The organism is Streptomyces sp. bgisy027 (assembly GCF_057710365.1).
Genome location: NZ_JBYIVZ010000020.1, coordinates 1 through 115,343, shown reverse-complemented (window position 1 = coordinate 115,343; position 115,343 = coordinate 1). Strand labels below are relative to the sequence as shown.

Sequence of the window (115,343 nt, the reverse complement as noted above, 5' to 3'; positions counted from 1 at the left end):
GCATCAGCTACCACGTCGGAGTCGACGGCCTGTCCCTGCCGCTGGTGGCCGTCACCTGCGTGCTCTTCCTCGCCTGCACCGCGTACGCGTGGCGCGAGACCCGGCGGCCCAGGGAATTCGCGGCCCTGTTCCTCTTCCTCCAGACCACCTGCCTCGGCCTGTTCGTCGCCCTCGACCTGATCCTGTTCTTCGTCTTCTTCGACCTGTCGATCGTGGCGATGTACTTCATCATCGCCGGGTGGGGCCACAAGAACGCCCCCCGTGCCGCGCTGAAGTTCTTCCTCTACACCTTCATCGGCTCCCTCGCCCTGCTGCTCGGCTTCATCGGTCTGTACCTGGCGGCCGATCCCCGTACCTTCGACATCGTCGAGCTGACGAACGCCGATCCACTGGCCGGTCGGACGACGTACGGCGCCCTCGTCCTGCTCGCGATCGCCGTCGGACTGGCGGTGAAAACGCCGACCGTTCCGTTCCACACCTGGCTGCCTCCCGCCCACACCGACGCTCCGGCCGCCGGGTCGGCGGTCCTCGCCGGGGTGCTGCTGAAGATGGGCACCTACGGCTTCCTGCGCATCGCCATGCCCGTCCTGCCCGACGCGTGGCGTGAGTACGCCCTCGTCTTCGTGATCGTCGGCGTGGTCTCCGTGCTCTACGGCGCGCTGGTCGCCCTCGCCCAGAAGGACTTCAAACGGATGGTCGCCTACACCTCCGTCAACCACATGGGCTACATCATCCTCGCGATCGGAGCGGCCGGCGCCGTCGGCGCGGACCAGGAAACGGCCCGCCGTCTGGCTGTCACCGGCTCGGTCTTTCAGATGGTCAGTCACGGGCTGCTGACCGGGGCGCTGTTCCTGCTGTCCGGTGTGCTCTACGAGCGGGGGCGCACCTACGAGATGTCGGCGTACTCCGGGCTCGCGGGGCGGGCACCGGTCTTCGCCGCGCTGACCGGCGTCGCCGCGTTCGCCTCGCTGGGGCTGCCGGGCTTCTCCGGCTTCATCGGCGAGTTCCAGATCCTCACCGGGAGCCTGGGCCCGGAGCCGGTGGCCACCGGGCTGGCCGTGCTCGGGATCCTGCTCACCGCCGGCCTGTTCCTGCGCGCCTTCCAGCAGGTCTTTCTCGGGCCGCTGCGGCTGCCCGTCGCCGCGCCCGGTGCCGACCGGCCGTTCCCGGACATCCGCCGCCACGAAGGACTCGCGATCGTCCCGCTGCTGGTCCTGGGCGTCGTCCTGGGTGTTGCTCCCCGGTTCGTCCTCGATGTCATCGAGCCCGCCTCGCGCACCGTTCTGGAGCTGCTCGCGCGATGAACGAGATGACCGGGATGAACGAGAACCCCCTCGACCTCCTGCCCGAGGTGCTGCTCGCCGCCTCGGCCGTGACCGGTCTGCTGCTCGGGGCGTGGCTGCCGCGCAGCCGGCAGTGGCTGACCGGAGCCTTGACCGGCGCCGCCTGTACCGCGGGGATCGTGGCCGCCGCGCTCGCCGCGGCCGACCCTGTGGAGACGGCCTTCGGGGGGTCCCTCGCCCTGGACACGCTCACGGCCACCGGCAGGATCGTCATCCTCGCGGCCACCTTGCTGGTCCTCGCGCTCGCCATGCCCCGCATGCACGCCGACCCGCGCGAGACGGAGTTCTACGTCCTGCTCCAACTCGCTTCCGCAGGTGCCCTGATGATGGCCGGTGCCCAGGACCTGCTCCTGCTGGCAGCCGGATACCTGCTGGCCAGCGTGCCCGCCTACGCCCTCGCCGGATTCCGCAAGGACGGCCCCGGCACCGAAGCGGCACTGAAGTACTACGTCATCGGTGCGCTCCTCGGCGTCCTGATGCTCGCCGGCATCACCGTCCTACTCGCCGCCGGGCGGGCCACGTCATATCCCGCGCTGCGTACCGAACTCGCCGAGGCACCGGCCGGGCTCGTGGCGGCCGGCACGCTCGCACTTCTCGCCGGCCTCCTGTTCAAGGCCGGCGGAGTGCCCGGCCACTTCTGGGTGCCGGACGCCGTCCAGGGAAGCCCCGCGCCGGTCGCCGCCTTCCTCACCACGATCCCCAAGATCGGCGCCCTGGTGGCCTTCTACAGGCTCGCCGTGGTGCCGCTCGCGGACGTGGACCTGCCCTGGGCCGACCTGGTGGCGGTGCTCTCGGTCGCCTCGATGACGCTGGGCAACCTGGCGGCCTTCTTCCAACAGGATGTCAAGCGGCTCCTCGCCTACTCCACCATCAGCCAGGTCGGCTACCTCCTGCTCCCGGTGGCCGTCGCCGGACGCACCGACCTCGACCAAGAGGCCCTGCTGTACTACCTCGCCGCTTACGCCCTGACCAACCTCGGGGCCTTCGCCGTCGTCTGCGCACTCCCCGACGCGCACACCATCGACGACTACCGCGGGTTGGCGCGGACACACCCGGCCCTGCTCGGCTCCCTCGTCGTCTGCCTGCTGGGCCTGGTGGGAACACCTCCGACCGCCGTCTTCTTCGCCAAGCTGGAAGCCTTCAGCGCTGCCTTCGACGGCGGTTACGCATGGCTCGCGGTCGTCGCGGCCGTCAACACGGTCGCCTCCCTCTTCTACTACCTGCGCTGGATCGCCCCGGCGGTCCTCGCACGCAGACCCGACAGCCATGCGGGTACGACGTCCAGATCGGCTGCCGTCGTCGCCTATGGCGCGGCCACCGGATCGGTCGTACTCGGTCTGCTCGCCGGAATGGTTCTGGATGTGCTCGGCGGTCCGCTCGCGGGCTGACGGTCCGTCGGGGTCGCCGCAGCTGGGAACGACTACCTGAAAGTTGTCGATCCTGGCTGGTGAGGCGCATGGCCGTGGCGGCGGCGAGCGGCTCCGGCCGCAGCGGAGCAGTGGCTCACCGGCCTGCGGATGCGCGGCCGCGTCGAGGCCGCCGAGTACATCGTCGATCTGGGAACCGGCCCAGAAGCATGGCGGCCATGCCGCTCCTCGCGGCCGTCGACGGGACACCGAACTCTCCGCGGTACGCAGCTTCTCTCCGGTGCTGCACTCCGCGCTCGCACTGGCCGTGCTGTTGCTGGCCATGGTCCTTGCGGTGTACAAGCCGCGCGGCGTGACGCTGTTCGGACGGCGGCGGCAGCGGGTGCGGCGGACTGGTCCCGGTAAGGCGGAGGCAGTGTCCGTCCCTCCGGTATGAGGTCGCCCGAGGGCCATCGGCCGCGGGTGCGAGCGGCTCGCTGTCCCAGGGCGGGAATTACCCCCCTCGGGTATATTGGGCGGCGGTGGTCCCACCCGGAACTCAGAAGGAAGCCATGACAGCACCGGCAGCCTGGTCCCCGCGGACCCGCGCCTCGCACGGTGCCGTCCGCTGGGCGCGTGTCGTCGTCATCGCGCTGTCCGCGGCACTCGCTGTGCTGATTCACCACGAGTCGGCCGCCGCCGCGATCGGACCGGCCTCCTCGACCGCCGTCCATCTCATGACGCCCGGTACGGCGATGCCGGGCAGCCATGAACCGGCACCGGCCATGTCCGGGCACCGCCACAGGATCACCGCCGTCCAGGACACGGCGTCGAGGACGGTCGCCACCGAGGCGATGATCAGTGCCGACGGAACGCCCTGCTCCGGCATGGCTGTGCAGCACTGCTCGACCGGGAGCTTCGAGACCGTGAAGCTTCCGGTACCGGCCCAGACCCCGACCTCGTTGGGTCTCGCCGCGTACGGAGCCGTCGCCGCGGGGCCCAAGGCCGCCGGGACCGTGGACCGGGCGCCGCCAGACCTGTCCGTTCTCTCTCAGTTGCGCATTTAGGCCGTGCCCAGCGGCTTCCTCGTGCCTTTCGTCGTGCCGAGGAGCCGTCACCGCACGCCCAGTTCCGTATGCGCGTACTGAGATCGAGGACATCCATGAACAGCATCAACCGCCGCTCCGTCCTGCTCGCCGGGCTCGGCGTCGCGGGCGCGGGCGCGCTCGCCGCCTGCAGCAGCGGCTCCAGCGGGACGCCCGCTCTGGTCAACCCCTCCGGTTCAGCCGTCGCCGCGGCCGAGAAGAAGCGGAAGAGCACCGGCAGGACGCAGAAGGTGACTCTCACCGCCGCGCCCGCCCTGCTCGACCTCGGCGCCGGGGTCACGGCAAGGACCTGGGCCTTCAGCGGCCGGGCCCCGGGCAAGGAGGTCCGTCTGTCCGTCGGCGACACTCTGGCCGCCGAACTCTCCAACCAACTGCCGAACAGGACCAGGACATCCATCCACTGGCACGGCATCGCCATGCGCAACGACATGGACGGTGTGCCCCCGGTGACCCAGCAGTCCGTCCGGGCGGGCGCCAACCACACCTACCGCTTCATCACCGACACCCCCGGCACGTACTTCTTCCACCCCCACGTCGGTGTCCAGCTCGACCGGGGCCTGTACGCACCGCTGATCGTCGAGGACCCCGCGGAGCCTGTGTCGTACGACGACGAGTGGGTCGTCGTCCTGGACGACTGGGTGGACGGTGTCACAGGCACGCCCGACGAGGTCCTCGCCGAGCTGCGGCAGGGCATGGGCGGCATGGACATGGGAGGCGACTCCAGCTCGAGCGGCCACGAGGGCCACGACATGGGAAGCATGGAGGGTATGGACATGGCAGAGGACTCCCCGTCCCCTTCCGGCTCCGCCACGCCCGGCGGCATGTCTATGCGGTTCATGCTGATGGGTGCCGAGAGTGAGCTGCTCGGTGGCGACGCCGGCGACGTGAAGTACCCGTACCACCTGGTCAACGGCCGCGTGCCCGCCGACCCCGACGTCTACCGGGGCAAGCCCGGCCGCCGCGTGCGGCTGCGCATCATCAACGCGGGCGGCGACACGGCGTACCGGGTGGCCCTCGGCGGCCACAAGCTGACCATCACCCACACCGACGGGTTCCCCGTCCGGCATCAGCAGGTCGACGCCCTGCTGATCGGCATGGGAGAGCGGTACGACGCACTGGTCACCCTCGCCGACGGCGTCTTCCCGTTGGTCGCGCTGGCCGAGGGCAAGAACGCCACCGGCCTGGCCCTGGTACGTACGGCATCCGGAGGCGCGCCGAAGGCGGGCGTCCGCCCCAAGGAACTGAACGGCACAATTCTGACGGCGTCCCAGCTGCGTGCGGCTGACGACGTGCGGCTGCCGTCCCGGAAGGCGGACCGGGTGCACCGTGTCGAGCTGACCGGCGGCATGGACAAGTACAACTGGGCCATCAACGGCAAGCCCTTCGACATGGCCGACCCGGCCGCGAACCCGCTCACGGTCGAGGACGGGCAGCGGGTCCGGCTGGACTTCGTCAACACCACGGACATGTGGCACCCGATGCACCTGCACGGCCACACGTACCAGCTGGGAAGCAGCGGCCCCCGCAAGGACACCGCCATCGTGCTGCCCAAGAAGAAGTTGTCCGTCGTCTTCGACGCCGACAACCCCGGCCGGTGGATGCTGCACTGCCACAACGCGTACCACGGAGAGGTCGGCATGATGGCACTGGTCGCCTACCAGGCCTGACGACCACCGCTGTATCCGGTACCGGGGCCCGGCGGCCCCGGTACCGGACGGCGAGCGCGGGCATGTGGTGGAGACGCATAGCCCGGTCGCATTCCCCCTGTTCGGTCGGGCTCTTGTCATCCGAACTGTTCCGATATATCGTTGACGCATCGCGACAGATCAACGATGGAATGGAGTGATTGCGATGCGTTCCCATGGATTCGAGCGTGGGCATGGTGGACACGGTCATCACGGCGGCCGGGGCGGCTTCGAGCAGCTGCGTGGCGCCTTCGGGCCCTTCGGCCCGGGTGGTGGCGGCCCCGGTTTCGGCGGACCTGGATTCGGTCCCGGTCCCTGGGGGCCGAGGGGCCGAGGAGGGCCTCGGGGGAGGGCGCGGCGCGGTGACGTACGGGCATCGATCCTCGCCCTGCTGAAGGACCGCCCCATGCACGGTTACGAGATGATCCAGGAGATCGCCGAGCGCAGCGGCGGGGCGTGGAAGCCCAGCCCCGGCTCGGTGTACCCCACCCTCCAACTGCTGGAGGACGAGGGGCTGATCGTCAGTGAGACCGAAGGCGGCAAGAAGCTGTTCTCGCTCACCGAGGCGGGCCGCGAGGCGGCCGAGGCCGGCCCCGAGGCGCCCTGGGAGGAAGCCTCCCGCGGCGTCGACTGGGAGGCCCTCGGTGAGATCCGACAGGCCGGATTCGGGCTGATGGAGGCCTTCGGGCAGGTCTGGAAGACGGGCAGCAAGGACCAGCGCGACAAGGCGCTGGCCGTCATCAACGACGCCCGCAAGAAGCTGTACCTGATCCTCGCCGACGAGGACTGAGCAGCGCCGGCGGCCTGCCCGCCGCAAGTGAAGGCGCCCCGTGGAGCGATCCGCGGGGCGCCTTCGCCCGTGCGGAGGAGGTCTCTCAGATCACCAGGGCTCCTCGGATCACCAGGGCTCCTCGGATCACCAGGGTCCCTCGGGTAACCCAATGGCCCCTCCGGTAATCAAAGCCCCCAGGTGACCAAGGCTTCTCAGGTAACCAGGCCCGCCAGCTTGCGCAGCGACTCGTCCAGTGCCGCCGTCGCCGAGTCCTTCAACTTGCCCGCCATCAACGACACCGCCGCGCCCGTGAACTCGCCGTCGATGCGTACCGTCGTCGCGGCGTCGCCGTCCGGGGCGAGGGTGTAGCGCGTGGCCACGGTCACCGCCATCGGGCCCTTGCCGCGGATCGCGAGCACCCGCGCCGGCTCCAGTTCCTCGATGGTCCACTCGACCTCGGCCGGGAACCCCATCAGCTTCATGTTCTCCTGGAAGGTGCCGCCCACTTCGAGGGCCGCGGGGCCGCCGCCCGGGAAGCTGGTGTGGGTCGCGTTCCACTGGCCGTACGCCGACCAGTCCGTCAGCTGTGCCCAGACCTTCTCTGCCGGCGCCTCGATGCGTGCCTCCGCGCTGACTTCGGCCATGCGACCACCCCTTCGTCTCGGGCTACGGTGTCGCGGAACGTAGCCGTGGGGGCCCGAACATTCAATACTGATGAACCGTCAGGAATTGTGGAGGTGCGGTCCTGTTCCGGGCGCAGGGTGCGCGGGCTCAGCTCACGAGCCGTATCACCGCCGCGTCGAACAGGTCCCACGCCCGGGGTGACGCGCTCTCGTCGTGGCAGTGCCACGCCTCCCGGAACAGGTCGGCGAGCCGGGCGTCCTCCGGGGCCTACACCCGTTAGACGTACTGCCTGCCGTCGACGGCAGGCAGCGCCACCGGCCAGCACCTCTCCATGTCTCTGTGGGACGTGGCGCGGAGCGCCTCGGTTGCGTGTGGGGCGCACTGCAAGGCGGCGCGCGCCCCTGTGGCTCTTTCGGCGTGATCTCATCCGCGAGGAGGAGATTTCGGCCGTCGGAGTCCACTCTCCGTGGGACGCGAAAATGCTTCCCCTCGGCGATGACTCGGCTCGATGTGGCTGATGGGGTAGGAGACGTGCAACCCCGTATCCCCCGGCAGTCGGCTCAGGAACAGGACTGTCGGCGCCCGGACACCCCGGCGGACGGTGCCAGGCTCAGCGACGAACTGGCGGCGGTGGTCTCCGGTGCCCGTCGCCGGGCGCTCCGGGACGGGGACCGGCAGATCGATTCGGCCCATCTGCTGCACTCGCTCCTGGAACACGACCCGGACGTGTACGCCGTCTTCGGCGAGGGGCCCCAGATCGCCCGGCTGCTCGGCTACCTCGTGCAGCGCAGCATCGGCTACGGCCTGAGCTGGCAGGGCTCGGTGGAGGACTCCGGCGCGGTCCCCGTCGTGCTGCACGGCGAGGGATTCTCCCCGCTGGCCGCCGGCGCGATGGAGCACGCCTGCCGACGCGCCGCCCTGCGCGGCGACACCCAGGCCCGTGGCATCGACCTGCTCGCGGCGATCGTCGTCGACCCCCGGGCCCGCGCCGTCGAGGTGCTCGCCCGCGCCGGTATCGACGCGACCGCCCTGCGCGACCGCATCGACGGACACGGTGACCGCATCGACGGACACCGCGACGAGTACGTCGGCGGCGGCGACACCACCCGCTAGAGCGACCGCCGACCGCCGACCGCCGACTGGCCACCGCCGACCGGCGACCGGCCACCGCCGACCGCCGACCGCCGACCGGCGACCGGCCACCGCCGACCGCCGACCGGCGACCGGCCACCGCCGACCGCCGACCGCCGACCGGCGACCGGCGACCGGCCACCGCCGACCGCCGACCCGCGCCCCGCGACCCCGAAATCCCTGTTCCGGAATCGGGGTGAGCCGTGCCCGACTCCCCTCCGGTCCACCCTGCCGACCGTCCACACCGCGAGACAGGTGTCAACGGGGGTGACGCTGCTGTCATCGCCTGTCATCATGTGCCGGTGCGTAAGTCTGAGAGCGGCCAGGTGGGCCGCGGCAAGGGTTTCGGGCTCGGTCTGGCGGTCGGCTCCGCGATCGCCTTCGGGGGTTCCGGTGTCGCGGCCAAGCCGCTGATCGAGGCGGGGCTCGACCCGCTCCACGTGGTGTGGCTGCGCGTGGCCGGCGCCGCGCTGGTGATGCTGCCGCTCGCCGTGCGCCACCGCGCGCTGCTGCGGGAACGTCCCGCCCTGCTCGCCGGGTTCGGCCTGCTCGGCGTGGCCGGTGTGCAGGCGTTCTACTTCGCCTCGATCTCCCGCATCCCGGTCGGCGTCGCCCTGCTCGTCGAGTACCTCGCGCCCGCCCTGGTCCTCGGCTGGGTGCGGTTCGTGCAGCGGCGGCCGGTGACACGTGCCGCCGCCGTCGGCGTGATCCTCGCGGTCGGCGGCCTGGCCTGCGTCGTCGAGGTGTGGGCCGGCCTGAGTTTCGACGCCCTCGGGCTGCTCCTCGCGCTCGGCGCCGCCTGCTGCCAGGTCGGCTACTTCGTCCTGTCCGACCAGGGCAGCGACTCCTGCGAGCGGGCCCCCGACCCGCTCGGCGTCATCGCGTACGGCCTGCTGGTGGGCGCCGCCGTCCTGACGGTCGTGGCCCGCCCCTGGAACATGGACTGGACGGTCCTCGCGGGCGCCGCCGACATGAACGGCACCCCGGTCTCGGCCGGTCTGCTGCTGGCCTGGACCGTGCTCATCGCCACGGTCCTCGCGTACGTCACCGGTGTGGTCTCGGTGCGACGGCTGTCGCCGCAGGTCGCCGGTGTCGTCGCGTGCCTCGAAGCGGTGGTGGCGACCGTCCTCGCCTGGTTCCTGCTCGGCGAGCACCTCTCGGCGCCGCAGATCGTCGGCGGCGCGGTCGTCCTCGCGGGGGCGTTCATCGCGCAGTCGTCGGCGCCCGCCAGGACCTCCGTGGAACCGGTGGCCAGCGGTGGACCCGAGCGTGAGTTGTCCGCCCGCGGAAACGTCGCCTAAGCTGCGCAATCATGCCTTCGACACTCGTTCTTCCGCCTCCGGCCGCCTGAGGCGGGCCTCCGAAAAGCCGAGCCTCGGTGCACGACGGGAACTGAACCCCGCGCACCGCACGGCGTAACGGTGCTGCCCGCGGACGAAGTCCATGGACCCCGCTGAACCGGGCTCCTCCCTGCACTTCTGCATGTCTGCGGAGAACCATTCGTGTCGAACACACCTGTCTTGGGCCTGCCCGTCGGGCGAGGCCTCATCTACCTGATCATCGCCGGTGCCGCCTGGGGCACCGCGGGCGCCGCCGCCTCCCTGGTCTACCGGACCAGTGACATGGGGCCGATCGCCCTCTCCTTCTGGCGCTGCGCGGTCGGCTTCGTGCTGCTGCTCGCCGTGCGTCCGCTGCGGCCCCGTCCCCGGCGCACCGTCTCCGCGCCCCTTGCCCGCAAAGCGCTGCGGGCCGGGGTCACGGGCATCGGGCTCGCCGTGTTCCAGACGGCCTACTTCGCGGCCGTGGAGGCCACCGGACTCGCCGTGGGCACGGTCGTCACCCTCGGCGCCGGCCCGGTCCTCATCGCGCTCGGCGCCCGGCTGACGCTCGGGGAGCGGCTCGGCCTCGGGGGCGTCGCGGCAGTCGCCGGCGCGCTCATCGGGCTCGCGGTGCTCGCACTCGGCGGCGAGGGCGCGACCGTACGGCCGTGGGGCGTATTGCTCGCCCTGGTGTCCGCCGCCGGGTACTCCGTGATGACCCTGCTGACCCGTAAGTGGGGCCGCGACGGCGGGGCGGACGCCGCCGAGACGTCCGTGTGGGCCTTCGCGGTCACCAGCCTGTGCCTGCTGCCGCTCGCCCTCGTCGAGGGGCTGCTGCCGCACACCGCCGACCCGATCGGGCTCACCTGGCTGCTGGCGTACATCGCGGCCGTCCCCACCGCTCTGGCGTACGCCCTCTATTTCGCGGGCGCGGCCGCCGTGCGGTCGGCCACCGTCTCCGTGATCATGCTGCTGGAGCCGGTCAGCGCGGCGGTGCTGGCCGTCGTCCTGCTCGGTGAGCACCTGACCGCCCCGACCCTCATGGGCACCCTGCTGATGCTCGGCTCCGTCGCGGGCCTGGCGGTGGCGGAGACCCGCGGGGCACGGCGGGAGCGCGAGCGCGAACCGATGCCGGCCTGACACCGAGGGGTCCCGCACCTCACCGGTGCGGGACCCCTCGTCCCCGCGCTGTCCGGCTCCGCCGCGCCGCTCACGCGGGGCGCCGCCGCAGCATGTGCTCCGCGTGCCGCCGCGTCACGCGGAGCACCCGGTATCAGCGCAGCAGGTCGTAGCCGTGGCTGCGGCAGGTGAGCGGGCTGACGTCGCCGAGTGTCAGGTCCCGCAGGCAGCTGCTGACCGGCGGGATCTCCCGGTCAGCGGCATCCACGACGTACCACGGCAACGACGGCGACGTACCTGCCACCACCGCACCCACGCGGGGGAGTCGAGCCCGCCCGTCCATCAGATACCGAGGAATCGAAGGAGCTTCATGCACACCGGAACTCTCCCGAGACGCAGCACTCCCGTCGAACCGGTCCAGGAGTTGGTGCAGTCAACGGACCACCGCTGCCACTCGGTGTCGTCGTGGGGCGCGTACCAGGGGTGGATCGGCATCACAGGTCCGCGAGGTAGCCGGGGACTTCGGTGCCGGGAGCCAGGTCGGGGTCGCTGATCGGCGCGTCGTAGCCCTTGCGCAGTGGGACGACGCCGGCCCAGTGGGCGAGGGCGAGGTCCTCGGGCTCGTCGTTGACGCCGCCGGTGCGCAGCTTGGCGGAGACCTCGTTGAGGTCGAGGCGGATCACGGCGGTGGCGGCGAGTTCCTTCTTGTCGGCGGGCCGGGAGTCACGGGACCGGCCCGCCACCACGTGGTCGACGAGCGCGTCGAGGGCGGTCCGCTTCTCCTCCGGGTCCGTCACGTCGTACGCGGTGCCGTGCACCACCACGGACCGGTAGTTGATCGAGTGATGGAAGGCCGAGCGGGCCAGGATCAGCGCGTCGACATGCGTCACCGTCAGGCACACCTCAAGCCCGGGGTCCGCCTGGCCGGTCATGCGCAGCGGGCGCGAGCCGGTGGAGCCGTGGACGTAGAGCGTCTCGCCGACGCGGCCGAACAGCGTGGGCAGCACGACGGGCGCGCCGTCGCGGACGAAGCCGAGGTGGCAGACGTAGGCCTCGTCGAGTATCGCGTGCACCAGTTCCTTGTCGTACGCCGCGCGGTCCGCGGAGCGGGTGGGGACGGTGCGGTCGGTCGGCGTGTAGGCGGCGGCTTGCGACGTCGGTTCCTCGGTCCCCTGCATTGCGATCTCCATTGCACTAGTACATAATCTCGTTTGTGCTAGAAGGTTATCGGATCGAAGGGCGTCGCGCAGCCGAGATCGCGGCCAGCGTCGAGCGCGCGGTCGGCTCGGGCGACCTGGAGCCCGGCCAACTGCTGCCGCCCATGCGGGAGTTGGCGACCGACCTGGGAGTGAACCCCAACACGGTCGCCGCCGCCTATCGCGTCCTGCGGGAGCGCGGGGTGATCGAGACCGCGGGCCGGCGCGGCAGCCGGGTCCGGCCGAGGCCCGCCACGACCGGACGTGAGTCAGTCCGGGTGGACGTGCCCGAGGGCGTCCGGAACGTGGCGAGCGGCAACCCGGACCCCGCCCTGCTGCCGTCCCTGGCCAAGGCGTTCGCGGCCGCTGCCGAGCTCGCCGACCGGGAACCCGTGCTGTACGGGGACGACCCCGTGGAGCCGGAGCTGGCGCGTATCGCTCGCGGCCGGCTGGACGCCGACGGGGTGCCGAAAGGACCGCTGGCCGTCGCCTCGGGCTCGCTCGACGCCATCGAGCGGGTGCTCGCGGTCCACCTCAAGCCGGGGGACACGGTCGCCGTCGAGGACCCCGGCTGGGGGAGCCTGCTCGACCTGATCCCGGCGCTCGGCCTGCGCACGGTCCCCGTCGGGGTCGACGACGACGGTCCGCTGCCCGACGACGTACGGCGGGCCCTCGACTCCGGCGCCCGCGCCCTGATCGTGACCGACCGCGTGCAGAACCCCACCGGAGCCGTGGTGGGCTCCGCACGCGCGCGTGCCCTGCGCTCGGTGCTGCGGCAGCACCCGGAGATCCTGCTGATCGAGGACGACCACGGCTTCGGCATCGTCGACCTCCCCCTGCACCCACTCGCCGGCACCACCCGCCACTGGGCCTTCGTCCGCTCGGTCGCCAAGGCGTACGGTCCCGACCTGCGGCTCGCCGTGCTCACCGGGGACGAGCTGACGGTGGACCGGGTGCGGGGACGGCAGCGCCTCGGCGCCGGCTGGGTCAGCCGCTTGATGCAGCGGGCGGTGGTGCGGCTGTGGAGCGACGGAGCCGTCGACCCGGCGGCGGTGGCGGCGACCTATGCCGCACGCCGGGACCTCTTGATCCGGGCGCTGGCCGGGCACGGCGTCCAGGCCCACGGCCGCAGCGGCCTCAACGTCTGGATCCCGGTCCCCGACGAGACGGGTGCCGTGGCCCGCCTGCTGCACGCCGGCTGGGCGGTCGCCCCCGGGGCCCGCTTCCGCACGAGCTCACCCCCCGGAATCCGCGTCACGACCTCGACCCTCACGGAGACGGAGGCCGCCCCCCTGGCGGCCGCGGTGGCAACGGCGGTGGGCCCGGGCCCGACGCGGAGTTACGTCTGAACGCCCGGCACGACAGCCAACCCCCAAGGGGCGCGGGGAACTGCGCGCGCAGCCCCGTCCGACCCGCAGTCGCCGATGCTCCTGACGTCCCACCCCATCAGGCGCGCTTCTTCATCTGAGTGAGTGCCGCCCCGGCCAACACGATCACCGCCCCCACTGGCGTCGACCACGCAAGGGACTCACCCAGCAGAGCAATCCCCGCCACAGCCGCGATCACCGGAATGAAATACGTGACCATCTGAGCCGTGGTCGGCCCCACCTCCGCCACCAGCCCGTACTGAAGCAGCACGGCCAGCCCGGTCCCGAGGGCACCCAGTGCCACGATCGCCAACAGCGGCACAAGGGAGAACGACGCCGGTACCGAGGTGAACAGCGGCGTGACAACGGCCAGTTGAACCGTCGCCAGCAACAACTGCGCCCCGGTCAGCGACAGATGCGACTCCCCGGCACCGGCCAGCGTCCGCCGGACGTAGATCCAGCCGATCGGATAGCTCAACGAGGCCAGCAGCGCCATCGCCGTACCCGTGGCGTCCAGCCCGTGGAAGCCCTGCCAGGCCCCGAGCACCGTCAGCACCCCGAGGAACCCGATGCCGAGCCCGGCCACCCGCACCCGCGTCGGCCGGTCCTCCGACAGCGCGACCATCGACAGGGCCATGCCCCACAGCGGCGACGTGGCGTTGCAGATGCCCGCCAGCGTGGAGGGGATGGTCAGCTCGGAGTACGCGAACAGGGAGAACGGCAGCGCGTTCAGCAGGAACGCGGCCACCGTCAGATGCCCCCATGTGCGCACCCCGCGCGGCAGCCGCTCCCGCTTCACCGCCATCGCGGCCGCCAGCACCGCCGTGCCGAAGACCAGTCGTCCCAGCGTGACCTGGAAGGGGGCGTACCCGTCGGTGCCGACCTTGATGAGCAGGAAGCTGAAACCCCAGATCAGGGAGAGGGCGGCGAAGCGCAGCCGCCAGTCGAGGCGGCCACGGGGGCGAGGGCGGACGGAGGACGCGGACGCGGGCCCGGCCGCGTCGCGCGAGGCGGTGACGGTGGTCATGGCAGCAACCTTGCCGTCATCGATCTCGTAGCACAATCGAGATTTCGCGCACGATATCTCGTAGTATTGCTTACATGTTGAACCTGGAGCGCCTGCGCACCCTCGACGCCCTCGCCCGGCACGGCTCGGTCAGCGCGGCCGCCGAGGGGCTGCACATCACGACGTCGGCCGTCTCGCAGCAGATGTCGAAGCTGGAGCGCGAGGTCGGCCAGCAGCTCCTTGCCAAGAACGGCCGGGGCGTACGGCTCACCGATGCCGGGCGGCTGCTCGCCGACCACGCGGCACGCATCCTGTCGCAGGTCGAGCTGGCCCAGGCCGATCTGGAGGCGCAGCGCGGGCAGGTGGTCGGTGAGCTGCGGCTGGTCGCGTTCCCGACCGCCCTGCGGGGACTGTTCCCGGCCGCGCTCACCGCGCTGCGCACCGACCATCCGGCGCTGCGCCTGACGTCGCGCGAGCTGGAGCCCGAGTACGGGGTCGCCGCCGTGCTGCGGGGCGACGCCGACCTGGCCGTCGTCCTCGACTGGTACAACAAGCCGCTGCCCATGCCGGAGGGGCTCGCCAAGGCGCCGATCCTCGACGACCGCGTGGAGATCGCGATGCCCGAGGGGCACCCGCTCGCCGACCGGAGCGAGGTCGACCTGGCGGACTTCGCGGACGACGAGTGGGTCGCCTGGCCCGAGGGCGAGTTCTGCCACGAGTGGCTGCTCTACACCCTGCGGACCAAGGGGATCGAGCCGCGGATCGCCCACCGCGCCGAGGAGCACCACACCCAACTCGCGCTGGTCGCCGCCGGGTTGGGTGTCTGCGTCGCGCCCCGGCTCGGCCGTGACCCGATGCCGCTGGGCGTGCGGGCCGTGCCGGTGCGCAACCGTGTCCACCGCTACGTCTACGCGGTGTGGCGCACGGACGCCGACCGCCGCCCGTCGATCCGGGCGGCGGTCCAGGCGCTGCGGACGGCGGCCGAGAAGGCCGGCTGAAACAACGCCCCCGCCGTACCGGCTAGAAGGCTCATGAAGATCTTGGTGAGCCTTCTAGGCCGACCCCAGCTTCCGGAAGTCCCAGGACACGATCTTCTCGGGAGTCAGCCGTATCCACGCGTGCCGGCCGTCGTGCGGCATCTCGTCGAGGCCGAAGTTTTTACGGGCGAACAGCGTCTCGGGCACGTCGAGTTCGGCGCGCAGTTCGCCCACGCGCGGCGCCTCGCCCACGAAGTCGACGGTGCCGGACAGCTCGACGCCGCGCAGCTGCTCGTACTCCTCACCCGTGTCGATCACGATGGCGACCCGCGGATCGCGCCGCAGATCCGTCCACCGCTTGCTGCGGACGACCGAGTACAGCCACAGCGAGTTGCCGTCCCAGGCGAACCACAGGGCGCTGACGTGCGGAAAGCCGTCTGCGGACACCGTGGCGACCCGGCAGGTGCGCTGCTCGGTGAGGAACTCGTCCAGCTCGCCGGGCGTCATCATGATCTTCCGGCCCCGGCGCTGAGTGACGGTCATGCGTCCCCCTCTTCTCTCACGTCGTGCCAGAGGAGAGATCCTCTGACATCACGTCAGAAAAGGATGAGTCGTCTTCCGTTCACTTGCAATGGTGGTTCCGTCCTTTGCAATGGTGGTTCCGTCCTTGCGCGTTGATGGCTACGCTCGCCGGCCACGCCGCCGTCGGGCACAGGGGGACCCATGCCGTCGAACGACCGACTCAGCGCACTGCTCGACCCCGCCACCACCGTCCTGCTCACCGTCGAATGCCAGCAAGGCGTCGTCGGGCCGGACAGCGCTCTGCCCGAACTCGCCAAGGAGGCCCGGGACTCGGGCGCCCTCGCCAACGTCGCCCGGCTGGTGGCCGCGGCCCGCGCGGGCGGCGTCCAGGTGATCCACGCGATCGCCGAACGCCGCCCCGACGGCCGCGGGGCGGGCCGCAACGCCCGCCTCTTCCGCGCCGCCGAACGGCTCCCCGTCCAACAGCTGACCGGCACCGAGGCGGTACGCGTGGCGGAGCCGATCGAGGTCGCCGAGGAGGACCTCGTGGTACGGCGGCTGCACGGGCTGTCGCCGATCCAGGGCACCGATGTCGACGCGCTGCTGCGCAATTTGGGCTGCCGCACACTCGTGATCACCGGAGTCTCCGCCAATGTGGCGATCCCCAACACCGTGTTCGACGCCGTCAACCGCGGCTACACGGCCGTAGTGCCCACGGACGCCATCGCGGGAGTGCCCTGCGACTACACCCCCGCGATGATCAGCCACACCCTCGCCCTGGTCGCCACGGTCGCGACCACGGACGAGGTGCTGGGCTGCTTCGCGCGTCCGGGCGGGGCCTGAGTCCGTCCGGTGCCGCCGGTCAGGCCAGCGCGATCGAGTCGCCCGACACGCTGATCTGCTTGGCGGCCAGCGGCTGCGTCGCGGGACCCTTCTTCACGCTGCCGTCCAGGACGGAGAACTGACTGCCGTGACAGGCACAGGAGAGGGTGTCCTCCTTCAGGTCCGTCATCGGGCAGTTCTGGTGGGTGCAGATCGTCGAGAAGGCCTTGAAGTCGCCGGCCGCCGGCTGCGACACGACCACCTTCTCGTCGCTGAAGACCTTGCCCGAGCCCTCCGGGATGTCGGCCGTCTTCGCGAGCGCCGCACCACCCGCACCGGCGTCGGCGGACGAGCCGCCGCCCGACTCGGTGGTCGCGCCACCGCCGGCGGCACCCTGCTCGGTCGACGAGTCGGACGCCCCGTCGTCCGATCCGCACGCGGTCAGCGCAGCGGCGAGCCCCGCCGCGCCGACCGCCGCCACGACGGCACGGCGGCTCGGCCCCGACACCGGCTGAACGAATTCGCTGGTCATGCTGACGTTCCTTCCCGTCATTCGTGATCTGCCGAGAGGTACGGTCCTTTGGGACCGGCTGTTCAGACGATGTCGAAATCCTGACCCGGTCCGGCCGGCAGATGGGTAAAGCGGAGCTGTCGGTTCACTGTCCGGAGCTGTCGATCCGCTGTCGACGCCGACGCACCGCCGCCCGCCGGGGCCGCCCCCGGCCCCCTCCCTGCGCCAGTAACCTGGGGCGATGCTCAAGGAAGTCATCGCGACCCGCTACATCACGCCCCTGCGTGAGGGCGGCTCACTGCCGGGACTCGTCGAAGCCGACGACTTCGGGACGTACGTCATGAAGTTCACCGGCGCCGGGCAGGGCCGCAAGACGCTGATCGCCGAGATCGTCTGCGGCGAACTCGCCCGCCGGCTCGGGTTCAGGGTGCCCCGGCTGGTGACCGTAGAGCTCGACCCGGTGCTGGGGCTCGGCGAACCCGACCAGCAGGTGCAGGACCTGCTCAGGTCCAGCGGCGGAACCAACCTCGGGATGGACTTCCTCTCCGGCGCGCTCGGCTTCGACCCCCTCGCCTTCGAGGTGAGCGCCGAGGAGGCCGGCCGGATCGTGTGGTTCGACGCGCTGGTGAACAACGTCGACCGCTCCTGGCGCAACCCCAACCTGCTGATGTGGCGGCGCGATCTGTGGCTCATCGACCACGGCGCCACCATGATCTGGCACCACAACTGGCCCGGCGCGCAGGCCTCGGCGGAGCGCGCCTACGACGCCGCCGACCACGCCCTCGCCTCCTTCGCGCCCGATGTGCGCGGCGCCGCCGCCGAGTTGGCGCCGCTGGTCACCGGGGAACTGCTCGCCGAGGTGACCGCCGAGGTGCCGGACGCCTGGCTGGCCGAGGAGCCCGGCTTCGACACCCCGGACGACCTCCGCCGGGCCTACGCGGGACCGCTGCTGGCCCGCGCCGCCGTCATCCACGAGCGCGTCACCGGAATCGAGGAGAGCAAGTGAGCGAGCGGCACATCCACATGGCCGGCCATGTGGTCGAGCGCCACATCATCCGGGGCAGCGAGTCGAACGACCGGGACGTCTTCGAGTACGTCCTCCTGCGCGTCGTGCCCCGCGTCGAACGCGGCGAGTGCATCAACGCGGGCGTGCTGGTGTACTGCCGGCCCCAGGGCTACGTCGGTGCCCGCACCCATCTCGACGAGGCGCGGCTGCTCGCCCTCGACCCGGACGCGGACGTGGCCGGCATCCGGGCCGCCCTCGGCGCGGTCGAGCGGGTGTGCGACGGCAGCGGGGAAGCGGGACAGGCGGCCGGCGACGACGCCGGGCGGCGTTTTCGCTGGCTCATCGCGCCCCGCTCGACGGTCGTCCAGCCGGGCCCCGTGCACACCGGGCTCACCTCCGATCCGGCAGCCGAGGCCGAACGGCTGCTGGAGCTGTTGGTGAAGTGACGGATCAGGTAATGGATCACATGCGCGCGGCCACCGTTGACACCGCGTGCCAGGACTTCTAGCGTCACGTCCATCGAAGGTACTAAGCGGTCGCTCACCGAGGAGAGTCTGATGTCCACCACTGATCAGCGGGTCGCCGTAGTCACCGGCGGAGCGCGCGGGATCGGCGCCGCCACCGCCGTACGGCTGGCCGCCGAGGGCCGCGCGGTCGCCGTGATCGACCTCGACGAGGCCGCCTGCAAGGACACCGTGGAGAAGATCACCGCGGCCGGCGGCAAGGCCGTCGCGGTCGGCTGCGACGTCTCCGACGAGGCGCAGGTCGAGGCCGCCGTCGCGCGGATCGCCGAGGAGCTCGGTGCCCCGACGATCCTGGTCAACAACGCGGGCGTGCTGCGCGACAACCTGCTGTTCAAGATGAGCGTCGCCGACTGGGACACCGTCATGAACGTCCACCTGCGCGGCGCCTTCCTGATGTCCAAGGCCTGCCAGAAGCACATGGTGGACGCGGGCTTCGGCCGGATCGTCAACCTCTCCTCGTCCTCCGCGCTCGGCAGCCGCGGCCAGGTCAACTACTCCGCGGCCAAGGCCGGCCTTCAGGGCTTCACCAAGACCCTCGCCAAGGAGCTCGGCAAGTTCGGCGTCACCGCCAACGCCGTCGCCCCGGGCTTCATCGCCACCGAGATGACCAAGGCCACCGCCGACCGCGTGGGCATGGGATTCGAGGACTTCAAGGCCGCCGCCGCCACTCAGATCCCGGTGGCCCGCGTGGGCGAGCCCGACGACATCGCCAACGCCATCGCCTTCTTCACGGGCGAGGCGGCCGGGTTCGTCTCCGGCCAGGTGCTGTACGTCGCCGGCGGACCGCTCGACTAGGGATCAGGGATACGCGGAAATGACAGACATGACTGAACTGCCTGCACTCTCCGGCAAGGTCGCCCTCGTCACGGGCGCCAGCCGCGGCATCGGCTACGGCGTCGCCGAGGCGCTCGTGGCGCGCGGCGACCGCGTCGTCATCACCGGCCGGGGCGAGGACGCCCTCAAGGAGGCCGTCGAGCAGCTCGGCGCCGAGCGCGCCGTCTACGTGGCCGGCAAGGCGCACGACGAGGCCCACCAGGCCGTCGCCGTCGAGCGTGCCATGGAGGCCTTCGGCCGGGTCGACTACCTGGTCAACAACGCCGGCACCAACCCGGTGTTCGGGCCGCTCGCCGACCTCGACCTGAACGTGGCCCGCAAGGTCTTCGAGACCAACGTGATCTCGGCCCTGGGCTTCGCGCAGAAGACCTGGCACGCCTGGCAGAAGGACAACGGCGGCGCGATCGTCAACATCGCCTCCGTCGCGGGCATCGCGCCCTCGCCGTTCATCGCCGCCTACGGTGTCAGCAAGGCCGCGATGATCAACCTCACCCAGCAGATGGCGCACGAGTTCGCGCCCAGGGTGCGGGTCAACGCCATCGCCCCGGCCGTGGTGAAGACCAAGTTCGCCCAGGCCCTGTACGAGGGCCGGGAGGCGGAGGCCGCCGCGTCCTACCCGCTGGGCCGGCTCGGTGTCCCCTCCGACATCGGCGGCGCCGCCGCGTTCCTCACCTCGGACCAGTCCGACTGGGTCACCGGACAGACGCTCGTCGTCGACGGCGGCATCTTCCTCAACGCGGGCGTCGGCTGACCCGCGGGACACGGATCCGACACCACTCGACACGGGCGCCGCTGGACATCAGCGGCGCCCGTGTCGACGTACCGGAAGATCATTAAACGTCTGACAACGTAGTCACCATAAGAACGAACAAATGCTCCATGAGACAGGAGGTTCAACGGCCGGAACACTGCGGTATCGTCTGCCGACCCTTGGTATGGCAGATCGAGGAGCGTGCGCGTGTTCAACCGGATCCGACGCCTGCGGCAGGTGGCGGCCATCACGTCCATATCGTCCCTGGTGGCAGGTTGTGGTGTCCTCTCGTCCGATTCGACGGAGGACCAGGGGCCGATCATGGTGGGGACGACGGCAGCCCCCAGCACGCTTGATCCCGCCGCGTCGTGGGACAGCTCCTGGGAACTGTTCCGCAACATTTATCAGACACTGCTGAGCTATCCCTCGGGCGTCAGCGCCCCCGAGCCGGATGCCGCGGAGAGCTGTCGGTTCACCGACAACTCGAACACGAAGTACCAGTGCGAGCTGCGGGAGGGCCTGACCTTCTCCGACGGGCACACGCTCGACGCGAAGGCGGTCAAGTACTCGATCGACCGGATCCGGAAGATCAACGTCAACGGCGGTCCCGCCGGTCTGCTGGGCAGCCTCGAGCGGGTCCAGGTGCTGAACGACCGCGAGGTCGTCTTCCACCTCAACAAGGCCGACGCGACCTTCCCGTTCGTGCTCGCCACCCCCGCGATGTCGATCGTCGACCCCGAGGACTACCCCGCGGACAAGCTCCGCGAGGACGGCACGATCGTCGGCTCCGGGCCGTACACGCTGTCCTCCTACGACGACGGCAAGACGGCCGAACTGACCAAGAACGACCGCTACAACGGCCTCGCCGAGCGCAAGAACAGCGCCGTGACGATCCGGTACTACCAGGATTCGGCCACCATGGTCGGCGCGCTGCGCGACAAGAAGCTCGACGTCGCCTTCCGTGGTCTTGCCGCCGACGACATCGTCGACATCCAGGCCGACGACGACGACGAGCTCCAGATGATCGAGGGCTCCGGCACCGAGATCAACTACCTGGTGTTCAACCCCAAGGACCCGATGGCCGGCAAGGCCGCCGTCCGCAAGGCCGTCGCCCAGGTCGTCGACCGCCCGGCCATCGCCCACAAGGTCTACAGGGACACCGTCGAGCCGCTGTACTCGATGGTCCCCAAGGGCCTGACGGGACACACCACGGGCTTCTTCGACGACTACGGCGACCCGAGCACGACCAAGGCCCGCAAGATCCTCACCGAGGCGGGCATCTCCACCCCCGTCAAGCTCAACTTCTGGTACACCAGCGACCGCTACGGCTCCGCCACCAAGGCGGAGTTCGAGGAGCTGAAGAGCCAGCTGGAGGACTCCGGCCTCTTCGAGATCACCCTGAAGAGCCGCCCCTGGAAGGACTACGTCACCGGCTACCAGAAGGGCGAGTACCCGGTGTTCGGGCGTGGCTGGTTCCCCGACTTCCCGGACGCGGACAACTTCATCGCGCCGTTCGTCGGCGAGCAGAACGCGCTCGGCACGCCCTACGTGACGCCCAGGATCACCGAGGACCTGCTGCCCAACTCCCGCGCCCAGAGCGACCGGGCCAACGTCGTGAAGGACTTCGAGGACGCCCAGCGCATCCTCGTCGACGACGCGCGGCTGCTGCCGCTGTGGCAGGGCCGGCAGTACGTGGCCGCGAGCGCCGAGATCTCCGGCGCGGAGCGGGCGCTGGACCCGTCGACGATCATGATGATGGGCGAGCTGTCCCGCAAGACCAGCTGGTAGGGAGCTCCCCGCGGGGAGCGGCAGACCGGGATGTGCGGTCCACGGGGCGATTGTCAGTGGCCGCCTGTAGGTTCTGATGCCTGGACGCGACCGCCGGTCGTGGACCGCACATCGTCTGCCGTACACCGTGAGGAAGTTGACGTGACCGACACCGCCATGCTGCCCGAGTCCTGGCGCGGGGTTCTGGGCGACGAGCTGCAGCAGCCCTACTTCAAGGAGCTGACGGAGTTCGTCGAGGAGGAGCGGGCGAAGGGTCCCGTCTACCCGCCGCGCGAGGAGGTCTTCGCGGCGCTGGACGCGACGCCGTACGACAAGGTGAAGGTCCTGATCCTCGGCCAGGACCCGTACCACGGCGAGGGCCAGGGCCACGGCCTGTGCTTCTCGGTCCGTCCCGGCGTGAAGACACCGCCCTCGCTGCGCAACATCTACAAGGAGATGCAGCAGGAGCTCGGCCACCCCGTCCCGGACAACGGCTATCTGATGCCGTGGGCCGAGCAGGGCGTCCTGCTGCTCAACGCGGTGCTGACGGTCCGCTCCGGCGAGGCGAACTCGCACAAGGGCAAGGGCTGGGAGAAGTTCACCGACGCGGTGATCAAGGCCGTCGCCGGCCGGCCCGACCCGGCGGTGTTCGTGCTGTGGGGCAACTACGCCCAGAAGAAGCTCCCGCTCATCGACGAGACCCGGCACGTGGTGGTCAAGGGCGCGCACCCCTCGCCGCTGTCGGCGAAGAAGTTCTTCGGGTCCCGCCCGTTCACCCAGATCGACGAGGCGGTCGCCCGGCAGGGCCACGAGCCGATCGACTGGCGCATCCCGAACCTGGGCTGACCGGCCTCCCGCCCGCCGGGCCGGGCCGTCGAAGGGCCCCGGCCAGGCGCCGCACCGGAGCCGCCTGACCGGGAATGCCGGTGGGGGCGGTTAGCGTCGGGTGGGACCAGCCGACGAGGGCCGGAGGACGCGGTGGCCGAGCGACAGGGGCAGACGGCACCGGACGCGGTGCTCACGCGGATCGGGCAGGTCGTGATGCTCCTGCACGCCGGGGACCGCGAGGAGGCCCGGCGCCGCCTGCTGGACCTGTGGGCGGAGCTCGGCGAGGAAGCCGACCCGCTGCACCGGTGCACGCTGGCCCACTACCTGGCCGACACCCAGGACGACCCGCTGGACGAACTGGCCTGGGATCTGCGGGCGTTGACGGCGGCGGAGGGGGCCGACGGCGCGGTCGCCGTACGCGCGCTGTATCCCTCGCTGCATCTGAACCTGGCGGCCGACTACGTGAAGCTCGACCGCACGGAGTCGGCCATCGCCCATCTGCGACGGGCGCGCGGAGCGGCGGAGGTACTGGGGGACGACAGCTACGGTGACGGGGTGCGGGCGCGGATTCTGCGGCTGGAGGGGCGGCTGGGGGACGGCGCCTAGGGGCACCTGGGGGACGTCGGCTGGAAGCCGCCTTCAGTGTCCGTACGTCCTGTCGCAGATCCGCGACTCCGGGCTGTCCGGCCGCCAGCCGCCGTATTTCCTGCCCAGCTCGCAGACGTCCCCGTTGCCCGGGACCTGCTCCGGCAGCGACTGCGACATGTCCGGGACCGGCGCGGCCGGCCGCTGCGGGCCGCGGTCGTCGGAGTGCGGGCGGCCCGGTTCCCGTCGGTCCTGGTGGCCTTCGGGGGAGTGCGCGCGGGCAGACGGGGGCGCCGGCCGGGACGGGGGAGTGGGGGACGCGGAGTGTGCGTCGGACGGCGCGGTCTCCGGGCTCCGGGACGGGTCGACGAGGGTCAGGGCCTCGCGGGCCGGCGCCTGGACGACCTTCGGGTCGGTGTGGACGCCCGGCCCCGGAACCGGCGGCCGGGACGGCGCCGACGATGTCCCGGGAGCCGTCGGCTGCTGGACCGTCGTGCAGCCGCCGAGGGCCGAGACGGCCACGGTGACCAGGAGCGTTGCGGTGGTCGTCGTTCGATGCACGCGCGCAACTCTGCTGGGTCGTCCGCCCGTTGGGACAGCGGACAAGCAGAGGTTGGTCCACACGGGTGATCTCCGGCCCCGTACGGGCGGTGCGGGCCCGCCCCGGCTGACGTCAGTCGCCGGTCGCGCCGTCGAGGCGCTCGCGGATCAGGTCGGCGTGCCCGTTGTGACGGGCGTACTCCTCGATCATGTGGGTGTAGATCCACCGCAGGTTGAACTGCTCGCCGGTGCGCCTGCTCCGGGCCTTGGAGAGGTCGTCCAGGGCGAACCCGGCCGCGTTGCTGCGGGCGATGTCGATCTCGGCCTGCCAGGTGGTGTACGCCTCCTGCCAGGTGTCCGCCCCGGTGAGATGGAACTCGCCGTCCGGGTCCTCCTCGGAGCCGTAGACGGGCCCTGCGTCGTCGCCCGCGAGCACCTGACGGAACCAGCCGCGCTCCACCTCCGCCATGTGCCGCACCAGCCCCATCAGGGACAGCTCGGACGGCTCCACGGAGGCGGTCCTCAGCTGGGCGTCGGTCAGGCCCTCGCACTTCCACGCGAGCGTCCGGCGGTGGTAGTCCAGCCAGCCCTCCAGCATCGAGCGCTCGTCGGCGGTGGTCGCGGGCTCCTCGCGTTCTGTCGTCATGCCCGCATCGTCGCTCAACTCACCCTGGTTCACCAGCAGTTTTCGCGGGCGCAGACGCACCGCCGAACATCCCGCCGAGCAGTTCGCGCAGCCCCGCCCGCACCGTGTCCAGGCTCGGCACCTCCGCGCTGAAGGACCCGGCGACACAGCTGAACATCAGCCCGTCCGCCCACGCGATCAGCGACAGCACGTGCCGGTCAGGGGTCGTCGAGCCCGCCGCGGTCACCAGGGCGGCCAGCTGGTCGCGGAAGCGGGCGCCGGTCGCGTCGAAGTAGGCGCGCAGCCCGGGGCGGCGCGTGGCCTCCAGGGCCAGTTCGTAACGGGCGAGGGTCAGTTCGCGGTTGCGGGTCAGGGCACGGTGCGTGGCCAGCGCCAGTCCGTCCACCAGCGAGTCCGGGCCGCCACGCGGGTCCGGCATCTCCTCCAGCGCCAGGACCTTCGCCTCGCGGTCGGCGAGCCGGCGCACGGCCAGCTCCAGCAGTGCCTGCCGGGTGCGCGCCACGTTCGACGTGGACCCCTGCGGCAGCCCGGCCGTCTCGTCGACCGCCCGGTGCGTGAGCCCGCGCATCCCGCGCTCGGCGAGCAGCGCGAGGGCGGTGTCGGCGACGAGATCGGCGCGCGCGGCGCCCGTGGTGCGTTCGGACATGGAGATCAACCTACTCCTCTCACTACGCCTGTAGTACAGTCGGCGGGCGAAGGTACTACACCTGTAGTCCGCTCTGGAGGGGTCATGGCGCAGTCGAGACGGGCCGTCGTCATCGGTGGCGGCATCGGAGGCCTGACCGCGGCCGTCGCCCTGCGCGACGGCGGCTGGGACGTCACCGTGCTGGAGCGGGCGCCGTCCCTGGAACCGGTCGGCGCGGCCATCTCCCTCGCACCGAACTCCCTGCGCGCGCTGGACGTCATCGACGTCGGCGACGAGATCCGCGACCTCGCGGCCTGGCAGGGCGACGGCGGACTGCGCACGCCGTCCGGGCGTTGGCTCTCCCGCACGGACGCCGACGCCGTCGCCGCCCGCTTCGGCGGGCCCCTCGTCCTGCTGCACCGGGCCACCCTCATCAACAGCCTCGCCGCACGGCTCCCGTCCGAGGCCGTCCGCACCGGGATCGACGCGAGCCTCGCCGACCCGGGCGACGCCGATCGTCCTGCGCGCGTGAGCACACCGGACGGCGAAGTGGAGACCGACCTCGTGGTGGCCGCCGACGGCATCCGGTCTGTCGTACGGCGGGCGCTGTTCCCGCACCACCGGGGGGCCGTCTACTCCGGGTTCACCACCTGGCGGGTCGTCATCCCCGTGCCCGGCGCGCGGTTCGCCTCGCACGAGACCTGGGGCCGGGGCCGCATCTGGGGCTCGCACCCGCTCAAGGACGGCAGGGTCTACGCCTACGCCGCGGCCGTCACCCCCGCCGGAGAGCGCGCCCCCGACGACGAGAAGGCCGAACTGCTGCGCCGGTACGGCGACTGGCACGACCCGATCCCCGCGATCCTCGCCGCCGCCCGCCCCGAGGACGTCCTGCGCCACGACGTCCACCACATCGCCGACCCGCTGCCGGCCTACCACCGCGGCCGGGTCGCCCTGATCGGGGACGCCGCGCACGCGATGCCGCCGACGCTCGGGCAGGGCGGCAACCAGGCCATCGAGGACGCCGTCGTCCTGGCCCACCACGGCGCCGACCTCGCCGGCTACACCGCGGCCCGCCTGCCGCGCACGACCGCCGTCGCACGCCAGGCCGTCCGCGCCGGCCGGCTGAACATGATGACCGGCCGCGCCGGGATCGCCGTACGGAACACGGCGCTGACCGCGGTGTCCAAGGCGGCGCCGCTGCTGTTCCTGCGGGGCTTCGAGGGCATCGCCGACTGGCGGCCGCCGCAGGCGCCGTATGCTGCCGGGAAGACCCGGCAGGCAACCACCGGCCCGTCCGGCAACAGCTAGAGGAGACAACCCTGTGAAGGTCGGCTGCATCGGACTCGGCGACATCGCGCAGAAGGCCTACCTGCCGGTGCTCGGCGGCCTCCCCGGGGTCGAACTGCACCTCCAGACCCGTACGCCCGCGACGCTCGCCCGGGTCGCCGACGGCCTTCACCTGCCCGCCGCCCAGCGCCACGAGGACCTCGACTCACTGCTCGCCCAGGACCTCGACGCCGCGTTCGTGCACGCGCCCACCGGCGCCCACCCGGAGATCGTGACCCGGCTGCTGGAGGCCGGCGTGGCGACGTACGTCGACAAGCCGCTGGCCTACCGGCTCACCGACTCCGAGCGGCTGGTGGCCCTCGCCGAGCAGCGGAACGTGAGCCTCGCCGTCGGCTTCAACCGGCGCTACGCCCCCGGCTACGCACAGTGCGCCGACCATCCGCGCGAGCTGATCCTGATGCAGAAGAACCGGATCGGGCTGCCGGAAGAGCCGCGCACGATGATCCTGGACGACTTCATCCACGTCGTGGACACCCTGCGCTTCCTCGCGCCCGGCCCGGTCGACGACGTGACCGTGCGGGCCCGCGTGGTGGACGGGCTGCTGCACCACGTCGTGCTGCAGCTCGCCGGGGACGGCTTCACCGCGCTCGGTGTGATGAACCGGCTCAGCGGCTCGGCCGAGGAGATCCTCGAGGTGTCCGGGCAGGACACCAAGCGGCAGGTCCTCAACCTCGCCGAGGTCGTCGACCACAAGGGGCAGCCGACCGTGCGACGGCGCGGGGACTGGGTGCCGGTGGCCCGGCAGCGCGGCATCGAGCAGGTCACGCTCGCCTTCCTCGACGCCGTGCGCGCGGGCAAGGTGCTCAGTGCCCGGGACGCGCTGGCGACCCATGAGCTGTGCGAGCGGGTCGTACGTGCGGTTCAGGAGCGGACCGCCTGAACCGGGGCCGCAGTGTCCGGACGCCCTGGCTCACGCACCAGACGGCCATGACCAGCAGCGCCGCGTGCACCGGCCAGTCGCCGAAGCGGACGTACGGCGTGACACCGCCGGACAGCGGCACCTCGTAGACCGCGCTCGTGCTCGCGCCGGTCCCGAGCCAGGGACCTATGCGCTGCCCGCTCGGACCGTACACGGCGGAGACGCCGGTCAGTGTCGCGTGCACCATCGGCCGGCCGGTCTCGGCGGCGCGCAGCGCGGCCAGCGAGGCATGCTGCTCCGGGGCCCAGCTCTGCTGGAACGTCGACGTCGCCGACTGGGCGACCAGCACCTCGGCGCCACGGTCGGCGAGGTTGCGGCTCATGTCGGAGAACGCGGTCTCGAAGCAGACCATCGGGCCGATCCGCAGCCCGCGCCCGGCATCCATCACGACCTGCTGGGTGCCGCGCCTGCGGTCCTCGCCGGCCGCCCTGCCCACGGAAGTCGCCCACCCCAGCATCGAGCGCATCGGTATGTACTCCCCGAAGGGCACCAGCCGCATCTTGTCGTAGCGGGCCCCCGTCGGGCCGTCCGGGCCGATCAGGATGGAGCTCTTGTAGATGCCGGGCTTGTCCGAGCGCCGCGCGTCCACGTTGACCAGGATGTTCACCCCGGTCTCCCGGGAGAGCGCCGCTAGCCGCCGGGCGAGGTCGGGCCGCTCGCCGAGGTCGAAGCCGACGCTGCTCTCGCCCCACACGATCAGGTCGACGTCCTGGCCCGCCAGCTCACGGGTGAGCTGCTCCTCGCGGTCGAAGCGCCGGTCGGGCCCGTCCGTGCCGCCCTGGATGACCCCGGGCTGTACGACCGCTGTCCGGACCCGGTCCTGGACGTGGGGGCGCGGGGACCACACCCAGGCGGCCGAGGTGGCCACGGCGGTGGCGGCGAGACCGGCCACCGCGGGGACCCGGGACGCGCGCACCGTCACCAGCACGGCGACCGCGACGTTCACGGTCACCACCAGGAAGCTGATCAGCCACACCCCGCCCACCGAGGCGAGTCGCAGCGCGGGCTCGACCTGCCACTGGCTGGAGCCCAGCACGCCCCACGGGCCGCCGAGGCCCTGCCAGGAGCGGACGAGCTCGATCATCAGCCAGCCGGACGGAAGTACGGCGAGTGCCGCCGCCACCCGGCCGGGGGAGGGGGTGGCCGCGCCCAGGAAACGGCGCACCAGCCAGGCCCAGGGGGCCCACAGGGCGCCGAGCAGGCCGGCGATGACGAACGTGAAGACGTGCAGGTTGGGCAGCAGCCAGTGGTGCATCGCCAGCATGAAGCCGAAGCCGCCCCACCAGCCGTCGCGCAGCGCCCGCTTCCCGGTCGGCGCCTTGCGGATGAGCGCGATCCACGGGACCAGGGCGACGTAGGCGAACCACCACAGCGACGGCTGCGGGAAGGCGAGCACGGGCAGCGCACCGGCGAGGACGGCGACGGTGGAGTGCCGCCAGGGTGAGGCGAGCCAGTCGCTGATCGTCTTCATGCGGCCTCCCTACCCACCTCGTGGTCCTTCCAGTGTGCTCACAGGCACTGACAGCGGGACAGTGGGCGTCCGCTCAGTCGATCACCGCCGGGGCGGTCCGCTCGGGCATGCGGCGCCATTTCTCCCGGACGACGACCTCGCGCAGCCGCCATCCGTCGTCCGTGCGCAGCAGCCCGAAGGCGTACCGGCCGCCGCACACGAAGTCGGGCGCCGGGGAGCCCTCGCCGTCCGCCGCGAACCGCATCGGATTGACGTAGTCGGCCTGCACCCGGGCGGTGTCGCCGGTGTCCTGCTCCAGGGTCCCGAAGCGGACCCGGCGGTTGACGATGAGGTGCTGGCGCATCGAGCACGACTGCAGGCTCTCCGCGAGCCATGCGGCGATGCTGCCGGCGTCCCCCTCGATGCCGCCGGCCGAGCGGTAGTCCGCGCGCCCGTCGGGGGCGAACAGGCTCCGGTACAACGGCCAGTCGCCGTCGTCCACGGCCACCGCGTAGTCGGTGATCACTTCGTCGACCGCCAACCGGTCCCTCAGGGTGGCTAGTTCCACACGCTGCGTCATCGGCTCAGTGTTGGGCATGAGGTGGACGGTTCCAAGAGGCCGGACGGAGTTATTCAGCTGGAAGGTGTAGGTCTCTCGGCCGCCCTCGTTGAGAGCCCGCCGCCTCATGCCGCACTCGTACGCCTCGCCCTTGGCCTTGCAGAACCCCGGGGTCCCGACGACGGACGTTCCGGCGGGCGGCGTGATCACGACCCTCGTGGACGGCTCCCCCACCTCGGCCATGACCCAGGCGGGCCCGGCGTTGGTGAACTCCGCCTTCATCGGCACCGTTTCACCGACGCGCCCCCTCAACGCGGCACCCGTCACCTGGAAGTCGGCATGGTTGACGGAGGTGACGGCACGATACCGCGGTCCACCTCTCGGGCATCTCGTCGTAGAACCGGACCTGCTGTGTACGGCAGTTGGAGGGAACCTCCGCGACATCGAGTCCCCGGGTGACGGCGTAGGTGACCCACACCTTCGCGGAGGCTTGAGTGCCCTCGTTCGTCACGGTGACCGGCAGACCGAAGTTGCTCCCCGGTTGCCCTCCGTCGATCGGCTCGATGCCTCCGATGGCCAATTCGGGTGCGGTTTCATCGGCGGGGGCGGCGGGAGCCGCGCCCAGCACGATCAGACCGGCGGCGCGAGGGCGGCAGCGGCGGTACGGGAGGCGCGACGGTTGCGCGGGGGCATCGGCACAGGGGGAACCTCTGTCGGGAACGCGGGGGAACGGACGGTGTCTCAGGGGGAACGGACGGTGTCTTGGGGGAAACGGACGGTGTCTTCAGAGAGCACGTCGCTTCGATCGCTAGACTCCTGCCGGTTCCGAACAGTTGCACGTCCGGTGCCTCACCCGCCTGCTGCCTTGAACTCAACCCTGCTCGGCGGCGACCGACCCAGGGACACGCGGCCGCAACTCAGGGAACCAAACCGTGCGCGACCTTGGGGGAGACCGTCATGCCGGATGAGCTGAGCGTCCGCCGGATACTCGGGGACCAGCCGTTCGCCGAGATCGGCCGGCCCGCGTGGGCGGTGACCGACGCACGTCACGGCTGTGTCATCGCGGCCGGTGACCTCGGACATGTCATGTGGCGCGGTACGGGCCAATGGCTGAGCCACCGGATCGGCGTGTACGAGGCCGACACCTTCCGTCCGCGCCACGTCGTCGCCTCCCGCTACTCCGTATGTGCCGTTGAGCCTCACCCCGAGCTACCGCTCGTCGCCGTCGGCACCGGCCGCTACGACGGCTCGTGGGACTTCGAGGGACAACTGCTCCTGCTGCACCTGGAGACCGGGTGCGTGACGAACCTGCTGAGCAAGAGCCGCCAAGTGCGCCACCTGCGCTGGCTGGAGGACGGCAGGCTCGCGATGCTGCTCTCCCCCGAGGACAAGGACGGCGGCTTCCGCAAGGGCTTCGAGCTGGCCGTCGCGGTGGAGGACTGGCTGTCCGCTCCGGCCGGTCTGGTCGACCCCGACGAGGCCCGCCGTCCGACGGTCGAGAGCGGGCTCCTGCACGACCCCCGTGTGCAGGACACCCTCGCGCGGCTGACCGAGGACCGGTGGCGGCGACGGGCGGAGGTGCGGGACCTGGCGGTGCTGGCCGATGGCCGGGTGCTCGCCACCGGCCGGCACACGGACCTCGAATGCTGGGATCCGTCGGGCACGCCGAGGTGGACTCTTCCCGCCGACGGGGAGGGGAGCGTCCGGGTCGAGGCGGCGCCGGACGGTGAGTCGGCGTGGGTGACGTACCAGGGCTACCGGCGCGACGAGGTGACGGGACGACTGGTCGACCGCGCGGTCACCGTTCAGCGGATATCGACGGCGGACGGCGGTGTGGTGGACAGCGTGGACATACCGTCGGTACCCGCACTGTGCGCCGCGGACGAGGGCTGGCTCGCGATGCGCCCGCAAGGGCGCGACGCGCACGCCACGCTGCTGTTCGCCCCGACGCACCAGGAGGCAGCACGCCTCGACCTCGCTCCCAGCCGCTCCAACTCCCCAGCGCAGCGCGTCAGACACAGCGCCCGTCTGCTGTACGTGGACGGACCCGGCCCGGACGACGACACCCCGTGGATCCACGCGATCGATCCTCCCGGCGCTCATGGCCCCGCCACCCCACGCCCCCTCTTTCCCCTGCGCTGGGACCCGGCGTCCACTCTCCAGCCCTGGTACGGCCCCGCCGTCGAGCTGACGGACACCCTCATCCACGCGGGCCGGTCGTACGAACCGGGCGCCACCTACGCGGAAGGCCGCGAGGGCACGTATGTCGTGAGCCGCCGTCTGCCGGGCGGGGAGGCACGCTGGGTGCACAGCACCGACAAACCGCTCGCCGATCTCGACGGCGACGAGCGGAGGATGTACGTCGTGTATCTCACCGGTGAGGTGGAGATCCTGGACACGGCGACGGGCGAGGTGCGGGCCCGGCGCACCCTGCGCGCGCACGGCCACCCGGTCACGCCGCTGTCCGCCGCGTACCGGGCTGATCAACAGCGGCTGATCGTGGGGACGGTGGACGGGCGGATCCTGGACTGCTCGGTCCCGGGTTGACCGGGGCGGCAGAAAGATGTGGGAAGCCGACCGCCGCTGGAGGACGAGGTCCTCGCGCATCGGCGGGCCTGGAGGCGGCCCTGCGCCCTCGAACGCGGCCGCTGCAACCGCGGCTCGGCGTCAACTGGGGCTGTCCTTCTCAGGATCCCCTCTTCAAGCGGCTTCGATGACGTCGCTGCGGATGGCAGCGGCCCACTCGACCACCAACAGCTCGTACTTCGCTCGCTCCTGGGCGGACAGTGAACCGCCCGCACGCAACCACAGGGCGCGAATGGCCTCGTTCACCTCGGTGGCAGACCGCACGGAACCAGGGCCTAAGGAATCGGGGGACATGCCGACAAGCCTAGGGGCAAGAGCTGACGGTCCGCTACCGGACGGCTACGCGCACCGTATGTGATTGGTCACGGATTTCGGCCGGGCCTCTATTACTGACCGGCAAGTCAGCAGGTCCGGGGCCCGGAACGCGGCCCCGGGGCCTGCCGCTACGGTGCTCGTCAGCCCGCCGACTCCGCCGCGCGCGGGCTCAGGACGCCCGCCGTCACCAGGGCGATGATGACGATGCCGAGGACGATGCGGTACCAGACGAACGGCATGAAGCTCTTGGTGGAGATGTACTTCATGAACGAATCTATGACGACGTGTCCGGAGCGGCTTTGACCTGCTGTTTTCCGCCACTTTTCAAGATCGAATGGAAGGGCGGTGGGAGACGGCACGTTTCCAGTACTCTCCTCTCGCTGGCCATGAAGCGCAGCCACCTGGTTTGCAGCGAATCGGCAAAAACGACCTTGCCACCGACGACCGGACGAAAGACAGGGGAGCCGTCGACGTGGCTGGTGCTTCCCGGCCATGCCACCAGAGAACAGTGCGGTACTGACGCTCCCGCGGTGCACTCATGAGCTTCAGCGACTCCGCCGCCACGTCTGACGGGTACGGCTCGATGTCCTTGTTGTCGATGCCTGAGTACGTGAACAGCATCGTCACCTTGACGTGGTGCAGCCGGTTGAGTCGGTCGATGTCCTCGGGCTTCATCTGGTGCCAGGAGGTGAACACAACCAGGTAGCTGTGACCCGGTGCGTTTCCAAGAGGTGTCGGCGTGGACACATACGGCGAGAAGCTGGTCGGGGAGATGGGCGCTTGGGGCGACGACCGGTTGGCCGCGACTCCCAGCGTGTCCCGGAGCCTATGTCAACATCCGCTTGGTTCGTGGTGCCCGGCCCGTACGATGGCGGTATCTCGGGATGAGCAGGGAGGCGCGATGACCGCGATGTATCCGGAGTATGCGCAGTGGCTGCGCCAGGTGCGCAGCTCGATGAAGCTGCCCAAGGCGGTCAAGCTGCTGTTCGACCAGGGGCGCCTGTACATGTCGCCGGTGACGGAGGCGCACAGCGAGGCGGATGATTCGATCCGGTTGCAGCTGGCGGAGCAGCTCGGAGGGGAGTCCGGTCTGCACGTCACGCGGGACAAGGGCGTACTGCCGGAGAGGGACGGTTACACGCCCGAGCCCGATGTGCTGGTGGTCGACGCGGGTGCGCTTGGTCCGGGTGATGCCTTCGTCGACCAGAAGCATGTTCACTTCGTGGCCGAGAGCGTGTCCCGCTCGACGGTCGGGCAGGACTATGGGCGCAAGCTCAACCAGTATGCGGCGCGCGGGATTCCCACGTATCTGATCGTCGATGTGTTGACCGGGGAGTGTGTGCTCTACCAGGCGCCGAAGGGCGACGAGTACACCTCGGCGGTGCCCTACCGGTTCGGTGAGGAGATCGAATTTTCCCTCGCGGGAGTTGCGGTGACAGTGCGCACCGACTTCAAGAAGATCCGCTGAAGCCGTTTCTTCCCGGCCTTATTCCGGTGCGGTTCCCCGGCCCTGCTGGGTGGCCGGGGCCGCCGGCCCCGGCACCGCGCCGGTGTCACGTATCCCACGCTCCTCCGTTCGGCGGACCGGGCGGTTTCCGTAGCGTCCACTCGCGCTGTCCGATCGCATACCTGGGAACCCGCAGCAAGCTGCCCCCGCCCCCAGCCACTGCTCGTATCTCGATCTCGCTGGTCGTGTGCGGTGGCGCTGAGTATGACTTCGATGATGTGGGTGCGGTCCGGTACGAACTCTGGTCCGGGCGGCGTGCCGACGGCGCCGGGTCAGAGGGAGCCGGTGGGAGTCCGTTCAACATCAAGGTGGCGTCGCTGCGGTTGGGCGACTTCACCGCGGCCGAGGTCGCCGAGCTGTACGGGCAGCACACCGCGCAGACGGGCCAGGATTTCACGGTGGATGCGCTGGAGTGTGCCTTCGGCTTTACCCAGGGACAGCCGCGGCTGGTCAACGCGCTGGCCCGGGAGGTCGTCGAGGAGATGGGGGTGCCGTCGGACAGGCCGATCACGGCCGAGCACATGGAGGAGGCGAAGGAGCGGCTGATCCTGGCGCGTGCGACGCATCTGGACTCGCTGGCCGCCAGGTTGGGCGAGGACCGGGTGCGGCGGGTGATCCAGCCGGTGATCGCGGGCGAGCTGCTCCTGCCGACGGACACGTACGACGACGATCTGGGTTACGTGCGTGACCTGGGGCTGGTCAAATGGGCGTGGGTGCTTGTGCACGGCACGGACTTGATACGGCGGTGGTGGTCAGGCTCTCCCTGTGCGAACACCGAGGCCTGGATGGCGTCCCATGAAGTGCAACACTGTTGCGTTAGCCGTCAGGCCCGGCGTCAATGTCTCCGTCCTTGGCGGGCGCCTTCGCCGACACGCCGTCGAAAAGTACGTCGGCCCCCGCGCCACCGCGCTGACCGCGGCCAAGCAGAAGAAGCTCCTCGCGGTCGCCGAGGCCTTCGTAGGCCGCGCGAAGGCCGACGCGGCGAAGGTCCGCATGTCCGAGATCCGCGCCCACCTTCACGACACCTACGCCCCCTGGATCGGCGGCACCGGAGACGACGACCCTTCTACCTGCGCATCCACAGCCCGGTCGTCTGGATCGAGGCCGACTGCCAGGCGGCCGGACCGCTCGGACCCGCATACGGCAAGACCCGGGCCGACGGCCCGAGCCAGAAACGCATCCACTCCGTCATCTGCACGCCGAACGGCAACGACTACGGCAGAGAACTGCTGCGGCAGCACTCCCTGACATCCCCGCACCACCAGTGATCCGAAACCTCCCGGCTCAACCGCCGTACAGATCCCGGATCCGCGACTTCAGCAGTTTGCCGGAAGCGTTGCGGGGGAGTTCATCGGTGATCAGAACAACCGATTTGGGGATCTTGTACTTGGCCAGGCGTCCGGCCAGGGACGCGATCACGTCGTCGGGGGTGAGGTCGGCATCCGGGCGGTGAACGACGACCGCGTGCGGCGCCTCGCCCCACTTGTCGTCCGGTACGCCGATGACCGCGCAGTCCACGATGTCGGGATGGGTGAGGAGCCGGTCCTCGACCTCGGCAGGGTAGACGTTCTCGCCACCGGAGATGATCAGATCCTTCATACGGTCGACGATGTAGACGTAGCCGTCGTCGTCGAGGCGGGCCACGTCCCCGCTGCGGTACCAGCCGTCCGTGAGGACGGCGGCCGTCGCCTCGGGGAGTCCCCAGTAGCCGGGCATGACGTTGGGGCCGCTGACCAGGACCTCGCCGGGCTCGCCGGGGCCTGCAGGGGAGGAGTCGGGGTGGACGACCCGGACGTCCGTGAAGAAGTGCGGTACACCCGCGGAGCCGGCCTTGGTGACGGAGTGCTCGGCGTCCAGGAAGCACACGCCGGGCGTCGCCTCGGTCATGCCGTAGCCCTGCTGGAAGGCGAGCCCTCGTTCCTGGTAGGCGTCGATGAGGGGTGTCGGAACCGGAGAGCCGCCGCACAGGAGGGTCCGCAGCGAGGACAGGTCCGTCTCCGGCCAGCTCGGGTGACGGGCCATCAGATCGAACATGGTGGGTACACCGAAGATGAAGGTGATGCCGTACCGTTCGGTCAGTTCCAGCGCGCTGCCGGCGTCGAACGCGTCGACCAGGACGCAGGCCCCGCCTTTCAGCAGGGTTGGCATGGCAAGCATGTTCAGTGCCGCGCAGTGGAACAGGGGCGCCGCCACCAGTGCGCGTTCGTCGGAGGCGAGGTCGCTGTCCACGAGGACGTTGACCGCGTTCCAGGTGAGGTTGCCGTGGGTGAGCATGGCGCCCTTGGGGCGGCCTGTGGTCCCCGAGGTGTACATGATGATGCAGACGTCGTTGGCGGTCACGGGTTCGTCGATCGGCTCGCCGGAGGAGGACGTGATCAACTCCTCGTATGCGGGACCGACTTCGATGTACCTCACAGCGTCCGTGGTGCCCGGCAGTCCCGCGACGAGCCCGGCGTGCGAGGGGGCGTGGACCAGAATCTTGGCGCCGGAGTCGGTCAGCTGGTAGGCGATCTCGGGTCCGGCGAGGCGGGTGTTGAGCGGTACGAAGACCGCGCCGAGGGTGCCTGCCGCGAAGAACGTCTCCAGATAGGAGGGATGGTTGGGGCCGAGATAGGCGATCCGGTCGCCGCGCCCGGCGCCGCGGGCGCGCAGCGCGTGTGCGAGGCGGGTGGTGCGCTCGTACAGCTGGCTGTACGTGATCGTGGTGTTCTCGTGGATCAGTGCGGTGCGGCGGGGGGTCTTGCGGGCTCGGCGTGCGGGCCACGATCCCAGTCCCTCGTTGCGCATCGTGTGTTCCTTCAGAGGTGGGAATTACGGTTGCGGCGCCTGCCCCGCTCGGGACGGAGGCCCTTTGTGTCGTCTCCGTGGTGCGCGGCGCGCTGGATCACCTGTCGGATCCGCGCGCTTCCTTTCAACGGTGGTCGGGGCGGCTCGGCTCCACCCATGGTGGCGACGCCGTGGGAGAGGGGCGAGTGCACGGCCTGTCCCGGCCGGCCGATGGCAAGCGTGAGGATCCAGGATGCGGGGAGGTCCGGCACCGGTGTGCGCGAGAGAGCATGGACACCACCGGCGCCCGGGCCGGGTGGCCCGGCGGAGCAGGTCATCGTGACGCGTTCCGCCGGGCCGGTGGTCGGAGAGCTGGGAACTCTGCTCGCTCCGTGGGCTGGGGGCTGGGCTCACTTGAAGGTGTAGCCCTTGCCGCTGGGGCCCTCGAAGGTCTCGCCCAGCTTGAGACCGCCCGGTGTGTCGGCGTCCGCACGGGAGATGAAGACGGTGCGCGTCGGCGGCTGCGACGAGTCGGTGTAGTCGAGAGGCGTGGTGAGCAGGCCGTCCAGGTTGAGGTCGGAGGTCTTCCGCATCGCTTCCACGACGCCCTCCGGGGTCAGGTTCCCGGCCTCGCAGGCACCCTTCATGGCATCGGTCAGCAGCTCTGCCTGCGCGTAGGCCAGCGGCACCTCGAAGCCCTTCGCTCCCTTGGGCGCGGCGGCCTCGTAGAGGTCCACGGCCTTCTTGACGCCCGGCTCGTCCGAGCTGTACGGGGCCGTGCTGGTGACGGCGTAGTAGTTCTTCAGCAGGGCCGGGCCGGCCGGGGTGTCCAGCAGGGCCGGGTTGAACGTCGGGGCGTGTCCGATGACCGGGACGTTCACCTTCTGGGCGGCGAGGACACCGGCGAGCGAGGCGAGCTGCGGCGGGGCGGCGCCGAGGACCACCGCCGACGCCCCGGCCTTCTTCAGCGCCGACGCCTGAGCGGACATGTCGGTGTCCTTGGGGGTGATCTCCTGCGGCACGATCTTGAGGCCGCGCTTGGCCGCCGCGTACTCGGCACCGGCCAGGGAGTCGTTGCCGTAGTCCCCGGTGAAGTAGACGACGCCCACCTTGGCGCCCTTCTTGACCCCGAGCTCGTCGACCAGGTAGTCGATGGCGTTGGCGGCCTCGACACTGTAGGTCGTGCCGGGTATCTGGGCGTTGTCGTACTTCAGGGAGTTGCCCGCCCAGCCGAAGCCGCCGAGGTAGAGATGGTCGGCCTGGGCCAGGGGCAGGACGGCGGCCGACGTCGGGCCGCCCAGCACCTGCTGCATCGCGACGACCTTCGGCGCCATGCTGCGGTAGAGCGTGACGGCCTTCTGCGGGTCGTAGCCATGGTCCTGCACGTCGACCTTCACGTCGCGGTCGCAGACGCCGCCGTCCTTGTTGAGCTGCTCGTAGTACGCCTTCGTCTCGGCCACCTGGACCGCGGCGCCGGCGGCGAAGGGCCCGGAGAGGTCGGTGAGTATGCCGACCGTGATCGTGTCAGCGGTGACACCGGCGCCTGTCTTCACGTCGCCCTGACCACCGGACGCGTCTTTGGAGGCGTTTGGGTCCTGGGTGGAGCACGCGGCGAGTGCGGCGATGCAGCAGCCGGCGATGGCCAGCGTGGTGCGGGTCCGGTTTCTCATGACTTTTCCTCCGAGCTGGTGGAGACGGCGGGTTGTGAGGGTGGGGGTACCGTCGCTCCGGACGGGTCCGGTGACGGTGTGGGGGCAGGAGGTGGGCCGCTCGTGTCGTGTTGCCGTGCTGTGCGCCGGTGGCGGATGCGGCTCGCGGTGCCGGCCAGACCACCACGCAGGAAGAGCAGGACGGCGATGATGGCCGCTCCGTAGAGCAGCCGGGCCAGGGCCGAGGCGTCCAGTCCTCCGGAGCCCGGGGCGGCGAGGAAGGGCAGCTGGGAGCTGTACTGCGCGAGGACCAGAGGCAGCGCGACCACGAACACGGCGCCTGCTGTGGCGCCGGCGATCGACCCGAGGCCACCGAGCACGATCATCACCAGGAAGTCGATCGACAGCTGGATGCCGAAGATGTCAGGAGCGATCCGGCCGTAGGCGAGGGCCATCAGCGCACCGGCGATGCCGGCGTAGGCGGAGGAGATGACGAACGCGGTGGCCTTGGCCCGGGCCACGTTGACGCCCATGGCGGCGGCTGCCACCTCGCTGTCGCGGACGTTGGCCAGAGCGCGGCCGGTGCGGCTGGCGCGGATGTTGCGGCCCAGCCAGGCGGAGAGCACGGCGATGCCGAGGAAGAGGTACCACAGCCGGTGCAGGCCTTCGAACTCGACGCCGGCCACGGCGAGGTAGTCCGGGTCGGCGTTGCTGAAGCTGAAGCCCGGCACGGAGAACGGCTCGACGGTCCGGCCGTTGAAACCGCCCGTCAGTGTTTCGAGGTTGACCATGAGATGCCGGGCGAGGAAGACCAGCCCGATCGTGGCCAGGCCCAGGTAGATGCCCCGCAGGCGGCCGGAGATCGGGCTGAAGAGACCGCCGGCCACGGCGGCCACCACTCCGGCGAGGACCAGCGCGACGGCCGGCGGCAGCCCGAGGCCGGCTTCCTGCCCCGCCGGATCGCCGACCGTCCACGCGTAGGTGTACGCGCCCAGGGCGGCGAAGAAGGCGTGGCCCAGGGAGAGCTGGCCGGCGACGCCGACCAGGAGGGTGAGACCGATCGCTCCGACGGCCGCAGCCATGGCGAACAGGCCGGTCTGCAGCCAGAAGTCGTCGAGCAGCAGGGGGAGCGTGAGGGCGACGAGCAGGCCCAGGACAAGTGGGGCGCGGCGGATGAGGTCAGACACGGACGGCCTCCTTGCGGCCGAACAGCCCGGACGGCCGCACGAGCAGGACGAGGATCATCACGGCATAGGGCACGACCTCGCCCAGGCCGCGCCCGAGGAAGTGCAGTTCGGCTTCGTAGCCGACCGCCAGTGCGGTGACGACGCCGATGATCAGGCCGCTGACGATCGCACCGACGACGGAGTCGAAGCCGCCGAGCACCCAGGCGGGGATGGCGGCGAAGGAGCTGAGCGCGAGTGTCGGTGCCACGCCGGGCGAGGGGAAGGATGACAGGAAGATGCCGGCGACCGCCGCGAGTGCTCCGGCCAGTGCCCAGCCGGCGGCTCCCGTGCGAGAGGGCCGGACGCCCATCAGCGCCGCGGTGTCGCTGTCCGCGGCCGCGGCCCGCATGGCGACGCCGGCGCCGGTGCGCGCGAACAGGTACCACAGCACGCCGAACACGACGATGGCCAGGCCCGCGGCGACCACCCGGCTCGTCGGCAGGGTGATGCCGCTGACGGACACCACGTCCGCCCCCCAAGGGGCGCCGATGGAGAGCACGTTGTTGCCGATACGGCGGGTGAGCTCGGTGAGCAGCACGATGTCGACCCCGAGCATGAGGATGGCCGCCGTCCCGGGATTCGCCTCGGCCAGGTTGCGCACGAGGACCGCGTTGATCAGGACCCCGAGCACGGCCGCACCGACGACGCCGACGGCGGCCGCCGCCCAGAAGCCGATCGGCCCCTGCAACGCGGCGACGAGGTACGCGCCGCTCAGCAGTACGGATCCGTGCGCGAAGTTCAGTACGCCGGTCGAGGTGAAGACGATGACGAAGCCGACGGCGATCAGGCCCAGGATCAGGCCGTAGGACAGGCCGTTGGCCAGTTGGGTGAGGAAGTAGGTCATGCTGCCGCCGTTCCGAGGTAGGCGCGCAGGACCTCGGGGTCCTGCTGCACGTCCTGTGGTGATCCCTCGGCAATGCGCTTGCCGAAGTCGAGTACGGTGATGCGTTCCGCCAGGCCCATGACGAAGGGCATGTCGTGCTCAACGAGCAGGATGGACAGCCCCAGTTCCTGCTGGACCGCCCGGATGGCGTCCGCCATGGCCATGGACTCTCCGTGGGCCATACCGGCGACCGGCTCGTCGAGCAGCAGCAGCGTGGGCTCGGCCGCCAGCGCGCGGCCCATCTCCACCCGCTTGCGGTCGCCGTAGGAGAGGGCGTGCACCTCGTGGCCGAGGAGCCGCTCGATATCGAGCAGGGCGGCGATCCGGTGAACGGTCTCGCGCTCGGCGCGCTCCTCTTTCCTGGCCCGGGGCAGCCGCAGGGCCTGCATGACGGTACCGGCGTGCATGAGGCGGTGCCGGCCGACGAGCAGGTTGTCCTCGACCGTGGCCTCCAGCGACAGTGAGATGTTCTGGAAGGTGCGGGCGACACCGAGGCCGGCGATCCGGTGCGACGGCAGCGCGGTGACCTTGGCGTCGCCGTAGTGCACCGTGCCGCTGGTGGCGCGGTAGGCGCCCCCCAGGACGTTGATACAGGTCGACTTGCCGGCACCGTTGGGGCCGATGAGCGCGTGGATCGTCCCGGCCTCGACGGTGAAGGACACGTCCGACAGCGCGGTGAGGCCGCCGAAGCGGACGGTCAGATCCTCGACCCGCAGCCGCTGGGCTTTTCTGGACGGGCGCTGCAGGTGCACCGGCACATCGACCGGTTCCTGCGCAGGGGCCGTCCGCTGAGGGGAAGTGGAGCCCACACCGAGGTAGCGGTCACGGATCTCGTCGGTCGCCGCCAGCTCGGCCGAGGGCCCCGAGGCGGTGATCGCCCCGACCTCGAGCACGTAGGCGTGATCCGCGACGCGCAGGCCCATCGCGGCGTTCTGCTCGATGAGCAGTACCGACGTGCCCTGCGCATGGATCTGTTCAATGATGTCGCCGATCTGCTCGACCATCTGCGGGGCCAGGCCCAGCGACGGCTCGTCGAGGAGCAACAGCTTGGGCGACGCCATCAGCGCCCGGCCCATCGCGAGCATCTGCTGCTGTCCGCCGGAGAGCAGGCCGCCGCGCGCATCGCGGCGTTCCGCAAGGGCCGGGAAGAGGTCGACGACCCGGTCGTACGCCTCCTTGCGGGCACGCTTGTCGCGGACGGTGCAGCCGCCCACCCGGAGGTTCTCCTCGACGGTGAGGTCGCGGAAGATGCGCCGCCCTTCGGGGACCTGGACGATCCCCGCGCGGACCATCTGGGAGGCGTCCCGCTGGGCGAGGTCCCGGCCCTCGAAATGGATGCTGCCGCCGGTGACCGCGCCATTGACGCTGTGCAGCGAGCGGGAGATCGCCCGCAGCAAGGTCGTCTTGCCAGCGCCGTTGCTGCCGAGCACCGCCACGACGGAACCGCTGTCCACCCGCAGGGAGACCCCGCGCAGTGCCTGAACAGCGCCGTCATAGGCGACGGCGAGGTCGTCCACGGTGAGGAGTGGGTCGGGCACGAGAAGCCTTTCCGTCAGGGAGAGGAGGAAGAAATGCGGCTCGCGACCCGGCGCGGAGCGTCGGCAGGTCGCGGCTGATGCGCTGACGTCAGGCAGAAGTTAGATGTGTTCGTGACGCACGTCAATCATCTGTCTAATATCAAAACGAGGGCGGAATCGAGACGGATCGGTGCCAATGGCGAGGGGTGGCGGTGGGCGGGGGGAGTTCGGAGGAGTCCGGGCTCGGAGGGGGGCGCCGCCCTGAGGCGAGGACCGTTTCACGGCTACCGTCCGCAGGCGTTGGTGTTCAGCTTCTTCGGCGGGGTGGTCCGCGGCCGTGCCCCGCCGCCGGTCCCGACGGTGGTCTTCCTCCGGCTGCTCGCCGGGCTCGGTATCGCCGAGGCCGCCACGCGCGCCACCCTTGCCCGGATGACCCGCAAGGGACTGCTCGAGCGCATCCAGGTCGGCCGGGCCGCGCACTACCGGCTGTCGCCGGGGGCCGAGGCGATCGTGCGCAAGGCCGACGAGCGGGTGTCCGCGCCCGCGCCGTTCGAGCACCCTGACGGACAGTGGACCCTCTTGAGCTGCTCGATGCCGGAGAGCCGGCGAGACCTGCGGCATCAGCTGCGGGCGGCTTTGAGCTTGGCGGGTTTCGGCAGACTGCGCGACGGGCTCTGGATCGCGCCGGGGGCGGTCGACGTCGGCGCCGTCTTCGCCGACGCCGACCTCGCCGAGGCGGCGGGCCTGGCGGAGTGGTTCGCGGCGGTGCCGTTGCCCGGCGTCGGGGTCGAGGACTTCATCCGGCGGGCATGGCCCGTCGGTGAGATCCGGGAACGGCATGAACGGTTTATCGAGGCGTGATTGTCCTGGCCCGAAGGGCGGGATCCACTGGAGCAGTTGACGCTTCTCGGGGCGGACTGGCTGCGAGTCCTGCGGGCGGATCCCGGCCTGTCGGCGCGCTTCCTCCCCGCGGACTGGCCGGCTGCACGGAGCGCCGCGGTGTACCGGCGGTGCTTTGACGCGCTCCTGCTGGCCGGGCAGCGGCGATTGGACAGGGAGCTCGCGCCGGCCGTGCCTGGCTGACGCCGGTGATGTCCCGGGAGTCCTGGCGGAGGCGGGGAGTTCCCCCGCCCGGGTCGTCGGTGCGGCGCACGAGGATCCAGGCGACTCTCAGATATTGTGCAGCTTCTTGACGGTCGCAGCATCTGCGCCTACCTTCGCGGTGTCATTCCTCCGGACGACAAGGACCGCGAAGGCTCGGCAAGCCTCCGGCCAGGCTCGTGCGGAGCGACCAGGACAAAGGAGTCCGCTTCGTGAAGTCCCGCATCAGCAGACGCGCGCTCGTCGCCCTGGCGGCGCTCCTGCTCGCCGCACCCCTCGCCCCGGCCGCCCAGGCGACCGAGACCGGCGCCCACCTGGAGGGCGCGCTGCCGTCCGGCGCGACCTACGTGATGGACAAGCCGGACTCCTGGAACGGCACGGTTCTGCTGTACAGCCACGGCTACAACCCCGCCGGACTGCCCAACCCCGCGCGCAACGCCCCCGACGACGCCACCAAGTCCTTGCTGTTGAAAGACGGTTACGCGCTCATCGGCTCCTCGTACGCGAGCAACGGCTGGGCGGTGACCGACGCGGTGCCGGACCAACTCGCCACGCTCGACGCCTTCGCCTCGCACTTCGGTCCCGCCCGGCACACCATCGCCTGGGGCACCTCCTACGGCGGGCTGGTGACCGCGATGATCGCCGAACGTCACCCCGACCGCATCAGCGGATCACTGTCGATGTGCGGCTTGCTCCAGGGCGGCGTGGCCAACTGGAACAACACCCTTGACCCGGTCTTCGCGTTGAAGACGCTGCTCGCACCGGACACGGACATCCCCCTGACCGGCCTGGGGAGCCAGGAGGCTGCCGCCGAGGCGGCCGACACGCTGGCCTCGGCCGTCACCGAGGCGCAGCAGTCGGCCTCCGGACGGGCCCGTATCGCGCTGGCCGCGGCCCTACAGGACATCCCCGGCTGGAACGACCCCTCCCAGACCCGGCCGGCACCGACCGACTGGGACGCCCAGCAGGCCAACCAGTACCAGGCGCTCATGCTCCAGGTCAGATTCCCCGCCTTCTCCTGGCGGCAGGAGGCCGAGAGCCGGGTCGGGGGCAACATGTCCTGGAACACGGGTGTCGACTACACCGCGATGCTCCACCGCGCGCCCCTCTACAAGGAGGTCAGCGGGCTCTACGCCAAGGCCGGTCTGTCCCTGAAGACCGACCTCGCCACACTGAACCGAGCCCCCCGCATCGCCGCCGACGCCAAGGCCGTCGAACGGATGGCCCGCACCAGCTCCTTCACCGGCCGGCTGACCAAGCCGCAACTGACCGTCCACACCACCGGCGACGGCCTCATCCCGGTATCAGCGGAGAGTGCCTACCGCCGCGCGGTCACCGCGGCAGGCTCCGCACCTCTGCTGCGCCAGGCATTCGTCGAGAACGCCGGCCACTGCACGTTCAGCAGCGCGGAGCAGTCCGCCGCCCTGCACGCCCTGGAGACCCGCATCACCACCGGCCACTGGCAGGGCACAGAGCCCGCCGCCCTCAACGCCCGCGCCGCGCAGGACGACCCCGCCGCGCCTGCCCGCTACGTGCGCTACCACCCGGCACCGCACCCGCGCCCGTATGACCTCGCCCACCCCGCCGACCGGTACCGGCCCTGATGCCCCGCCGCCCGCCGTGCCCACGGTGGGCGGCCTTACCCTTGCCGATGTGACACTCCCCGAAATGAACTCTTCCGACCCGTATGACGGGTACCTCGGTGCCGCCGCGACCGCGCCCGGCAGTCCGCAACTGCGCCCGCAGTCGCTGCTGCTTGCCTTCTTCGGCGACCATGTCCTGGAAGAGGGCCCGCTGTGCGTGTACTCGGGCAGCATCATCGACGTCCTCGGACGTGTGGGAGTCGGCGAGCACGCCGTCCGCTCCACCCTCACCCGCATGGTGAACCGCGGCCTGCTGCAGCGCCGGCGGCAAGGCCGACGCATGTACTTCGGCCTGACCCCGCACGCGACGCAGATCCTCGACAAGGGGCGGGAACGGGTCTGGCACACCAGTGCGGTCAACGACGACTGGGACGGCACCTGGACCCTGCTCGGCTTCTCGCTGCCCGAAGCCTGGCGGCACCGGCGTCACGACCTGCGCTCGCGGCTCACCTGGGCCGGCTTCGGCCCCCTCTACAGCGGACTGTGGATCGCACCGGGTGATGTCGACATCTCCGAGATCGTCGCCGAACTCGGCATCGCCGCCCATGTCAAGATCTTCCACGCGCGCGCCGACGCCGCCACCGACATCGACGTGATGATCCGCGACACCTGGAACCTGGAAGCCGTCGCCGCCCGCTACGCCGCCTTCGAGAAACGCTGGATCACCCACCTCGGCGACTACTCCGCAGACCCGCTTGCCACCCACCTGTGCCTGGTCGCCGAATGGCTGGGAACCATCCGCACGGATCCCCGGCTGCCCGCCCGGCACCTGCCACCCAACTGGCCCGCCCGCTCGGCGGAAGAGGTCTTCCGGCGTATCGCGGAGCAGACCGGGGAGCCCGCCCGTCATGTGGCCGCCGATCTGCTGGAGACGACGGTCCTGGAGACCTCCTGAGCGGTGCTCGGGCACCTGGCGCGGGTCCGGCGGATCACGCCGCGGCGGGCGTCACCGCTCGGCAGGTTCTCCCACCACGGAGGCGACATACTCGAAGGCCATGGCCTCGAGGAGTTCCCTGAGCCCGTGGGCGAGTTCCTGGGCGGCCTCGCCGCGCCAGCCCTCCGGCAGCAGTTGTGCCGGAAGCCCCGGGTCCAGGTAGGGGAAGCGCATCCACTGCTCCAGGGCCAGGGTGTGGACGGCGAAGGCGTCAGGGGGTTCGGTGACGCGGCCTGGCTCCCTGAGGGCGGCCAGCACCGGGGACCAGGAGCGCAGATACCTGTCGTACGAGGCGGCGAGTTCTTCGAGATTCCACGCGCGGCGAACGAGCGCGGCGGTGTCGCCGAGACCTTCGTGGCGGGCGGTGAAGGCGTCGACATACTGCTCCAGGCCGAGCCGGCGCACCCATTTCAGCACAGTGGGAAGGGTGCGGGCGGGAGCGATCCACAGTCCGCTGTCGAGCTGGCCCATGCCGAGCCAGACGAGGCGTTTGCGCAGGGTGTACCGCTTCTCCCGCTCGGCCTCCGGCACCGAGAAGGAGACGATGACCCAGCGGTCCTCCAGCCGGGCCGGCTTCAGCGGGGCGTAGACGACCTCGTCGCCCTCCTCGAAGACGAGCCGCGCCTTCGCGGTCGCTGCATAGCCGCGGACCGTCCCGCGTCGCTGCGGCACGAGCAGATCGCGTCGGGTCATCCGGGTCACGGCCGAGCGCGTCGCCTGGGCCGGCACGCCCAGCCTCTCCATGAGCGTGATCAGGTCGGCCACCGAGGACCAGCCCCGCAGCAGCCGTGAGTAGCGCCCGTAGACGGCCAGGATCAGCAACTGTGTGCTGTTCTTCGCCTCGTCCTGCGGCAGGTCCACGCGCAGCCTCATCCCTCGCCTCTCGTCCTCCGGCCTTTCGCACCCCCATTCTTCCTTGGGGACTCCGCATCCCGAATTTCATGTCGGTTACCTTCCGATCGGGAAGGATCCGACATACTCTGCCCCTGCGTCGCAGCGCCTGATGCACGCACGAGGAGGCATGCCAGTATGAAGCGCGAGCTCTACGACACCGACCACGAGGACTTCCGGGCCATGGCCCGGGCCTTCGTCGCCAAGGAGGTCAACCCGCACCTCGCATCCTGGGAGGCCGCCGGCCAGGTCGACCGCTCGCTGTTCCGGGCCGCGGGCGCCGCCGGACTGCTGGGGCTCGGAGTGGAGGAGGAGTACGGCGGCAGCGGTGTGGACGACTTCCGCTACAACGCGGTCCTCAACGAGGAGTTGTGCCGTGCCGGCGCCACGTCCGTCGTCATGAATATCAACGGCTTCACCGACCTGATCGCCCCCTACTTCCGCGAACTCGCTGCTCCTGAGCAGAAGGCGCGCTGGCTGCCGAGGCTCGCCGACGGCAGTCTTGTCGCGGCCATCGCCATGACCGAGCCCGGCGCCGGCAGCGATCTGCGGGGGATACGTACGCGTGCCGAACGCACCGCGGACGGTTACGTCCTGAACGGCACGAAAACCTTCATCAGTAACGGCATCCTCGCCGACCTGGTGATCGTGGTGGCCCGTACGGATGCCGAGGACGGGCAGGAAGGGCTCAGCCTGTTCGTGGTGGAGCAGGACATGCCCGGCTTCGAGCGTGGCCGCAAGCTCGACAAGCTCGGCCTGTCCGCCCAGGACACCGCCGAACTGTCCTTCACCGATGTCCCTGTACCGGCCGCGAACCTCCTCGGTGAGGAAGGGCAGGGCCTGGCGTACCTGAAGCGGAACCTGCCGCAGGAGCGCATCAGCGTCACCGTGACCGCCGCCGCCACCATGCGGCGGGTCCTGGACACCCAAGGAGCCGCTGGCGCTCGTTCTGGTACCCACCAGGGAGCTGGCGCAGCAGGTCGGTGAGGTACTCACCCCGTACGCCGCGGCGCTGCGGCTGCGGCTCGCGACCGTGGTGGGCGGGGTGTCCGTCGGACGGCAGGCCGCCGTGCTGCGGGACGGCGCCGAGATCGTCGTCGCCACGCCCGGCCGGCTGCACGACCTCATCGACCGTAAGGGCTGCCGGCTGGGACGGGTGCGCATCACGGTTCTGGACGAGGCCGACCAGATGTGTGACATGGGGTTCCTGCCGCAGGTCACCGAGATCCTGGACCAGGTGCGTCCCGACGGGCAGCGCATGCTGTTCTCCGCGACCCTCGACCGCGACGTCGACCAGCTGGTGCAGGACTACTTGCGCGACCCCGCCGTCCACTCCGTGGACCCCTCGTCCGGCGCGGTCTCCACGATCGAGCACCACGTCTTCGTCGTGCACGGTCCCGACCGGTACGCCGTGACCACGGAGATCGCCGCCCGGGACGGCCGCGTCCTGCTGTTCCTGGACACCAAGCACGGCGTCGACCAGCTGACGCGGCATCTGCGGGCCAGCGGTGTGGCCGCCGCCGCCCTGCACAGCGGGAAGGCCCAGCCGCAGCGCACCCGGACCCTGGCCCAGTTCAAGAACGGGCAGGTCACCGCCCTGGTGGCGACGAACGTCGCCGCACGCGGCCTACACATCGACGACCTCGACCTCGTGGTCAACGTCGACCCGGCCACCGACCCCAAGGACTATCTGCACCGCGCGGGCCGCACCGCCCGGGCCGGCCGCTCCGGCACCGTCGTGACCCTCGTCCTCTCGGGACAGCGCCGCGAGACGAGCCAGGTCATGGCCGACGCCGACGTCATCCCCAAGGTCACCAAAGTCCGGTCCGGAGAGGCGGAGCTGAGCCGGATCACCGGCGCCAAGGCACCCTCCGGACAGCCTCTTGACCGCGGGGCGGCCGCACCGCGCCCCAAGAACCACAACGCCCCGTTCCGTGGCCTGGGCAGCACCAAGGACGCGAGGGGTGGCTCTGGTGGCAGGCCGTCCCGTAAGAGCAGCGAGGCCCGCAAGCTCGCGGAGGCCCGCGAGGCGGCCCGGGTGCGGCGCGGCGGCTGAGCTCGGCTTCCCCGGGCTGCGCTTACCGGTAGTTCGTTTAATCCGGCGGTAGAGGTCAATGCCGTGTCCGGTGGTGACTGCGTCGATCAGGGCCTGGAGGTCGGGGTGTGGGTCCTTGTCCGTCCATGCCCGCCACCATCGGCTGAGGGTGGTGGCGGGGGTGAGCCAGGAACGAATGGACCGTAACGCCCTGGGCCAGCAGGGCTGTTGGAGCCGGTGGGGTGTGACCGGGCCCCCTCTCTGGCCCCTCCTCGGGACATGGATCCGGCGCGGTGGCATCCAGGGGCCCGGGTGGGGTGAACCACTGGTCCCAGCAGAACGAGAAGGCGCAGTTGACCAGGGTCTGGTGGCGGCGGATGGCGCGGTCGGAGCGGACCTGGAAGTCGGCCCAGCCGAGTTCGTCCTTGATCTGCTTGTAGCTCTGCTCGATCCATGGCCGCAGGCCGTAGAGATGGACGATCTCGGCGAGGTCGGCCGGCGGGTGCGGGCTGGTGGCGTGGTGGGGTGCGTCGGGGTGGGGCAGGTTGGTGGCCAGGTACCAGGTGGCCTTCTCCGGCAGGCCGGCTGGGTCGGTGGTGGCCACGATCAGCCGGCAGGGTGAGTCGGGGCCGTAGCCGCCCAGGCGGGCCTCGGCGGCCCACCAGGTCTCGGTGTGCCCGTCGCGGAAATGACGCTGAACGGGTGTCCAGTCGCTGGGACGCCTGGCATCGCACCAGGTCAGGGCAGGGCCGCTTCGACGGGGGTGTGCGGCTGGTCGGCCCGGGCCCAGGTGCCGCGGTGCGGCCTGAGCGCGACCGCGTAGGCCAGGCCGGCCTCGCGCAGTGCCAGACACCAGGTGTCGCTGACGGAGTAGGCACAGTCGGCGACCACCGCCCGACAGCCGAAGCCCGCCGCCTTCCCACGGGCCGCGAGAGCGGCGGCCAGCTGCGGTTTCGTACGGAAGGCCGGATCGGCCCGGCCGCGGGCGAAGCGGTGGGCGGGAGTGGCGCGGTTAATGATCAAGCTCAACCTCGACAACATCCAGGTCGCCCAGGCTCCGCGGATGACCCTGTTCGACGGCACGAGCCTGGCAGCCTGGGAGAAGAGAACCGGAGGCGAGGCCGCCTGGCCCGTCGCGTCCGGCTCCATGGAATCCCTCGGTGGCGACATCCGTACCAAGCAGACATTCGGTGACTTCAAGCTCCGCGTCGAGTGGCTCGACCCCAACTACCCGCCGGACGTCACCGGACAAGCCCGCGGCAACAGCGGCGTCTACCTCCAAGAACGCTACGAGGTCCAGGTCCTCGACTCCTACGGCGACACCACCCTGGCCAACGACGAAGCCGGCGCCATCTACAACAAAGGCGCCCCCGACCAGAACAAGTCCACCGCCCCTGGGACCTGGCAGACCTACGACATCACCTTCCGTGCCGCCCGCTACGTCAAGGGCGTGAAGGTCGACAACGCCCGCGTCACTGTCGTCTGGAACGGCACCACGGTCCACAACGACATCGCTGTCGACGGCGGCCCCGGCGGCAACATCCCCGAAGGTCCCACACCCGCAGCGATCCGCCTCCAAGAGCACAACGACCCAGGCGCCAACCCCCGATTCCGCAACGTCTGGATCGAACCCATCGCCTGACCAACCAGCCGTGTGGGCCCCACACTCTCGGGCCCACACGGCCAACACCCAAGCCCTGAGTGCTGTCCGGCGTAGCGGGAGGGGTGCTGCGCCGGACCATCGTCACTGGCCGTGGCGCCCGAAGTCACCGTGTCTCGGGCACCCCCGACCTCAGCGTGCGCGGTGGGAGGACGCGGCGCGCTTGCGGCGGGTCTTCATAAGGATGGCGCCACCGAGCACGGCCAGGGCGAGAGCGCCGATCGCGATCGACAGGGAGGTTCCCATGTCGCCACCAGTCGCGGCGAGGTCGGCGTCGTCCTCGGCGTCGGACGAGGCCGGCTTGGTGCCGTCCGACTGCGGTTCCGCACCCTGCTCGGACGGCTCGTCGGAGGTGGGCTCGGTGCCTTCGGTGTCGGTGGTCGCCGACCCCACGCTGAAGTGCATCTTGAATTCCGCCTCATCGGCGATCCGCGCCTCCTCCTTCGTCGCGCGGTTCGCCAGCTTGTAGTGCTCCTTGTCCGGGCCGGCAGCGTCGAACATCATCCAGTGCTGCCGCTCGTCCCCCTTGTCGCAGGCGCTCAGGACATGCGCCTTGTCGCCGGACTCGGTGCTGCTGAGGCACTGCTTCGTGCCCTTCAGTTCCAACTGGAAGTAGCCGTCGGTGCTGATGGTGCGGCGCCACACGGTGTCGTCCCCGCACTCCTTCTGGGCAGCCGCCTTGCCGGCACCCCCGGATGCCAGGCACCGCCCCTTGGTTCCCACCAGCTGGGCGTCCACCGGCGGCGCCGGCTGGTTCTTGATGAGGTACGGGCTGTTGGCGATGTTCCCCTCGGGGTTCTCGGCGAGCGGGCTGCCCGGTGCGGGCCGCGGGTGGAAGTACGCGAACTCGTCCTTCGCGCAGTCCAGTACGGTCCCCGCCAGCAGGTCGTCGCAGCGCGGTGTCTGGTCGGCGCCGCGGCAGATGGGGTCGTTGCCCTGGTCGTCGGCGCCGTTGCAGTGGTTGAGCCCGAAGGCGTGGATCAGTTCATGGGTGAGGGCTTGCTCGCCCCAGCACCCGAACGTCACCCCACCCCATCCGCCGCCGAGACCACCGGCATGGGCGCCACCGCCGAGTCCGCAGCCGTCCACACCTTCGGCGTCGACAAAGTAGACGGGCTTGTGCCGACCGAAATAGCCGCCGTCGTCCTTGAGCAAGTGCTCCTTGATCCAGTTGTCCGCATGTCCTCGAGCCTCGCCCAGGCTGAGCTTGTCCGGGAGGTCGGCGCCGATCGGGGTGACCTCGATCTGACAGTTGTCGTCCTGCACGAACCGCAGCCTGCGGCTGTCGCCCTGTCCGAAGCGTTGGGCACTCGCCTCGAAGGTCTGGTCGATGTTCCAGGCGATGCGCTTGACGGTGTCACGCATCTCCTCGAGTCGGCTCTCGCCGTTGCGGTACACGTAGAAGACCTGGATCCAGCCCTTGTCCGGACTGTCCTTCTTGTCGCAGGCCACGGGGGGAGTGACCGCAGCCGACAGCTTCCCCGCGGGTGCGGCCTTCGCCGTGCCGGTCCAGCCCGGCAGACCGATCAGGGTCCATGCCAGGGCCATCACCATGCCGAGGATTGCGGGGACGGTGAATCCCCACCTCAGTCTGTGTCGTGTGCTCACACTCGGTTCCTCTGCTCGCGGGACAGCGCGGCAGGGCGGCCCGGGGCCGGAGTGCAGGGGGTCGGGCAGGACCGTAACAACGATTCGCGGCGGGCGTCCAACTGGACCGCCGTCCGCAGCGGAAAGGTAAAGCATCGGTAAAGCGCCGGGATGCGCCGAGTGGCTCTCACTTCTCCCTCAACGAAGGCCAAATACGGCACAGGCGAGAGGAGCAGTGCCAGGACGTTCCCGTGGTCATGAGGACAGGGGGTCAGCGGGTGGCGGTGCCACAACCCCCAGTGCGGCGCCGCTACCCGCCCTGTACGTCACCACGTCACGTATATCCGCCGGACGGACCGCGTAACGGTTCGATAACGCCGCGGGACGGTTTACTCATAGCCTGCTTCCTGCAGAGGAGATGCTTTCGTCCCGTCCCCGGCCCAGAGAATGACCGATATGCGCAACAGCACCCCCGGCGACGCCGCCGGAGCGGCAAGCAGCGACGCCGACCTGACCGTCCACATACGCAGCGGCGTGCCTGGCGACGCCCAGGCCGCAGCGGAGGAGCTCTACCGGCGACACCGCGCTCCGGTGCTGGCCTACGCGCGCACCTGCACCCGGGACTCGCACACTGCGGAGGACCTGACCTCGGAGGCGTTCGCCCGGGCGCTGCGGGCCGTACAGGGCGGCAGCGGCCCTCAGGACGCCTGGCGCCCCTATCTCCTGACGACAGTCCGCCGGACCGCGGCCGCCTGGTGCCGGACAGCGCGTCGCACGGAACTCGCGCCCGACTTCGAGGCCTGGCTGTCCGAAGCACCGATGGCGCAGAGCGGAGAGGAGTGGCTGCTGCACCAGGAGGAGGGCAACCAGGTGGTTCGCGCCTTTCGCAGTCTTCCCGAACGCTGGCGGACCGTCCTGTGGCACTCGGCGGTCGAGGGAGAGTCGCCGGAGCGGATCGCGCCCTTGCTCGGCCTCAGTGCGAGCGGCGTCGCCTCGCTCACGGCGCGTGCCCGAGAAGGGCTGCGGGAGGCGTATCTGGCGGAGTACGCCAGCGATCCGGATGCGTCGGAGGAATGCCGCCATTACACGGGCCTGCTCGCCGCCTCGATCCGCCGCGCCGGGCGCCGCCGCCATCAGGGCCTGGAGCGGCACCTCGCGGACTGCCCCCGTTGCCGCCACGCGAGTCTCGAACTGCGCGACCTGAACAAGACTTTGGGTGTCGTGCTCCCTGCCGGTGTCCTGCTGTGGGCGGGAGCCTCGTACGGGTCGAAGGCCGCCGGTGCCGGCGGAGCCGCGGCCGACCTCCACAAGACCGCATCCGGTATGAGTACGGGCCTCAAGGCGGTCGGCATCGGCACTGTCGTGCTGGCCATCTCCGTCGGCGTCTACCTCCCCTTCAGGGACGGCGACGAGCCCCGAGAAGCCCCCGCTCCGAGGGCAGCCGCCCTCGCCCCCACCTCAACTCCCCCTCCGAAACCGAGTGAGTCCCCGTCATCGTCCCCGAGCCGTACCCCGACGCCCTCGCCGAGCAGGCCCACCGCGTCGCCGCCCCCGTCCTGGTCGCCCGCCGCGACCGACCGGACCCAGCTACCGATCGTGTCCACCGGAAGGTGCATGGACATCGACCCGGTCGAGGGCGCCGAGCCTTACGAGGCCGCGTGTGACGGCAGCCGCACGCAACAGTGGGAGCTGCTCGTCGACCGCGCCGCACACGAGGTACGCCTTCGCAATTACGCGACCGGGATGTGCCTCGCCAACTCGGGTACTGAGGCGGACGGCGCCCCGGTCCGTCAGCAGCGCGCCGCCTGCACGTCGACGGAGCCCACCGCCCGCTGGACGTATCACGCGGGCGGGGACGGCAAGGTCGTTCTCGCACAGCTCGGATCCGGCCTGTACTACCTCGGTCTGGACGACTGGCACAACGCCGCACAGGGCAATCCCCACTCTCCAGCCATCGGCACGACAGCGAACTACTACAACACGCCTTCGCTGCGCTTCCGTTACGCGGGGGACGCCTTCAGCGGTTGACGACCGCCGTCCGGCTGGTGCTCCTCCTCACCAGCCGGTGGCGAAGACCTGCGTCCACCACGGCCCTCCGGATGCGTCGTCGTACATTCCCAGGCCCATTTCCCTGAAGTCGCAGTTGACGATGTTCGCGCGGTGACCTGGACTGTTCATCCACGAGCCCATCACGTCGGCAGGGGACCCCTGGCCTGCCGCGATGTTTTCGCCCACGCTCTGCCAGCTGTAGCCGGCCGCGGTGACACGGTCGCCGGGGCCCTTCCCGTCAGGGTTGGTGTGGTCGAAGTAGTGGCGTGCCGCCATGTCTTCCGAGTGGCGCTGGGCCGCCGTCGTGAGCTTGCCGTTCAGGGCGAGCGGACCGCATCCCGCCTTGCCGCGTTCGGCGTTGACCACTTCGAGGACCTGCTCGGCGACGCCGGCGGGCGCGGCCGCAGCCGGGGGTGCCTGCTGCGGCGTCCGGGTGGGCATGGGCTCCGGCTCAGGCTTCGGCCCGGCGGTGCTCGGCTTCGGACGGGATGCGGCCGTCTTGCTGGGACTCGGCTTGGAGGAAGGGGAGTTGGTGGAGGGAGTGGCGGACCGGGAGGTCGCAGACGGCGAAGGGCTCTGCGGGGCAACGGCCCTCGCCGGAGCGGCCGACTCCACCGCGGCCAAGGGGCGGGGCTCGTCGGACTCCGACGGGTCGCTCAGTACGACGGCGGTGCCCCCGGCGATCACGACCGCGGTCGCCGCGGCCACGACGACGGTACGGCGGCGTTGTGCCGCTCGCTCGCGGCGCACCTCAGCACGTGTGTTGCTTGATATGCCGACTGCCGGTTCGGCAGAGGTGAAGAGCCCCGCTGACGCGTGCGTGGTGCGGGAAGAACGACGTGGCATGTGGACTACTCCGGAGGGGCAGGAGCTGCGTGCGACAGCGGTCGCACGCAGCCCAAGGGGCTGTCACTCCGGAAGAGTTCGGTCCCTGGTAGCCGTCCCGCCGCGTTATGTGCTCGTTACCTCCGTCAGGTGGGCAGGGTCCATTGCTGGTTCGCGCCGGTGTGGCAGGTGTAGAGGATGAGTTTGCTGTTGTTGGCGGTGGCTTCGGCGCTGACGTCGAGGCACTTGCCGGACGCGGTGTTGCGCAGGCGGCGGGTGTCGGTTTCGTAGGCCCACAGCTGGGTGCCGGAGGGCGTGCAGGGAGAGACGGTGACCGGGGTTCCGGCGGTCGTGGCGGCTGCGGTCATGCAGACACCGAGCGATCGGACCGTGCCGTCGGCGGCCGGCGTCCAGGTTTGGTTGGCGTCGCCGTGGCAGTCCCAGATGGTGAGTCGGGTACCGGGAGAGGTCTGGGAGGCGGGGATGTCCAGGCAGCGCCCTGAGCCGACGCCCTTGATCTGGCCGGTCCGGGCGGGGGAGTACACCTCGAATTCGTAGAGCGAGTAGCCGTAGGTGGTGCCGCGCTGGGTTCCGTTCATGCGCACATAGCGGCCGGTGCCGGTGAGGCCGGTCAGGTCGTCCACGCCGCCGTCGCCCTCGGTGGTGCTGTGGCGAGTGGTCCAGGTGGAGCCGTCGGTGGAGGTCTGGACCTGGTAGGCCTTGCCGTAGGCGGCCTCCCAGCGGAGGACCACCCGGCTGATCGGGACGTTCGAGCCGAGGTCGACGGTGATCGAGCTTGGGTCGGTGTGGGCGCTGGACCAGCGGGTGGCCGGGTCTCCGTCGACGGCCTGGGCGGCGGAGAACGACGGTGTCTCGGTCGAGGAGGCCGTCACCGGGCGGTTGTACGCCAGGTTGCCCGGGATCGGCCGCACCCAGCCGGGGGAGCGGCCGATGGTGTCGGAGAGCTGGGTGAACTCGGAGTAGGTCGGCACAGGCTTCGGCGAGCCCCAGGTCTGCTGGGCGATGACCCGCAGGGTGTACTTGATGCCCGCGGCGATCTGGTCCTCGGTCTCGGCGCCCGGCGAGTCGGCCCATACGTGGACGTTGCTACCCAGGTTGCGGGCGGGCTGGTCGATGGTGCCGCCGGCCTGGAACAGGTTGGGATGCCATGTCTCGTAGCCCCACTTGTTGTCCGGCTTGCTGCCGCCCAGCACGTAGTAGGTGGGGTTCCAGGACTGGTTGGAGATGGTGTGGCCGCGGGCGAGTAGTTGCTGCGGCGTGAGTCCGTAGTCGTACCAGTACTCGACATGGATGCTGGCGGCCGGGTTGATCGTGCCGTCATCGTGCCGGATGCCGTCGTTCCACATCCGCATGGTCTTGCCGCCGGCGCGGACGATGTCGTTCGCCCAGTTGATGAAGCCGTAGTAGACGTCCTTGGGCTTGGCGTTCGCGCCGTACTTTGCCTTGGCGTAGGTGTGCAGCTGTGGGTAGTCGCTGTAGCTGTCGCCGAAGTGGCCGATGTATTCGTCCGCGCCGATGTGCCAGTACTTGCCGGGGAACAGCGGCAGGTACTCCTTGATCAGATCGCTAATCAGCGTGTAGGAGGCCTCCTTGGACAGGTCGATGAGGCTGTCGCGGACCGCGCCGCTGCTGGATTTCAGCTTGAGTTCGGGCTTCGCCGCGAGGATGGCGTCCATGTGCCCTGGGAAGTCGATCTCGGGAACGATGGTGATGTGGTACTTCGCCGCCAAAGCCACCAGCTCCCGGATTTCCTGCTTGGTGTAGTGCTGCGCGGAGACGATCTCGGGGTGGGTGCTGGACTCCAGCCGGAAGCCGAAGTTGTCGGACAGGTGGAAGTGGAAGGTGTTGAGTTTGAGGTAGGCCAGTTCCTTGATGTGTTTGCGCAGCCAGTCGACGGTGAAGTACTTGCGGCCCTGGTCGACCATGAGTCCGCGTTCGGGCTTGGCCGGCGCGTCGGTGGCGGTGCCCGCGGCGATGGTCGGCGACTGGCGCAGGAGCTGGAGCACGGTCCGGGTGCCGTAGAACGCGCCGGTGTCCTTCGACGCCTTGATCTCGATGCTCGATCCGACCGTCATCGTGTATCCCTCGGCCGGTGCACTGCCGCCGAGGGAGAGCCGGACGTCCCCGGCCGCGGCCGTGCCGTGCACGACCGGGACAGTCCGGCCGGTCTGCGCGCGCAGATCGTCGGCGAAGGTCCCGGCGTCGTCGTCGAGTTGGGCCGCGAAGGAGGGATCGACCACGATCCTGCTCGCGGCGGTGAAGGTGTACGAGCCGGACGCGGGCATCCATTGACTCAGGGCGGGAATGGCCTGCTGGCCGGGTGCCGCGGCCGGGGCGGCCTGCGTCGGCGACGGTAGGAGAGTGAGAAGCGCGGCGCTCAGGAGCGCGGCGATCACACCGGCAAGGCGTCTCATGGAACTCCTTCGTGAGGATGCAACGGCCGGAATGGGGGGAGTTCGGTGTGGAACGGCATTCCCTCCGTCCCACACCGGGCGTGCTCACCTCAGCTGGGTACGGTCCATTGCTGGTTGGTGCCGGTGTGGCAGGTGTAGAGGATGAGCTTGCTGCCGTTGGCGCTGGCGCCCGCGTTGACATCGAGGCACTTGCCGGAGGCGGGATTGCGCAGACGCTGTGCGGTGGCTTCGTAGGTCCACTGCTGGGTGGAGGCGGCGGTGCAGGGGGAGAGGGTCACCGGGGCCAGGTCGGTGGGGGTGGCCGCGGTCATGCAGACGCCCAGGGCGCGGATCGTGCCGTCGGACGAGAGCTGCCAGGTCTGGTTGGGGCCGCTGTGGCAGTCCCAGATGACGAGCTGGGTACCGGTGGTGGTGCTGGCACCCGGGATGTCCACGCAGCGGCCGGAGCCGACTCCCTTGACCGGGCCGGTCGGTGTGCCGGTGCCGGGGGCGTCGCCGGTGGGCGCGGTTCCGTTGGGCAGTGTGGCGCCGGAGGCGACGACGGTGAAGGCCGCGCTGGTGGACTTGGTTCCGGTCTTGATGTGGAGCGTGCCCGAGCGTGCTGCCGGGTCGAAGAACCAGCCGGTGGTGGCGGCGTCGAAGGCTGCCTTGGTGGCGTGAGCGGTGAGGGTCGCGCCGTCGAGCTTCACCGTGGTCGGGGCGCTGCTGACTCGAAGGTCCAGCTGGTAGCCGCGGGAGGCGGCCTTGCCGGTGTAACTGCCCGGGGAGGCACCGACGTTCACGGTGATGTCGCCGGTTCCCTGGGTCGGCGCGGTGACGTCGACCTTCTGACGAGCGGACGCGCCGGTCCGGTGAGCGCGGGTCACCCCGTCGTCTTCGTAAAGGGTGAAGGAGGAGGAGCCGCGCGGGTGGATGTCGAAGGTGATCGGGGTGTGCGGCTTTTCGCCGCTGTGGTTCATCTGCGGCCACATCGGCACGATCGAACCGGCCTTCACCAGCAGCGGCAGGGTGTCGAGGGGCGCCTTGTAGTCGTCGACCCAGCCCGGTCCGGTCCAGGTCTTGCCGGTCCAGTAGTCGGTCCAGGTGCCGGCGGGCAGATAGATGTCGTCGCGGGTGGAGGTGTCGGAGGTGACGGGGGCGACGAGGAAGGCGTCGCCGGCCATGAACTGCTGGGAGGTGAGGTTGCCCCGGGAGACGGCGTCACCGGGGAACTCCAGGGCCATGGGGCGGACGGTCGGCACACCGGTCTGCGAGGCGCCTGCGGAGTGGGTGTAGAAGTACGGGGTCAGCCGCATCTTCAGCTTCAGGTACTTGCGGTTGACCGACAGGTAGGGCTCGCTGAACCGCCAGGGCTGCTTGTCCTGGTAGCCGGTCGACGGGTTGGTGGCGCCCCAGCCGGACATGGTCATGAACGCCGGGGTGAACGCCTTCCACTGCAGATCGCGGGCGTACGTGGGGCCGGAGCCGCCGTAGATGCCGTCGACATCGCCCGTGGCGTAGTTGAAGCCGGAGAAGCCCGCCCCGGCGATGGCGGGCACGTGCCAGCGCATGTCGTTCCAGGTGCCGTAGGTGTCGCCGGTCCAGACGACGGCGTTGCGGTGAGTGCCGGCCCAGCCGTCGACGGTCCAGACGAAGCGGCGGGCGTCGGAGTTGGACTCGATTCCGTTGACGGCCGACTGGACCCCGTCGAAGGCGGGCTCGTATCCGCCGCCGACCCAGGCGACGTCGGTCTTCACGCCGCGGGATCCGGCGGTGCCGACCTCCCAGGCGATGTTCGACAGGCTCCGCTCGGTCCACAAGCCCGTCTGGAAGCCGAGCTTCTTCAACTCAGTGACGGTGGACGGCAGTTCTTCGTACTCGCAGCCGTAGCCGTCGTTGGGCAGGAGCCAGCCGGACGGCATGTCCTTGGCGCGGGCGTCGCGGGCGTAGGCGAGAACATCAGGGGTCTTGAGGTGTCCGGGCCGGTTCTGCGGTCCCTGCTCCGGGTCGGTGTTGTACGTGGACCAGCAGTCTGCGTTGCCGAGTTCGAGTCCCCAGATGGGGGCGAGGAACGGTTTGCCGGTGACGTCGGTGTAGTCGCCGAGGAGGTTCTTGGGTGTGTCCCCGACGAAGAAGTAGGCGTCGTACCGGCTTTCGTCGTGCCGGGTGGTGACGGGGGAGTGGAAGTTGTACTGGCCCGGCTTCCAGGTGTTGCGCATGACCGCATAGCCGTTGGTCGACATGTAGAACGGCGCGGGGCTGGCGTTGGTGTTCTCCTTCCACTGGTTGTCGACCTTGACCGGGACGGACATGCCGCGCAGCGCCCATTGACCGAGGCGGAGCCCGGTGCCGTAGAACTGCTCGTCGGCACCGCGGGACAGGCTCTGGGTGGCGCTGCTCGCGTCCCAGGTCAGGCCGGAGGTCTCGGACCAGATGAGCGTGTCGTTGTCCGCCTTGTAGAGGGCGAACCGCAGGGGTGACTTGTAGACCCTCAGCGTGAGGGAGTTCGTCGAGATCCGGTAGTGGTCACCGGCATCGGCATACGTCGGGTTGACCGCGCCGAATTCGGTCTTCGTGGCGAGCTTGCTGCCGACGGGGTCCGTGAAGGTGCCGTCGGGGGCGAGCCACAACCGGAAGATGTCGGCGCGGGCGAAGTCGACCCGGACCTTGGCCGGGCCTGCGGTGATCGTGAAGGTGTCGCCCGCCTGGCTGAAGCCGGTGATGGAGCCGACGGTCGCGGCAGAGGCGGGCGCAGCCGTGCCCAGCACATGGGTCAGGCAAGCGATGAGGAGCAGGGCCAGGGGGGCACCGAGTCTGTGGTACCGGTGGCGGACTGGGGGCATGACGGTCCTCTCGGAGGAACGGTCCAGAGCCCCTGCCCGGCGGCACGCGCACCGCGCCTCGACTCAGGTGGAGAACTCCGGACCAGTTGCGGCGGTGCAGGCATGCCAGCTCAGACGTGACGTGTACCCGTCACTTGGGAGGGTAAGAGGGTTTATGTCGACCGTCAAGCAAAAGTGTAAGAGGATACGGCGTAAGGGGGCCGGCTGTGCGGCGGCGTCAGCTTCTCAGTGCGACCGTCGACGCTGAAAGTACAGATGCCCCGTGGCTCGCTTCGCCGAGGTCACTTAGGCGAGCGTGCGGTCGATCGCGTCCGGGGCCAGGGCCTCGTCGATGACCATGACTGCGGCGCCGATGACGCCCACCTGTTCGCCCAGGCGGGAGACGCGGATCTGGAGGTTGGCGGTGGCTAGCGGGAGGGAACGGCTGTAGACGCGCTCGCGGACACCTGCCAGCAGGTGCTCTCCGGCCTCGGCGAGCTCACCGCCGATGACGATGACGCTGGGGTTGAAGAAGCTCACCAGGGAGGCCAGCACGTCACCGACGTTCCGCCCCGCCTCACGCACGAGTGAGATGGCGGCGGGCTCGGCCGCCCGGACCTGGGCGATGACGTCCCAGGCGTTCCGTGCCTCGATCCCCGGTGCGCGCAGCCGGGCTGCGAGGGCGTTGCCTCCGGCGATGGCCTCGAGGCAGCCGGTGTTGCCGCAGGGGCACATCACGTCCGGGTCCGCGTCGGCCACCCGGACATGCCCGATGTCACCGGCGGCCCCCTGGGCCCCGCGGTGCAGCCGGTGCTCCGTGATGAGGCCCGAGCCGATGCCCGTGCCGATCTTGACGAAGATCATGTGCTCGACGTCGCGAATCGTCGACCAGTGCTCGCCCAGGGCCATGATGTTGACGTCGTTGTCGACCAGGACGGGGGCGCCGAGCCGCGAGCCCAGCCACCCCGCGACGTCGAAGTCGTCCCAGCCGGGCATGATCGGAGGGTTGATCGGGCGGCCGGTTTCGTGCGATACGGGGCCGGGGAGGCCGACGCCCACCCCGCTGACCTCTTCGCGTGTGTGCCCGGTCTCTTCGAGCAGTTCGGTGAAGGCGTCGGCGAGCCAGCCGAGGACCGTCTCCGGCCCCTCGGTGATGGCGAGTTCAGTTCGCCGCTCGGCCAGGATGCCGGCGGCGAGGTTGGTGACGGCGGCGCGTGCGTGCAGGGCACCCAGGTCCGCGGCGAGCACGACACGGGCTTCCGGGTTGAATGCGTAGGAGACGGCGGGACGTCCGCCCGAGGACACGGCTTCGGCCTCGGGTACGACCCATCCCTGCTTGAGTAGCGCGTCCAGGCGCATCCCGACGGTGGAACGGGCCAGGCCGGTCAGCTTGACCAGGTCCGCGCGGGTGCGGGACCGGCCGTCGCGCAGGATCGTCAGCAGTTCGCCGGCGCCGGCCGTGTCTGTCGTCAACGTGATCTCCTCCGCTCGCGATCGATGATGTCACAGGCCCGAGGTTCGGATGTCTGACGGTCACTTCCGAGCGTGACCGAGGTGATGGACGCCCGTAGATCCGCGCAGGATCGGCGCAATTGTGCACGTCGGTGACGGAACTGTGTAACAAATCCGCAAAGCGGCGGGATGGATGGGCGAAGCCGGCTCCGGACAGCAAACAGGTTCTGCAGGGCTGTCGACTGCGTTGTCGGTCGCTGGACCAATGGAGACGGACACATGGCTTCTGGACTCGTCACTCCCGAACAGCTCCGCACTCGGCTGGCCGGGCTGCTCTCCCCGGCGGCTCGGGTCTGGGTGGAAGACGCCTGCGCAGTGGTGTCGGAACAACCGGAATCGGTCATGACGCTCTCGGCGGGCGCCGGGCTGCGCTGCGGTTGTGCCGCGTTGGGCCCGGGCTTCGAGGATTGGACGGCGGACGAGGCGGCCCGGGCCCTGATGCTCTGTGCTCTGCCGCTCGACGGCCCGGAGCTGGCCGCGGCTGTCGACTCGGTGTACCACCTGGGGGACAGCTCCGAGCGACGCGCGGTGCTGCGCGCGCTACCCATGCTGGGCGTGGGGGAGCGGTCCGTGGGGCTGGTGCGGGATGCGCTGGGCACGAACGATCCGCGGCTGGTCGCCGCCGCGCTGGGGCCTGGTTCTGCCACGTACCTCGATCAGTCGTCCTGGCGCGACGGCGTGCTGAAATGCCTGTCCTTGGCGATGCCGCTGACCGCGGTGGGGGACCTGTCCCGGCGGACGGACGCCGAGTTGATCCGAATGCTCCGCGACTACGCGGCTGAGCGTGCGGCAGTGGGAGAAGCCGTGCCGGCCGATCTGAACGCCGTCATCGGCCGGTGGGAGGGCTGAACGGAGAACGCCTCCACCTTCTGTTGGCCCTCTGCGCTACTTATGTCGATGAACTGTCGTTAGTCCGTTGACTTCTAACGGAAGTAAGTCCTAATGTGCGCGTCATGCTGATGAAACACCGCTCATCTTCGGATCTTCGGATGGGCATCATTGGAAACGGGTTCATGGAACGGGCGCACGCCCGAACGGTCCGGGAGATTGGGGCGCGGCGCACGGGGGCCGCCGCTTCCACTGAGTTCGGTGCCTGGCGGCTGCCGTGCTGAAGATGACGGGCATCGGCAAGAGCTTCCTCGGGGTGCGCGTTCTGAAGGGGATCGACCTCGAAGTCGAGGCGGGCGAGGTGCACGCCATCGTCGGGGAGAACGGCGCGGGCAAGTCCACGCTGATGAAGATCCTCGCCGGCGTGCACAGCCCCGACGAAGGACGGATCGAGATCAACGGTCAGGAGGTGTCCTTCGCGCATCCGCTGGCGGCACAGCGGGCCGGAGTGGCCATCATCTACCAGGAGTTCACGCTGCTGCCGGAGCGCACGGTGGCGGAGAACGTCTTCCTCGGCCGGGAGCCGGTGCGCCGGGGCCTGGTCGACCGAGCCGCGATGGATGAGGCCACGGCCGAACTTCTGGCCTCCCTGGGGGAGGAGTCGTTCGGGCCGCGTGACCTGGTCCGCCGGCTCTCGGTGGCGCAGCAGCAGGTCGTGGAGATCGTCAAAGCCCTGACGCTGGACGCCCGGATCGTGGTCATGGACGAGCCGACCGCGGCCCTGGCGGAGCACGAGGTGGAACTGCTTTACCGGCTCGTCCGCGAGTTGCGGCAGCGCGGCATCTCCGTGCTCTACATCTCGCACCGCCTGCGGGAGATCTTTGAACTGGCCGACCAGATCACCGTGTTGAAGGACGGAGCGAAGGTCACCACCGAGGCAGCCGCCTGGCTGAACACCAACCGGCTCGTGGAGCTGATGGTCGGCCGCGAACTGGGCGACTACTACCCGCCCCGCGCGACCGCCGCACCCGGACGCGTGTTGCTGTCGGTCCGCGGTGGTGGCAATGCGCGGCTCGACGGGATCGACCTGGACCTGCGGGCCGGGGAGATCGTAGGGCTGGCCGGACTGCAGGGTTCCGGGCGCACCGAGCTGGTGAAGGCACTGTTCGGAGCCGAGCCGTTCACCCGCGGCGAGATGGACCCGCGGCGGACCAGGAGCGCACGCGACGGCATCGCGGCCGGAATCGGCCTGGTCACCGAGGACCGCAAGGCCGAGGGCCTCGCCCTGCACCAGTCCGTCAAGGACAACGCCCTGCTCGTCGCCCGTACCACCCGCGGCCGGTACAAGGGCGCGGTGCTGGACCTGCTCACCCGAGTGCGGCTGGCTCCACCCGACCCCGGCAAGGAGGTCCGCTACCTCTCGGGCGGCAACCAGCAGAAGGTCGTACTGGCGAAGTGGCTGACCGTCGCCCCGAAAGTGCTGCTCTTCGACGAGCCGACGCGCGGGGTGGACGTGGGGGCCAAGGCCGCCATCCACGAACTCGTCCGTGAACTCGCCGAGGATGGGATGGCCGTCCTCCTCATCTCCTCCGAACTCCCAGAACTCATCGGCATGAGCGACCGGATCGTCGTCCTGCGGGACGGCCGGATCGCCGGCCACCTGCCCGCGGGCTCCTCGGAGACAGCGGTCATGCAGCTGGCGGCGGCGTCATGAGCCAACCGACCAAGGCCCTGCGCCCGCCGGTACGGAACGCCACTGTGCGGAAGATCGCCGCGGACAGCCCGGCACGACCCGTCTTCATCGCGCTGGCGGTGGTCGCAGCCGTCGGCTGGATCCTCGTCAACGCCGACGGCGGCCAACTGTTCAGCCAGGACAGCCTGGTGGGGATCCAGCAGCGCTCCGCGGCGCTGGGCATCGTGGCGGTCGGACAGACCCTCGCGATCCTCGCCGGCTCGCTCGACCTGTCCGTCGCCTATCTCATCAGCCTCACCTCCCTGGTGGCGGCGGAGACCATGGCCGAGTACGGAGTCCTCGCCGGGATCGGCGCCGTGCTCGTGCTGAGCGCCCTGGTGGGCCTGGTCAACGGGCTGGTCATCACCAAGCTGAAAGTGCACGCGTTCATCGCGACCCTCGGCGTCGCCCTGATCATCCGGGGCATCCTCGACGACCGCTACGACGGCCCCGCCGGTAGCGTGCCCACCTCGTTCCAGCGGCTGGGCTACGACCGGATCGGACCGATCCCGGTATCGGCCCTGCTCTGGGCCGGCATCGCCATCGCGGCGATCCTCCTGCTGCGCCGGACCACACTCGGATTCCGGATCTACGCGGTAGGAGGCGACCCGGAAGTCGCCCGGCTGTCGGGGGTGCGTACTGACCGGATCATCGTGGCCACCCACGTGCTCTGCTCGCTGTGCGCCGGCGCCGCAGGGCTACTGCTGGCCGCCCGCCTCGGCGCGGGCGCCCCGACCGTCGGCACCGACGGCGGCTACGACCTGGAGTCCATCGCGGCCGTCGTGCTGGGCGGAACCGCCCTGGCGGGCGGACGCGGCGGCGTCGCCGGGACGGTCGGCGGCGTGCTCGTCCTGGCCGTGCTCGACAGCGTCTTCAACCAGCTCGAGGTGAACTCCTTCGCCAAGGACGTCGTGCGCGGCGTCGTGATCGTCGCCGCTCTGGCGGTCTACGCCCGAGGAAGGCGGTCGAAATGACACCACCCAGCTGGACCGTTCAACGGCAGACGGACGACCAGCCGCCCGCACAGCGCGAGGGCCGCCGTCGCCTCGGTGAGCTGAGGAGCGTCCTGCCCGCGCCACGCAACCTGCCCGTCTTCGTCGTCCTCGCGATCCTGCTGATCGCCATCGCCGCCTCGAACTCGTACTTCCTGGAGGCTGAGGGATTCCTCGCCTTCGTCAAAAGGGCCGCGCCACTGGCGATCCTCGCGGCCGGGCAGTACTTCGTCATCGTCTCCGGTGAGTTCGACCTGTCGGTCGGCTCCCTGGTCACCGCCGAAGTGGTCATCGCCGCCCGGCTGATCGATGGAGACGCCTCCGCGACATGGCCCGTCCTCCTGCTGCTCCTGGCGCTCGGCGCCTTGGTGGGCCTGGTCAACGGTCTCATCACCACGCTGCTGAGAGTGTCTTCGTTCATCGCGACGCTCGGGATGATGCTGATCCTCTCCGGGGCGGTCTTCCTGTGGACCGACGGGGCACCGCGAGGCGCCCTGTCCGAAGAGTTCCGGCGGTTCGGGCGGGGCGATCTCGGCCCGGTGCCGTGGTCGGTGGTCATCCTGGCGGTCATCACCGTCGGCGTCGTGCTCTTGATGCGGGCCGGCTTCGGCCGCCGCCTCGTCGCCACAGGCGACAATCACCGTGCCGCCGCGCTGTCCGGCGTACGGATCCACCGGGTCAGGATCACGGCGTTCGCGCTGTCCGGGATGTCCGCCGCGATCTGCGCCATCCTGCTCGGTGGCTTCGCCGGCGTCTCCGCCCAGGTCGGCCAAGGGCTGGAGTTCCAGGCCATCACCGCGGTCGTGCTCGGCGGAGTCGTCCTCGGCGGCGGCCGCGGCTCGATCACAGCGGCCCTCGCCGGAGCCTTCACCCTCGAAGCCCTCTTCACGCTGCTCAATCTGCACGGCATCTCGGGAGCCCTGGAATACACCGTGCAGGGCGCCATCCTCATCGCCGCGGTCGCCCTGGGAGCCGTGCAGCTTCCGCGCCGCTCGCCCGCTTCCTGACTCACCGTCACCTGCAAGACCGGAAGGTAGATCATGAGAGTTCCACCCAGACCCCTCCTCATGGGCCTGGCCCTGACCGCGCTGTTGCCGCTGGCGGCCTGCTCCAGTGACAAGCCCAACGCGTCGGCGTCTTCCTCAGCCTCGGCCTCGTCCGGCGAGGAGAACAACACCGGCGCCCATTCGAAGTTCTTCAACCAGGCTGACTACGAGGCCCAGTTGGCGATGCGGTCGAAGACCCCGCAGGGTCCGCAGGGCAAGCCCTGGGAGCAGATGATCGACCCGGAGATGGTCGACACCGCCAAGTACAAGAAGGACGGCCCGTACAAGCTGTGCTTCTCCAACGCGGCCGTGAACAACCCCTGGCGGCAGGTGGGTTGGAAGACCATGCAGGCGGAGGCCGCTCTGCACAAGGAGATCGCGTCCTTCACCGCCCTTGACGCCGAGGGCAAGGACGACAAGCAGATCTCCGACATCGCCGAGCTGCAGGGCAAGGACTGCGACGCGCTGATCGTCTCTCCCAACACCACCGCGACGCTCACCCCGGCGGTCACCGGGGCCTGTCCGAAGGTGCCGGTCATCGTGTTCGACCGCGGCGTGGACACCGACTGCCCGGTGACCTTCATCAAGCCCATCGGCGGCTACGCCTTCGGCGCGGACGCGGCGGAGTTCCTGATCGACAAGGTCGAGCCCAAGGGCAAGATCATCGCCCTGCGGATCCTGCCCGGTGTGGACGTACTGGAGACCCGCTGGTCGGCCGCCAAGGTGGCGTTGGACAAGTCCGACCTCGACGTCGTCGGAGTCGAGTTCACCGACGGAGACGCGGCCAAGACCAAGTCCATCGTCAGCGACTACATCCAGCGCGAAGGCAAGATCGACGGCATCTGGATGGACGCCGGCGCCACCGCGGTCGCCGCCGTCGAGGCGTTCGAGGACGCGGGCCTGCCCGTGCCGCCGATCAACGGTGAGGACCAGCAGGACTTCCTGCAGAAGTGGAAGGACTCGGACCTCACGGCGATCGCCCCGACGTACCCCACCTACCAGTGGCGCACGCCCGTCATCGCCGCTCTCAAGCTCCTCAAGGGTGAGCAGGTCCCCAAGGTCTGGAACCTGCCCCAGCCGAAGATCACCCAGGAGAACCTCTCCACCTATCTGAAGCCCGGGATGCCGCCCCTGCACTACGCCCTGTGCGGGTGCGAGGAGATGCCCGGCTACCCGAAGAAGTGGGGTGGCAAGGAGTAATGCGGCCCCTCGGCGTCAACACATGGGTCTGGACCTCGCCGCTGACCGACGAGTCCCTGCGTGAACTGGCGCCCCGGATCGCCCACTGGGGGTTCGACGTGATCGAACTCCCAGTGGAGCACCGGGGGGACTGGGACCCTGAGGAGACGGCCGTGCTGCTGAGCGGTCTTGGCCTGGCCGCCTCGGTCGTCCTGGTGATGCCACCGGGCCGGGAACTGGTCGCCTCCCCTGCCGTCGCCGAGACCCAGGACTATCTACGGCACTGCGTCGACGTCGCCGTGACGGTCGGAGCCCCGGCGGTCAGCGGACCGGCCTACGCCTCGGTCGGGCGCACCTGGCGGATGGACGCCGCCGAGCGCAAGGCCGTCTACGCCGAGCTGCGCGAGAACCTCAAGCCGGTCGTGGCCTACGCGGGCGAGCGCGGCGTACGGATCGGAGTCGAACCCCTCAACCGGTACGAGACCAGCGTCATCAACACCGTCGGGCAGGCCCTGGACGCCCTGCCCGAGGAGTGCGGGCTGCTGCTGGACACGTACCACCTGAACATCGAGGAGGCCGATCCCGTCGCGGCGGTCCGCGCGGCGGGCGGCCGGATCGCTCACCTTCAGGTGTGCGGGACCGACCGGGGCACCCCCGGCGCCGACCACTTCGACTGGACCGGCTTCGCCTCGGCCGTCGACGACAGCGGATATCAGGGCCCGCTCGTCATCGAATCCTTCACGGCTGACAACGCCACGATCGCGACGGCCGCCTCCGTCTGGCGCCCCCTCGCGCCGACACAGGATGCCCTGGCTACGGACGGCCTGGCATTCCTCCGCGCCTTGACGCGGATCTAGTGCAGCTCGGAGTCGCCGAGCTGGCCGCTTCGGCCCGGGGGCCCGGACCGGGGCGGCGGATCCCTCCCTGAAAGGTAAACCCGCATGCGCAGATCAGTATTGATCCGTGCACTATCGGCCGCCCTCGCGGCCATGCTGTCCCTCCTGATGCTCCAGGCATATCCCGCCTCCGCACACGACGACGTCCGGGTGCTGCTGTTCACCAAGACCGCCGCCGGCGCGTACCGGCACGACTCGATCCCTGCCGGGATCAAGATGGTCGAGGACCTGGCCGCGGCAGACGGCTTCAAGGTCGTCAAGAGCGAGGACTCGGCGATCTTCAACGCGACGGACCTGGCGGGCTTCGACGCCATCATCATGCTCCAGAACTCCGGCATGGTCTGGGACACCGAGGCCCAGCGCACAGCCATGCAGAACTATGTGCGCAGCGGCAAGGGCGTCGTCGCCATCCACAACACCACCGACATGAACGTCGAGAGTCAGTTCCCGTGGTGGGACCAACTCCTCATGGGCGGCGCTCACATGACCGCGCACTCGGCGACCCTCAAGGGCACGGCGAAGGTCGCCGACCAGGTGCATCCCTCCACCAAGGGCCTGCCGGACCGGTGGGAGCGCACCGAGGAGTGGTACAACTTCGACCGCAACTTCCGCGGCGACGCGCACGTGCTGGTCTCCGCCGACGAGACGACGTACGACGCGGGACCGTCCAAGATGGGCCACGACCATCCGATCTCCTGGTGCCGTCAGGCCGAGGGCGGCAAGGTCTGGGCCACCGCGATGGGGCACACGGCGTCGACGTACTTGGAAGAGAACTTCAAGAAGCACGTGCTCGGCGGTATCGAGTGGGCCTCCGGTGCTGAGCCCGGAGACTGCGGCGGCACCGTGGCCGACCGCTTCCAGAAGGTCACCATCGACAGCCAGCCGGCCCAGCCGATGGCACTGGACGTCGCCGCGGACGGCACCGTCTTCTATGTCGAGCGGCTCGGCAAGGTCAAGATGATCAAGACGGTGGACGGGGTCAGCAAGACCACCACCGTGGCCACGCTGAACGTCTACACCGGCGGTGAGGACGGGGTGCTCGGCATCGCCGCCGACCCGGGCTTCGCCACCAACAAGCGCGTCTACATCAACTACTCACCCGCCGGCAGCTCCGAGATCGTCCGGGTCTCGCGGTTCACGCTCAACGCGGCCGGGACCGAGCTGGACATGGCCAGCAAGAAGGACATCATCGAGATCCCGGCCTGGCGCAACCCCGAGCCCGGACACAGCGGCGGGAACATCGAGTTCGGCCCCGGCGGCAACCTCTACATAGGCGTCGGCGACGACGTCAAGCCCTCGGAGTCCGGCGGGTACACCCCCATCGACGAGCGGGCGGGCCGCGAGCGGTTCGACGCCCAGGGGACCTCCGCCAACACCAACGACCTGCGCGGCAAGATCCTGCGGATCCACCCCGAGGAGAACGGCGGTTACACGATCCCGGAGGGGAACATGTTCCCGCCCGGCACCGCAAAGACCAAGCCGGAGATCTACGTGATGGGCTGGCGCAACCCGTTCCGGTTCAACGTGGACCCGGTGAACGGCTGGATCTCCGCCGCGGACTACGGGCCCGACGCCGGCAGCGCCAACCCCAACCGCGGGCCCGAGGGCATTGTCGAGTGGAGCCTGGTCAAGGGCCCCGGCAACTACGGCTGGCCGTACTGCATCGGCGACAACACCCCCTTCAACGACTACAACTTCGCCACCAACACCTCGGGCGCGAAGTTCAACTGCGCCGCCCCGGTCAACGAATCGCCCAACAACACCGGCCTGACGAACCTGCCGGCGGCCAAGCCCGCGACCGTCTGGTACGACTACCACGCCGGCTCGCCCTATCCGGAGATGGGCACCAGCGGCGGCGCCGCCCCCATGGGCGGACCCTTCTACCACTACGACGCCGCGAGCACCTCCGACCGCAAGTTCCCCCAGTACTACGACAAGACACCGTTCTTCTTCGAGTGGAGCCGCGACTACATCCGCGAGATGCGGCTGGACGGCAGCGGCGACCTCCTGAAGATCAACAACTTCGTGCCCGGCCTCAACCTCAAGTCGCCCATGGACATGGACTTCGGTCCCGACGGAGCGCTGTACTACCTGGATTGGGGCAAGGGCTGGTTCGAGGACCACTCCGACGACGGCGTCTACCGGGTCGACTACATCACCGGCGGCAACCGGGCCCCGCTGGCGAAGGCCAAGGCCACCCCTGACTCCGGGCAGTCACCCCTGCAGGTCGAGTTCTCCTCGGCCGGATCCTCCGACCCGGACGGCGACGCCCTGACCCACGCGTGGGACTTCGACGGGAACGGCACCACCGATTCCACCGACGCCAACCCGACGCACACGTACTCGGCCAACGGCAAGTACACTGCACGGCTCACGGTGAAGGACCCGGGCGGAAAGACCGGCTCGGCGACCGTCGAGGTCGCCGTCGGCAACACGCGACCGGTCGTCACCTTCGAGGATCCGCCCAACGGCGGGTTCCTCGCGGCGAACAACACGGTCCACTACAAGGTGAAGGTCACCGATCCCGAGGACGGCACCGCGATCGACTGCTCCAAGGTGTCCGTGCTCTACGCGATCGGCCATGACGAGCACAGCCACGACGTGGCCACGAAGAATGGCTGCACCGGCTCGTTCCCCACCAACAGCGGGGGGCATGACGACACCGCCAAGTTCTTCCACGTCCTGACAGCGAAGTACACCGACAAGGGGGGCCTTGAAGGCTCGGCGAGCGTCATGCTCCACCCGATGCACAAGCAGGCCGAGCACTTCAGCGACTCCTCCGGGATCCGCATCGTCGAACAGAGCGGGGCGGAGAACGGCAAGCGCATCGGCGACATCTCCAACAACGACTGGGTCGCTTTCAAGCCGCTCAGTCTCAAGAACATCACCTCCGTGTCGTTCCGGGTGGCCTCGCCCGCGGACAGCGGCGGCTCGATCGAACTGCACACCGGATCGGCCACCGGCCCGCTGGTGGCCAGCCAGAAGATCCCGAGCACCGGAGGATGGAACAACTACGTCTCCCTGCCGGCCGTTCCGGTGAACGCCTCCGGTGACACGGACACCCTGTACGCGGTGTTCAAGTCACCGGTCGCCGGGCCCTTCGACCTCGACTCGATCACCTTCCACGGTGCCGGAGTCGGGACGCCGGGAGGCGGTGGCGACATCGAGCCGGGGCATCACTACAGCCTGACGTCCGTGCACAGCAACCAGCTCGCCAACGTCGCCGGTTTCAGCAAGGACGACCTGGCGAAGGTCATCCAGTGGCCGAGCACCGGCAGTGACAACGAGAAGTGGCTGGTCACCTCGGCGGGCAACGGGGCCTACACCCTGACCGCCAAGCACAGCGACAAGTGCATGGACGTCCAGGGTGCGAGCAAGGACGACAAGGCAAAGATCGTCCAGTACGCCTGCCGCGGCGGCGCGAGCAACCAGCAGTGGCGGCTGGAGTCCGCGGGCTCGGGTGCCTGGAAGGTCGTGTCGGTGAACAGCGGCAAGTGCCTGGACGTGCCCGCCTTCGCCAGGGACGCGGCCCAGCTCGAGCAGTACAGCTGCAACAACGGCACCAACCAGCAGTGGAGGCTCACCAAGCTGGACTGAGCCGGTGATCGGGGTGCCCGGCACAGCGGGCACCCCGGTCGTGACCCCTGCGTCCACAGACCCCCCGCGGTCGCTCCTCCCCTGAGAGAACGTCTGGCTCCCCCCGCTGCCATGGACGTTCCACCGGGGCGGCCGCGGGGTCAACTCCCCGTGCGGCGGTGCAGAGGCCGGTGGTCGTCCTCGTCGTGTCCAAGAGCGAATTGCGGCCGCCGCCGGCGGAACCACTCAACCGAAAGGAAAACGCGGATGCTGCTCAGACGACATCGAGACCCCAGGGGCAGGGTGACATGGCCACCCGTCCTCCGTGGACGCCCTGGAGCGATATCGAAAGCGGCCAGGCCGCTGTCGCCCGCAACTGTCCGACGACGTACGCCCATCGTGGCCCTCAGCCTGTTCGCCGTCGCGCTGTCGAGCTTCGTCTCGCCGGCGCGTGCTGCCGAGGACCTGCCGGAACAGACACCCGGTGTCACCCTGCGGACCTATGACGTCGGCGTAGAGCTGTCCGGTATGTGCACGCTGAAGCCGGGGCAGACACCGAACGTCGACAAGCTGATGTCCACCGTCGACTGGACGTCCGCCGCCGACTTCGGACTGACCGACAAGTTCGTCACCGAGGTCATCGCCAACATCAACATCTCCACGGCGGGCTCCCACACGTTCCGGCTCACCAGCGACGACGGTGCTCGGCTGACCATCGGCGGCAGCAAGGTCATCGAGAACGACGGCCGTCACCCCGCGACATCGAAGGACGGCACGATCGACCTCGCCGCCGGCCACCACTCGCTGCGCATCGACCACTTCGACCACTTGTTCGGCCAGCAGCTCAAGCTGGAGTGGCGGAAGCCGGGATCATCCCAGTTCGAGCTCGTGCCGCAGTCGGTTCTGAGCACCGACAAGGACGTGGTGCGCGTGACCGCACCAGGCCGCAAGGAATGCGCCGGTGGGAGCGATGAACCCGGCGACGGTATGCCGCTGAATGCGGTGCACCCTGACTACAAGCTCACCAACCTGCGACCCTCGGGTTTCGAGCCGCAGGTCGGCGGGATGGACTGGCTGCCGGACGGCCGACTCGCCATCACCACATGGGGCGGCTCGGAGAAGAAGCTCGGCGAGGTCTACCTCCTGGACCACGTCACCGGCACCACAGCGCCGGATCGGGTGACGACGAAGAAGATTGCCTCCGGCTTGCAGGAGCCCATGGGCATCAAGTACGTGGACGGCAAGCTCTACGTGTCGGAGAAGTCCCGGCTGGTGGAGCTGAACGACACCAACGGCGACGAGGTCGCCGACGACCTTCGGACCGTGGCCACCTGGCCGTACGGTGGGAACTTCCACGAGTTCGCGTTCGGGCTGCTGTACAAGGACGGGCACTTCTATCTCAACACGTCCGTGTCCATCAACTTTGGCGGCGCCACTACCGACCCGCAGCCGGCGAAGAACCGGGGCACCACCATCAAGGTGAACAAAGAGACCGGCAACGTGGAATACCTCGCAGGCGGTCTGCGCACCCCCAACGGAATCGGCTGGGGCCCGGAGGACGGGATCTTCGCCACCGACAACCAGGGAGGCTGGCTGCCCGCGTCGAAGCTGGTGCACATCAAGCCGGGACGGTTCTTCAACCACTACACCAATCCCGCAGGCCCGTTCGACGACAAGCCGGTGACACAGCCGGTGCTGTGGCTGCCGCAGAACGAGATCGGGAACTCACCGAGCAACCCGATCCACCTGAAGGAAGGCCCGTTCGCCGGGCAGATGCTGATCGGTGACGTGACCTACGGCGGCATCCAGCGGGCGTTCCTGGAGAAGGTCAACGGTGAGTACCAGGGCGCAGTGTTCCGTTTCACGCAAGGGCTTGAGGCCGGCATCAACCGGATCAGCGTCGGACCGGACGGTGCCATCTACGCGGGCGGCATAGGCGGCGGCGGCAACTGGGGCCAGGCGGGCAAGCTCAACCACGGTCTGCAGAAGCTGACGCCCGGTGAGGGCAACGCCTTCGACATCAAGGCGATGCGCGCGGTGGACGGCGGGTTCGAGTTCGAGTACACCCAACCGTTGTCCGCCGAGACCGCGAACGGGCTGAAGGACAAGTACAAGGTGAAGCAGTGGCGGTACGAGCCGACTGCGGGCTACGGGGGGCCGAAGGTTGACGAAAAGTCGCTTTCGGTCGATTCTGCGACGCTGTCCGCAGACCGTAAGAAGGCGACGGTCAAGATCGCGGATCTCAAGCCGGGACACGTCGTGCACGTTCGTTCGCCGCGTCCGTTCAGCTCCGAGTCCGGGCAGTCGCTGTGGAGCACCGAAGCCTGGTACACGCTCAACGCGACCCCGAACGGTTCAGGTACGGATCCCAGGTACGAAGCCGAGAGCGCGCAACTCAGCGGTGGCGCGACGGAGATGCGGGACCACCAGGGCTACACGGGCAGCGGCTTCGTGGCCGGCTACGGGACCGCGGGGGCGAGCACGCAGTTCACCGTGAACGCCGAGTCGGCCGGCACGTACAACGTCGGTCTGCGTTACTCGAACGGTTCGCACCCTTTCACCGGGACCAAGACGATCAGCGTCTACGTGAACGGCACCAAGGTGAAGCAGGTACGGCTCGCCGACACCGGTTCCTGGGATAAGTGGGCCACACAGGTGGAAGCGCTGGACCTCAAGGCGGGCGCGAACACCATCACCTACAAGAGGGACGGCGACGACAGCGGACACGTCAATCTCGATCACCTCACCGTGGCCAAGGCGCAGCGGATCGACTTGTTCAACGGCGGGAACTTGGACGCATGGGAGAAGACAACTGGTGGCGCGGCGACATGGCCGATCGCCAACGGCTCCATGGAGTCCGCCGGCGGGGACATCCGCACCAAGCAGAAGTTCGGCGACTTCAAGTTGCACGCCGAGTGGCTGGAGCCGAACTACCCGTCGGACGTCACCGGACAGCAGCGCGGTAACAGCGGTGTGTACCTCCAGGAGCGCTACGAGATTCAGGTACTGGACTCCTACGGTGACACCACGTTGACGTCCAACGAGGCTGGTGGCATCTATTCGAAGCGGGCGGCGGACCGCAACATGGCGACTGCCCCGGGCACATGGCAGACGTACGACATCACGTTCCGTGCGGCGCGTTACAACAGTGACGGCAAGAAGGTCGACGACGCGCGGGTGACCGTGAAGTGGAACGGTGAAGTGGTCCACAAGGACGTAGCCATCGACGGGGTCACCGGCGGCAGCATCGAGGAAGGGCCATCGCCTGCCTCGATCCGCCTGCAGGATCACGGCGACCCGGGCGAGAACCCCCGATTCCGCAACATCTGGATTGAGCCCATAGCCTGATCCACCGAAGGCCGGGTGACGGTTCTATCGTCACCCGGCCTCTCGGGCGTTCGCCCCGGACACCCTCGTGGGACGCTCATCGCTCACGTGTCTGGGTCTCTTCTTCCGGGATGAGCGTCGTGCATCCCCGCAGCTTCGGTGACGAATGAGTAATGGAGCGGGAGGGACGGTCGCCCCGGCGCTTCTCAGGGGTGACACAACCTTCGCGGGTTGCGCATCAACGCTGAGCCCCAGGCCTCGTCAGATGCTTGAGCGCGACTCTGTTCGGGAGCCATACCGGAACTGTGGCCAGAGAGGAAGAACTCGGGCGGTACCGAATGCTGCCTGAACAGCCGCCGCGTTCGGGTTTTTGCGCGGCTAAAGGGCGGTTCTCCGCAGCGCACACCCCGCTGAAAAAGCAATGGCCAGCAGGTATTCCGGCGTGCCTGAAAGTGTTTTGTCCTCGTACCGGAAAAAGCTAACTCCTCTACCTTGCAAGGTCTTTCGCAAACAGAAAATGAGGGTTACGTTCCGGACGAATTTACCCCCCACTTGCCGTGCACCCACGGGTGCCGCATGCCACCCCTCACACGAAGGCAGGGCCGTGCATAGAGAACGCACCCTCCACACACCACGCCACAGAGGCGTAGCCCTGTTCGCCGGGCTGCTGCTCTCGGTGGGTACAGCCACAGCAGCCGGCGCCCACGAGGGGCACGCCGGCCACGAAACCCAGGCCGCTGCTGCCGCCGACCCGAACTTCGCTCAAGTCCCCCTGGCCAAGGGCGTATGGGAGCTGGGCGAGCCGATGAGCATCGCGGTGCTGCCCGACCGGTCCGTGCTGCATACTTCGCGAAGCGGCACTCTCCGGCTGACCAACGCCGCGGGCATCACCAAGTTCGCAGGCCAGCTCGATGTCTATACCTACAAGGAGGAGGGCCTCCAGGGCGTCGCCGTCGACCCCAACTTCGAGCAGAACCGCGCCATCTACCTCTACTACGCGCCGCTCGACCGTACCGTGCCGGAAGGAGAGGCCCCCGAAGAGGGTTCGGCCCGCGACTTCGAGCCCTACGAGAAGAAGGACGGCTACCGGCTTTCCCGCTTCGTCCTCAAGGCGGACGGGACCTTGGACAAGGGCAGCGAGAAGACGATCCTCACCGTCCCCAGTACCCGCGGCACCTGCTGCCACGTCGGTGGCGACCTCGACTTCGACGCGCAGGGCAACCTGTACCTGTCGACCGGTGACAACTCCAGCCCCGGTGGGGCCACCAGCGGCTACGCGCCGATCGACGAGCGGGCGAACCGTAACCCCATGTTCGACGCTCAGCGAACGGCCGCCAATACCAACGACCTGCGTGGCAAGATTCTGCGGATCAAGGTCGCCGAGGACGGCTCGGGGTACACCGTCCCCGACGGCAACCTCTTCCCCGAGGCAGACGACAAGGACGACAAGACCCGGCCCGAGATCTACGCCATGGGACTGCGCAACCCCTTCCGGATGAGCGTCGACCAGGCCACCGGCACCATCTACGTCGGAGACTACGGCCCCGATGCGACCGGCGCCGCTCCCAACCTGGGGCCCGCGGGAACGGTCGAGTTCGACCGCATCACCAAGCCCGGCAACTACGGCTGGCCGTACTGCGTCGCCGAGAACCAGGCCTACATCGACCGTGACTTGGCCACCGGCGGCACGAAGGGGGCCTTCGACTGCGCCGCGCCCAAGAATGAGTCACCACGCAACACTGGGCGGATCGAGCTGCCGAAGGCGGAGCCCGCCTGGATCTGGTACTCCGGAAACACGGCAAAGTCAGGGTCGACCAACCTCGATTTCGGGCAGAGCAGCGAGGAAGGCCCGATGGCCGGCCCGGTCTACCGCTATGACGCCAACCTGAACTCTCCGGTGAAGTTCCCCAAGGAGTACGACGGAGACTTCTTCGCGGGCGAGTTCAGCAGGAGATGGATCAAGAACATCAAGCAGGGCGCCGACGGGGCGGTCCAGTCGGCCAACGCCTTCCCCTGGTCGGGCACTTCGGTCATGGACATGGACTTCGGCCCCGACGGGGCGCTGTATGTCCTCGACTACGGCACGAAGTGGTTCGGCGGTGACGACAACTCCGCCTTGTACCGGATCGAGAACACCGCAAACGGCCACACACCGGTCGCCGAGATCAAAGCCGACAAGGGCGGAGGCGGCGAGAACGGTCCGTTGAAGGTCACGTTCTCCTCCGAGGGGACCTCGGACGCGGATGGCGGCCAGTTGACGTACGCCTGGGACTTCGGCGACGGCGGCAAGTCGACTGAGCCCAACCCGTCGCACACCTACGAGAAGAACGGCGTCTACTCCGCCTCGGTGACTGTCAAGGACGGCACGGGCCGCGAGCACTCCGCCTCCATGCGGGTCATCGTCGGACCCAAGCCGACGGTGAAGCTCCAGCTGCCCCGTGAGGGACAGTTGTTCAAGTACGGCGACGAAATACCCTTCAAGGTGGAGGTCAACGGCCCCGAGGGTCAGCAGACCGCCTGCGCGAAGGTCGAAGTCAGCTCTGTTGTGAAGCACAACCGTCACGGTCACCCCGCAACCAGGGCCAACGGTTGCGAGGGCACCTTGCGCACCCCTTCGGAGTCGGGTCACGGGCTCGACGAGAATGTCACTCTGGGAATCGCCGCCAAGTACAACTACACGCTCCCGAGCGGCGAGCCCTACGAGAGCGACGACACCACGAAGACCGCCGAGCTCAAGCCCCGTCAGTGGCAGGCCGAGCACTACAGCGAGTCCCGTGACGTCAAGGTCGTCGACCACGGCCAAGCGCGCGGCGGGAAGACCGTCGGCTCCATCCGTGACGGCAGCTGGGTCGCCTACAGGCCGTACAACCTCAGCAACGCCACCAAGCTGACCGCCCGGGTCTCCTCGGCGGGCGCCGGCGGAACACTGGAGGTCCGCGCGGGGGCAGCCGACGGCAAGCTGCTCGGCTCAGCCAAGGTCCCGGTGACCGGTGGCTGGGAGAAGTTCACCGATGTCTCCACCGACCTCAACGGTCCGCCCGCCGAAGGCACCACGCTTTACCTGGTCTTCAAGGGCGAGAGCGGTAAGGATCTCTTCGAACTCGACGACTTCGAGTTCACGACGGGGGCGGCGGCCGGCGCCCGCACCGGCGCGATCAAGGGCGTGGGTGGCAAGTGCCTGGACGTGGCGGGGGGCAACTCCGCCGACGGGACGCAGGTCCAGCTCTACGGCTGCGGCAACAACAACCCTGCCCAGGCATGGACGCTGCCCGGTGACGGCACGGTTCGCGCGCTCGGCAAGTGCCTCGACGTCAAGGACAGGGGCACCGACGACGGGACCAAGGTCCAGCTCTTCAAGTGCAACGACACTCCCGCCCAGGTGTGGGAGCCGCAGGGCGACGGCACCGTCCGCAATCCGCACTCGGCCAAGTGCCTCGATGCCGATGGCACCACCTCGGGAGACGGCACCCGTGTCCACTTGTGGACCTGCCATGCCAAGTCCAACCAGCAGTGGACCCTGCCGTAGGAAAGGAGGCACGACATCATGCGCATGAAAGTCACCAAGGCCGCTTGCTGGTTCTCGGGCGCGCTGCTGTGCGTGGCGGCCTCCCCGGCGGTCGCATCCGCCACGTCGGCGGCGGCTGCGGCGCGGGTCGCCGCGGACCCGGCGTACAAGGTTTTGTAGTCCACAGACCCGGCCCGGGAGCCACGTTCGCGCAACGCGGGCGTGCTCCTGGGCGGGCCCGGCGGATCTCCGCCCCACAACGGGTCCGTGCCGGGGGTGAATCGTCGTCCCCCGGCACGGGCCATCCACTCAGCACACGCACGAACCCGGCAGGGAGGCGCTCGCGATGACCACAACCCCACCGCCAAGTACCGGGAACTGGCTGATCGGAGCCCGCGGAGCCGTCGCAACCACAGTCGTCGTCGGCTGCGCGGCCATCGCGAGCGGACTACGGCCTCCCACCGGGATGGTCACCCTCACGCCGCCCTTCGCCGACTGCGGACTGCCCGCACTCGAATCGCTCGTCTTCGGCGGGCACGACGTGGTGTCCTGCCCGCTGCCGAAACGAGCCGAGCAACTGGCCGCGGAAGGGGTCCTGCCCCACGACATGACCGCGGCCGTACGGGGGGGAACTCGCCGCGGCGGAAGCCGAGGTACGCGCCGGGGGCCCGGGTCGGGGGCGATCTGCGCGACGACCACGAACTGATCAGCCGATTCGCCGAGGACATCGTCGCCTTCCGGATGCGCAACAGCCTTGCCCGGTGCGTCGTCGTCAACGTCGTCTCCACCGAACCCGCCCCGCGCGACGGGACACACGGCTGCCGGCCAGCTCGCTGTACGCGGCCGCGGCCCTGCGAGCGGAGGCGTCGTACGTGTACTTCACGCCCTCCACGGGACTGCACCACCCGGCGCTCGACACGCGGTACGAGGTGCCGGTGGCCGGACGGGACGGCAAGACCGGGCAGACGCTGCTGCGGTCCGTGCTCGGGCCGATGTTCGCCCAGAGGTCGCTCGCGGTGCGGTCCTGGTCGGGCAGCAACCTGCTCGGCGGGGGAGACGGGGCAGCACTGGCCGACCCCGACGCGGCCGCCGTGAAGAACGCGGGCAAGGAACGGGTGCTCGCCGACACACTCGGCGCCACGCCGGAGGGCGGCGTCCCCATCGACGACGTGCCGTCGATGGGCGACTGGAAGACCGCCTGGGATCACATCGCCTTCGAAGGGTTCCTCGGCACCCGAATGGTGTTGCAGACCATCTGGCAAGGCTGCGACTCCGCCCTCGCAGCGCCCCTCGTGCTCGATCTGGCCCGACTGCTCGCCCGGGCCCACGAGGTAGGCCTGACCGGACCTCTGCCCGAGCTGGGGTTCTACTTCAAGGACCCCGACCCCGGAGCGTCCTCCTCGCTGACGGAGCAATACATGGCGCTGCTCGGATTCGCGCAGCGACTGCGTGCGGCGGCGAGCTCGTGAGCACCCTGCGGGACTGGGCGGAACTGCTGCGCATCTCAGCTCTGTTCACCGTACCGGGGGACGTCGTCGCCAGGGCGACGTCCGCAGGCGAGCAGGTCGACTGGCGCGCCGTGCGCGCCATCGGCTGCTCGCTCTGCCTCTATGAGGCCGGCATGGCTCTCAACGACTTCACCGACCGCGGTGAGGGCGCGCGGGAGCGCCCTCACCGCCCTCTCCCCTCCGGGCGGATATGGCCCCGCGCGGCCCTGGCGGCGGCGGTCGGGCTCACCGGGGCCGGGCTCGTGCTCGGCGCCACGGCCGGGCGGTCGGCGGCGACGGTTGCCGGTGCTCTGGCCGCCACGGTCTGGGCGTACGACCTGAAACTCAAGCACACGAGCGCAGGTCCGCCGGCGATGGGCGCGGCCCGCGGCCTGGACCTGCTGCTCGGAGCGGCTGCGGTCGGGGGCAGACTCCGCCACCCCGCCGTGAGCGGCTCGACCCGGACGCCCCCGACCTCTTCGTACGCGCCCTCTATCGCGACCTCAACTCCCAATACGCGCAGTACTTCTGGATACGCGCTTAGACCCCGGCCGCGCCTGCGGGGACTGGTTCGTGTCCGGACTGCCCGGCGGCCGTGGCCACGGCCCGGACCTGACGGGCCAGCAGCGACACCACCGCTGCGAACACAATCAGCAGGCACCACCCGCGAGGGTGGAACGGCCCCGACGGCGCGGGAGACCGGACCGGCCAGCGCGTCAAGTTCACTCCAGTGTAACGAATTGGCAACACGGCAAGACTCGCGCGGCCCACCCCGCTCAGGGAACACGCGGATGTCAGATCGGCTGGTGCCAGTGCGGTCTCCGATGGCACGCACGGGGACGAGGGAGGAAGTGAACAGGCGTGGACACGAGGCGAGCCACACGGCCTGGCCGCCGATGGCCAACTCACGTGCGGCTCCCATCATGGCAACGACCTCGCGGCTCTCCGACCGCCGCGGTTGGCTGCTGTCCACCATCGGGCGGCGGGTCACTTCACCCCGCAGGAGTCATGGGGCGTTGCCTGCCCAGCTCCTCAGGCGAGCGAGCCCTCGCCGCCAACGAACCGAGTGGCAAGCCAAGACTCTCCGCAGGGGTTCACCCTCGGATCGAACTGTCATGGCCAGGACAATGTGCTGGAAGGAAGAGCAATGCGAGCAAAGCGAGTTGGCGGAATCCTGTCCGTGACGACCCTCGGGGTCATCGCGGCCGGAATGGTCGCCGCCCCGCAAGCAAGCGGGATCGTCGACGGCAGGGAGGCCGGTTCGACCCCTGGGGCCGTACGAGTGGCCTTCGGCTGCACGGGATCCGTGATCAGCCCGACCTGGGTGCTGACCGCGAAGCACTGCGTCGACGAAGGAATGACATACGCCGAAGTGGCGGTCGGGAACGTCGATACCGATCACGCTGAAGTCGTCAAGAGCAAGAGCATCCACCTCAATGACAGGGCCGATCTCGCCCTGCTGGAGCTGGAGCGGCCGGTGAACGTCACCTTCGCCCAGCTCGGCGACAAGGTCAACGTGGGCGACACGGAACAGGTCTTCGGCTGGGGCTACGGCAACAAGCTGAGGGTGGCCGACATGCGAGTTGTGGGGGTGGATCACGGGATTTCAGCGGATCGCATCAACGGCAATACCCAGGGCGGCGACTCCGGCGGTCCTGTCTTCGTCGACGGCAAGCAGGTCGGCGTGCACTACGCCGTCGGGCATCACGCGTACCACGTGAACCTCCTCGTTCACCGGCAGTGGATCAAGGAGATCTCCGGCGTGTGACCGGTCATGAACGGCGCCTCCGGTGAAGATGGCCCACACCGCGCGGGCGACGGCGCTGGGCGTCCACACCCGCTGACGGAGACCCCTCCGTCAGCCTCCCGCTGCCTACGGAAGAAGACCTAGTAATGAAGCGCAAAAGGAAGGCAAGATCGATCATCTCGGCGTTGGGTGGGCTTGCCCTGCTCGTCGGCGTGCTGGCCGGTGTGCCCATCGGTTTCGGCGCGGCGACGGCGTCCGCTGCCGCGAGCACGCCCGTCGCGCCGCTGGCCGCTCCGACGATGGGATGGAACAGCTGGAACCACTTCGAGTGCAGAGTCACGCAGCAGAACATCAAGGACGCGGCCGATCAGATCGTCAGCCGCGGTCTGGACAAGCTCGGGTACAAGTACGTGAACGTCGACGATTGCTGGATGGCCTCGACCCGCGACGCCAACGGCCACTTGCGGCCCGACCCCGTCAGGTTCCCGGACGGAATGAAGGCCCTGGCCGACTACGTCCACAGCAAGGGCATGAAGTTCGGCATCTACGAGGCGGCGCTCGGCAAGACGTGTGCCGGACTTCCCGGTAGCGAGGGTTACGAGACCACGGACGCGAAGGACTTCGCGGCCTGGGGTGTGGACCTGCTGAAATACGACACCTGCGGGCGCGACCCAAACAACAACATCGAAAAGCGATACACGGCCATGGGCAACGCCCTGAAAGCCACCGGGCGAGACATCGTGTTCAGCATTTGCAGTTCGGGCGCGGGGAGCCCCTGGGAGGGATGGGGGGCGGCCAGCGGCGGGAGTCAGTGGCGGACCACCCATGACATCACCGCTCGCTGGTTCCTCGACAACAACACGGGTTCGCCGATGGGCGTCCTGGACATCATCGACGCTCAGAAGGGTCTGGAGGTGTTCTCGGGGCCCAGCACTTGGAACGACATGGACATGCTGGAGGTCGGCAACGAAGGGCTGACCGAGGACGAGTATCGTTCGCACTTCTCGCTGTGGTCGCTGATGAACTCCCCACTGCTGTTGGGCAACGACCTGACCAAGATGTCCCCAGACGCCGAGGCGATCGTCAAGAACGCCGACGTCATCGCCGTCGACCAGGACTGGGCCGGCTCACAGGGCAGGCTGATGCGGGACCTGGGCGGCGGCCGGCAGGTCTGGGCCAAGCCCATGTCGGACGGGTCTGTCGCGGTAGTGCTGTTCAACCGGTCGAGCGCCGCGACGACCATCACGACCTCGGCCGCCGAAGTCGGCCTGGGCGGTTCCTCGTCCTACGGCCTCAAGGACTTGTGGAGCAAAACCACGGCCACCTCGACCGGGACCATCTCCGGCCAGGTACCGTCGCACGGCGTCGTGATGTACCGGATGAGCCGTGCGGGAACCAACGCCACGGTGCTGACCGCCGGCACGCACAACATCGCAGACCTGACCCCGCTGGCCGCCTCAACCGGATGGGGCACCACCCGCAAGAACCAGTCCGCCGACGGCAACACCCTCAACATCGGCGGAACGTCCTACGCCAACGGCGTCGGGACGCACGCCGATTCCGGCATCCACTACTGGCTCGGTAAGACCTGCCAGCGCTTCACCGCCCAGGTCGGCGTCGACAGCGAGGTCGGCACCAAGGGATCCGTTCGCTTCCAGGTCTACGGCGACGGCAAACTCCTCACCCACAGCGACGTGAAACGAGGCGGCCAGGCAGCCACCACGCTCACCGCGCCCACCAGCGGCGTCAACACGCTCGAACTCCGAGCGACCGACGGCCGAGACAACATCGGCTACGACCACGCCGACTGGGCCGACGCCAAGCTCACCTGCGGCAGCGGCACCGGGTACGAGGCCGAAGGCCCCAGCGCGACCCGCGCCGGCACGACGAACCTGCGGGCCTGCTCAGCCTGTTCCGGCGGTTCGACGGTGGGCGACATCGGCAATGGCCCCGCCAACCACGTGACCTTCACCAACGTCGTCGCCAACACCACCGGCAACCAGACTCTGACCATCCACTATCTGCTCGACGGAGCCCGGTCGTTCTTCATCAGCGTCAATGGCGGACCGGACACCAAGGTGGACCTGACCGGCACCTCTTGGTGGTCCGTGGCGACAAAGAGCATCACCGTCCCGCTCCAGGCGGGCGCCAACACCATCAAGTTCCACAACGTCACTGCCTACGCACCCGACCTCGACAAGATCACCCTCAGCTGATCCGCGGACACCGGGATTACCAGGCATCGTCGGGCTTTGTGTAGTTGGCAATCCCCATCGACGTCGCTTCGTCCTGGTGATTTAGATAACGGCACACGCTTTCACTTGTTGAAAGCGTGTGCCGTTCTGGCGCTCTTGAGAGTCGTACAGGTCATTCAGGAACCGCTGGCACAGGGCTGATTTGGGTTCTCGGATGCTGAGACGCTCTGTGGCCGATCAGATCGGCGCTGGCGACGAAGATCACGTGTGGGTTACGGCGGGTGTGTCGGGGCCGGTAGGCCACGAAGCTCCTGCTGGATCTGAGGATTGTCTAAGCGTGTATCCAGAAGTTCTGCGCGTTTTGGGAGTTGAGGCTGTGTGTCGCGGGAGGCGTTGACACGGCCCTCGCTGGGCGTTCGATCGAGGTGTCAGCATCGTCCGTCCACCCGGCGAGGTCGTGGTCAGTGTGCGCCCGCCCACCGTGTTCGCCAATGCATCCGACACCGAGTGCATGAGGTTACGCAGTCTGCTGCGGGGCCGTGATGTCCGTGGCGTAGTTGCGGCGAGTTTCCTCCTCGTAGCGGCGGAAGGCACCGGACTGCAGCACAGGCTCAGGAGGAGATCTAGCCGCGATCTGGTGACAGCAAGTTGGGGTCGCTGGCCGTCACGCCCACCCTGCGTCCTGGCGAAATGGCAGGTTGTCCCATCCCTCGACGACACTGCCCCGAACTCCGCCCCGTACTGCGTCCGGCGGTACCCAGAACACACGCCAACTCACCGCGAGCGCACCCCCCTTCATCGGCTTCAACACGCCAATTCGATAGGGAACTGCCTGAGTCCGAAAGAGAACTGGGTGCCGCAGGGTTACGGTGCGCGTGTGATTCCCAGCTGTTCTCACGCCGAGCGTGCAGTGGCCCGGACCTGACCGTGTCAGGCATCGGCCACGACCCGTCGGGCGGCCCGGCGCTCAAGGTGAGCCCGAGAGCTATTCCTTGACGGCTCCGGCGTTGGCGCCTTGGACGAAGTAGCGCTGGAAGCAGAAGAACAGCGCGGCGACGGGCAGGGTGGCCAGCAGGGCTGCGGCCAGTTTCACGGGGTACTGCGTGCCGCCGCCCAGACCGCCGGAGACGAGGCGGGCGAGGCCGGTGGTGAGGGTTTCGTACTGGCTGGACTGGGTGGCCACGAGGAAGTGGGTGAACTCGTTCCACGAGCCCTGGAAGGACAGGATGGTCAGGGTCAGCAGCGCGGGTCGGGCCATCGGCAGCACAATCGACCAGAAGGTACGGAAGACGCCGGCGCCGTCGACGCGGGCGGCCTCCTCCACTTCCCGGGGGATCGACTCGAAGAACTGCTTCATGATGAAGATGCCGGCTGCGTCCACCATGAGCGGCAGGATCATGCCGGTGTATGTGTCGAAGAGGCCGAAGCTGTTGAGGACCAGGAACCTGGGGATCAGCAGCGCCACTCCGGGTACCGCCATGACGGCGAGGATGAAGCCGAACAGCACGGTACGGCCACGGAAGCGCAGGCGGGCCAGGGCGTAGCCGGCCATCGAGTCGAACAGCACGCGTCCGGCGGTGACCACGACGGCGACGAAGGCGGAGTTGCCCAGCCAGCGCAGGAACGGTACCCCCTCACCGGCCTGGCTGAAGCCGAACAGACGCTGGTAGGCGGCCGTCGTGGGGGTGGTGGGGAGCAGACCGAGGGGGTGGGCGGCCGCGTCGGGGTCCGTCTTGAACCCGGTCACCAGCTGGATCACGAACGGCACGATGTACAGCAGGCCGAGCGCGGCCACCGCCGTGTAACCAAGGACGCGCAGGGAGAGGGGGAAGCGGCCGAGCACGGGATGGCCCTGCGCCCGGGCGGCCGGGGACTTGGCGCTCATCGGTTCCTCCGGGTGCGGGGGGTGCGCTCCCGGAGCAGGAAGCGTTGTACGGCGGTCATGGTCAGGATCAGCGTGAGCAGGATGAAGGCGATGGCCGCGCCCTGCCCGAAGTCGGCGTCGCCGAAGGCGGAGGAGTATGACAGGAACGCCGGGGTGAGGGTGGTGTTGCCGGGGGCGCCCTGGCTCATGACGTACACCTGGTCGAAGACCTGCCAGGTGCCGATCAGTCCGAGGGTGAGGACAAGGAAGAGCACGGGCCGCAGCGCGGGCAGGGTCACGTACCGCAGCAGCTGGAAGCGGCTGACGCCCTCGATGGCGGCGGCCTCCTCCAGTTCGCGCGGGATGTCCTGGAGAGCGGCGAGGAAGATCAGCATGAAGGTGCCCGAGGTCGTCCACACGGCGAGCAGGATGATCGTGCACATCGCCACGGATGGCCCGGACAGCCACTCGAACCAGGACAGTCCCATGAACGAGTGGTCGGCGAGGGCGCCCGAGGGGTGGCTGGTGTCGACGATGCCGAGGCCGCCCAAGAGGAGGGAGAGCACGCCGCGGGAGTCGTTGAACCAGTTCGGGCCCTTGATCCCGATCCAGGACAGCACGGTGTTGACGGCTCCGCTGCCCTGGAACAGGAACAGGAAGATCGTGGAGACGGCGATCGAGCTGGTGACCGAGGGGAAGAAGAACGCGGTGCGCAGGGCGCTACGGCCGCGCAGCATCCGCTGGTTGACGACGAGCGCCAGCGTCAGCGCGAGGATCGTCTGCAACGGCACGGTCAGCAGCACGTAGTAGAGGTTGTTGCGCAGCGAGGTCGCGAAGAGGGTGCGGTCGAGGCCGTCCTGGCTGAGCAGGGCCCGGTAGTTGTCGAGGCCGACGAAGTCCGTCTGGCCGCTGAAGGGGTTGGACTGGCCGTCCCAGTTGAGCAGGCTCACCCACAGCGCCATCAGGGTCGGCAGGACGAGGAACAGGCCGAGGACGATCACCATGGGGCTGACGAACAGCCAGCCCCAGGCTCCTTCGGCGCGGCGCCCCACGCGCGGGGCAGGGAAGGCGTGGGGCGCCGCGGCCGGGCCGACGCCGCCGGGCGCGTCAGGTGCGCCCGGCGAGCCGACCGTACGGGGACCCCCGCCCGCGCGGGAACGCGGGGCCGGGCGAGGGTGCTGTGACGTACGCGGGAACATGCTGGCTCACTCGCCTGTCGTGAGGGCCGGTTCGCCGTTGCGCTGCAGGTTGGCGAGGATCTTCTTCGGGTCGCCGGTGCTCAGCGCGGCGAGGTCGGTGTTGAACTGAGTGAGCACCTTGTCGAAGCCCGCGACGGTCACCGGGCCCTGTGCGTAAGCGGTGGCGTCGGCCCACGCCTTGGCGGAGGGGTACTTCTTCGCGTACTCGGCAAGGGCGCTGGTGCGGGAGGGCATCACGCCGAAGGCGTCCGCGTTCTTCATCATCTGCGTGCTGCTGGTCAGGTACTTCACCAGGTCCACGGCGGCTGCCCGGTGGGCGCTGTCCTGAGCCACGCCCCAGCACTGGCTGAAGGCGAGGGTGCCCTGGCCGGCCGGGCCGGCGGGCAGCGGGACCGCCGTGTACTTCATGTCCGGGTAGTCGGCTTTCATGCCGCCGGTGAGCCAGTTGCCCTCGATGGTCATGGCGGCCTTGCCCTTGCCGAGGGCCTCGCCGCCCCAGTTGGTGTCGACCTGGTTGGCGTACTTCAGGGAGCCGGACTTCAGCAGCGACTGCACGTAGTCGAGGGCCTGGGTGTTCTGGGTGCTGTCGGCGGTCATCTTCGTCTGGTCGGCGTCGGTTATCCAGCCGCCGGCCTGTTTCATGAAGACGCCGACGCGTGCGTACTCGCCGTTGATGACCAGTCCGGTGACGTCGCTCTTGGTCAGCTTGGCGGCGACGGTCTTGAGTTCGGCCCAGGTGGTCGGGTAGTCCTTCGCAGTCAGCCCGGCCTTCTTCCACAGGTCGTCGTTGATCGCCAGGGCGAGAGTGGAGGTGTCCTTGGGCAGGCACACCAGCTTGCCGTCGTGGGTGAAGGAGGCGCGCAGCTGGACGGAGAAGTCGTCCGCGTCCTTGATCTGGTCGCCGTAGGCGTACAGAGAGCCGCCCTTGGCGTAGTTGGCGAACTGGTCGGAGTTGACGTAGAAGGCGTCCGGCGGCTTGTGCCCGGCGAAGGACTGGGCCAGCTGCTGGTTGACGTCCTTGGCGACGTCGACGGTCACCGTGTTGCCGGACTGCTTGGCCCATGCCGCCGCCGCATCCTTGACGGCCTTGGTCTCCGCGTCCCCCGAGGAGGCGATCAGCACCGTCAGGTGCTGCTTCTCACGGGTGTCCTGCGTGGTCTTCTTGTCGCTGCCGAAACTCGACGAGCAGCCTGTGGCGGCCAGCATGGCCGCACATGTGACGAGGGCCGCTACGGCCGTACGGTTGCGCATTGCTTCCTCCGAGGGTTACGTGTGGTACTTGCGGCTCCGCCCGGGCACACGAAGGCGTGCGCCAGGGATGTGGGGGTGGAGGAGGGCGGAACGATTCGGGGTGAGGGGACGGGTGGCCGGGGGTGGTTACTCGTCGGCGATGGACGTTGAGATGGTGCTGCTGTCGCGGATGACCAGGGACGGTTGCAGCAGGATCCGCTCGGGCGGTGCGTCGGGTGCGGCGATCCGTGCCAGCAGCAGCCGTACGCATTCCTGACCGACTTCTTCCAGCGGCTGGGCGACGGATGTCAGGGCGGGGGAGAGGATCTCGGCGGTCGGTGAGTCGTCGAAGCCGACGACGGCCACGTCACGGCCGGGCAGCACGCGGCGCTCGCGCAGCGACTGATAGCAGCCGAGGGCCAGCATGTCGCTGGCCGCGATCACCGCGGTCGCGCCGGCGTCCAGCAGCGGCTTCACGGCGGCGCGGGCTGCGTCGATGTCGTTCACACTCTGCCCGCGCCGCCCGCGGGTCGGCAGTCCGTGCCGCTTCATCGCTCGCAGCCAGCCCTCCGCACGGTCGTCACCGGCGCCGGAGGAACCACGTTCCCAGCCCAGGAAGGCGATCTTGCGATGCCCCAGGGCGACCAGGTGCTCGACGGCGGCATCCGTGCCCGAGGCGCCGTCTACGTCGACCCAGTCGCCGACCTGGCGCCCCGACCACATCCGGCCGAAGCCGACGAACGGCACGCCCCGCTTGGTCAGCCATGCTTGGCGCGGGTCGCTGCGGTCGGTACCGCTGAGCACGAAGCCGTCGACCTCGTGCTGGGCCAGCAGTTCCTCGTAGCCCTTCAGGCTTGGGCCGTCGGGCGGGGAAGCGAACAGTAGGATCCGGTACCCGGCCTCGTCAACGGCCTGCGACAGGGCGTGCAGGAAGCGGTCCATGACCGCACCCGCGGCACCGGGCGGAGTGGGCTGGATGCCGTAGCCGATCAGCTTGCTGGAACGGGTGCGTAGTGTCTGCGCGGCTCGGCTGGGGCGGTAACCCGTTTCGTCGATCGCGCGGCGGACCCGCTCCAGGGTCTCGGGTCGCAGTATGTCCGGCGAGTTGATCGCGTTCGACACGGTCTGCGCAGAGACTCCGGCCCGGGCGGCGACCGTCGCGAGGGTCACCGGGCCGCCCTGGGCCGAGGAATTCTTGCTGGAGCGAGGCATGCGGCTCTCCGGCTTGCAGATGAGTTTTGGATTCAGTTTTAGCGTTCCAAAACCGTTGTCAGGACTCTGACGACTGGCTTAGTGTCCTTGGAACGCTAAAACACTGAGAGGTTCTACTCCATTGGACATCACTGTCAAGACTCAGGACCCCAACGGGTCGGTCACAGAGTCCGTCTCTGCAGTCGGTGGACTACAGCCGTTCCTGCATGACGCCGTCGTCACGCTGTGCGCGCCGAGCCTGGTGATCTCACAGGAAAGCGGGCAGCTCAGCGGGGGCGCGGACGGCTTCTACCACGGCGACCGCCGAGCCCTGTCCCGGCTGACGGTCGCAGCGGAGGGCATCGCCCTGGCGCCGGTCCACGGCGGATTGCGGGGAGCGGACCGGGCGGATTTCCGCGCGATCCTGCGGGGCCTCGGTGAGGTGACGGCGGACCCCGCGGTCGCTCTGCGCCGGCTTCGTCGCACGGTGGCCGGCCGACTGGAGGAGGTCTTCGAGGTCACCAACGCGGGCACCGAGCACGTCCACCTCCAGCTGACGGTGACCGCCGGCACCGACCTCGCCACCATGGAGCAGGTCAAGTCGGGCCAGGAGCTGGAGACGGTGACGCCGCAGGTCGCGGATACCGACGGTGTCGGACTGTCCTGGAGCAGCGGCGACTTCAGCGTCCAGTTGGCCAGCGAGCCCGCCCCGGACGCACTCCACGTGCCGACGGGGCAGTTGTCGTACGACATCGATCTCCAGCCCGGTGCTTCATGGAGCGTGACATTGAACTGCACCGCGGCCTATGCGGACGGCGACCAGTTCCCGGCCCCGCCTGGTGACCAACTGCCCTGGCGTGTTCCCGTGGTTCGCAGTGCGGACCGCCGTCTCGAGTGGTGGCTCCAGCAGTCACTGGCCGACCTGGACCGCCTGCGCCTCGCGGACCCGCAGTCCTCTGACCCGGACCGGCCGGACCAGTTCCTGGCCGCCGGCGCCCCCTGGTTCCTGACCCTCTTCGGTCGCGACTCGCTCTGGGCCGCCCGCATGCTCCTCCCGCTCGGCACCGACCTTGCTGCCGGCACTCTGCGCACACTCGCCCGCCGCCAGGGCGCCGTCACCGACCCGGCCACCGAGGAACAGCCAGGCAAGATTCTGCACGAAGTACGCCGGGACACCCTCCAGTTCGCGGACTCCCTCCTCCCGCCGGTGTACTACGGCACCGTCGACGCCACCTCCCTGTGGGTCACCCTCCTCCATGACGCCTGGCGTTGGGGCCTGCCCCCCAGGGAGGTCGAACTGCTACTGCCGCACGCCGAGTCGGCACTCGCCTGGATGCGCAACCAGGCGGAGGCGAGCGGCGACGGCTTCCTCAAGTACGGCGCCCACGGCCCCCACGGCCTGTCCAACCAGGGCTGGAAGGACTCAGGTGACTCCATCCGGCACCGCGACGGCCGCCTCGCCGCGGCGCCGATCGCGCTGTGTGAAGTCCAGGCGTACGCCTACGAGGCGGCACGCGGCGGGGCGTCGCTGCTGCGTGCCTTCGGCCGCCCCGGGGCCGACCATTGGGAGGAATGGGCCGAGCAACTGGCCGACCGCTTCCGCAAGCACTTCTGGGTGGAGGACGAAAGCGGCCCATATCCGGCGGTCGCCCTCGACCGGGACGGCCGACCTGCGGACGCGGTGACCTCGGGCTTCGGCCACCTCCTCGGCACGGGGCTGCTCAACGAGGAGGAAAGCGCACTACTGGCTGCCCGGCTGACTGGCCCCGACCTGGACGCGGGCCACGGCCTGCGCACGCTGAGCAGTAACTCGGTGGGCTTCAACCCCTACGGCTACCACACCGGTTCCATCTGGCCCCACGACACCGCCATCGCTGTACACGGCCTGATCAGGGCCGGCTTCCCGGACGCCGCCGCATCCCTGGCCCAGGGTCTGCTGACCGCCTCGACCGCCTTCGACGCCCGTCTGCCCGAACTCTTCGCCGGCCACGGCACCGAGGCCGGTCCCCGCCCCGCCCCGTACCCGGCATCCTGCCGACCCCAGGCGTGGGCTGCCACATCCTCGGTCCTCGTGCTCCAGGCCGCCCTCGGCCTCCAGGCGGACGCCCCCGGTGGAACAGTCACCGTGACGCCCGGCTTCGCCTCGGCGTACGCACCGCTCACGGTGACAGGACTCCAAGTCGGCGGAGGCCAGCTGGACGTCACAGTCACGGCCGATGGAACAGTGAACGTGACCGCGCCGGAAGGGCTGACAGTGATCACACCCTGATGCCGACCACCCAGCCATCCCGTGGCGCCACGCTGCGGGATGGTCATTGATCACTGGAGGCCGTGGACAGCGGACACCCTGTCCCAACTTCTGTTCGCAGCTACCGGCGTGCCGCGGCCCGTCCGCGTGTGCGTGATGCGTGACGTCCGGGACTGGCAACTTGTGGCCGAGCGCCGCCAGTTACGCGATCTGCCCGGTTTCGAGGACGGCGTCGCCCTCCTCGACCTCTTGGCCTCCCTGCCCGACAAGCGCCGCGAGGCGTTCGTCCTCACGCAGCTGATGGGGCATGCCCTACGCGGAGGCGGCCGAGGTGAGCGACTGCCCCATCGGAACCGTCCGCTCCCGTGTGGCCCGGGCCCGCGCGGCCCTCGTCGAATTGCTGGCGGATGCCGCGGAGAAACGGCAGCGCTTCGCTCCTGGCCCGTAGTCACAGGCCAGGAGCGACGCGTCCGCGTCAGCACGGGCAGGGTGGGTGGCGGTGCTTGGTGACGGTCGAGGAGGGAGTGACCGTCGAGGGGGCGTGCACCGCCACCCGCTGAGCTCGTGCTGATGGGATGTCGGGACCGTTCGGGGTACCGCTCCCTCCAGGCGGTGTCTTCAATGAGTCAGGAGCGTGAGTCGGCCCCACGCTCCCGCTGCTTTGCCAACGCTTTGCCCTTCGGGGCCCTGTCAGGGAGCTGCTCCGAACGCCGCGTCGAACGAGGCCGACGGCGGGTTGAAGTCGTATGCCTTGAGGTGGGCCAGTGCCTCTGGGGCGCCCTGGAGGCGGTCCATGCCGGCGTCTTCCCACTCGACGGAGATGGGGCCCTCGAACCCGATGAAGCGGAGCATGCGGAAGATGTCCTCCCAGCGCACGTCGCCGCGGCCCACCGACACGAAGTCCCAGCCGCGGCGCGGGTCGCCCCAGGGCAGATGGGAGCCGAGGCGGCTGTTGCGTCCGTCGAGGCGCTTGCGGGCGTCCTTGCAGTCGACGTGGTAGATGCGGTCCCGGAAGTCGTAGAGGAAGCCCGCCGGGTCGATGTCCTGCCAGACGAAGTGGGAGGGGTCGAAGTTGAGGCCGAAGCTGGGCCGGTGGTCGACGGCCTGCAGGGCCCGTTCGGTGGTCCAGTAGTCGTAGGCGATCTCGCTGGGGTGGACCTCGTGGGCGAACCGGACGCCCTCGGTGTCGAAGACGTTGAGGATGGGGTTCCAGCGGTCGGCGAAGTCCTGGTAGCCGCGCTCGATCGTGACGTCGGTGGCGGGCGGGAACATGGCGACCAGGTGCCAGATGGCGGAGCCGGTGAAGCCGACCACCGTCTCGACGCCGAAGGCCGCCGCCGCGCGGGCGGTGTCCTTCATCCGGTCGGCGGCCCGTCGCCGTACGCCCTCGGGGTCGCCGTCACCCCACACCTCGCGCGGGAGGATGGCCTCGTGACGCTCGTCGATGATGGCGTCACAAACGGCCTGGCCGACCAGGTGATTGGAGACCGCCCAGCACTTCAGGCCGTACTTCTCCAGGAGTTGGCGACGAGATTCCAGATAGGACGGGTCGGTCAGGGCCTCGTCCACCTGGAAGTGGTCGCCCCAGCAGGCGAGTTCCAGGCCGTCGAATCCGGCATCCGTGGCGATCTTGCAGACCTCCTCCAGGGGCAGGTCCGCCCACTGGCCGGTGAAGAGCGTGAAACGGTGGGTCATGACACACGTCCTTATTCGTGGTCGGTGGTGAAGACGGGGGTGTACGTGCTGTCCTTGGACGCGCTCTCCTCGACAGCGGCGAGCACGCGCTGTACCTGGAGACCGTCGGCGAAGGATGGGGAAGGCTGGGTTCCGTCGGCGATGGCGTGCACAAGGTCATGGGCCTGGTGGACGAACGTGTGCTCATAGCCGAGACCATGACCGGGAGGCCACCAGCCGGCGAGGTAGGGGTGCTCGGGCTCGGTGACCAGGATGCGGCGGAAGCCGGCCTCGGGGGCGGGGGCGGTGCCGTCGAAGAAGTGCAGTTCGTTGAGGCGCTCCAGGTCGAAGGCCAACGAGCCGCGCACGCCGTTGACTTCGAACCGCAGCGCGTTCTTGCGGCCATGGGCGAAGCGGCTGGCCTCGAACGAGGCGAGTGCGCCGGACGGGAAACGGCCGGTGAACAGGGCGGCGTCGTCAACGGTGACCTGGCCCCGGTCACCTCCGGGGCCTGGTGTGAGGGGGCGCTCGGGGACGAACGTCTCGGTCTGCCCGGTAACCCCGATCAATGGCTCGCCCGTCAGGAACTGGGCGAGGTCGACGACGTGCGATCCCAGATCTCCGAGCGCGCCGGAGCCGGCCGTCTCCCGCCGCAGTCGCCACGTGAGCGGGAAGTCGGGGTCGACGAGCCAGTCCTGGAGATAGGTCAGGCGGATGTGCCGGAGTGTGCCGAGCCGGCCCGCTTCGATGAGGGCCTGTGCCAGTGAAATGGCGGGTGTGCGGCGGTAGTTGAAGCCGACCATCGCGATGCGGCCCGGGTTCCGCGCAGCCGCGGCGACCATGGCCTCGGCTTCCGCGACCGTATTGGCCAGCGGCTTCTCGCACAGCACGTGTTTGCCGGCGTCGAGCGCGGCGACGGCGATCTCGGCGTGGCTGTCGCCGGGGGTGCAGATGTCGACGAGGTGGATGTCGTCGCGTGCGATCAACTCCCGCCAGTCGGTCTCGGCGGACGCCCAGCCCAGCCGATCTGCGGCCGCCCGCGCCGCCTGTTCGTTCCGGCCGCACACCGCGGTGAGTTGCGGCTCGAACGGCAGGTCGAAGGCGCGGCCCGCCGTGCGCCAGCCCTGGGAGTGGACGGCCCCCATGAAGGCGTAGCCGACCATGCCGATGCCGAGGACCGGCTTCCGGGTTACGGCGGATTGCGTGTTCGGGGATGTCATGTGCGCGAGTTCTCCTGACGCGGCCGGGGCGGCGTGGTGTGGCGCGCCGCCCCGGGCCTCGGCGACGGTGGGGGGAATCCCCGGAGCGGTTTACTTGAATCCGGTCGCCATGTACTGGTCGACGTTGGCCTTGTCGACGACGGCCGAGTACAGGGTGATGGACGAGGGGATCTCGAACTCCGCCATGCCACCCAGGCCCTTGCTCTGGCCCAGCGCGCGTGCCAGGTCGATGGCGGAGGCGGCCATGGTCGGCGGGTACAGGACCGTCGCCTTGAGCACTCCGCTGTCCTGCTTGATGGCCTGGAAGGCGGAGAGGGCCCCCGCGCCGCCGACCATGAAGAACTCGTCCCGCCCGGCCTGCTCGATCGCGCGCAGGGCGCCGACGCCCTGGTCGTCGTCGTGGTTCCACAGCGCGTCGAACTGCTTGTTGGCCTGGAGCAGTGACGCCATCTTCGACTGGCCGGACTCGACGGTGAACTCCGCCGCCTGGCGGGCCACTTTCTTGATGTTGGGGTAGTTCTTCAGGGCGTCGTCGAAGCCCTTGGTGCGCTGCTGGGTCAGCTCCAGCGTGTCCATTCCCGCGAGTTCGACGACCTTGGCGTTCTGCTTGTCCTTGAGCTGTTCGCCGATGTAGTGGCCGGCGTTGAGGCCCATGCCGTAGTTGTCGCCGCCGATCCAGCAGCGGTACGCCTGCGGGGTGTTGAAGACGCGGTCGAGGTTGATGACCGGGATGTTCGCGCGCATTGCCTTCAGGCCGACCTGCGTGAGGGCCTTGCCGTCGGCGGGCAGGATCACCAGGACGTCGACCTTCTTGTTGATCAGCGTCTCGATCTGGCCGATCTGGGCGGCGGTGTCGTTGGAGCCCTCAGTGATCTCCAGCGAGACGTCCTTGTACTTCTTGGCACGATCACGGGCGTTGACGTTGATGGCGTTGAGCCAGCCGTGGTCGGCCTGGGGTCCGGCGAAGCCGATGGTGACGTGCTTGCCGGGCTTGTCGTCGGCGACGGGGGCCTGTTCGGCCGAGCCGTCGTCGGAGCCGGAGTCGTTGGAGGTGCAGGCGGTGAGCAGCGCGCCTGCCGACACGGCGGCGGTGCCGAAGAGCAGCCTTCTGCGGATGGGGTCGACTTGCTGAGCCATGTTCGTGTCTCCTTGGCTGGCGCTTTACTCGTGGGCGGTGCGGCGTTGGATGAGGACGGCGGCGACGATGATGGCGCCCTTGGCGATCTGCTGGGTCGCGGTTTCGAGGTTGTTGAGAGCGAAGATGTTGGTGATGGTGGTAAAGATCAGGACGCCGAGCACGGAGCCGGTGATGGTGCCGCGGCCGCCGCTGAGCAGGGTGCCGCCGATGATGGCCGCGGCGATGGCGTCGAGTTCGTAGAGGTTGCCGTTGGTGTTCTGGCCGGAGCCGGACAGGATGATGAGCATGAAGGCGGCGATGCCGCAGCACAGTCCGGACAGCAGGTAGAGGTAGAGGCGCTGGCGGCGGACGTCGATGCCGGCGAGCCGGGCAGCTTCGGGGTTGCCGCCGATGGCGACGGTGCGTCGTCCGAACGTTGTCCGGTTGAGCAGCAGCCAGCCGACGACGACGACGACCGCGAAGACGATCACGAGCGGTGGCACCCCGAGGATGTAGGCGTCCTTCTCGCCCAGATCGAGGATCTCGGGGATGGTGACGACCTGGGTGCTGCCATCGGTGATCTGCAGGGCGAGGCCGCGGGCCGAGGCGAACATGGCGAGGGTGGCGATGAACGGCACCATCCGGCCGTAGGCGATCAGCACGCCGTTGACCAGGCCACAGCCCACACCGACCAGGACCGCGGTGAACAGGACGCCGGTGAATCCGAACTCCTGGGTGGCGACCGTGGTCGCCCATACCGAGGCGAGCGCCACGATCGCGCCGACGGACAGGTCGATGCCACCACTGATGATCACCAAGGTCATGCCGACCGTGACGACACCGATCACCGAGGCCTGGGTGAGCACGAGTTGAAGGTTGCTCACAGCCAAGAACTCGTCCGGCTTGGTGACGCCGCCCACGAGCACGAGGATCGCCAGCACACCCAGCAGCGACAGAGTGCGGACATCGAGCCGGAGGCCGAGAGCGGGTCTGCGTGGCGGCGGCGCGGCGGGAGCGGGCTTCTCGGCCGCGGGGGCGGCCGCGGACTGCGTCATGATGCGTTGTTCCCTTCGAGTACGAGATCGAGTACGCGGTGTTCGTCCAGTTGGTCGACGGGCGCGCGGTGGACGACGTGGCCCTCACGGAGCACGAGGGCGCGGTCGGCGAGGCCGAGAACCTCGGGGATCTCGCTGGAGACCACGACGACGGCCATCCCTTCGTCCGCCAGCCGCCGGATCACCGTGTACAGCTCGACGCGGGCCCCGATGTCGACGCCACGGGTGGGTTCGTCCAGGAGCAGGACGCGGCACCCCCTCAGCAGCCAGCGCGCCAGGACGGCCTTCTGCTGGTTGCCGCCGGAGAAGTTCTTGACCTGGGCGTCCGGGTTGTCCGGGTGGAGCACCAGGTCGCGGGTGACCTGCTGTGCCGAGGCACGCTCAGCGGCCCGGTCGATCCAGCCGAGTCGGGAGAACCGGCCGAGGGTGGAGATGGAGACGTTGCGGGTGACGGACTCCAGCATCAGCAGGGCCTGTGCCTTGCGCTCTTCGGGAGCGAGCCCGATGCCGGCGCGCACCGCGGCACGGACGTTGCCGGGCCGCACCTCCTCGCCGTCCACGAACACCCGGCCTGTCGTGGGCTGACGGGCACCGAAGATGGTCTCCAGGATCTCGGACCGCCCGGACCCCACCAGTCCGGCCAACCCCACGATCTCCCCCGGGCGGACCTCAAGGTCGAGCGGCTCGAACTCCCCATGGCGGCTGAGCTCTTCCACTTTCAGCACGGGCGGCACGGCGGAGGTGACCGGATTGGCCGCACGCGGGGAGTAGGGGAAGACGTGCTCGACGGTGCGACCCGTCATGAGGGCGACGATGCCGGGCGTGGGCGTGGACCGGGTCGGCAAGCCGTCGGCGACTGACCGGCCGTCCTTGAGGACGGTAACTCGGTCGCCGATCGTGCGGATCTCCTCCAACCGGTGGGAGATGTAGATGATGGCGACGCCCTCACTCGTCAGGGTGTCCACGGTGCGGAAGAGATTGCGCACCTCATCCGGGTCGAGTGCGGCCGATGGCTCGTCCATGACGATCAGCCGCGCGTCGTGGGACAGGGCGCGGGCCATCGAGACGATCTGCTGCTGTGCGGCGGAGAGTTCGGCGACGGGGGCGGCGGGGTCGATCTCCGTGTGGCCGAGCCGGTTCAGGAGGGCGGCGGCGCGCTGGCGGGCGAGCCGGGTGCGTACGACGAATCCGGCGTGGGTCGGTTCATGGCCGAGGCTGATGTTCTCGGCCACGGAGAGATGCTCGACGAGGTCGAGTTCCTGGTAGATGGTCGCGATGCCGAGCCGCATGGCGTCGATGGGGGACTTCAGCCGGGTGGGCTGCCCCTGCCAGACGATCTCGCCGCCGTCGGGCTGATGGGCGCCGGCCAGGACCTTGATGAGGGTGGACTTTCCCGCACCGTTCTGGCCGAGGAGACAGTGCACTTCGCCCGCGACGACCGTCAGGTCGACGCCGGCCAGAGCGCGGACGCCGGGGAAGGACTTGGTGATCCCGGTCATCCTGAGCAGCGGCGCAGGGGAGTCGGCTGTTGGAGTGTCGGGGGGTGATGGCGGCATGGGACGGTTCCTCGGTTCCGTGGTCGTTCAAGGGCGTGGCGCTGTGTTTCCCGCGCTGTGGGATGCGGGTGTCGGTCGGTGCGCGGTGCGGAGACCGCTCGGGTGGGGCGGGGCCGTAACCGCCGCCCTCGGCGTGGGCTCTTGGCGAGCGCTTTCGACGCCGGGGCGGGCGGGTTCAGGCGCCCCACCGTCGGCGGGGAACTGAGACGGTGGGGCGGGCCTTGGGGGTCACGCCGGGGAAAAGACGCGTTCGGTGATGAGCCGGGCCGCGCCGACGACGCCGGCCTGGGGGCCGAGCTCGCTGAGGACGATGGGAAGGCTGCCGGTGGCCAGGGGAAGGGACCTGCGGTAGACCTGGGTGCGGATGGCGGCCAGCAGCGAGTGGCCGAGACCGGTCACTCCACCGCCGACGACCACCAAGCCCGGGTTGAAGAACGACACCAGCCCGGCGATGACCTGCCCGACGTGGCCGCCGCCCTGCCGGATGAGATCACCGGCCGCAGGATCACCGGCCGCGGCTGCCGCGGCGACGTCGGCCCCGGTGAGCGTGCCCGATGCGGCCAGCCGGTCGGCGAGTTCACCCGGGTGCCCGGACTCCATGAGCGCGTCGCGGGCGAGCGCCGCACCGCTGAAGTGGGCTTCCAGGCAGCCGGTGTTGCCGCAGGCACAGGGATGGCCGTCGGGATCGACCTGGATGTGGCCGATGTCGCCGGCGCTCCCGGTCACCCCGCGGTAGACCTCGCCGTTGACCACGATGCCGCAGCCGATGCCGGTGCCGATCTTCAGGCAGAGGAAGTCCTTGACGTTCTTGGCCACACCTGTGTGCTGTTCCCCGAGGGCCATCAGGTTCGCGTCGTTGTCGACCATGACCGGGCAACCGAGGTCCTGGCTGAGGGCCTCGCGGACGGGGAAGTTGTCCCAGCCCGGCATGAGCGGTGGCGCGACCGGGATGCCCTCGGGGAACCGCACCGGCCCGGGGATGCCGACCCCGGCCCCGTCGAAGCCCTCGGCGATGCCGGCAGCCCTCAACTTGCCGGCCATGTCGAGGACGTGCTCGAAGACCGCGACGGGGCCGTCCCGCACGTCGACCTGCTTGCTCAGATGGCCGAGAACCTCCAATTCCCCGTTGGTGACGGCGACATCCGCCGAGGTGGCGCCGATGTCGACGCCCAGGAAGCGGAGTTCGGGCGCGAGCCGGATGTTGTGCGACCGGCGTCCGCCCCTGGAGGCGGCGAGGCCGTTGTTCGCCACGAGCCCGATCTCCATAAGCCGGTCCACCTCGACGGCGAGCTTGGAGCGGGACAGGTCCACGAACTCGCTCAGCTGTGCACGCGAGTTGGGGCCTTCGTCGCGCAACAGCCTGAGTATGTGCGCCTGATGTGCGTTAGCGGGCCGTGCCGTCATGCGTCTCACGTCGCCCTCCCTCCGCATGCCTTCTAGCTTCGGTGTCTTCAGCGGTGGAACTTAGCAGTGCTCTGACGGTTCTGGAAAGAACTTAGGTCAAGATCTTCGACTACTTCTGATTGTCAGAAGACAAAGGGCATGCTGTGGCGAGGGTTGCGAGCAACGAACCGGTAACGGGGCGGGATGGATGGCGGGTGCTGCGGTCGCCCCAGGCAGGGAGCGGGGAACTTTTGTTCTCTGGCGATGAAAGTCAAGAATTCTTCTGCGTAAGCTCTTTCAAGACGCGCGAAAGAGGGCTAGGTTTCCGACGAACTTGCACGAAAGGCCCTCGTGGCGGGACACGGGGCCTCAAAGACGGGCCCGTGCCGGGGTGGCAACTCACGCCCCCGGCACGGGCCGTCCACCCCTCACACGCATGACGCGACGAGAGACAACGGCAGGGAGGCGGTCGTGGCGACATCATCGACATCCGCACTGGCAGCGCCACGTACGGGAATCTGGCTGATAGGAGCCCGCGGCTCGGTCGCCACCACGGTGGTCGCCGGGTGCGCGGCCGTCGCGGCGGGGCTCCAACCGGCCGTAGGCATGGTCACCCACACTCCGCCCTTCGCCGACTGCAGCCTGCCGGATCTGCCGTCCCTGGTCTTCGGCGGCCACGACGTCGCGGCCTGCCCCCTGCCGAAGCGCGCCGAGCAGCTCGCCGCCCAGGGAGTCCTGCCGCACGATCTGCCGCACGCGGTGCGCGCCGAACTCGCCGCGGCCGACGCGGAGATACGGACCGGCGGCCCCCTCGTCGACGACCTGCGCGACGACCATGAACTGATCAGCGCCTTCGCCGAGGACATCGCCTCGTTCCGTATGCGCAACAACCTCGCCCGATGCGTCGTGGTCAACGTCGCATCCACCGAATCGGCGCCCCGCGCGGGAGACGACAGGCTGCCCGCCAGCTCGCTGTACGCTGCTGCCGCGCTGCGCGCCCAGGCCGCATACGTGAACTTCACCCCGTCAACCGGACTGCAGCATCCGGCGCTGCACGGTCCGTACGAGGTGCCGGTCGCCGGGCGGGACGGCAAGACCGGGCAGACCCTGCTGCGTTCCGTGCTCGGCCCGATGTTCGCCCAGCGCGCGCTCACCGTACGTTCGTGGTCCGGCGCCAACCTGCTCGGCGGGGGAGACGGCGCGGCGCTCGCCGACCCGGACGCGGCCGCCGCGAAGAACGCCGGCAAGGAACGGGTCCTCGCCGACACCCTCGGTACCGTCCCCGAGGGAGTGGTGCACATCGACGACGTACCGTCGATGGGGGACTGGAAGACGGCCTGGGACCACATCGCCTTCGAGGGATTCCTCGGCACGCGGATGGTCCTGCAGACCATCTGGCAGGGATGCGACTCCGCCCTCGCGGCACCGCTGGTCCTCGACCTCGCCCGGATTGTCGCCCGGGCGCACGAAGTGGGGCTCACCGGCCCGCTCCCCGAGCTGGGGTTCTACTTCAAGGACCCCGATCCGGGGGCGCCGTCGTCGCTGGCCGCGCAGTACGCCGCGCTGCTCGTCCTCGCTGTCCGGCTGCGGGTGGCGAAGGCGTGAGCGCGGCACGTGACTGGGTCCAACTCCTGCGCGTCTCGGCACTGTTCACCGTCCCCGGCGACGCACTCGCCGGGGCGGCGGCCGCGGGCGTGCGAGCCGACCGGCGCACGGCGCTCGCCATCGGCTGTTCCCTGTGCCTCTACGAGGCGGGCATGGCCCTGAACGACTGGGCGGACCAGGACGAGGACGCGCGCGAACGCCCCGACCGGCCGCTGCCGTCGGGTCGTATCCACCCGGCCGCCGCCATGGGTGCGGCGGCCGGGCTGACCACAGTCGGCCTGGCCCTCGCGGCCCGGGCGGGGCGCCCCGCGGCGGCGGTCGCAGGCATCCTGGCCGCAACCGTCTGGGCGTACGACCTGAAGCTCAAGCACACCCCCGCGGGCGCCGTCGCCATGGGCGCCGCCCGCGGCTTGGACCTGCTGCTCGGCGCGGTGGCGACCGGGGCGAGGCCTCTCCGCCCCGCCGTGACGCTGTCCTCGGCGGCACTTGCTGCCCACACCTACGCGGTGACTCGTGTCGCCCGCAACGAGACCACCGGCGGCTCCGGCCTGGCTCCGATGGCCGCACTGGCAACAAGTGCCGTCATCTTTACGGCACTTGCATTCAGGCGAGTGGACGGGGCCCCGGGCACGCGACTGGTCCGCGACCTCGCCGCCCCGACCTTCGCAGCTCTGTACGGCGCCACTGCCGCCCGGCCCTACCTCCACGCCGCCCTCAACCCCTCCCCGGACCTCACACAACGCGCCGTGGGCGGCGGCATCAGGTCACTCATCCCGCTCCAGGCCGCCCTCGCGGCCCGCGCCGGCGCCCCCGCATGCGGCGCGGCACTGATGGCACTGGCACCACTGGCACGCCGTATCTCTCGGAAGGTGAGCCCTACATGACCCTGCGCCTGGCCTACGGCACCAACGGCCTCACCGACCTGCGCCTGGACGACGCCCTCTTCCTCCTCGCTGATCTCGGCTACGACGGCGTCGCCCTCACGCTCGACCACATGCACCTCGACCCCATGGCGCCGGACCTCTCCGACCGGGTTGGCCGACTGGCCCGCACTCTGCGCACCCTCGAGCTGTCGGTGACGATCGAGACCGGCGCCCGGTACATCCTCGACGCGCGCCGCAAGCACGGCCCCTCGCTGCTCGACCCCGACCCGGAGGGACGCGCGGCCCGGGTCCGCATGCTGATGCGTGCCGTCCAGATCGCCGCCGACCTCGGAGCGCACGCGGTGCACTGCTTCAGCGGCGTCCTCCCTGACGGCGTCGATCCGGACAGCGCGTGGAAGTGGCTCACCGACGAGCTGTCGATTGTCCTCTACACCGCCACCGGCCTGGGCATGCCGCTCGCCGTGGAGCCCGAGCCCGGCCATCTCCTCGCCACCCTCGCCGACTTCCACCACCTGCGCCACCTGCTCGGCAGGCCCGACGCGCTCGGCCTGACCCTCGACATCGGCCACTGCCAGTGCCTGGAACGCGCCTCGCCCGCCGACTGCGTCCGCAGCGCGGCGCCCTGGGTGCGCCATGTGCAGATCGAGGACATGCGGCGGGGCATCCACGAGCATCTCCCGTTCGGGGCAGGCGAGATCGACTTCCCGCCCGTCCTCGACGCCCTCGCCGACCTCACCCACGACGGCTACCCGGGCCTGATCAGCGTGGAGCTGCCCCGCCACTCGCACGCAGGGCCGAGCCTCGCCAAGAGCTCCCTCCACTACCTGCGTGGCCTTGAGAAAGGAGCACACGCATGACCACTCCGCAGGCCAACGGCCTCATAGAGCTGTGGGAGAGCCTCGACTCTCCGGTCCGCGCCTGGCTGGCCCAGGCCGTGCTCGACGCGGCCGTCGATCAGGACGGTTTCCGGCACTCGCTGCCGGTCTGGGAGGCGCGGTTCGCGGAGGCGGGCCGGCATTGTCGGGGTGCCGAGGACGACGCCCGCGTCCTCCTCCTGCACGCGGTCCAGCCGGCCCCCTCCGCCCTCGCCCGGCTGTACACGCGCGGCACGGCCGCCGAACGCCGCGCCGTCCTCCGCGTCCTGCCCCATCTCCCGCACCTGACCCCCGCCGACGCGCTCCCCTTGATCGAGGACGCGCTGCGCACCAACGACACCCGGCTCGTCGCGATCGCCGTAGGCCCGTACGCCGGCGAGCACCTGGGCGCCCACGCCTGGCGGCACGCCGTACTGAAATGCCTGTTCACCGGCGTGCCCCTGAACGCGGTGACCGACCTCGAACGCCGGGCGGCCGGGGACGCAGAACTGGCACGGATGCTCACCGACTACGCCGCCGAACGCACCGCGGCGGGCCGTCCCGTGTCGACCGACCTCCAGCGCGCCCTGCGCCTCGCCACCCAGGAGTCCTGATGCGCATCTTCGACCCGCACATCCATATGACGTCCAGGACCACCGACGACTACGAGGCCATGCACGCCGCCGGCGTCCGTGCCGTCGTCGAGCCCTCCTTCTGGCTGGGCCAGCCCCGCACCTCGCCGGCCTCCTTTCTCGACTATTTCGACTCCCTTCTCGGCTGGGAGCCCTTCCGGGCCGCGCAGCACGGCATCGCCTACCACTGCACGCTCGCCCTCAACCCCAAGGAGGCGAACGACCCGCGCTGCCTACCCGTCCTTGCCGAGCTGCCCCGGTATCTGGTCAAGGACCAGGTCGTCGCCGTCGGTGAGATCGGCTACGACTCGATGACCCCCGCCGAGGACGCCGCCCTCGCTGCCCAGCTCGCGCTCGCCGCCGAGTACGGCCTGCCCGCACTCGTGCACACCCCGCACCGCGACAAGCTGGCGGGTCTGCGCCGCACCCTCGACGTCGTCCGGGAGTCGGCCCTGCCCGCGGACCACGTCCTGGTCGACCACCTCAACGAGACCACCGTCAAGGAGGCCAAGGACAGCGGCTGCTGGCTCGGCTTTTCCGTCTATCCCGACACCAAGATGGACGAGGAACGGATGGTCGCGATCCTGCGCGAATACGGGCCCGAGCAGGTGCTGGTGAACTCCGCCGCCGACTGGGGACGGAGCGATCCTCTCAAGACCCGCAGGGTCGGCGACCTGATGCTGGCCGAGGGCTTCACCGAGGACGAGGTCGACCGGGTGCTGTGGCGCAACCCCGTCGCCTTCTACGGGCAAAGCGGCCGCCTCGCCCTCGACGTCCAGGCAACCGACGCCACGCACGAGGGCAACTCCGTACTCAGAGGCGGGGAGTGACCGCATGCGCTTCCTCCACCCGGACGGCTCCACCGTCCACCTCGCGTACTGCACCAACGCCCACCCGGCCGAGACCCTGGCGGGTGTCCTGGCCCAACTCCGCGACTACTGCGAGCCGGTCCGCCGCCGCCTCGGCCTGGACCGCCTCGGCATCGGCCTGTGGCTCGCCGAGGACGCCGCGTTCACGCTCATCAGTGATCCCGACGCCCTGCAACTCCTGCGCGCCGAGCTGGCAATGCGGCGCCTTGAGGTCGTCACCCTCAACGGCTTTCCCTACAAGGGGTTCGGCGCCCAGGAGGTCAAGTACCGGGTGTACAGGCCGGATTGGGCCGAACCCGAACGCCTCCGCTACACCGCCAACCTGGCCCGTCTGCTCACCGCGCTCCTGCCAGATGGCGTCAGGGAAGGCAGCATCTCCACCCTCCCGCTCGCCTGGCGGACGTCGTACGACTCCAGGTCGGCTCACACAGCGCACAACGCACTCCTCTCCCTGGCCGAATACCTTGATGCCATGGAGCGATCGACCGGACGGTCGATCAGCATCGGCCTGGAACCGGAGCCCGGCTGTGTCGTGGAGACGACGGCCGACGCCATCGGGCCACTGTTCGACATAGGCCACGACCGGATCGGTGTCTGCGTCGACACCTGTCACCTCGCCACGTCCTTCCAGGACCCGGCGACCGCGCTCGGCAACCTCTGGTCCGCTGACATCCCCGTGGTCAAGGCTCAGCTCTCCGCCGCCCTGCACGCGCAGGACCCGCACCTGCCCGAGGTACGCGAGGCGCTGCGCGCCTTCGACGAACCCCGCTTCCTGCACCAGACGCGGGTGAGGACGACGGAGGGGCTGATCGGCACCGACGACCTCGATGAGGCCCTCGGGCTCGGCGGCCTCCCGGTAACCGGACCCTGGCGTGCGCATTTCCACGTGCCCCTGCACGCGGTGCCCGCGAGGCCGCTGACCTCCACGCTGCCCGTGCTGCGGGACTGCCTCACCCATCTCGTCGGCGGCTCCGTCGCCCGCACGCGCCACCTGGAGGTGGAGACCTACACCTGGGAGGCACTGCCGCCCTCACTGCGGCCTGTCGACCGCGCCGGCCTGATCGAGGGCATCGCCGCCGAACTCGCCTTCGCCCGCGACCTGCTGATCCACCTCGGCCTGAAGGAGCTGCCATGACCGGGCCCACCCCCCTGCTCGTGCTCGACGTCGTCGGCCTCACCCCCCGTCTCCTCGACCACATGCCGAACCTGCGCAGGCTGGCCGAGACCGGCTCCCAGGCGCCCCTCGGCACGGTGTTGCCCGCGGTGACATGTGCGGCGCAGTCGACGTTCCTGACCGGCACCCTGCCCGCCGAGCACGGCATCGTGGGCAACGGCTGGTACTTCCGCGACCTGGGCGAGGTGCTGCTGTGGCGGCAGCACAACGGCCTGGTCGAGGGAGACAAACTCTGGGACGCGGCCCGCCGCGCCCACCCCGGCTACACGGTCGCCAACATCTGCTGGTGGTACGCGATGGGCGCGGACACCGACATCACCGTCACCCCCCGCCCCATCTACTACGCCGACGGCCGCAAGGAACCCGACTGCTACACCCGCCCCGTCGCCCTGCACGACGAACTGACCGACAAATTCGGCACCTTCCCGCTGTTCCGCTTCTGGGGCCCCGGCGCGGACCTGGTCTCCACTCAGTGGATCATCGACGCCACCCGCCACATCAACACCACCCGGCGTCCTGACCTGACCCTGTGTTACCTGCCGCATCTGGACTACGACCTGCAGCGCTACGGCCCCGACGACCCGCGCTCCCTGAAAGCGGCCGCCGATCTGGACACCGCGCTGGCCCCGCTCCTGGATGACGCCCGCGCCGAGGGCCGTACCGTCGTCGCCCTGTCCGAGTACGGCATCACCCGTGTCACCCGCACCGTAGACATCAACCGGGTGCTGCGCCGCGCGGGCCTGCTGGAGGTGCACACACAGGACGGCATGGAGTACCTGGACCCGATGGCGTCACGGGCGTTCGCGGTCGCCGACCACCAGATCGCCCACGTGTATGTGCGCCGCCCGGAGGACCTGGACGCGACCCGTGCCGCGCTGGAAGGACTGCCCGGCCTCGGTCAACTCCTTGACGACGAAGGCAAGAAGGCGCAGGGACTGAACCACCCGCGCTCCGGGGAACTGGTCGCGATCGCGGAGCCCGACGCCTGGTTCACCTACTACTACTGGCTCGACGACGCCCGCGCACCCGACTTCGCGCGGCTGGTCGAGATCCATCGCAAACCCGGCTACGACCCGGTCGAACTCTTCATGGACCCGCTCGACCCCTACGTCATGGTCAAGGCCGCGACAGCCCTGGCGCGCAAGAAGCTCGGCATGCGGTACCGCATGGCGGTCGTACCGCTCGATCCCTCGCCGGTACGTGGCAGTCACGGCCGGCTGCCCGAGGACCCGGAGGACGGCCCTCTCATCCTCTGCTCCGACCGGCATGCCGTCACTGGCCCGGTCCGGGCCACGGAGGTGAAGAACCTGCTACTGGGTCTTGCGGGGGCGCCCTGATGGCGTCGTGGCGCCGCACCGGGCCCCAACCCGCAGGGTGGCAACCGTACGGACACCGGCTCGGCGTGCCAGAGGCGTCGGTACGGCGGGTTGGGGGTCCCGGGGCGGCTGTCCGGATTGCGGCTCACGCCGACTTCAACTTGGGCCTAAGTCCCCTTTGTTGGTCGATATCATGCGAGCCCTTATGACGGATGTCAAGCAAAAGCACATGCATGTAAGGCTTCTGTTAAGACTCTTGACGAGCAAAAGGGGGCCTGTCACTGTGGCGGCGCGTCCCGGACGCCGGCGGGTGGCACGCCGGCAGGGGCGGGTGATCCAGCCTCTCGACGCGGTCGGCGAGCGTGTCGAATGTCGAAAGGCAACTTCGTGTCTCGAAGAACACGTCCCTGGCGTGCGGCAACGGTGTCGTTCATGCTGATGGCCGCGTCACTCTCAGCGGTTGCCGGGCTCTCCACCCCCGCTGCCGCGCATGACATCGTTCCCGAGGACTTCTCGGAGGTCACCCTCGCAAAGGGCGGCGGGGAGCTCGGTGAGCCCATCGCGATGGAGGTGCTGCCCGACCTCTCGGTCCTGCACACCGCGCGGGACGGCAAGCTGCGGCGTACCGACAAGAGCGGCAACACCACCGTCATCGGCTCGCTTCCGGTCTACACGCATGACGAGGAAGGCCTGCAGGGCGTCGGCGTCGACCCCGGGTTCGTCTCGAACCGGCGGATCTACCTCTACTACGCGCCCGCCTCGGAGAACGTGAACCGCCTGTCCCGGTTCACGCTGAAGGCCGACTACACCCTCGACACGACGAGCGAAGTGAAGATCCTCGATGTCGCCTCGACCCGGGGCATCTGCTGTCACGTGGGCGGCGACATCGACTTCGACTCCGCCGGCAACCTGTATCTCTCGACCGGGGACGACACCAACCCGTTCGCCACCGGCTACGCGCCGCTGGACGAGCAGCCCGGCCGCGAGGCCTACGACGCCCAGCGCACCTCGGCCAACACTAATGACCTGCGCGGCAAGATCCTCCGGATCAAGGTCAACGACAACGGCAGCTACTCGATCCCACAGGGCAACCTCTTCGCGCCCGGCACGGCCAAGACCCGGCCCGAGATCTACGCGATGGGCCTGCGGAACCCGTACCGCATGAACATCGACAAGCAGACCGGCGCGATCTACGTGGGCGACTACGGCCCCGACGGCGGCCCCACCGACCCCAACCGCGGTCCGTCAGGGCAGGTCGAGTTCAACCGGATCACCGGCCCCGGCAACTACGGCTGGCCCTACTGCACCGGCACCAACACCACGGCCGAGACATACAACGACTGGAACTTCGCGACCAACACGACCGGACCGAAGTACGACTGTGCCGGCGGCCCCACCAACAACTCCCCGAACAACACCGGCTTGGCGAAGCTCCCCCCGGCCAAGCCGTCCTGGATCCGCTACGGCGGCGACGCCGGCAGCCCGCCGGAGTTCGGCGGGGGCGGGGAAGGGCCGATGGCCGGTCCGGTCTACCGCTACGACGCGGCCAACCCCTCGACCACCAAGTTCCCGCAGTCGCTCAGCGAGCACTTCTTCGCCGGCGAGTTCGCCCGCGGCTGGATCAAGGCCGTCCATGTCACCTCCGGCGGAGGCGTGGGTGAGATCAGCACCTTCAAGGACAGCCCGTCGGACAACGTCAACCAGGTGATGGACGTCGAGTTCGGGCCGGACGGCGCCCTGTATGTCCTGGACTACGGCACCGGCGGGAACTTCGAGCCGAACGAGAACTCCCGGCTGCTGCGGTACGACTACGTCGGATCTGGCGGCAACCATGCCCCGGTGGCCGAGGCCGCCGCGAACCCCCAGTACGGGCACGCACCGCTCGCGGTGAACTTCTCCTCCGCCGGGTCGAAGGATCCGGACGGCGATGCGATCAGCTTCTCGTGGGCGTTCGGGGACGGACAGACCTCGACCGAGGCCAACCCGTCCCACACCTACACCGCCAACGGCACCTACAAGGCGACCCTGACCGTCCGCGATTCCAACGGCGCCACCGCGACGGCCGACGCGGTCATCGGGGTCGGGAACACTCCGCCGACCGTCACGGTCAGCCAGCCGGTGGACGGCCAGCTGGTCTCCTACGGCGACATCATCCCGTTCCAGTTCACCGCGACCGACGCCGAGGACGGCTCCTCACCCGACTGCAACCGGGCCTCGATGACCAACCTGGTCCGGCACGACACCCCTCCGACCACACACACGCACGCGCTGACCTCGGAGAAGGGCTGCTCGGGATGGATCGAGGCGCAGGACTCCAACGAGGGTGACGCCGCGCGGCTCTTCCCCGTATTCGACGCCGCGTACACCGACAGCAAGGCCCTCCCGGGCGGCAAGCGCGTCACCACCCAGCTGCGCAAGCGGCAGGCCGAGCACTACGACAAGTCCTCGGGCGTCAGGCCGTACGACAAGACCGCCGCGGAAGGCGGGCAGACCGTCGGCGACATCGACAACGGTGACTGGATCTCCTTCGCGCCCTACCGTCTGGAGAAGGTGAAGTCGTTCACCGCCCGGGTCTCCTCCGGCGGTGTCGGCGGCACGCTGCAGATCCGGTCGGGCTCGCCCACCGGACCCGTACTGGGCTCGGCGGCGGTTGCGAACACCGGCGGCTGGGAGTCGTTCAAGACGGTCACCGGCAATGTCTCCGGCGCGGCCGCGCAGACGACCACGCTGTACCTGACCTTCTCCGGCGACTCCGGCAAGCTCTTCGACGTCGACTCCTTCAGCTTCACCACCGCGGGCCCGATCGTCGGTCTCGGCGGCAAGTGCCTGGACGTCGAGGGCGGCAAGTCCGAGGACGGCACGGAGGTGCAGATCTACGACTGCAACGACACCGGTGCGCAGACCTGGCAGCGCGAGGGCCAGACGCTTCGGGCGCTGGGCAAGTGCCTGGACGTGAGCGACGCCTCCACCGACAACGGGGCGAAGGTTCAGCTCTACCGGTGCAACGACTCCGTCGCGCAGAAGTGGGAGCAGCGGGCCGACGGTTCGCTGGTCAATCCCCACTCCGGTAAGTGCCTTGATGTGGAGGGCGTCAACTCCGCCAACGGCACGCGCACCCAGCTCTGGACCTGTTGGGGCGGAGCGAACCAGAAGTGGAAGGTCCTGACGTGAAATACCGAGCATTCCTGAGCGCATCAGCGGCGCTGCTCACCACGCTCGTCGGCGTCAGCGCCGCGCCGACCGCCGCAGCGGCGGACGACTTCGACGTCCTGGTCTTCTCCAAGACCGTTGGGTTCCGGCACGGTTCGGCCATCACCGCCGGTCTCCAGGCGGTCAAGGACCTGGGTGCGGCGAACGGCTTCACCGTCACCGCCACCGAGGACGCGGGCGCCTTCACCTCGGGCAACCTGGCCCAATACGAGGCCGTCGTGTTCCTCAACACCACGACCGTCACCAACGATCCCGCGAGCCGGCTGTTCACCGACGCCCAGCGATCGGCTTTCGAGGCCTACATCAAGGCGGGCGGTGGCTATGTCGGGGTGCACGCCGCCGCCGACACCGAGTACGGCTGGCCGTTCTACGGCGGGCTCGTCGGCGCTTACTTCAAGAGCCATCCGCACCAGCAGACCGCAGCGGTCACGGTGGAAGACCGGGCCCACCCCGGTACCGCGCACCTGCCTGGGACCTGGAACAGGTTCGACGAGTGGTACAACTACAAGACCAACCCCCGCTCCACCGCGCACGTGCTGGCCTCGCTGGACGAGTCCAGTTACAGCCCCGGCTCCGACGCGATGGGGGACCATCCGATCGCCTGGTGCAAGCCCTACCAGGGCGGGCGCTCCTGGTACACCGGCATGGGCCACACCGAGCAGTCCTACGCCGACCCGGCCTTCCGTAAGCACCTGCTGGGCGGCATCCGGTACGCGGCGGGTGACACGAATGCCGACTGCCGCCCCGAAACCGGCTACACGGCCCTGTACAACGGCTCGACCACCGGCTGGTCGCAAGCCGGAGCCGGGAGCTTCAGCAACTCCGACGCCACCTTGAAGTCGCAAGGGGGCATGGGGCTGTTCTGGTACAGCGCCAAGCAGTACACCTCTTACTCGCTGAAGCTGGACTGGAAGACGGACGGCGACGACAACTCCGGCGTCTTCCTGGGCTTCCCGCCGTCCAACGACCCATGGTCGGCTGTGAACAACGGCTACGAGGTCCAGATCGATCCCACCGATTCCCCGGACCGGACCACCGGGGCCGTCTACTCCTTCAAGGGCCCGGATGTCGCCGCCCGCGACGCCGCGCTCAACCCGTCAGGTGAGTGGAACACCTTCGAGCTGCTCGTCGAGGGCGAGCGTCTCCAGGTGTTCCTCAACGGCACGAAGATCAACGACTACACGAACACCAACCCCGCCCGCTCCCTGGCCGGCCACATCGGCCTCCAGAACCACGGGACCGGTGACGATGTCTCGTTCCGCAACATCCGGATCAAGGACCTGACCACGGCGTCCCCGACCACGGTGCAGGCTGAGTCGTACTCGTCCGCGAGCGGAGTGTCGCCGTACACCAAGGGCGGGGCGAACGGCGGGCGGACTCTGGGTTACATCGATCCGGGGGACTGGGCGCGATACGACGGGGTCGCGGTGAACGGCGCGACGGGCTTCCGCGCCCGGGTCGTGTCCGGTGGTCCGGGCGGCACCCTCCAGGTTCGGAGCGGTTCCCCGACCGGCCCGATCCTGGGCTCGGTCGCTGTGCCGAACACCGGTGGCTGGTCGACGTTCCGGGAGGTGTCGACGACCCTGTCGAATGTCCCGGCGGGCACCTCGGACGTGCATCTGACCTTCGCGGGCAGCGGGTCCGGCCTGTTCGACGTGGACGATTTCACCTTCACCAAGGCCGCGTCCTGACCGCCGACCAGACGTAGGCCGCAGGTTCTGGCTCCGCCGCATGCTGGCGGGGCCAGACCTGTGTCGATCCAGGGCTACGCACCCGCGACCGAGCGGTCCACCGCGGTGGGGTTGAGGACGTGCTCCAGGACCATGACCGACGCCCCTATGACGCCGGCGCGGTCGCCGAGTTGGCGGACGCGGACCGTGAGATGTTGGGTGGCCAAGGGCAGGGAACGGCTGTAGATGAGTTCACGGACGCCAGCCAGGAGATGCTCGCCTGCGTCGGACAGGTCGCCGCCGATGACGATCGCGCCAGGGTTGAAGAAGTTCACCAGCGACGCCAGGACCTTCCCGATGTCCCGGCCGGCCTGGCGGATCATCTGGATCGCCGCGGGGTTTCCGGACCGGACCAGGGCGACCACGTCCCGGCTGTCAGCCGTGTCCTGGCCGGCGGCGCGCAACTGCTCGGCGATCGCCGCGCCGCCGGCCACGGCTTCCAGGCAGCCGATGTTGCCGCACCGGCAGACCCGCTCGGGCGCCATGGTGACCTGGACGTGCCCGATGTCTCCTGCGGCTCCCTGGGCGCCGCGGTGAAGGCGGTGCTCGGTGATGATGCCGCAGCCGATTCCAGTGCCGACCTTCACGAAGAGCATGTGCCCTATCTGGGGGCTGACCGCCCAATGCTCGCCGAGCGCCATGATGTTGACGTCATTGTCGACGAGGACGGGGGCGCCGAGGCGTGGTTCGAGCCAGCCCGGTACGTCGAAACCGTCCCAGCCGGGCATGATCGGCGGGTTGACGGGCTGGCCCGTCGAGTGCTCGACCGGTCCCGGCAGGCCGATGCCGACTCCGCAAATGTCGGACAGCGTGTGCCCGCTCTCCCTCACCAGGCTCTCGAACTCCTGGACAAGCCACTCCAGGACCTGCTCGGGGCCCTCGGTGATCGCCATGTCCTGGCTGCGCTCTGCCAGCACCTGGGTGGCCAGGTTGGTCACGGCGAGCCGCGCGTGCGTGGCGCCGAGATCGGCGGCGAGCACGACTCTTGACCCGGCGTTGAACGTGAACGCGACGGCGGGCCTTCCTCCGGAGGAGATCGCGTCACCCGCCGGCATGATCCATCGATGGTCGAGCAGGGCATCGAGCCGCTGGGACACCGTGGACCTGGCGAGACCGGTGAGCTGCATCAATTCGGTACGGGTCAGGGCTTCGCCATGCCGCAGGATCGCCAGAAGTGCGCCTGCGCCTGCCGCTTCGATGGTCAACTCCGCATCCCCTCGTCGTCGTGACGCTCACCGATGGACAAAAGCATACCGAGCACGAAGCTTTTGCTTGACTGGCAGCATAAGTCGTCCATAGCATCCATGCCATGCTGGATATACGACGAGAATCATCGGAAGTTCGTGTTGGAATCATCGGAACTGGCTTTATCGCCCAGATCCACGCACGGGCCGCTCGGCAGGCCGGAGCGCGGCTCGCGGCTGTTGCGGATGTGGACGAGGAGAGGGCGCTCCAGGCGGGACGGCTCTTCGGAGCTGAACGAGCGTTCGGGTCGGCCGAGGACCTCATCGAGTCCGAGCTCGTCGATGTGGTGCACGTCTGCACCCCCAACCACCTGCACGCTCCTCTGGCGCTCAAGGCGCTGGACGCGGGGCTGGCAGTGATCTGCGAGAAGCCACTGGCGACCGACGCGCCGACGGCCGCCTTGATGGCGGAGCGTGCCCGTGACGCCAGGCTGGTTGCCGCTGTGCCGTTCGTGTACCGCTTCCATGCGATGGTCCGTGAGGCCAGGGAGCGGCTGGCCGACCTGGGCCGGATCAGCCTGATCCAGGGCAGCTACCTGCAGGACTGGCTGCTCAAGTCGACCGACGACAACTGGCGCGTGGACCCCGCCAAGGGCGGCCCCGGCCGGACCATCGGTGACATCGGATCCCACTGGTTCGACCTGGTCGAGTTCGTGACGGGGGAGCGGATCACCAAGCTCTGCGCCCAGACCTCCGTGGTGGTCGCCGACCGGGTGACCAGCGGCCCCGTCCTCACCGAGGACCTCGCCACCATCCAGTTCGCCACCGCCTCCGGCGCCCTCGGCTCGGTCGCCGTCAGTCAGGTAGCCCCCGGCCGAAAGAACCGGCTCTTCCTCGAGATCTCCGCCGCCACGGGCAGCCTCGCCTTCGACCAGGAGAGCCCGGAACGACTCTGGCTCGGAGCCCGCGAGGGTTCCCAGGCCCTGGTCCGTGACCCCATGACCCTGTCCGAGGCAGCCAAGCCGTACTCGCCGCTGCCTGCCGGACACCCGCAGGGTTTCCAGGACTGCTTCAACTCCTTCATCGCCGATACCTACGCCACGGTGAAGGGCGAGCGCCGAGAGGGCCTGCCCCTGTTCCAGGACGGAGCACGCGCCGCCCATCTCACCGACGCGGCACTCCAGTCGGCGAAGGAGGGAGCCTGGGTCGCGTGCTGAGGTGCGCATACGGTTTCACCGGTCGGCCGGCAGCTCTGGTACCCCCGCCCGGTCGAGCAGGGCCCACATCTCCGTCACGGGCAACGAGGGGGTGGCCGCTGCCGCACTGCCCACCTCCCGGTCGTCGAGCAGCTCGCCCAGCCGGACCACCGGCAGCCGGGGATCGTGGGCCGCCACCCTGCGCACGCCCGCGTCCGTGTCCCGGCTGAGCCGCTCGACCAGGGACGGCGAGGCGGCCGGATCACGCAGCGCGAGAGCGCGCTCCCTCGGATCCTCCGCGCCTGCGCAGCGCGCTGCCAGCCCGGCCGAAGGGAACCCCGGCCGGGCGACGAGCATGCCGACGGCACGGCGCGTGCCGTGCAGATACAGGTCGTACAGCAGCTCCGGCGGTGCTGTCGGATGCCACTCGGCGAGCAACAGCCGTACGGCGAAAACCTCGTCTTCTGCGAGGAGTTGCACCCAGTCCTCGGGCAGTACCTCGCACAGCGCGGCGGTGCGCCGCAGCCAGGTGTGCGCCGAGTGCGCGCAGCGGCGCAGCACGTCCTTGTCCTCGCGCGAGCGCCACACCCACTTCAGCACGTCCAGCCGGTCCTCGGGCGCCACCGTCCAGTCGATCGCGGCCCGCTGAGCCTCCGTCAGCTCCGGCCTCGCGGAGAGGGCGAGTCGCACCTGCGGATCCTCGTGACCGGCCAGCCGGGCCGCGAGGTCTGCGGGGAACGTCGGGTTGAGCGCGAGCAGCCGGGCCAGATGCCTGCCGTCGGCCATCACGCGTTCGGCCAACTCCCGGGGTGTCGACCGATGGCCTTTCAGTAAGAGTCGATTGTCCAGCCTGCTCATGGTGTGTCTGTCACGGTGGCTTGGCGTCCGGCGGGTAGCCCTTGGCGCGTAGGAAGGCATCAAGAGCAAGCGCGACGATGTCGCCGTGCTGCACACCGTGGTCCGCGTGATAGCGGCGGATGCGCCGCTGCAGTTGGAGAACGTCGGGGACGGCGTAGTTGATCTGCCCACGACTGGTATGGCGGCCACTGATGACCTCCAGTGTGTCCGGATGAGGCGCCAACGGGTCGTCGGTCAGGTCGGATTGCGCGTCGAGAGCGTCAGCGAGTTCACGCAGCTGACGGGCGTGGCACGAGAGATCGGGCATGGTCTGCTCCAGTCCGGCCCACTAGTCGACTAGCTAGTAGTACTTCGTTAGGTTGTTTTGATCGCAGGGTCTTCGGTGGTGCATGCTGGCGTCGTGGATCTTGGGGAGATCGAGCAACTGCGGGCGAA

General features: G+C 69.5%; 89 protein-coding genes and 9 pseudogenes (1 of these 98 running past the window's edge). 59 read left to right on the top strand and 39 right to left on the bottom strand.

Going from position 1 to position 115,343, the window contains the following annotated elements; genetic code table 11:
• The 5 genes from AC3ETA_RS21910 to AC3ETA_RS21890 form a co-directional block, all read left to right on the top strand.
• Positions 1-1,304: the 3' portion of a complex I subunit 4 family protein gene (locus AC3ETA_RS21910; RefSeq protein ID WP_432194600.1), read on the top strand. The gene continues 205 nt to the left of window position 1, outside the view; 1,304 of the gene's 1,509 nt are visible here — the last part of the coding sequence; its start codon lies off the left edge, out of view; it ends in the stop codon at positions 1,302-1,304.
• Between the two features lie 5 nt (positions 1,305-1,309).
• Positions 1,310-2,731, top strand: a complete 1,422-nt coding sequence (locus AC3ETA_RS21905; protein ID WP_432194641.1) for an NADH-quinone oxidoreductase subunit N — start codon at positions 1,310-1,312, stop codon at positions 2,729-2,731.
• A gap of 530 nt (positions 2,732-3,261) precedes the next feature.
• Positions 3,262-3,756, top strand: a complete 495-nt coding sequence (locus AC3ETA_RS21900; protein ID WP_432194599.1) for a hypothetical protein — start codon at positions 3,262-3,264, stop codon at positions 3,754-3,756.
• A 95-nt stretch (positions 3,757-3,851) separates the two neighbouring features.
• Positions 3,852-5,462: a multicopper oxidase family protein gene (locus tag AC3ETA_RS21895; RefSeq protein WP_432194598.1), complete on the top strand. Its 1,611-nt coding sequence runs from the start codon at positions 3,852-3,854 to the stop codon at positions 5,460-5,462.
• A gap of 184 nt (positions 5,463-5,646) precedes the next feature.
• Positions 5,647-6,270: a PadR family transcriptional regulator gene (locus AC3ETA_RS21890; RefSeq protein WP_432194597.1), complete on the top strand. Its 624-nt coding sequence runs from the start codon at positions 5,647-5,649 to the stop codon at positions 6,268-6,270.
• Between the two features lie 194 nt (positions 6,271-6,464).
• Here AC3ETA_RS21890 and AC3ETA_RS21885 read toward each other — a convergent pair whose 3' ends face one another.
• Complete coding sequence (locus AC3ETA_RS21885; RefSeq protein ID WP_432194596.1) at positions 6,465-6,896, bottom strand: type II toxin-antitoxin system Rv0910 family toxin; 432 nt, start codon at positions 6,894-6,896, stop codon at positions 6,465-6,467.
• Between the two features lie 511 nt (positions 6,897-7,407).
• On the opposite strand from AC3ETA_RS21885, the gene AC3ETA_RS21880 reads away from it, so the two are divergent.
• The 3 genes from AC3ETA_RS21880 to AC3ETA_RS21870 all read left to right on the top strand — a co-directional run bounded on the left by AC3ETA_RS21880 (position 7,408) and on the right by AC3ETA_RS21870 (position 10,466).
• On the top strand, positions 7,408-7,989 hold the full coding sequence (locus AC3ETA_RS21880) for a Clp protease N-terminal domain-containing protein (protein ID WP_432194595.1): 582 nt from the start codon (positions 7,408-7,410) through the stop codon (positions 7,987-7,989).
• A 314-nt stretch (positions 7,990-8,303) separates the two neighbouring features.
• Positions 8,304-9,308: an EamA family transporter gene (locus AC3ETA_RS21875; RefSeq protein WP_432194594.1), complete on the top strand. Its 1,005-nt coding sequence runs from the start codon at positions 8,304-8,306 to the stop codon at positions 9,306-9,308.
• A gap of 201 nt (positions 9,309-9,509) precedes the next feature.
• On the top strand, positions 9,510-10,466 hold the full coding sequence (locus AC3ETA_RS21870; protein ID WP_432194593.1) for a DMT family transporter: 957 nt from the start codon (positions 9,510-9,512) through the stop codon (positions 10,464-10,466).
• A gap of 473 nt (positions 10,467-10,939) precedes the next feature.
• Here AC3ETA_RS21870 and AC3ETA_RS21865 read toward each other — a convergent pair whose 3' ends face one another.
• Positions 10,940-11,623, bottom strand: a complete 684-nt coding sequence (locus AC3ETA_RS21865; protein ID WP_432194640.1) for a pyridoxamine 5'-phosphate oxidase family protein — start codon at positions 11,621-11,623, stop codon at positions 10,940-10,942.
• A gap of 35 nt (positions 11,624-11,658) precedes the next feature.
• Between AC3ETA_RS21865 and AC3ETA_RS21860 the strand changes: the two genes are divergently transcribed.
• Positions 11,659-12,990, top strand: coding sequence for an aminotransferase class I/II-fold pyridoxal phosphate-dependent enzyme (locus tag AC3ETA_RS21860; RefSeq protein WP_432194592.1), 1,332 nt, complete (start codon positions 11,659-11,661; stop codon positions 12,988-12,990).
• Between the two features lie 97 nt (positions 12,991-13,087).
• Here AC3ETA_RS21860 and AC3ETA_RS21855 read toward each other — a convergent pair whose 3' ends face one another.
• The gene (locus AC3ETA_RS21855) at positions 13,088-14,035 is read right to left on the bottom strand and encodes a DMT family transporter (protein ID WP_432194591.1); all 948 of its coding nucleotides are present in this window, start codon (positions 14,033-14,035) and stop codon (positions 13,088-13,090) included.
• Between the two features lie 74 nt (positions 14,036-14,109).
• Between AC3ETA_RS21855 and AC3ETA_RS21850 the strand changes: the two genes are divergently transcribed.
• Positions 14,110-15,012, top strand: a complete 903-nt coding sequence (locus AC3ETA_RS21850; RefSeq protein WP_432194590.1) for a LysR family transcriptional regulator — start codon at positions 14,110-14,112, stop codon at positions 15,010-15,012.
• A gap of 54 nt (positions 15,013-15,066) precedes the next feature.
• Here the strand turns inward: AC3ETA_RS21850 and AC3ETA_RS21845 are convergent, their stop codons facing one another.
• Positions 15,067-15,534 (bottom strand): pyridoxamine 5'-phosphate oxidase family protein, encoded by a 468-nt coding sequence (locus tag AC3ETA_RS21845; protein ID WP_432194589.1) that lies wholly within the window; start codon positions 15,532-15,534, stop codon positions 15,067-15,069.
• A gap of 180 nt (positions 15,535-15,714) precedes the next feature.
• Here AC3ETA_RS21845 and AC3ETA_RS21840 point away from each other — a divergent pair, with 180 nt between their 5' ends.
• Positions 15,715-16,356, top strand: coding sequence for a cysteine hydrolase family protein (locus AC3ETA_RS21840; RefSeq protein WP_432194588.1), 642 nt, complete (start codon positions 15,715-15,717; stop codon positions 16,354-16,356).
• A gap of 19 nt (positions 16,357-16,375) precedes the next feature.
• Here AC3ETA_RS21840 and AC3ETA_RS21835 read toward each other — a convergent pair whose 3' ends face one another.
• Positions 16,376-16,867 (bottom strand): Rieske (2Fe-2S) protein, encoded by a 492-nt coding sequence (locus AC3ETA_RS21835; protein ID WP_432194587.1) that lies wholly within the window; start codon positions 16,865-16,867, stop codon positions 16,376-16,378.
• A 220-nt stretch (positions 16,868-17,087) separates the two neighbouring features.
• Here AC3ETA_RS21835 and AC3ETA_RS21830 point away from each other — a divergent pair, with 220 nt between their 5' ends.
• The 7 genes from AC3ETA_RS21830 (at position 17,088) to AC3ETA_RS21800 (ending at position 23,162) form a co-directional block, all read left to right on the top strand.
• On the top strand, positions 17,088-17,852 hold the full coding sequence (locus AC3ETA_RS21830) for a HipA family kinase (RefSeq protein ID WP_432194586.1): 765 nt from the start codon (positions 17,088-17,090) through the stop codon (positions 17,850-17,852).
• Entirely contained in the window at positions 17,849-18,298 is a 450-nt protein-coding gene (locus AC3ETA_RS21825; protein WP_432194585.1) for a DUF3037 domain-containing protein, read from the top strand. Before AC3ETA_RS21830 ends, AC3ETA_RS21825 begins: the two co-directional genes overlap by 4 nt.
• 111 nt (positions 18,299-18,409) lie before the next feature.
• Positions 18,410-19,171, top strand: coding sequence for a 3-oxoacyl-ACP reductase FabG (gene fabG / locus AC3ETA_RS21820; protein ID WP_432194584.1), 762 nt, complete (start codon positions 18,410-18,412; stop codon positions 19,169-19,171).
• 28 nt (positions 19,172-19,199) lie between these two features.
• A complete protein-coding gene (locus tag AC3ETA_RS21815) occupies positions 19,200-19,961 on the top strand; it encodes an SDR family oxidoreductase (protein WP_432194583.1) in 762 nt (253 codons plus the stop codon).
• Positions 19,962-20,168: 207 nt separating this feature from the next.
• Complete coding sequence (locus tag AC3ETA_RS21810; protein WP_432194582.1) at positions 20,169-21,749, top strand: ABC transporter substrate-binding protein; 1,581 nt, start codon at positions 20,169-20,171, stop codon at positions 21,747-21,749.
• 141 nt (positions 21,750-21,890) lie between these two features.
• Entirely contained in the window at positions 21,891-22,574 is a 684-nt protein-coding gene (gene ung / locus AC3ETA_RS21805; protein ID WP_432194581.1) for a uracil-DNA glycosylase, read from the top strand.
• A 132-nt stretch (positions 22,575-22,706) separates the two neighbouring features.
• Complete coding sequence (locus AC3ETA_RS21800) at positions 22,707-23,162, top strand: hypothetical protein (protein WP_432194580.1); 456 nt, start codon at positions 22,707-22,709, stop codon at positions 23,160-23,162.
• 33 nt (positions 23,163-23,195) lie between these two features.
• Here the strand turns inward: AC3ETA_RS21800 and AC3ETA_RS21795 are convergent, their stop codons facing one another.
• The 3 genes from AC3ETA_RS21795 to AC3ETA_RS21785 all read right to left on the bottom strand — a co-directional run bounded on the left by AC3ETA_RS21795 (position 23,196) and on the right by AC3ETA_RS21785 (position 24,973).
• Positions 23,196-23,702, bottom strand: a complete 507-nt coding sequence (locus AC3ETA_RS21795; protein ID WP_432194579.1) for a hypothetical protein — start codon at positions 23,700-23,702, stop codon at positions 23,196-23,198.
• 112 nt (positions 23,703-23,814) lie between these two features.
• Positions 23,815-24,327 carry a DinB family protein gene (locus AC3ETA_RS21790; protein WP_432194578.1) on the bottom strand — a complete coding sequence of 171 codons (513 nt, stop codon included), beginning with the start codon at positions 24,325-24,327 and terminating at the stop codon, positions 23,815-23,817.
• Positions 24,328-24,346: 19 nt separating this feature from the next.
• Complete coding sequence (locus AC3ETA_RS21785) at positions 24,347-24,973, bottom strand: TetR/AcrR family transcriptional regulator (protein ID WP_432194577.1); 627 nt, start codon at positions 24,971-24,973, stop codon at positions 24,347-24,349.
• A gap of 84 nt (positions 24,974-25,057) precedes the next feature.
• On the opposite strand from AC3ETA_RS21785, the gene AC3ETA_RS21780 reads away from it, so the two are divergent.
• A complete protein-coding gene (locus tag AC3ETA_RS21780; protein WP_432194576.1) occupies positions 25,058-26,260 on the top strand; it encodes an FAD-dependent monooxygenase in 1,203 nt (400 codons plus the stop codon).
• Between the two features lie 13 nt (positions 26,261-26,273).
• Entirely contained in the window at positions 26,274-27,179 is a 906-nt protein-coding gene (locus AC3ETA_RS21775) for a Gfo/Idh/MocA family protein (RefSeq protein ID WP_432194575.1), read from the top strand.
• Here the strand turns inward: AC3ETA_RS21775 and lnt are convergent.
• Both lnt and AC3ETA_RS21765 read right to left on the bottom strand, forming a co-directional pair.
• Entirely contained in the window at positions 27,103-28,689 is a 1,587-nt protein-coding gene (gene lnt, locus AC3ETA_RS21770; protein WP_432194574.1) for an apolipoprotein N-acyltransferase, read from the bottom strand. The genes AC3ETA_RS21775 and lnt overlap by 77 nt on opposite strands.
• 73 nt (positions 28,690-28,762) lie before the next feature.
• A complete protein-coding gene (locus tag AC3ETA_RS21765; RefSeq protein WP_432194639.1) occupies positions 28,763-29,248 on the bottom strand; it encodes a nuclear transport factor 2 family protein in 486 nt (161 codons plus the stop codon).
• Between the two features lie 936 nt (positions 29,249-30,184).
• Between AC3ETA_RS21765 and AC3ETA_RS21760 the strand changes: the two genes are divergently transcribed.
• Positions 30,185-31,774 (top strand): PQQ-binding-like beta-propeller repeat protein, encoded by a 1,590-nt coding sequence (locus tag AC3ETA_RS21760; RefSeq protein WP_432194573.1) that lies wholly within the window; start codon positions 30,185-30,187, stop codon positions 31,772-31,774.
• Positions 31,775-31,927: 153 nt separating this feature from the next.
• Here AC3ETA_RS21760 and AC3ETA_RS21755 read toward each other — a convergent pair whose 3' ends face one another.
• Together AC3ETA_RS21755 and AC3ETA_RS21750 are read right to left on the bottom strand one after the other, a co-directional pair.
• Positions 31,928-32,107: a hypothetical protein gene (locus tag AC3ETA_RS21755; protein ID WP_432194572.1), complete on the bottom strand. Its 180-nt coding sequence runs from the start codon at positions 32,105-32,107 to the stop codon at positions 31,928-31,930.
• A gap of 161 nt (positions 32,108-32,268) precedes the next feature.
• Positions 32,269-32,421 (bottom strand): annotated as a pseudogene (locus tag AC3ETA_RS21750) (undecaprenyl-diphosphatase); the annotation flags it as partial.
• Between the two features lie 608 nt (positions 32,422-33,029).
• Here AC3ETA_RS21750 and AC3ETA_RS21745 point away from each other — a divergent pair.
• Positions 33,030-33,596: a Uma2 family endonuclease gene (locus AC3ETA_RS21745; RefSeq protein ID WP_432194571.1), complete on the top strand. Its 567-nt coding sequence runs from the start codon at positions 33,030-33,032 to the stop codon at positions 33,594-33,596.
• 311 nt (positions 33,597-33,907) lie between these two features.
• On the opposite strand, the gene AC3ETA_RS21740 is transcribed toward AC3ETA_RS21745, so the two are convergent.
• Positions 33,908-34,360, bottom strand: coding sequence for a hypothetical protein (locus tag AC3ETA_RS21740; RefSeq protein WP_432194570.1), 453 nt, complete (start codon positions 34,358-34,360; stop codon positions 33,908-33,910).
• Between the two features lie 70 nt (positions 34,361-34,430).
• On the opposite strand from AC3ETA_RS21740, the pseudogene AC3ETA_RS21735 reads away from it, so the two are divergent.
• Positions 34,431-34,903 (top strand): annotated as a pseudogene (locus tag AC3ETA_RS21735) (DUF3500 domain-containing protein).
• Between the two features lie 16 nt (positions 34,904-34,919).
• Here the strand turns inward: AC3ETA_RS21735 and AC3ETA_RS21730 are convergent.
• From AC3ETA_RS21730 to AC3ETA_RS21710, 5 genes are all read right to left on the bottom strand, one after another.
• Complete coding sequence (locus AC3ETA_RS21730; RefSeq protein ID WP_432194569.1) at positions 34,920-36,422, bottom strand: acyl-CoA synthetase; 1,503 nt, start codon at positions 36,420-36,422, stop codon at positions 34,920-34,922.
• A 389-nt stretch (positions 36,423-36,811) separates the two neighbouring features.
• Positions 36,812-38,071: an ABC transporter substrate-binding protein gene (locus AC3ETA_RS21725; protein WP_432194568.1), complete on the bottom strand. Its 1,260-nt coding sequence runs from the start codon at positions 38,069-38,071 to the stop codon at positions 36,812-36,814.
• The gene (locus AC3ETA_RS21720; protein ID WP_432194567.1) at positions 38,068-39,237 is read right to left on the bottom strand and encodes a branched-chain amino acid ABC transporter permease; all 1,170 of its coding nucleotides are present in this window, start codon (positions 39,235-39,237) and stop codon (positions 38,068-38,070) included. The genes AC3ETA_RS21725 and AC3ETA_RS21720 overlap by 4 nt, the downstream gene beginning before the upstream one ends.
• Positions 39,230-40,120, bottom strand: a complete 891-nt coding sequence (locus AC3ETA_RS21715; protein ID WP_432194566.1) for a branched-chain amino acid ABC transporter permease — start codon at positions 40,118-40,120, stop codon at positions 39,230-39,232. Before AC3ETA_RS21715 ends, AC3ETA_RS21720 begins: the two co-directional genes overlap by 8 nt.
• The gene (locus AC3ETA_RS21710; protein WP_432194565.1) at positions 40,117-41,697 is read right to left on the bottom strand and encodes an ATP-binding cassette domain-containing protein; all 1,581 of its coding nucleotides are present in this window, start codon (positions 41,695-41,697) and stop codon (positions 40,117-40,119) included. Before AC3ETA_RS21710 ends, AC3ETA_RS21715 begins: the two co-directional genes overlap by 4 nt.
• A gap of 279 nt (positions 41,698-41,976) precedes the next feature.
• Here AC3ETA_RS21710 and AC3ETA_RS21705 point away from each other — a divergent pair, with 279 nt between their 5' ends.
• The 4 genes from AC3ETA_RS21705 to AC3ETA_RS21690 all read left to right on the top strand — a co-directional run bounded on the left by AC3ETA_RS21705 (position 41,977) and on the right by AC3ETA_RS21690 (position 45,315).
• Positions 41,977-42,537: a hypothetical protein gene (locus AC3ETA_RS21705; protein ID WP_432194564.1), complete on the top strand. Its 561-nt coding sequence runs from the start codon at positions 41,977-41,979 to the stop codon at positions 42,535-42,537.
• Entirely contained in the window at positions 42,538-42,759 is a 222-nt protein-coding gene (locus AC3ETA_RS21700; protein WP_432194563.1) for a PaaX family transcriptional regulator C-terminal domain-containing protein, read from the top strand.
• Positions 42,760-42,989: 230 nt separating this feature from the next.
• Entirely contained in the window at positions 42,990-44,381 is a 1,392-nt protein-coding gene (locus AC3ETA_RS21695) for an alpha/beta hydrolase family protein (protein WP_432194562.1), read from the top strand.
• Positions 44,382-44,445: 64 nt separating this feature from the next.
• A complete protein-coding gene (locus tag AC3ETA_RS21690; RefSeq protein ID WP_432194561.1) occupies positions 44,446-45,315 on the top strand; it encodes a PaaX family transcriptional regulator in 870 nt (289 codons plus the stop codon).
• A gap of 51 nt (positions 45,316-45,366) precedes the next feature.
• Here AC3ETA_RS21690 and AC3ETA_RS21685 read toward each other — a convergent pair whose 3' ends face one another.
• Positions 45,367-46,227, bottom strand: a complete 861-nt coding sequence (locus AC3ETA_RS21685; RefSeq protein WP_432194560.1) for a PaaX family transcriptional regulator — start codon at positions 46,225-46,227, stop codon at positions 45,367-45,369.
• Positions 46,228-46,383: 156 nt separating this feature from the next.
• Here AC3ETA_RS21685 and AC3ETA_RS21680 point away from each other — a divergent pair, with 156 nt between their 5' ends.
• Positions 46,384-47,232 carry an acyl-CoA dehydrogenase family protein gene (locus tag AC3ETA_RS21680; RefSeq protein ID WP_432194559.1) on the top strand — a complete coding sequence of 283 codons (849 nt, stop codon included), beginning with the start codon at positions 46,384-46,386 and terminating at the stop codon, positions 47,230-47,232.
• A pseudogene (locus AC3ETA_RS21675) lies at positions 47,174-48,301 on the top strand (DEAD/DEAH box helicase); the annotation flags it as partial. The gene AC3ETA_RS21680 and the pseudogene AC3ETA_RS21675, both read left to right, overlap by 59 nt.
• A gap of 55 nt (positions 48,302-48,356) precedes the next feature.
• On the opposite strand, the pseudogene AC3ETA_RS21670 reads toward AC3ETA_RS21675, so the two are convergent.
• A pseudogene (locus AC3ETA_RS21670) lies at positions 48,357-49,285 on the bottom strand (IS701 family transposase); the annotation flags it as partial.
• A gap of 19 nt (positions 49,286-49,304) precedes the next feature.
• Here AC3ETA_RS21670 and AC3ETA_RS21665 point away from each other — a divergent pair.
• A pseudogene (locus AC3ETA_RS21665) lies at positions 49,305-49,922 on the top strand (3-keto-disaccharide hydrolase); the annotation flags it as partial.
• A gap of 150 nt (positions 49,923-50,072) precedes the next feature.
• Here the strand turns inward: AC3ETA_RS21665 and AC3ETA_RS21660 are convergent.
• Positions 50,073-51,548 (bottom strand): LPXTG cell wall anchor domain-containing protein, encoded by a 1,476-nt coding sequence (locus AC3ETA_RS21660; RefSeq protein WP_432194558.1) that lies wholly within the window; start codon positions 51,546-51,548, stop codon positions 50,073-50,075.
• Between the two features lie 435 nt (positions 51,549-51,983).
• On the opposite strand from AC3ETA_RS21660, the gene AC3ETA_RS21655 reads away from it, so the two are divergent.
• Positions 51,984-53,555 (top strand): sigma-70 family RNA polymerase sigma factor, encoded by a 1,572-nt coding sequence (locus AC3ETA_RS21655; RefSeq protein WP_432194557.1) that lies wholly within the window; start codon positions 51,984-51,986, stop codon positions 53,553-53,555.
• Positions 53,556-53,582: 27 nt separating this feature from the next.
• Here AC3ETA_RS21655 and AC3ETA_RS21650 read toward each other — a convergent pair whose 3' ends face one another.
• The 4 genes from AC3ETA_RS21650 to AC3ETA_RS21635 all read right to left on the bottom strand — a co-directional run bounded on the left by AC3ETA_RS21650 (position 53,583) and on the right by AC3ETA_RS21635 (position 61,110).
• Positions 53,583-54,326 (bottom strand): CAP domain-containing protein, encoded by a 744-nt coding sequence (locus AC3ETA_RS21650; RefSeq protein ID WP_432194556.1) that lies wholly within the window; start codon positions 54,324-54,326, stop codon positions 53,583-53,585.
• Between the two features lie 221 nt (positions 54,327-54,547).
• Positions 54,548-56,836, bottom strand: coding sequence for a family 20 glycosylhydrolase (locus tag AC3ETA_RS21645; protein ID WP_432194555.1), 2,289 nt, complete (start codon positions 56,834-56,836; stop codon positions 54,548-54,550).
• A gap of 89 nt (positions 56,837-56,925) precedes the next feature.
• Complete coding sequence (locus tag AC3ETA_RS21640; protein ID WP_432194554.1) at positions 56,926-59,658, bottom strand: ricin-type beta-trefoil lectin domain protein; 2,733 nt, start codon at positions 59,656-59,658, stop codon at positions 56,926-56,928.
• A gap of 285 nt (positions 59,659-59,943) precedes the next feature.
• On the bottom strand, positions 59,944-61,110 hold the full coding sequence (locus tag AC3ETA_RS21635) for an ROK family transcriptional regulator (RefSeq protein WP_432194553.1): 1,167 nt from the start codon (positions 61,108-61,110) through the stop codon (positions 59,944-59,946).
• 258 nt (positions 61,111-61,368) lie between these two features.
• Here AC3ETA_RS21635 and AC3ETA_RS21630 point away from each other — a divergent pair, with 258 nt between their 5' ends.
• The 8 genes and pseudogenes from AC3ETA_RS21630 to AC3ETA_RS21595 all read left to right on the top strand — a co-directional run.
• The gene (locus AC3ETA_RS21630; RefSeq protein ID WP_432194552.1) at positions 61,369-61,998 is read left to right on the top strand and encodes an EboA domain-containing protein; all 630 of its coding nucleotides are present in this window, start codon (positions 61,369-61,371) and stop codon (positions 61,996-61,998) included.
• A gap of 265 nt (positions 61,999-62,263) precedes the next feature.
• On the top strand, positions 62,264-63,691 hold the full coding sequence (locus tag AC3ETA_RS21625; protein WP_384782234.1) for a sugar ABC transporter ATP-binding protein: 1,428 nt from the start codon (positions 62,264-62,266) through the stop codon (positions 63,689-63,691).
• On the top strand, positions 63,688-64,683 hold the full coding sequence (locus AC3ETA_RS21620; RefSeq protein WP_384782205.1) for an ABC transporter permease: 996 nt from the start codon (positions 63,688-63,690) through the stop codon (positions 64,681-64,683). Before AC3ETA_RS21625 ends, AC3ETA_RS21620 begins: the two co-directional genes overlap by 4 nt.
• Complete coding sequence (locus tag AC3ETA_RS21615) at positions 64,680-65,708, top strand: ABC transporter permease (protein WP_432194551.1); 1,029 nt, start codon at positions 64,680-64,682, stop codon at positions 65,706-65,708. Before AC3ETA_RS21620 ends, AC3ETA_RS21615 begins: the two co-directional genes overlap by 4 nt.
• A 33-nt stretch (positions 65,709-65,741) precedes the next feature.
• Entirely contained in the window at positions 65,742-66,947 is a 1,206-nt protein-coding gene (locus AC3ETA_RS21610; protein ID WP_432194550.1) for a substrate-binding domain-containing protein, read from the top strand.
• The gene (locus tag AC3ETA_RS21605; RefSeq protein WP_432194549.1) at positions 66,947-67,783 is read left to right on the top strand and encodes a sugar phosphate isomerase/epimerase family protein; all 837 of its coding nucleotides are present in this window, start codon (positions 66,947-66,949) and stop codon (positions 67,781-67,783) included. The genes AC3ETA_RS21610 and AC3ETA_RS21605 overlap by 1 nt, the downstream gene beginning before the upstream one ends.
• A gap of 84 nt (positions 67,784-67,867) precedes the next feature.
• Complete coding sequence (locus AC3ETA_RS21600; protein WP_432194548.1) at positions 67,868-71,419, top strand: ThuA domain-containing protein; 3,552 nt, start codon at positions 67,868-67,870, stop codon at positions 71,417-71,419.
• Positions 71,420-71,530: 111 nt separating this feature from the next.
• Positions 71,531-72,220: pseudogene (locus AC3ETA_RS21595) on the top strand (PA14 domain-containing protein); the annotation flags it as partial.
• Positions 72,221-73,123: 903 nt separating this feature from the next.
• Here AC3ETA_RS21595 and AC3ETA_RS21590 read toward each other — a convergent pair.
• Positions 73,124-73,375: a hypothetical protein gene (locus AC3ETA_RS21590; RefSeq protein WP_432194547.1), complete on the bottom strand. Its 252-nt coding sequence runs from the start codon at positions 73,373-73,375 to the stop codon at positions 73,124-73,126.
• Between AC3ETA_RS21590 and AC3ETA_RS21585 the strand changes: the two are divergent.
• From AC3ETA_RS21585 to AC3ETA_RS21550, 8 genes and pseudogenes are all read left to right on the top strand, one after another.
• A pseudogene (locus tag AC3ETA_RS21585) lies at positions 73,357-73,481 on the top strand. The gene AC3ETA_RS21590 and the pseudogene AC3ETA_RS21585 sit on opposite strands and share 19 nt — an antisense overlap.
• A complete protein-coding gene (locus AC3ETA_RS21580; RefSeq protein ID WP_432194546.1) occupies positions 73,472-74,746 on the top strand; it encodes a 3-keto-alpha-glucoside-1,2-lyase-like domain-containing protein in 1,275 nt (424 codons plus the stop codon). Before AC3ETA_RS21585 ends, AC3ETA_RS21580 begins: the two are co-directional and overlap by 10 nt.
• Before the next feature lie 583 nt (positions 74,747-75,329).
• Positions 75,330-78,251, top strand: coding sequence for a PQQ-dependent sugar dehydrogenase (locus AC3ETA_RS21575; protein WP_432194545.1), 2,922 nt, complete (start codon positions 75,330-75,332; stop codon positions 78,249-78,251).
• A gap of 18 nt (positions 78,252-78,269) precedes the next feature.
• Entirely contained in the window at positions 78,270-78,410 is a 141-nt protein-coding gene (locus AC3ETA_RS21570) for a hypothetical protein (RefSeq protein WP_432194544.1), read from the top strand.
• A 166-nt stretch (positions 78,411-78,576) separates the two neighbouring features.
• Positions 78,577-79,699, top strand: a pseudogene (locus AC3ETA_RS21565) (inositol-3-phosphate synthase).
• Positions 79,696-80,901: a UbiA family prenyltransferase gene (locus AC3ETA_RS21560; protein ID WP_432194543.1), complete on the top strand. Its 1,206-nt coding sequence runs from the start codon at positions 79,696-79,698 to the stop codon at positions 80,899-80,901. The pseudogene AC3ETA_RS21565 and the gene AC3ETA_RS21560 overlap by 4 nt, the downstream one beginning before the upstream one ends.
• Entirely contained in the window at positions 80,898-81,485 is a 588-nt protein-coding gene (locus AC3ETA_RS21555; RefSeq protein ID WP_432194542.1) for a S1 family peptidase, read from the top strand. Before AC3ETA_RS21560 ends, AC3ETA_RS21555 begins: the two co-directional genes overlap by 4 nt.
• 125 nt (positions 81,486-81,610) lie before the next feature.
• Positions 81,611-83,680, top strand: coding sequence for an NPCBM/NEW2 domain-containing protein (locus tag AC3ETA_RS21550; RefSeq protein WP_432194541.1), 2,070 nt, complete (start codon positions 81,611-81,613; stop codon positions 83,678-83,680).
• Between the two features lie 964 nt (positions 83,681-84,644).
• Here AC3ETA_RS21550 and AC3ETA_RS21545 read toward each other — a convergent pair.
• The 4 genes from AC3ETA_RS21545 to AC3ETA_RS21530 all read right to left on the bottom strand — a co-directional run bounded on the left by AC3ETA_RS21545 (position 84,645) and on the right by AC3ETA_RS21530 (position 89,164).
• Positions 84,645-85,544 carry a carbohydrate ABC transporter permease gene (locus tag AC3ETA_RS21545; protein ID WP_432194540.1) on the bottom strand — a complete coding sequence of 300 codons (900 nt, stop codon included), beginning with the start codon at positions 85,542-85,544 and terminating at the stop codon, positions 84,645-84,647.
• On the bottom strand, positions 85,541-86,527 hold the full coding sequence (locus AC3ETA_RS21540; protein WP_432194638.1) for a carbohydrate ABC transporter permease: 987 nt from the start codon (positions 86,525-86,527) through the stop codon (positions 85,541-85,543). The genes AC3ETA_RS21545 and AC3ETA_RS21540 overlap by 4 nt, the downstream gene beginning before the upstream one ends.
• 201 nt (positions 86,528-86,728) lie before the next feature.
• Positions 86,729-87,973 carry a sugar ABC transporter substrate-binding protein gene (locus AC3ETA_RS21535; RefSeq protein ID WP_432194539.1) on the bottom strand — a complete coding sequence of 415 codons (1,245 nt, stop codon included), beginning with the start codon at positions 87,971-87,973 and terminating at the stop codon, positions 86,729-86,731.
• Positions 87,974-88,099: 126 nt separating this feature from the next.
• Positions 88,100-89,164, bottom strand: coding sequence for a LacI family DNA-binding transcriptional regulator (locus tag AC3ETA_RS21530; protein WP_432194538.1), 1,065 nt, complete (start codon positions 89,162-89,164; stop codon positions 88,100-88,102).
• 121 nt (positions 89,165-89,285) lie between these two features.
• On the opposite strand from AC3ETA_RS21530, the gene AC3ETA_RS21525 reads away from it, so the two are divergent.
• Both AC3ETA_RS21525 and AC3ETA_RS21520 read left to right on the top strand, forming a co-directional pair.
• Positions 89,286-91,412: an amylo-alpha-1,6-glucosidase gene (locus AC3ETA_RS21525; protein WP_432194537.1), complete on the top strand. Its 2,127-nt coding sequence runs from the start codon at positions 89,286-89,288 to the stop codon at positions 91,410-91,412.
• A gap of 92 nt (positions 91,413-91,504) precedes the next feature.
• A pseudogene (locus AC3ETA_RS21520) lies at positions 91,505-91,839 on the top strand (sigma factor-like helix-turn-helix DNA-binding protein); the annotation flags it as partial.
• Positions 91,840-92,081: 242 nt separating this feature from the next.
• On the opposite strand, the gene AC3ETA_RS21515 reads toward AC3ETA_RS21520, so the two are convergent.
• The 6 genes from AC3ETA_RS21515 to AC3ETA_RS21490 form a co-directional block, all read right to left on the bottom strand.
• Complete coding sequence (locus AC3ETA_RS21515; protein ID WP_432194536.1) at positions 92,082-93,086, bottom strand: sugar phosphate isomerase/epimerase family protein; 1,005 nt, start codon at positions 93,084-93,086, stop codon at positions 92,082-92,084.
• An 11-nt stretch (positions 93,087-93,097) separates the two neighbouring features.
• Positions 93,098-94,285, bottom strand: a complete 1,188-nt coding sequence (locus tag AC3ETA_RS21510; RefSeq protein ID WP_432194535.1) for a Gfo/Idh/MocA family protein — start codon at positions 94,283-94,285, stop codon at positions 93,098-93,100.
• 90 nt (positions 94,286-94,375) lie between these two features.
• Entirely contained in the window at positions 94,376-95,422 is a 1,047-nt protein-coding gene (locus AC3ETA_RS21505; RefSeq protein ID WP_384779274.1) for a substrate-binding domain-containing protein, read from the bottom strand.
• 24 nt (positions 95,423-95,446) lie between these two features.
• The gene (locus AC3ETA_RS21500; RefSeq protein ID WP_432194534.1) at positions 95,447-96,457 is read right to left on the bottom strand and encodes an ABC transporter permease; all 1,011 of its coding nucleotides are present in this window, start codon (positions 96,455-96,457) and stop codon (positions 95,447-95,449) included.
• Entirely contained in the window at positions 96,454-98,013 is a 1,560-nt protein-coding gene (locus AC3ETA_RS21495) for a sugar ABC transporter ATP-binding protein (RefSeq protein WP_432194533.1), read from the bottom strand. Before AC3ETA_RS21495 ends, AC3ETA_RS21500 begins: the two co-directional genes overlap by 4 nt.
• A gap of 228 nt (positions 98,014-98,241) precedes the next feature.
• Positions 98,242-99,417, bottom strand: a complete 1,176-nt coding sequence (locus tag AC3ETA_RS21490; protein ID WP_432194637.1) for an ROK family transcriptional regulator — start codon at positions 99,415-99,417, stop codon at positions 98,242-98,244.
• A gap of 450 nt (positions 99,418-99,867) precedes the next feature.
• Here AC3ETA_RS21490 and AC3ETA_RS21485 point away from each other — a divergent pair, with 450 nt between their 5' ends.
• From AC3ETA_RS21485 to AC3ETA_RS21445, 9 genes are all read left to right on the top strand, one after another.
• A complete protein-coding gene (locus tag AC3ETA_RS21485; RefSeq protein WP_432194532.1) occupies positions 99,868-101,001 on the top strand; it encodes an inositol-3-phosphate synthase in 1,134 nt (377 codons plus the stop codon).
• Entirely contained in the window at positions 100,998-101,885 is an 888-nt protein-coding gene (locus tag AC3ETA_RS21480) for an SCO3242 family prenyltransferase (RefSeq protein WP_432194531.1), read from the top strand. Before AC3ETA_RS21485 ends, AC3ETA_RS21480 begins: the two co-directional genes overlap by 4 nt.
• Positions 101,882-102,742 carry a sugar phosphate isomerase/epimerase family protein gene (locus AC3ETA_RS21475; RefSeq protein ID WP_432194530.1) on the top strand — a complete coding sequence of 287 codons (861 nt, stop codon included), beginning with the start codon at positions 101,882-101,884 and terminating at the stop codon, positions 102,740-102,742. Before AC3ETA_RS21480 ends, AC3ETA_RS21475 begins: the two co-directional genes overlap by 4 nt.
• Positions 102,739-103,353, top strand: coding sequence for an EboA domain-containing protein (locus tag AC3ETA_RS21470; protein WP_384779293.1), 615 nt, complete (start codon positions 102,739-102,741; stop codon positions 103,351-103,353). The genes AC3ETA_RS21475 and AC3ETA_RS21470 overlap by 4 nt, the downstream gene beginning before the upstream one ends.
• Positions 103,353-104,201 carry a TatD family hydrolase gene (locus AC3ETA_RS21465; protein WP_432194529.1) on the top strand — a complete coding sequence of 283 codons (849 nt, stop codon included), beginning with the start codon at positions 103,353-103,355 and terminating at the stop codon, positions 104,199-104,201. Before AC3ETA_RS21470 ends, AC3ETA_RS21465 begins: the two co-directional genes overlap by 1 nt.
• Before the next feature lie 4 nt (positions 104,202-104,205).
• Positions 104,206-105,375: a metabolite traffic protein EboE gene (eboE, locus tag AC3ETA_RS21460; RefSeq protein WP_384779299.1), complete on the top strand. Its 1,170-nt coding sequence runs from the start codon at positions 104,206-104,208 to the stop codon at positions 105,373-105,375.
• Positions 105,372-106,751, top strand: coding sequence for an alkaline phosphatase family protein (locus tag AC3ETA_RS21455; RefSeq protein WP_432194528.1), 1,380 nt, complete (start codon positions 105,372-105,374; stop codon positions 106,749-106,751). The genes eboE and AC3ETA_RS21455 overlap by 4 nt, the downstream gene beginning before the upstream one ends.
• Before the next feature lie 411 nt (positions 106,752-107,162).
• On the top strand, positions 107,163-109,901 hold the full coding sequence (locus AC3ETA_RS21450; protein ID WP_432194527.1) for a PQQ-dependent sugar dehydrogenase: 2,739 nt from the start codon (positions 107,163-107,165) through the stop codon (positions 109,899-109,901).
• Entirely contained in the window at positions 109,898-111,631 is a 1,734-nt protein-coding gene (locus tag AC3ETA_RS21445; protein ID WP_432194526.1) for a ThuA domain-containing protein, read from the top strand. Before AC3ETA_RS21450 ends, AC3ETA_RS21445 begins: the two co-directional genes overlap by 4 nt.
• A gap of 74 nt (positions 111,632-111,705) precedes the next feature.
• Here AC3ETA_RS21445 and AC3ETA_RS21440 read toward each other — a convergent pair whose 3' ends face one another.
• Positions 111,706-112,875 carry an ROK family protein gene (locus tag AC3ETA_RS21440; protein WP_432194525.1) on the bottom strand — a complete coding sequence of 390 codons (1,170 nt, stop codon included), beginning with the start codon at positions 112,873-112,875 and terminating at the stop codon, positions 111,706-111,708.
• A 104-nt stretch (positions 112,876-112,979) separates the two neighbouring features.
• Here AC3ETA_RS21440 and AC3ETA_RS21435 point away from each other — a divergent pair, with 104 nt between their 5' ends.
• Positions 112,980-114,071, top strand: a complete 1,092-nt coding sequence (locus AC3ETA_RS21435) for a Gfo/Idh/MocA family protein (protein WP_432194524.1) — start codon at positions 112,980-112,982, stop codon at positions 114,069-114,071.
• Positions 114,072-114,086: 15 nt separating this feature from the next.
• Here AC3ETA_RS21435 and AC3ETA_RS21430 read toward each other — a convergent pair whose 3' ends face one another.
• Both AC3ETA_RS21430 and AC3ETA_RS21425 read right to left on the bottom strand, forming a co-directional pair.
• Positions 114,087-114,851 (bottom strand): hypothetical protein, encoded by a 765-nt coding sequence (locus tag AC3ETA_RS21430; RefSeq protein WP_432194523.1) that lies wholly within the window; start codon positions 114,849-114,851, stop codon positions 114,087-114,089.
• Between the two features lie 67 nt (positions 114,852-114,918).
• A complete protein-coding gene (locus AC3ETA_RS21425; RefSeq protein ID WP_432194522.1) occupies positions 114,919-115,215 on the bottom strand; it encodes a hypothetical protein in 297 nt (98 codons plus the stop codon).
• Between the last annotated feature and the right edge of the window lie 128 nt (positions 115,216-115,343).

Bases quoted from the DNA above. Each gene is read 5' to 3' on its own strand.
- AC3ETA_RS21840 (WP_432194588.1), top strand. From the start codon at position 15,715: ATGCCGTCGAACGACCGACTCAGCGCACTGCTCGACCCCGCCACCACC.
- lnt (WP_432194574.1), bottom strand. From the start codon at position 28,689: ATGAAGACGATCAGCGACTGGCTCGCCTCACCCTGGCGGCACTCCACC.
- AC3ETA_RS21845 (WP_432194589.1), bottom strand. From the start codon at position 15,534: ATGACCGTCACTCAGCGCCGGGGCCGGAAGATCATGATGACGCCCGGC.
- AC3ETA_RS21500 (WP_432194534.1), bottom strand. From the start codon at position 96,457: ATGACGCAGTCCGCGGCCGCCCCCGCGGCCGAGAAGCCCGCTCCCGCC.
- eboE (WP_384779299.1), top strand. From the start codon at position 104,206: ATGCGCTTCCTCCACCCGGACGGCTCCACCGTCCACCTCGCGTACTGC.
- AC3ETA_RS21640 (WP_432194554.1), bottom strand. From the start codon at position 59,658: ATGCCCCCAGTCCGCCACCGGTACCACAGACTCGGTGCCCCCCTGGCC.
- AC3ETA_RS21545 (WP_432194540.1), bottom strand. From the start codon at position 85,544: ATGAGCGCCAAGTCCCCGGCCGCCCGGGCGCAGGGCCATCCCGTGCTC.
- AC3ETA_RS21755 (WP_432194572.1), bottom strand. From the start codon at position 32,107: ATGTCCCCCGATTCCTTAGGCCCTGGTTCCGTGCGGTCTGCCACCGAG.
- AC3ETA_RS21765 (WP_432194639.1), bottom strand. From the start codon at position 29,248: ATGACGCAGCGTGTGGAACTAGCCACCCTGAGGGACCGGTTGGCGGTC.
- AC3ETA_RS21515 (WP_432194536.1), bottom strand. From the start codon at position 93,086: ATGACCCACCGTTTCACGCTCTTCACCGGCCAGTGGGCGGACCTGCCC.
- AC3ETA_RS21685 (WP_432194560.1), bottom strand. From the start codon at position 46,227: ATGAGGCTGCGCGTGGACCTGCCGCAGGACGAGGCGAAGAACAGCACA.
- AC3ETA_RS21900 (WP_432194599.1), top strand. From the start codon at position 3,262: ATGACAGCACCGGCAGCCTGGTCCCCGCGGACCCGCGCCTCGCACGGT.
- AC3ETA_RS21725 (WP_432194568.1), bottom strand. From the start codon at position 38,071: ATGAGAAACCGGACCCGCACCACGCTGGCCATCGCCGGCTGCTGCATC.
- AC3ETA_RS21605 (WP_432194549.1), top strand. From the start codon at position 66,947: ATGCGGCCCCTCGGCGTCAACACATGGGTCTGGACCTCGCCGCTGACC.
- AC3ETA_RS21435 (WP_432194524.1), top strand. From the start codon at position 112,980: ATGCTGGATATACGACGAGAATCATCGGAAGTTCGTGTTGGAATCATC.
- AC3ETA_RS21455 (WP_432194528.1), top strand. From the start codon at position 105,372: ATGACCGGGCCCACCCCCCTGCTCGTGCTCGACGTCGTCGGCCTCACC.
- AC3ETA_RS21835 (WP_432194587.1), bottom strand. From the start codon at position 16,867: ATGACCAGCGAATTCGTTCAGCCGGTGTCGGGGCCGAGCCGCCGTGCC.
- AC3ETA_RS21885 (WP_432194596.1), bottom strand. From the start codon at position 6,896: ATGGCCGAAGTCAGCGCGGAGGCACGCATCGAGGCGCCGGCAGAGAAG.
- AC3ETA_RS21620 (WP_384782205.1), top strand. From the start codon at position 63,688: ATGAGCCAACCGACCAAGGCCCTGCGCCCGCCGGTACGGAACGCCACT.
- AC3ETA_RS21855 (WP_432194591.1), bottom strand. From the start codon at position 14,035: ATGACCACCGTCACCGCCTCGCGCGACGCGGCCGGGCCCGCGTCCGCG.
- AC3ETA_RS21465 (WP_432194529.1), top strand. From the start codon at position 103,353: ATGCGCATCTTCGACCCGCACATCCATATGACGTCCAGGACCACCGAC.
- AC3ETA_RS21630 (WP_432194552.1), top strand. From the start codon at position 61,369: ATGGCTTCTGGACTCGTCACTCCCGAACAGCTCCGCACTCGGCTGGCC.
- AC3ETA_RS21505 (WP_384779274.1), bottom strand. From the start codon at position 95,422: ATGGCTCAGCAAGTCGACCCCATCCGCAGAAGGCTGCTCTTCGGCACC.
- AC3ETA_RS21535 (WP_432194539.1), bottom strand. From the start codon at position 87,973: ATGCGCAACCGTACGGCCGTAGCGGCCCTCGTCACATGTGCGGCCATG.
- AC3ETA_RS21645 (WP_432194555.1), bottom strand. From the start codon at position 56,836: ATGAGACGCCTTGCCGGTGTGATCGCCGCGCTCCTGAGCGCCGCGCTT.
- AC3ETA_RS21490 (WP_432194637.1), bottom strand. From the start codon at position 99,417: ATGACGGCACGGCCCGCTAACGCACATCAGGCGCACATACTCAGGCTG.
- fabG (WP_432194584.1), top strand. From the start codon at position 18,410: ATGTCCACCACTGATCAGCGGGTCGCCGTAGTCACCGGCGGAGCGCGC.
- AC3ETA_RS21450 (WP_432194527.1), top strand. From the start codon at position 107,163: ATGCTGATGGCCGCGTCACTCTCAGCGGTTGCCGGGCTCTCCACCCCC.
- AC3ETA_RS21570 (WP_432194544.1), top strand. From the start codon at position 78,270: ATGCGCATGAAAGTCACCAAGGCCGCTTGCTGGTTCTCGGGCGCGCTG.
- AC3ETA_RS21625 (WP_384782234.1), top strand. From the start codon at position 62,264: ATGACGGGCATCGGCAAGAGCTTCCTCGGGGTGCGCGTTCTGAAGGGG.
- AC3ETA_RS21785 (WP_432194577.1), bottom strand. From the start codon at position 24,973: ATGTCCGAACGCACCACGGGCGCCGCGCGCGCCGATCTCGTCGCCGAC.
- AC3ETA_RS21540 (WP_432194638.1), bottom strand. From the start codon at position 86,527: ATGGTGATCGTCCTCGGCCTGTTCCTCGTCCTGCCGACCCTGATGGCG.
- AC3ETA_RS21655 (WP_432194557.1), top strand. From the start codon at position 51,984: ATGCGCAACAGCACCCCCGGCGACGCCGCCGGAGCGGCAAGCAGCGAC.
- AC3ETA_RS21530 (WP_432194538.1), bottom strand. From the start codon at position 89,164: ATGCCTCGCTCCAGCAAGAATTCCTCGGCCCAGGGCGGCCCGGTGACC.
- AC3ETA_RS21895 (WP_432194598.1), top strand. From the start codon at position 3,852: ATGAACAGCATCAACCGCCGCTCCGTCCTGCTCGCCGGGCTCGGCGTC.
- AC3ETA_RS21475 (WP_432194530.1), top strand. From the start codon at position 101,882: ATGACCCTGCGCCTGGCCTACGGCACCAACGGCCTCACCGACCTGCGC.
- AC3ETA_RS21425 (WP_432194522.1), bottom strand. From the start codon at position 115,215: ATGCCCGATCTCTCGTGCCACGCCCGTCAGCTGCGTGAACTCGCTGAC.
- AC3ETA_RS21905 (WP_432194641.1), top strand. From the start codon at position 1,310: ATGACCGGGATGAACGAGAACCCCCTCGACCTCCTGCCCGAGGTGCTG.
- AC3ETA_RS21850 (WP_432194590.1), top strand. From the start codon at position 14,110: ATGTTGAACCTGGAGCGCCTGCGCACCCTCGACGCCCTCGCCCGGCAC.
- AC3ETA_RS21830 (WP_432194586.1), top strand. From the start codon at position 17,088: ATGCTCAAGGAAGTCATCGCGACCCGCTACATCACGCCCCTGCGTGAG.
- AC3ETA_RS21470 (WP_384779293.1), top strand. From the start codon at position 102,739: ATGACCACTCCGCAGGCCAACGGCCTCATAGAGCTGTGGGAGAGCCTC.
- AC3ETA_RS21495 (WP_432194533.1), bottom strand. From the start codon at position 98,013: ATGCCGCCATCACCCCCCGACACTCCAACAGCCGACTCCCCTGCGCCG.
- AC3ETA_RS21790 (WP_432194578.1), bottom strand. From the start codon at position 24,327: ATGACGACAGAACGCGAGGAGCCCGCGACCACCGCCGACGAGCGCTCG.
- AC3ETA_RS21890 (WP_432194597.1), top strand. From the start codon at position 5,647: ATGCGTTCCCATGGATTCGAGCGTGGGCATGGTGGACACGGTCATCAC.
- AC3ETA_RS21730 (WP_432194569.1), bottom strand. From the start codon at position 36,422: ATGCGCAACGAGGGACTGGGATCGTGGCCCGCACGCCGAGCCCGCAAG.
- AC3ETA_RS21680 (WP_432194559.1), top strand. From the start codon at position 46,384: ATGAAGCGCGAGCTCTACGACACCGACCACGAGGACTTCCGGGCCATG.
- AC3ETA_RS21610 (WP_432194550.1), top strand. From the start codon at position 65,742: ATGAGAGTTCCACCCAGACCCCTCCTCATGGGCCTGGCCCTGACCGCG.
- AC3ETA_RS21510 (WP_432194535.1), bottom strand. From the start codon at position 94,285: ATGACATCCCCGAACACGCAATCCGCCGTAACCCGGAAGCCGGTCCTC.
- AC3ETA_RS21600 (WP_432194548.1), top strand. From the start codon at position 67,868: ATGCGCAGATCAGTATTGATCCGTGCACTATCGGCCGCCCTCGCGGCC.
- AC3ETA_RS21550 (WP_432194541.1), top strand. From the start codon at position 81,611: ATGAAGCGCAAAAGGAAGGCAAGATCGATCATCTCGGCGTTGGGTGGG.
- AC3ETA_RS21780 (WP_432194576.1), top strand. From the start codon at position 25,058: ATGGCGCAGTCGAGACGGGCCGTCGTCATCGGTGGCGGCATCGGAGGC.
- AC3ETA_RS21865 (WP_432194640.1), bottom strand. From the start codon at position 11,623: ATGCAGGGGACCGAGGAACCGACGTCGCAAGCCGCCGCCTACACGCCG.
- AC3ETA_RS21715 (WP_432194566.1), bottom strand. From the start codon at position 40,120: ATGACCTACTTCCTCACCCAACTGGCCAACGGCCTGTCCTACGGCCTG.
- AC3ETA_RS21745 (WP_432194571.1), top strand. From the start codon at position 33,030: ATGACCGCGATGTATCCGGAGTATGCGCAGTGGCTGCGCCAGGTGCGC.
- AC3ETA_RS21690 (WP_432194561.1), top strand. From the start codon at position 44,446: ATGAACTCTTCCGACCCGTATGACGGGTACCTCGGTGCCGCCGCGACC.
- AC3ETA_RS21815 (WP_432194583.1), top strand. From the start codon at position 19,200: ATGACTGAACTGCCTGCACTCTCCGGCAAGGTCGCCCTCGTCACGGGC.
- AC3ETA_RS21615 (WP_432194551.1), top strand. From the start codon at position 64,680: ATGACACCACCCAGCTGGACCGTTCAACGGCAGACGGACGACCAGCCG.
- AC3ETA_RS21760 (WP_432194573.1), top strand. From the start codon at position 30,185: ATGCCGGATGAGCTGAGCGTCCGCCGGATACTCGGGGACCAGCCGTTC.